This window comes from Pseudoneobacillus rhizolycopersici (assembly GCF_054786815.1).
Map to the genome: position 1 here is coordinate 1 of NZ_JBTOOE010000010.1, position 115,343 is coordinate 115,343.

General features: G+C 40.7%; 96 protein-coding genes, 2 pseudogenes and 1 other annotated feature (1 of these 99 running past the window's edge). Of the genes and pseudogenes, 38 read left to right on the forward strand and 60 right to left on the reverse strand.

The window, feature by feature from the left end:
• Nucleotides 1–276: hypothetical protein (locus tag ACX9YW_RS11940; protein ID WP_460346585.1), on the forward strand; the 276-nt coding region annotated here is incomplete at its 5' end.
• Here ACX9YW_RS11940 and ACX9YW_RS11945 read toward each other — a convergent pair.
• From ACX9YW_RS11945 to ACX9YW_RS11955, 3 genes are all read right to left on the reverse strand, one after another.
• The gene (locus ACX9YW_RS11945; RefSeq protein ID WP_460346587.1) at nt 250–495 is read right to left on the reverse strand and encodes a DUF3243 domain-containing protein; all 246 of its coding nucleotides are present in this window, start codon (nt 493–495) and stop codon (nt 250–252) included. The two genes, ACX9YW_RS11940 and ACX9YW_RS11945, sit on opposite strands and share 27 nt — an antisense overlap.
• 329 nt (nt 496–824) lie before the next feature.
• Nucleotides 825–2,219 (reverse strand): asparagine--tRNA ligase, encoded by a 1,395-nt coding sequence (asnS, locus tag ACX9YW_RS11950; protein WP_460346589.1) that lies wholly within the window; start codon nt 2,217–2,219, stop codon nt 825–827.
• A 51-nt stretch (nt 2,220–2,270) separates the two neighbouring features.
• Nucleotides 2,271–2,514, reverse strand: a binding site (T-box leader).
• Nucleotides 2,515–2,652: 138 nt separating this feature from the next.
• Nucleotides 2,653–4,059: a GGDEF domain-containing protein gene (locus tag ACX9YW_RS11955; protein ID WP_460346591.1), complete on the reverse strand. Its 1,407-nt coding sequence runs from the start codon at nt 4,057–4,059 to the stop codon at nt 2,653–2,655.
• Between the two features lie 188 nt (nt 4,060–4,247).
• On the opposite strand from ACX9YW_RS11955, the gene ACX9YW_RS11960 reads away from it, so the two are divergent.
• The 3 genes from ACX9YW_RS11960 (at nt 4,248) to ACX9YW_RS11970 (ending at nt 9,283) form a co-directional block, all read left to right on the forward strand.
• Nucleotides 4,248–4,901: a response regulator gene (locus tag ACX9YW_RS11960; RefSeq protein WP_460346593.1), complete on the forward strand. Its 654-nt coding sequence runs from the start codon at nt 4,248–4,250 to the stop codon at nt 4,899–4,901.
• 664 nt (nt 4,902–5,565) lie between these two features.
• Nucleotides 5,566–7,485 (forward strand): HD domain-containing phosphohydrolase, encoded by a 1,920-nt coding sequence (locus ACX9YW_RS11965; RefSeq protein ID WP_460346595.1) that lies wholly within the window; start codon nt 5,566–5,568, stop codon nt 7,483–7,485.
• Nucleotides 7,486–7,573: 88 nt separating this feature from the next.
• Nucleotides 7,574–9,283, forward strand: coding sequence for a methyl-accepting chemotaxis protein (locus ACX9YW_RS11970; protein ID WP_460346598.1), 1,710 nt, complete (start codon nt 7,574–7,576; stop codon nt 9,281–9,283).
• Between the two features lie 186 nt (nt 9,284–9,469).
• On the opposite strand, the gene ACX9YW_RS11975 is transcribed toward ACX9YW_RS11970, so the two are convergent.
• Both ACX9YW_RS11975 and ACX9YW_RS11980 read right to left on the reverse strand, forming a co-directional pair.
• The gene (locus ACX9YW_RS11975) at nt 9,470–10,333 is read right to left on the reverse strand and encodes a cyclic di-GMP-binding domain-containing protein, MshE-related (protein WP_460346600.1); all 864 of its coding nucleotides are present in this window, start codon (nt 10,331–10,333) and stop codon (nt 9,470–9,472) included.
• Nucleotides 10,326–10,712 (reverse strand): response regulator, encoded by a 387-nt coding sequence (locus ACX9YW_RS11980; protein WP_460346602.1) that lies wholly within the window; start codon nt 10,710–10,712, stop codon nt 10,326–10,328. The genes ACX9YW_RS11975 and ACX9YW_RS11980 overlap by 8 nt, the downstream gene beginning before the upstream one ends.
• Before the next feature lie 254 nt (nt 10,713–10,966).
• Between ACX9YW_RS11980 and ACX9YW_RS11985 the strand changes: the two genes are divergently transcribed.
• Complete coding sequence (locus ACX9YW_RS11985) at nt 10,967–11,965, forward strand: outer membrane protein assembly factor BamB family protein (RefSeq protein WP_460346604.1); 999 nt, start codon at nt 10,967–10,969, stop codon at nt 11,963–11,965.
• Between the two features lie 500 nt (nt 11,966–12,465).
• Complete coding sequence (locus ACX9YW_RS11990; protein WP_460346606.1) at nt 12,466–14,208, forward strand: methyl-accepting chemotaxis protein; 1,743 nt, start codon at nt 12,466–12,468, stop codon at nt 14,206–14,208.
• 102 nt (nt 14,209–14,310) lie between these two features.
• Here the strand turns inward: ACX9YW_RS11990 and ACX9YW_RS11995 are convergent, their stop codons facing one another.
• Entirely contained in the window at nt 14,311–16,257 is a 1,947-nt protein-coding gene (locus tag ACX9YW_RS11995) for a hypothetical protein (RefSeq protein ID WP_460346608.1), read from the reverse strand.
• Nucleotides 16,258–16,504: 247 nt separating this feature from the next.
• Between ACX9YW_RS11995 and ACX9YW_RS12000 the strand changes: the two genes are divergently transcribed.
• Nucleotides 16,505–17,800, forward strand: a complete 1,296-nt coding sequence (locus ACX9YW_RS12000; protein ID WP_460346610.1) for an outer membrane protein assembly factor BamB family protein — start codon at nt 16,505–16,507, stop codon at nt 17,798–17,800.
• A gap of 300 nt (nt 17,801–18,100) precedes the next feature.
• On the opposite strand, the gene ACX9YW_RS12005 is transcribed toward ACX9YW_RS12000, so the two are convergent.
• The 5 genes from ACX9YW_RS12005 to ACX9YW_RS12025 form a co-directional block, all read right to left on the reverse strand.
• A complete protein-coding gene (locus ACX9YW_RS12005; protein WP_460346612.1) occupies nt 18,101–18,649 on the reverse strand; it encodes a GNAT family N-acetyltransferase in 549 nt (182 codons plus the stop codon).
• 199 nt (nt 18,650–18,848) lie between these two features.
• Entirely contained in the window at nt 18,849–20,153 is a 1,305-nt protein-coding gene (locus ACX9YW_RS12010) for an alpha/beta hydrolase family protein (RefSeq protein ID WP_460346614.1), read from the reverse strand.
• 152 nt (nt 20,154–20,305) lie between these two features.
• Nucleotides 20,306–20,734, reverse strand: a complete 429-nt coding sequence (locus ACX9YW_RS12015; protein WP_460346616.1) for a DUF3021 family protein — start codon at nt 20,732–20,734, stop codon at nt 20,306–20,308.
• 16 nt (nt 20,735–20,750) lie between these two features.
• The gene (locus ACX9YW_RS12020; protein WP_460346618.1) at nt 20,751–21,188 is read right to left on the reverse strand and encodes a LytTR family DNA-binding domain-containing protein; all 438 of its coding nucleotides are present in this window, start codon (nt 21,186–21,188) and stop codon (nt 20,751–20,753) included.
• 343 nt (nt 21,189–21,531) lie between these two features.
• Entirely contained in the window at nt 21,532–21,960 is a 429-nt protein-coding gene (locus ACX9YW_RS12025) for a VOC family protein (RefSeq protein WP_460346620.1), read from the reverse strand.
• 301 nt (nt 21,961–22,261) lie between these two features.
• Here ACX9YW_RS12025 and ACX9YW_RS12030 point away from each other — a divergent pair, with 301 nt between their 5' ends.
• The 3 genes from ACX9YW_RS12030 to ACX9YW_RS12040 all read left to right on the forward strand — a co-directional run bounded on the left by ACX9YW_RS12030 (nt 22,262) and on the right by ACX9YW_RS12040 (nt 25,066).
• Complete coding sequence (locus tag ACX9YW_RS12030) at nt 22,262–23,542, forward strand: hypothetical protein (RefSeq protein WP_460346622.1); 1,281 nt, start codon at nt 22,262–22,264, stop codon at nt 23,540–23,542.
• Nucleotides 23,539–23,817, forward strand: a complete 279-nt coding sequence (locus ACX9YW_RS12035; protein WP_460346624.1) for an EscU/YscU/HrcU family type III secretion system export apparatus switch protein — start codon at nt 23,539–23,541, stop codon at nt 23,815–23,817. The genes ACX9YW_RS12030 and ACX9YW_RS12035 overlap by 4 nt, the downstream gene beginning before the upstream one ends.
• A gap of 157 nt (nt 23,818–23,974) precedes the next feature.
• Nucleotides 23,975–25,066, forward strand: coding sequence for an HD-GYP domain-containing protein (locus tag ACX9YW_RS12040; RefSeq protein WP_460346626.1), 1,092 nt, complete (start codon nt 23,975–23,977; stop codon nt 25,064–25,066).
• Nucleotides 25,067–25,177: 111 nt separating this feature from the next.
• Here the strand turns inward: ACX9YW_RS12040 and ACX9YW_RS12045 are convergent, their stop codons facing one another.
• The 5 genes from ACX9YW_RS12045 to ACX9YW_RS12065 all read right to left on the reverse strand — a co-directional run bounded on the left by ACX9YW_RS12045 (nt 25,178) and on the right by ACX9YW_RS12065 (nt 30,591).
• The gene (locus ACX9YW_RS12045) at nt 25,178–26,368 is read right to left on the reverse strand and encodes a M14 family zinc carboxypeptidase (protein ID WP_460346628.1); all 1,191 of its coding nucleotides are present in this window, start codon (nt 26,366–26,368) and stop codon (nt 25,178–25,180) included.
• 142 nt (nt 26,369–26,510) lie between these two features.
• A complete protein-coding gene (locus ACX9YW_RS12050; protein WP_460346630.1) occupies nt 26,511–27,605 on the reverse strand; it encodes a GerAB/ArcD/ProY family transporter in 1,095 nt (364 codons plus the stop codon).
• A 21-nt stretch (nt 27,606–27,626) separates the two neighbouring features.
• Entirely contained in the window at nt 27,627–27,860 is a 234-nt protein-coding gene (locus ACX9YW_RS12055; RefSeq protein ID WP_460346632.1) for a hypothetical protein, read from the reverse strand.
• Nucleotide 27,861: 1 nt separating this feature from the next.
• Nucleotides 27,862–29,058, reverse strand: coding sequence for a Ger(x)C family spore germination protein (locus tag ACX9YW_RS12060; RefSeq protein ID WP_460346634.1), 1,197 nt, complete (start codon nt 29,056–29,058; stop codon nt 27,862–27,864).
• 12 nt (nt 29,059–29,070) lie between these two features.
• Nucleotides 29,071–30,591 carry a spore germination protein gene (locus ACX9YW_RS12065; protein WP_460346636.1) on the reverse strand — a complete coding sequence of 507 codons (1,521 nt, stop codon included), beginning with the start codon at nt 30,589–30,591 and terminating at the stop codon, nt 29,071–29,073.
• A gap of 191 nt (nt 30,592–30,782) precedes the next feature.
• Between ACX9YW_RS12065 and ACX9YW_RS12070 the strand changes: the two genes are divergently transcribed.
• Both ACX9YW_RS12070 and ACX9YW_RS12075 read left to right on the forward strand, forming a co-directional pair.
• Complete coding sequence (locus tag ACX9YW_RS12070; RefSeq protein ID WP_460346638.1) at nt 30,783–31,409, forward strand: fumarylacetoacetate hydrolase family protein; 627 nt, start codon at nt 30,783–30,785, stop codon at nt 31,407–31,409.
• Nucleotides 31,410–31,537: 128 nt separating this feature from the next.
• Nucleotides 31,538–32,035, forward strand: coding sequence for a GNAT family N-acetyltransferase (locus ACX9YW_RS12075; RefSeq protein WP_460346640.1), 498 nt, complete (start codon nt 31,538–31,540; stop codon nt 32,033–32,035).
• 79 nt (nt 32,036–32,114) lie between these two features.
• Here ACX9YW_RS12075 and ACX9YW_RS12080 read toward each other — a convergent pair whose 3' ends face one another.
• On the reverse strand, nt 32,115–33,383 hold the full coding sequence (locus tag ACX9YW_RS12080) for a S8 family peptidase (protein WP_460346643.1): 1,269 nt from the start codon (nt 33,381–33,383) through the stop codon (nt 32,115–32,117).
• Between the two features lie 241 nt (nt 33,384–33,624).
• Nucleotides 33,625–34,353, reverse strand: coding sequence for a class I SAM-dependent methyltransferase (locus ACX9YW_RS12085; protein WP_460346645.1), 729 nt, complete (start codon nt 34,351–34,353; stop codon nt 33,625–33,627).
• Nucleotides 34,354–34,539: 186 nt separating this feature from the next.
• Here ACX9YW_RS12085 and ACX9YW_RS12090 point away from each other — a divergent pair, with 186 nt between their 5' ends.
• The 3 genes from ACX9YW_RS12090 to ACX9YW_RS12100 all read left to right on the forward strand — a co-directional run bounded on the left by ACX9YW_RS12090 (nt 34,540) and on the right by ACX9YW_RS12100 (nt 37,612).
• Nucleotides 34,540–35,262, forward strand: a complete 723-nt coding sequence (locus ACX9YW_RS12090) for a GntR family transcriptional regulator (protein ID WP_460346828.1) — start codon at nt 34,540–34,542, stop codon at nt 35,260–35,262.
• 268 nt (nt 35,263–35,530) lie between these two features.
• Nucleotides 35,531–36,253, forward strand: coding sequence for a purine-nucleoside phosphorylase (gene deoD, locus ACX9YW_RS12095; protein WP_460346647.1), 723 nt, complete (start codon nt 35,531–35,533; stop codon nt 36,251–36,253).
• A gap of 24 nt (nt 36,254–36,277) precedes the next feature.
• Nucleotides 36,278–37,612: an MFS transporter gene (locus tag ACX9YW_RS12100; RefSeq protein WP_460346649.1), complete on the forward strand. Its 1,335-nt coding sequence runs from the start codon at nt 36,278–36,280 to the stop codon at nt 37,610–37,612.
• Nucleotides 37,613–37,859: 247 nt separating this feature from the next.
• Here ACX9YW_RS12100 and ACX9YW_RS12105 read toward each other — a convergent pair whose 3' ends face one another.
• The 3 genes from ACX9YW_RS12105 to ACX9YW_RS12115 form a co-directional block, all read right to left on the reverse strand.
• Complete coding sequence (locus ACX9YW_RS12105) at nt 37,860–37,973, reverse strand: YjcZ family sporulation protein (protein WP_460346651.1); 114 nt, start codon at nt 37,971–37,973, stop codon at nt 37,860–37,862.
• A gap of 195 nt (nt 37,974–38,168) precedes the next feature.
• The gene (locus ACX9YW_RS12110; protein WP_460346653.1) at nt 38,169–38,384 is read right to left on the reverse strand and encodes a hypothetical protein; all 216 of its coding nucleotides are present in this window, start codon (nt 38,382–38,384) and stop codon (nt 38,169–38,171) included.
• Nucleotides 38,385–38,471: 87 nt separating this feature from the next.
• On the reverse strand, nt 38,472–40,151 hold the full coding sequence (locus ACX9YW_RS12115) for a methyl-accepting chemotaxis protein (protein ID WP_460346655.1): 1,680 nt from the start codon (nt 40,149–40,151) through the stop codon (nt 38,472–38,474).
• 194 nt (nt 40,152–40,345) lie between these two features.
• Between ACX9YW_RS12115 and ACX9YW_RS12120 the strand changes: the two are divergent.
• The 4 genes and pseudogenes from ACX9YW_RS12120 to ACX9YW_RS12135 form a co-directional block, all read left to right on the forward strand.
• A pseudogene (locus tag ACX9YW_RS12120) lies at nt 40,346–40,540 on the forward strand (NADPH-dependent FMN reductase); the annotation flags it as partial.
• Between the two features lie 408 nt (nt 40,541–40,948).
• Nucleotides 40,949–42,298, forward strand: a complete 1,350-nt coding sequence (locus ACX9YW_RS12125; RefSeq protein WP_460346656.1) for a sensor histidine kinase — start codon at nt 40,949–40,951, stop codon at nt 42,296–42,298.
• 18 nt (nt 42,299–42,316) lie between these two features.
• A complete protein-coding gene (locus ACX9YW_RS12130; RefSeq protein ID WP_460346659.1) occupies nt 42,317–42,892 on the forward strand; it encodes a response regulator transcription factor in 576 nt (191 codons plus the stop codon).
• Nucleotides 42,893–42,973: 81 nt separating this feature from the next.
• Complete coding sequence (locus tag ACX9YW_RS12135) at nt 42,974–44,440, forward strand: serine hydrolase domain-containing protein (protein WP_460346661.1); 1,467 nt, start codon at nt 42,974–42,976, stop codon at nt 44,438–44,440.
• A gap of 742 nt (nt 44,441–45,182) precedes the next feature.
• Here ACX9YW_RS12135 and crcB (ACX9YW_RS12140) read toward each other — a convergent pair.
• The 4 genes from crcB (ACX9YW_RS12140) to ACX9YW_RS12155 form a co-directional block, all read right to left on the reverse strand.
• The gene (crcB, locus tag ACX9YW_RS12140; RefSeq protein ID WP_460346663.1) at nt 45,183–45,539 is read right to left on the reverse strand and encodes a fluoride efflux transporter CrcB; all 357 of its coding nucleotides are present in this window, start codon (nt 45,537–45,539) and stop codon (nt 45,183–45,185) included.
• A gap of 2 nt (nt 45,540–45,541) precedes the next feature.
• Complete coding sequence (gene crcB / locus ACX9YW_RS12145) at nt 45,542–45,916, reverse strand: fluoride efflux transporter CrcB (RefSeq protein WP_460346664.1); 375 nt, start codon at nt 45,914–45,916, stop codon at nt 45,542–45,544.
• A 111-nt stretch (nt 45,917–46,027) separates the two neighbouring features.
• Nucleotides 46,028–46,408 (reverse strand): DUF2680 domain-containing protein, encoded by a 381-nt coding sequence (locus ACX9YW_RS12150; RefSeq protein ID WP_460346666.1) that lies wholly within the window; start codon nt 46,406–46,408, stop codon nt 46,028–46,030.
• A gap of 60 nt (nt 46,409–46,468) precedes the next feature.
• Entirely contained in the window at nt 46,469–46,795 is a 327-nt protein-coding gene (locus tag ACX9YW_RS12155; protein WP_460346668.1) for a PepSY domain-containing protein, read from the reverse strand.
• Nucleotides 46,796–47,229: 434 nt separating this feature from the next.
• On the opposite strand from ACX9YW_RS12155, the gene ACX9YW_RS12160 reads away from it, so the two are divergent.
• Both ACX9YW_RS12160 and ACX9YW_RS12165 read left to right on the forward strand, forming a co-directional pair.
• Nucleotides 47,230–48,549, forward strand: coding sequence for a cation:proton antiporter (locus ACX9YW_RS12160; RefSeq protein ID WP_460346669.1), 1,320 nt, complete (start codon nt 47,230–47,232; stop codon nt 48,547–48,549).
• A 442-nt stretch (nt 48,550–48,991) separates the two neighbouring features.
• On the forward strand, nt 48,992–49,402 hold the full coding sequence (locus ACX9YW_RS12165) for a YybH family protein (protein ID WP_460346670.1): 411 nt from the start codon (nt 48,992–48,994) through the stop codon (nt 49,400–49,402).
• Here the strand turns inward: ACX9YW_RS12165 and ACX9YW_RS12170 are convergent.
• The 7 genes and pseudogenes from ACX9YW_RS12170 to ACX9YW_RS12200 form a co-directional block, all read right to left on the reverse strand.
• On the reverse strand, nt 49,399–50,625 hold the full coding sequence (locus tag ACX9YW_RS12170) for an MFS transporter (protein ID WP_460346671.1): 1,227 nt from the start codon (nt 50,623–50,625) through the stop codon (nt 49,399–49,401). The genes ACX9YW_RS12165 and ACX9YW_RS12170 overlap by 4 nt on opposite strands.
• A 112-nt stretch (nt 50,626–50,737) precedes the next feature.
• A complete protein-coding gene (locus ACX9YW_RS12175) occupies nt 50,738–52,276 on the reverse strand; it encodes a right-handed parallel beta-helix repeat-containing protein (protein ID WP_460346674.1) in 1,539 nt (512 codons plus the stop codon).
• A gap of 173 nt (nt 52,277–52,449) precedes the next feature.
• Entirely contained in the window at nt 52,450–54,900 is a 2,451-nt protein-coding gene (locus tag ACX9YW_RS12180; RefSeq protein ID WP_460346677.1) for a beta-glucosidase, read from the reverse strand.
• A gap of 438 nt (nt 54,901–55,338) precedes the next feature.
• Nucleotides 55,339–55,793: pseudogene (locus ACX9YW_RS12185) on the reverse strand (YetF domain-containing protein).
• 333 nt (nt 55,794–56,126) lie between these two features.
• Entirely contained in the window at nt 56,127–57,005 is an 879-nt protein-coding gene (locus ACX9YW_RS12190) for an alpha/beta fold hydrolase (protein WP_460346680.1), read from the reverse strand.
• A 109-nt stretch (nt 57,006–57,114) separates the two neighbouring features.
• Nucleotides 57,115–57,273: a hypothetical protein gene (locus tag ACX9YW_RS12195; RefSeq protein ID WP_460346682.1), complete on the reverse strand. Its 159-nt coding sequence runs from the start codon at nt 57,271–57,273 to the stop codon at nt 57,115–57,117.
• 148 nt (nt 57,274–57,421) lie between these two features.
• A complete protein-coding gene (locus ACX9YW_RS12200; RefSeq protein WP_460346685.1) occupies nt 57,422–58,108 on the reverse strand; it encodes an ArsR/SmtB family transcription factor in 687 nt (228 codons plus the stop codon).
• Nucleotides 58,109–58,208: 100 nt separating this feature from the next.
• Here ACX9YW_RS12200 and ACX9YW_RS12205 point away from each other — a divergent pair, with 100 nt between their 5' ends.
• Both ACX9YW_RS12205 and ACX9YW_RS12210 read left to right on the forward strand, forming a co-directional pair.
• Nucleotides 58,209–58,682 (forward strand): DinB family protein, encoded by a 474-nt coding sequence (locus ACX9YW_RS12205; protein ID WP_460346687.1) that lies wholly within the window; start codon nt 58,209–58,211, stop codon nt 58,680–58,682.
• Between the two features lie 174 nt (nt 58,683–58,856).
• Nucleotides 58,857–60,173: an alkaline phosphatase gene (locus tag ACX9YW_RS12210; RefSeq protein ID WP_460346690.1), complete on the forward strand. Its 1,317-nt coding sequence runs from the start codon at nt 58,857–58,859 to the stop codon at nt 60,171–60,173.
• Between the two features lie 281 nt (nt 60,174–60,454).
• Here ACX9YW_RS12210 and ACX9YW_RS12215 read toward each other — a convergent pair whose 3' ends face one another.
• From ACX9YW_RS12215 to ACX9YW_RS12235, 5 genes are all read right to left on the reverse strand, one after another.
• Entirely contained in the window at nt 60,455–61,093 is a 639-nt protein-coding gene (locus ACX9YW_RS12215; protein ID WP_460346830.1) for an HAD family hydrolase, read from the reverse strand.
• Nucleotides 61,094–61,344: 251 nt separating this feature from the next.
• A complete protein-coding gene (gene yjcZ / locus ACX9YW_RS12220) occupies nt 61,345–61,476 on the reverse strand; it encodes a sporulation protein YjcZ (RefSeq protein ID WP_460346692.1) in 132 nt (43 codons plus the stop codon).
• Between the two features lie 319 nt (nt 61,477–61,795).
• Complete coding sequence (locus ACX9YW_RS12225; protein WP_460346694.1) at nt 61,796–62,464, reverse strand: metal-dependent hydrolase; 669 nt, start codon at nt 62,462–62,464, stop codon at nt 61,796–61,798.
• A 242-nt stretch (nt 62,465–62,706) separates the two neighbouring features.
• On the reverse strand, nt 62,707–63,045 hold the full coding sequence (locus ACX9YW_RS12230) for a YrdB family protein (protein WP_460346696.1): 339 nt from the start codon (nt 63,043–63,045) through the stop codon (nt 62,707–62,709).
• Between the two features lie 30 nt (nt 63,046–63,075).
• Nucleotides 63,076–63,798, reverse strand: a complete 723-nt coding sequence (locus ACX9YW_RS12235; RefSeq protein WP_460346698.1) for a CPBP family glutamic-type intramembrane protease — start codon at nt 63,796–63,798, stop codon at nt 63,076–63,078.
• Between the two features lie 127 nt (nt 63,799–63,925).
• Between ACX9YW_RS12235 and ACX9YW_RS12240 the strand changes: the two genes are divergently transcribed.
• From ACX9YW_RS12240 to ACX9YW_RS12250, 3 genes are all read left to right on the forward strand, one after another.
• Entirely contained in the window at nt 63,926–64,525 is a 600-nt protein-coding gene (locus ACX9YW_RS12240; protein WP_460346700.1) for a TetR/AcrR family transcriptional regulator, read from the forward strand.
• Nucleotides 64,526–65,326: 801 nt separating this feature from the next.
• Nucleotides 65,327–66,154, forward strand: a complete 828-nt coding sequence (locus ACX9YW_RS12245) for an alpha/beta fold hydrolase (RefSeq protein WP_460346702.1) — start codon at nt 65,327–65,329, stop codon at nt 66,152–66,154.
• Nucleotides 66,155–66,288: 134 nt separating this feature from the next.
• Nucleotides 66,289–67,887 carry a M2 family metallopeptidase gene (locus ACX9YW_RS12250; RefSeq protein ID WP_460346704.1) on the forward strand — a complete coding sequence of 533 codons (1,599 nt, stop codon included), beginning with the start codon at nt 66,289–66,291 and terminating at the stop codon, nt 67,885–67,887.
• Nucleotides 67,888–67,970: 83 nt separating this feature from the next.
• Here ACX9YW_RS12250 and ACX9YW_RS12255 read toward each other — a convergent pair whose 3' ends face one another.
• Nucleotides 67,971–69,035 carry a M42 family metallopeptidase gene (locus ACX9YW_RS12255; protein ID WP_460346706.1) on the reverse strand — a complete coding sequence of 355 codons (1,065 nt, stop codon included), beginning with the start codon at nt 69,033–69,035 and terminating at the stop codon, nt 67,971–67,973.
• 228 nt (nt 69,036–69,263) lie between these two features.
• Here ACX9YW_RS12255 and pepF point away from each other — a divergent pair, with 228 nt between their 5' ends.
• A complete protein-coding gene (pepF, locus tag ACX9YW_RS12260) occupies nt 69,264–71,051 on the forward strand; it encodes an oligoendopeptidase F (RefSeq protein WP_460346708.1) in 1,788 nt (595 codons plus the stop codon).
• 71 nt (nt 71,052–71,122) lie between these two features.
• Here pepF and ACX9YW_RS12265 read toward each other — a convergent pair whose 3' ends face one another.
• From ACX9YW_RS12265 to ACX9YW_RS12305, 9 genes are all read right to left on the reverse strand, one after another.
• Nucleotides 71,123–71,599 carry a GNAT family N-acetyltransferase gene (locus ACX9YW_RS12265; RefSeq protein ID WP_460346710.1) on the reverse strand — a complete coding sequence of 159 codons (477 nt, stop codon included), beginning with the start codon at nt 71,597–71,599 and terminating at the stop codon, nt 71,123–71,125.
• Nucleotides 71,600–71,771: 172 nt separating this feature from the next.
• Nucleotides 71,772–72,389 carry a TetR/AcrR family transcriptional regulator gene (locus ACX9YW_RS12270; RefSeq protein WP_460346712.1) on the reverse strand — a complete coding sequence of 206 codons (618 nt, stop codon included), beginning with the start codon at nt 72,387–72,389 and terminating at the stop codon, nt 71,772–71,774.
• Between the two features lie 51 nt (nt 72,390–72,440).
• A complete protein-coding gene (locus ACX9YW_RS12275; protein WP_460346714.1) occupies nt 72,441–73,052 on the reverse strand; it encodes a TetR/AcrR family transcriptional regulator in 612 nt (203 codons plus the stop codon).
• A 178-nt stretch (nt 73,053–73,230) separates the two neighbouring features.
• Nucleotides 73,231–74,139 carry an oligopeptide ABC transporter permease gene (gene opp4C / locus ACX9YW_RS12280; protein ID WP_460346716.1) on the reverse strand — a complete coding sequence of 303 codons (909 nt, stop codon included), beginning with the start codon at nt 74,137–74,139 and terminating at the stop codon, nt 73,231–73,233.
• A gap of 10 nt (nt 74,140–74,149) precedes the next feature.
• The gene (opp4B, locus tag ACX9YW_RS12285) at nt 74,150–75,115 is read right to left on the reverse strand and encodes an oligopeptide ABC transporter permease (RefSeq protein WP_460346832.1); all 966 of its coding nucleotides are present in this window, start codon (nt 75,113–75,115) and stop codon (nt 74,150–74,152) included.
• 33 nt (nt 75,116–75,148) lie between these two features.
• Entirely contained in the window at nt 75,149–76,861 is a 1,713-nt protein-coding gene (opp4A, locus tag ACX9YW_RS12290; protein ID WP_460346718.1) for an oligopeptide ABC transporter substrate-binding protein, read from the reverse strand.
• A gap of 32 nt (nt 76,862–76,893) precedes the next feature.
• A complete protein-coding gene (locus ACX9YW_RS12295; RefSeq protein ID WP_460346720.1) occupies nt 76,894–77,889 on the reverse strand; it encodes an ABC transporter ATP-binding protein in 996 nt (331 codons plus the stop codon).
• Entirely contained in the window at nt 77,886–78,905 is a 1,020-nt protein-coding gene (locus ACX9YW_RS12300; RefSeq protein WP_460346722.1) for an ABC transporter ATP-binding protein, read from the reverse strand. Before ACX9YW_RS12300 ends, ACX9YW_RS12295 begins: the two co-directional genes overlap by 4 nt.
• A gap of 559 nt (nt 78,906–79,464) precedes the next feature.
• Nucleotides 79,465–80,700, reverse strand: coding sequence for an MFS transporter (locus ACX9YW_RS12305; protein WP_460346724.1), 1,236 nt, complete (start codon nt 80,698–80,700; stop codon nt 79,465–79,467).
• 401 nt (nt 80,701–81,101) lie between these two features.
• Between ACX9YW_RS12305 and ACX9YW_RS12310 the strand changes: the two genes are divergently transcribed.
• Complete coding sequence (locus ACX9YW_RS12310; RefSeq protein ID WP_460346726.1) at nt 81,102–81,824, forward strand: metallophosphoesterase family protein; 723 nt, start codon at nt 81,102–81,104, stop codon at nt 81,822–81,824.
• Between the two features lie 161 nt (nt 81,825–81,985).
• Here the strand turns inward: ACX9YW_RS12310 and ACX9YW_RS12315 are convergent, their stop codons facing one another.
• Complete coding sequence (locus ACX9YW_RS12315) at nt 81,986–82,168, reverse strand: hypothetical protein (protein WP_460346727.1); 183 nt, start codon at nt 82,166–82,168, stop codon at nt 81,986–81,988.
• A gap of 189 nt (nt 82,169–82,357) precedes the next feature.
• Between ACX9YW_RS12315 and ACX9YW_RS12320 the strand changes: the two genes are divergently transcribed.
• The 10 genes from ACX9YW_RS12320 (at nt 82,358) to ACX9YW_RS12365 (ending at nt 97,228) form a co-directional block, all read left to right on the forward strand.
• Nucleotides 82,358–83,443 (forward strand): endospore germination permease, encoded by a 1,086-nt coding sequence (locus tag ACX9YW_RS12320; RefSeq protein ID WP_460346729.1) that lies wholly within the window; start codon nt 82,358–82,360, stop codon nt 83,441–83,443.
• Complete coding sequence (locus ACX9YW_RS12325; RefSeq protein ID WP_460346731.1) at nt 83,440–84,870, forward strand: spore germination protein; 1,431 nt, start codon at nt 83,440–83,442, stop codon at nt 84,868–84,870. Before ACX9YW_RS12320 ends, ACX9YW_RS12325 begins: the two co-directional genes overlap by 4 nt.
• 1 nt (nt 84,871) lies before the next feature.
• Nucleotides 84,872–86,041: a Ger(x)C family spore germination protein gene (locus ACX9YW_RS12330; RefSeq protein ID WP_460346734.1), complete on the forward strand. Its 1,170-nt coding sequence runs from the start codon at nt 84,872–84,874 to the stop codon at nt 86,039–86,041.
• Between the two features lie 168 nt (nt 86,042–86,209).
• Nucleotides 86,210–86,533: an ArsR/SmtB family transcription factor gene (locus tag ACX9YW_RS12335; RefSeq protein WP_460346736.1), complete on the forward strand. Its 324-nt coding sequence runs from the start codon at nt 86,210–86,212 to the stop codon at nt 86,531–86,533.
• A 3-nt stretch (nt 86,534–86,536) separates the two neighbouring features.
• Nucleotides 86,537–86,926, forward strand: a complete 390-nt coding sequence (locus ACX9YW_RS12340) for an SRPBCC family protein (RefSeq protein WP_460346738.1) — start codon at nt 86,537–86,539, stop codon at nt 86,924–86,926.
• A gap of 48 nt (nt 86,927–86,974) precedes the next feature.
• Nucleotides 86,975–87,439 carry a DUF8821 family protein gene (locus tag ACX9YW_RS12345; protein WP_460346740.1) on the forward strand — a complete coding sequence of 155 codons (465 nt, stop codon included), beginning with the start codon at nt 86,975–86,977 and terminating at the stop codon, nt 87,437–87,439.
• Nucleotides 87,440–88,204: 765 nt separating this feature from the next.
• Entirely contained in the window at nt 88,205–90,274 is a 2,070-nt protein-coding gene (locus ACX9YW_RS12350; RefSeq protein ID WP_460346742.1) for a serine hydrolase domain-containing protein, read from the forward strand.
• A 214-nt stretch (nt 90,275–90,488) separates the two neighbouring features.
• Nucleotides 90,489–92,651 (forward strand): glycoside hydrolase family 3 N-terminal domain-containing protein, encoded by a 2,163-nt coding sequence (locus ACX9YW_RS12355; RefSeq protein ID WP_460346744.1) that lies wholly within the window; start codon nt 90,489–90,491, stop codon nt 92,649–92,651.
• Between the two features lie 67 nt (nt 92,652–92,718).
• Nucleotides 92,719–96,060, forward strand: a complete 3,342-nt coding sequence (locus tag ACX9YW_RS12360) for a GH36-type glycosyl hydrolase domain-containing protein (protein ID WP_460346746.1) — start codon at nt 92,719–92,721, stop codon at nt 96,058–96,060.
• A 199-nt stretch (nt 96,061–96,259) separates the two neighbouring features.
• Entirely contained in the window at nt 96,260–97,228 is a 969-nt protein-coding gene (locus ACX9YW_RS12365) for a LacI family DNA-binding transcriptional regulator (RefSeq protein WP_460346748.1), read from the forward strand.
• A gap of 39 nt (nt 97,229–97,267) precedes the next feature.
• Here ACX9YW_RS12365 and ACX9YW_RS12370 read toward each other — a convergent pair whose 3' ends face one another.
• The 12 genes from ACX9YW_RS12370 to ACX9YW_RS12425 all read right to left on the reverse strand — a co-directional run.
• A complete protein-coding gene (locus ACX9YW_RS12370) occupies nt 97,268–98,629 on the reverse strand; it encodes a glucoamylase family protein (protein ID WP_460346750.1) in 1,362 nt (453 codons plus the stop codon).
• 58 nt (nt 98,630–98,687) lie between these two features.
• A complete protein-coding gene (locus ACX9YW_RS12375; RefSeq protein WP_460346752.1) occupies nt 98,688–99,944 on the reverse strand; it encodes a hypothetical protein in 1,257 nt (418 codons plus the stop codon).
• A gap of 89 nt (nt 99,945–100,033) precedes the next feature.
• On the reverse strand, nt 100,034–102,448 hold the full coding sequence (locus ACX9YW_RS12380) for a beta-galactosidase (RefSeq protein ID WP_460346754.1): 2,415 nt from the start codon (nt 102,446–102,448) through the stop codon (nt 100,034–100,036).
• Between the two features lie 64 nt (nt 102,449–102,512).
• Complete coding sequence (locus ACX9YW_RS12385) at nt 102,513–103,463, reverse strand: carbohydrate ABC transporter permease (RefSeq protein WP_460346756.1); 951 nt, start codon at nt 103,461–103,463, stop codon at nt 102,513–102,515.
• Between the two features lie 15 nt (nt 103,464–103,478).
• Nucleotides 103,479–104,339, reverse strand: coding sequence for a carbohydrate ABC transporter permease (locus tag ACX9YW_RS12390; RefSeq protein WP_460346758.1), 861 nt, complete (start codon nt 104,337–104,339; stop codon nt 103,479–103,481).
• Between the two features lie 2 nt (nt 104,340–104,341).
• Complete coding sequence (locus ACX9YW_RS12395) at nt 104,342–106,600, reverse strand: DUF5696 domain-containing protein (protein ID WP_460346761.1); 2,259 nt, start codon at nt 106,598–106,600, stop codon at nt 104,342–104,344.
• A complete protein-coding gene (locus ACX9YW_RS12400; protein ID WP_460346763.1) occupies nt 106,593–108,614 on the reverse strand; it encodes a YIP1 family protein in 2,022 nt (673 codons plus the stop codon). Before ACX9YW_RS12400 ends, ACX9YW_RS12395 begins: the two co-directional genes overlap by 8 nt.
• 18 nt (nt 108,615–108,632) lie before the next feature.
• The gene (locus ACX9YW_RS12405) at nt 108,633–109,508 is read right to left on the reverse strand and encodes a carbohydrate ABC transporter permease (protein WP_460346764.1); all 876 of its coding nucleotides are present in this window, start codon (nt 109,506–109,508) and stop codon (nt 108,633–108,635) included.
• Nucleotides 109,509–109,527: 19 nt separating this feature from the next.
• Nucleotides 109,528–110,418, reverse strand: a complete 891-nt coding sequence (locus tag ACX9YW_RS12410; protein WP_460346766.1) for a carbohydrate ABC transporter permease — start codon at nt 110,416–110,418, stop codon at nt 109,528–109,530.
• A complete protein-coding gene (locus ACX9YW_RS12415; protein ID WP_460346768.1) occupies nt 110,408–113,362 on the reverse strand; it encodes an extracellular solute-binding protein in 2,955 nt (984 codons plus the stop codon). Before ACX9YW_RS12415 ends, ACX9YW_RS12410 begins: the two co-directional genes overlap by 11 nt.
• Before the next feature lie 24 nt (nt 113,363–113,386).
• Nucleotides 113,387–114,784, reverse strand: coding sequence for an ABC transporter substrate-binding protein (locus tag ACX9YW_RS12420; RefSeq protein WP_460346770.1), 1,398 nt, complete (start codon nt 114,782–114,784; stop codon nt 113,387–113,389).
• 35 nt (nt 114,785–114,819) lie between these two features.
• Nucleotides 114,820–115,343: the 3' portion of a LacI family DNA-binding transcriptional regulator gene (locus ACX9YW_RS12425; RefSeq protein ID WP_460346772.1), read on the reverse strand. It continues 454 nt past the right edge of the window; the window shows 524 of its 978 coding nt (coding positions 455–978); its start codon lies off the right edge, out of view; its stop codon occupies nt 114,820–114,822.

The window sequence follows — 115,343 nt, forward strand, 5'->3', positions numbered from 1 at the left end:
AGTGCTGCTCCACCTGTGATGATTACCCATGCAAGTGCTGCTCCACCTGTGATGATTACCCATGCAAGTGCTGCTCCACCTGTGATGACTATCCATGTCAATGCTGCTCACGATGTGACGACTATCCTTGCAGCTGCGATGACGATGATGATGATTAAAAACCTAGATCCTTTTCGATCTAGGTTTTTACCCATACAAACAATTGGGTCATCCTTCGAACTAACGAATGGTGCCTGTCACCACTCTCTACTATTTTTGCACAAGTTTTACCATTAAGTTGGCAATGGCGTGTTGTTCCTCGGGTGATGCGACATTCCAGAGGTCTGATAGAATTTTGTTTTCAGGAATATCAGGAGTGACATTTTCCGATAAATAATTTCCTATTTCATAAGCCAGATCGGAAATGACTTCTTGGGATAACCCCTCTTTTCTCCCTTCCTCTAATCGATCGCTTAAAAAAGATTTCCATTGATCAAAACTGTTGATATCGTTCATATCCATGCCCTCCTCGAAAAATGAAATTCGGAGTAATGTACACTACATTCTATAATGTAACCAAATAACTTATATTTCTCATATCTACGACTAAAGTTCATTATTTAGTCAAACATTCTTGGAAATAACAGGAGAGACTTTACTTTAGTTGCTCGCTCAAGAAGGCGGTATTTTTGGAAATGTAACATCCTCTATTGGATTTACAAATCCTTAGGTCATTTTTATCCTGGCTCGGGGAGGTATTGTGCCCCCCTAAAATGAAACAAGCCTAATCCCTCGATTCAATGGAGGAATTAGGCTTGTTTTGTTAAAAATTTTAGCAAATTGGATTAAAAATCTGCTCTACCTGGAGTTCTAGGGTATGGAATCACATCTCTGATATTGGTCATACCGGTAATGTACATGATGAGTCGCTCTAGGCCAATTCCAAAGCCGGAATGCTTCGTGCCGCCGTATTTTCTCAGTTCCAAATACCATTGATATTCTTCGCCTGATAAACCGACTTCTTCCATTTTCTTGGCCAGTACTTCTTCGCGCTCTTCACGCTGGCTACCGCCAATTAATTCTCCGATGCCTGGTACGAGTAGATCCGTTGCGGCAACCGTTTTACCGTCTTCATTCATGCGCATATAAAAGGCCTTGATATCTTTTGGATAATCGGTAATGAAGACTGGTTTTTGATAAACAGTTTCACAAATATAGCGCTCATGCTCGGTTTGTAAATCAGTGCCCCAGCTTACCGGATACTCAAACTTCACATCCGCTTTTGATAAAATCTCAATCGCTTCTGTATAAGTAATCGTTGCAAAATCAGATGAAACGGCATGGTTTAATCTTTCTAATAACTCTTTATCTATGAATTGATTAAAGAAGGCCATTTCCTCCGGTGCATTTTCAAGAACATAGTTAATGACATATTTCACCATATCTTCGGCAAGTACGATGATATCTTTTAATTCGGCAAAAGCCATTTCAGGCTCGACCATCCAAAATTCTGCTGCATGTCGCGCAGTGTGTGAATTTTCGGCGCGGAATGTTGGTCCGAATGTATAAACATTACGGAATGCAAGTGCAAATGCCTCTGCTTGTAACTGTCCACTCACGGTAAGGTTCGTACTCTTTTTAAAGAAATCTTCATTAAAGTCTACTTGGCCTTCCTCATCTTTTGGCGGGTGGTTTAGGTCGATTGTGGTAACTCGGAACATTTCCCCAGCACCCTCTGCATCACTTCCGGTAATGATAGGCGTTTGTACGTTGATGAATCCTTTTTCTTGGAAAAATTGATGCAACGCAAATGAAATTAATGAGCGCACCTTAAACACGGCAAAGAAGGTATTTGTCCGCGGTCTTAAATGGGCGATTGTTCTTAAATATTCGAAAGAATGGCGCTTCTTTTGAAGTGGGTAATCCACATGCGAAGTCCCTTCAATCTCAATTTTCGTTGCTTTGATTTCAAATTTTTGATTCGCATTTGGTGTTAGCAATAGCGTTCCTTCAACGAGAATACTTGAGCTGATAGGAAGTTTGCTCACTTCTTGATAATTTTCTAACGAATCTTCCATGACGATTTGGACGTTTTTAAAAAAGGTCCCGTCGTTTACTTCGATAAAACCAAAAGCTTTTGAGGCTCTAATGGTCTTGACCCAACCAGATAAACGAACCAATTGGCCATCGTATTGATCGGTTTGCGCATATAATTCTTTGACTACAACGCTTGTTGACATAATTGTTATCTCTCCTTTTTTCTGCAATAAAAAAAACCTTCCACCCCTAAAAAAAGGGACGAAAGGTTTAGCTTCCGCGGTACCACCCAAATTGTCATAAAGACCAGCTCTACTATGTATGATTCATACCCCAGCTGTAACGTCCTGGTCACGTCTAAGCCTACTCTTTGTTCGACACAAATTTCGGTTAGAAACTCCGAGGTGTTCTTCATACATGCCTCCTCACCAGGCTCCCACCACCCCCGGCTCGCTAACGATTCCAGCACATACTACTCGTCCTCATCAAAGTCATTCATATATAGGATTTAAAACACATTTTAGCATGAAAAATCGAGAATCTCAAGTGCGTAGCGAAGGTGATTAGTGATGGTGCCTGTCACCAATCTCCTAATATTTAGGAGATTGGTGACAGGCACCATCATCCTAGTTTTTGTCAGGAGTTGATTCGTCCGCGTGATTTTTCTTTGTACATTTCGGTGTCGGCGTGTTCAAGTATTTGGTCGACGGTTATGGGATCGCCTGGCTGATAGTGGTATAGCCCGTGTGAAGCTGAGATAGGGATTGGTTGTGGCAAACAATGGCTAATGGATTCCATTTCATGTTTGATACGTTCCCAATTAGATTCTACTTCGGCGATGGTTTTGTTTTTACAAAGAAGAATGAATTCGTCTCCGCCAAGTCTAAACAATATATCAGTAGTACTAATATGATTTACTATTATTTGACTTACTATTTTTAATAGTTCATCCCCAGCTATATGCCCCTTTTGGTCGTTAACTTGTTTCAAATGATTGACGTCAATGAAACACAAGACAAATTCCTCTTGTTTTAATAAAAGCTGATGGAGTTGTTGAATGCCTGCACGCCGGTTCATCACCCCTGTTAGCACATCAGTTGACGCGTGTTTAAATAGTTCTTCTTCCGCCTGCTTCAAATCAGTAATATCTGAAACTCCGATCAACAGGCACCGAGTCTCGAGATAATCTACTAATTCAAAATTCAACATGGCCCATCTTGTTGCATTCGAAATCGTTTGCAATTGCTTTAAAACGTTTTCAATCGTTTCCCCTTTTTGAAGGCGCTGAATCATATCGATCATTTCATCATGGCTGTCAAAAAGAAAGCAGCCATTGAGCTCAGCAACATCTTCCTTTTGGTAATAGTCCAAAGCTTGTTTATTTGCAAGTTCAATTTTAAAGGATTGAGTATTTATTAGAATCAAAGGTGAGGGATTCATATTAAACAATCGATAAAAACTTTCTTCTTTGGCTTTTATTTTACACTGATTAAAATAATCCCTTTTTCGGTAAGAATAAAACGTGAAGGATATGACAAAAGCAACGCCAATCGTGCCCGTCGAATTAATTAGTTTCATAATAAGCGAAGTGTAACTACCTTTATTAAGAAAAACTAAACCCAAAACAAACATGATCTGAATAGTCAATAAGATGATGGCAAACATCTTAGGGCGAAGGGGAAAAATAACAGCAACTGCAATTAAAATCATCGAATAGGCTGTAATATTGCCTGTTAGCAACTGGCTATTAATAGAAGCAGCTACCCCTAAAAGTAAATAAGTAAGAACATAGAAATGAACAATCAAACCATGATTTGTTTGAGTTCTGTACTTAAGCATCCAAACATAGACCAAAGATACAGCAAAACCAATGAAGTGGATGGCGGCAAGATTCACTCGAAAAACAAAATGATTCACATTATCCAAAAGGAACAAATCCACAACCACAAACAAAGGATACGTAAAAATCAACAAATAAGAAACCATCTTCAAGCGACTAAACATAATCTGATAGTTAAATTGGACAAAGTCATTTTCTTTCATTGGATATGCCCCTTCTATACAAAACCATCTAAAAAATCTCAAATGTATTTTAGCATATTCAGGTGCCTGTCACCAATCTCCTATTTTTTGGTTTAAACTGTCAATAATTCGGATGGTGACAGGCACCCTTACTGAATAATATAATTTAAAGTGTGTTTGTTAGAGTTTTAGATTAGGAGATGTTTTCTGTGATTTCTATTCTTCTTGCGGATGATCATACGATGGTAAGGGCGGGTATTAAGTTGTTGATTAATAGTCAGCCGGATATGAGAGTGTTATATGAAGCTGATAATGGCGAGGATGTTGTTCAGATTGCTTTGAGTAAGGAACCGGATATTGTGATTATGGATTTAAATATGCCAAAGAAAAATGGCATCTTAGCGACGAAGCAAATAACTGAGGCAAATCGGGATATAAAAGTGATTGTGCTAACAATGCATGAGGGGAAGGAATATCTTTTCAAATTGTTGGAGGCAGGTGCCTCTAGTTATCTCTTAAAAAGCCACGATGCATTTAACCTGATTGAGGCTATTCGGATAGTTCAGAGGGGCGAAGTGTATTTATATCCAAATGCAACGAAATTACTCTTAGAAGACTATATTAAAAAATCAAGTAAAACAAACGAAGATGATATAAATCTCCAAAGTCTAACAGGGCGCGAACAGGAGGTTTTATCCTATTTAGCAAAAGGTTATTCGAATCGTGAAATTGGAGAAATTCTTTTTATTTCTAATAAAACAGTTGAATCCGATAAATACAAAATTATGGATAAATTAAATCTAAAAACACGCCCTGACCTTGTTAAGTATGCACTTAAAAATGGATTTTTGGACTTTGATTAACCTATTTCAATCCTTGTGGCTTGAAAAAAAAGTTTGTTAAAACCTACTTCAATAGTAGGTACTTGTTTTTTAAAACTACCGATACTCCTCTTTCTTTTGTAGCAAATCCCATTCCATTGGAGTTTTAGTTAATGGGATTTTTTTATAAATAGTATTTTTATATATTTTATCATCTTAGTTCTTGGATGGATAACCTATGTTTCTCGTGTGCCGGAATAAGCTTATATGTGCTCTTTCCTCCTAAAAATCTCATTAATATTCGGTTGTTCTCACTGCTAATCTCCTAATTTGTTCCGGCTTTTATTTCTTTATGATTGATTTCCATCCAAATACTATGCAAAATTCGATACCACCCTTAGCCAGTATTCCGATTTGATTATTTTATTGCATCTAGTTAAATATAGGAAATCTCCCCATCAAAAATAGGAAAAATTCCCTAGATTCCCTTCTCCCTCTAGGAGATAATACCCACATAAAATAATTTTAATAACAAAATCTTTTGTATAATTTACACTAGCTTGTTTCATTTTAGATACTCTTCTGTTTAATAGAGATTGAGAAACGGAAACGTAATGAATTAGAGGACAGTTTTTGATCAAAGCTGAATTACAAGAGCAAATGTAGAAAAATGAACCCTACTACAGAAAAAGGGGCGTGAGGATATTTGGCCTATATTTTAATAAAAGATCCAAAACGAATCGCACAAATTTCTCTGACAGGACTATCGGAAGAATCACTAGATATTATTCATCAACATAAAAAGCAACTATTCCCGATCGTATCCTTAATTGTAGACGAATTGTATGAAGAGATTTATCAAGAACCTACCCTAAAAATGATTATTGAGGATCATTCTTCTTTAGAAAAGTTAAAGTTTTCTCAACATAAGTATTTAATACAGGTGTTCGAACCAGTGATCGATGAAATGTATGTCCAAAACCGATTGCAGATTGGGAGAGTACATTCGCGTATTGGATTAGATTTACCTTGGTATATTTCTACCCAACGCCGTCTAATTCAAACGATTTCGAATCATCTTTCAAGATGGTTGCCCAATGAGCGGGCACTCTCCCTTCTAAATGCCATACATGCCCTTTTAAACTTTGATATGCAATTAACCGTTGATGCATACAATGAGATTGAATTGGATAAAGCACAATTCCCTCTTCGATATGAATTTAGGCATTTACAGAAAAAATCAGGCCTGGTAGAGGAGGACTTTGTTAATCTTGAAAAATTCAGTGGTTTTTTGACCTTTCAAATTGATGAAGTGTTTAAAAGTTTTGAAAAAGCACTAATTGCTCGAACCAGCACAGGGAGCGAGTTTTTATCATTTTTGACAAAATTAATGCCTTATATGAAAAACTTTTTAAAGCAATTTTTTCAAGATAGGGTATATCGGGACGAGGCACTTTATTACCGAATCATTAGGGATTGGAGTCGTCAATTAATTGATAATCGTGTCTCTGACCAAAAACTCACTTTAATAGTTGATACGCTAAATGAAGTTTTGAGGGAATCTTTTATCATAAGAGGTGTACAAGGAAAAAAGGAATATATTAATTTTCTTACCTCGTTTGAACGTTTTACGAGATTTACCCTTGCGATTATGAAAGAAATCCTTAACCCTTATAAATATTTACATACCTATAGCTTTCTAAATATATACTCCTATGAAATCGATATGATTGATTTTGGAAAATTAACATGGATGGACGAAAAAGCCAAGCAACTGCTCTCCTCCAGGGAGGTAGATATATCGGAATTATCAGGAAAGCGTTGTTACGAACTTTTTTATTATCGGGTGACCCCATGCATAGGCTGCCCAGCTAGAGGGCATCACAAGGAATCTTTGCTGACCCACTATGATAACGGAACAGTCTCCCGCTATTATAAAACTTGGCGATTACCCCAGTCCCGAATTGCCGAATTGAACCATCGAATATTAGTAAGTCAGGATATCACAGAAGAGGCAAAGATTACATTTGACACCATTGAGAGCCTACTTGACCTAGCTGAGTTTCGAGACGATGATACCGGACAACATGTTAGTAGGATTGGATTATTTGCAGGCAAACTAGCCGAATTAGCTGGCTTTGATGAAAAGTTCATCCAAGACATTACGATTGCAGCACGATTCCATGACATAGGAAAAGTCGGCATTCCTGATTCTATTCTCAACAAACCAGGAAAACTTTCAAGCGAGGAATGGGAATCAATGAAAACCCATGTCCAAATCGGCCATCAAATCCTTTCCAAGCTAGACATGCCTGTCATCCAAATGGCATCCCGAATTGCCAACACGCATCACGAAAGATGGGACGGAAGCGGCTACCCATCTCAACTAAAAGAGGAGGAAATACCAGTCGAAGGAAGAATTGTCTCTATCGTCGATGTATTCGATGCCCTACTTTCAAAAAGAGCCTATAAGGACCCCTTTCCACCAGAAAGAGTAAAAAGAATCATCCAAGAAGGAAAAGGTACTCACTTTGACCCTACCATAACCAATCTATTTCTCTCGATGTGGGACGAATTCCTCGCCCTATACTTGGAGCATTCGGAAGAGGTGTTGGTGTCAAGTTAGGCAAGTGTACCTTTATTCATAGAAATCATATAGGGAAATTGGTTTAGATAAAAGAGAAATAACATCCTTCGGAAAGTACGGTGGTAATTTGAAAAGGTCGATTATTACAAGATTATCATGGTTAATTGCTTTAGTAACACTTATTAGTTTATCGGTTATTTCATTTACGAATTATCAAATTACATACTCAAACGTGAAAAAGGCAGCAGGTATAGAATTAATTGGTTGTGCCAACATCACCACTGGATTGCTTACGGAATTAGAGATTAATCAACTTAATAACCTTACTTCAAATCAAGCAGAAGAATTGGGTAGAAAAATTAGTTGGACGATTGAACATAAACCGATTTTCGAGAACCAATATATTTTATCTCTTGATGGAAAGATTATTGTTGTAGATACATTTTCGCAAAATCAAGGCATTGAAGTCGGTGATACTTATAAAGTAGATTCCAAAATATTAAAGAAGATTCAGGAAGAAAAACAACCAATCTTTTCGGATGTATACAAATTTAAAGGTTTGGAACGTATGACAGGCTATGCTCCGATTTTTGAAAACCATGATCAACATGGTGAGGTGGTAGCCATTAGTGCGATTGACTTTGATGCGAAAATTTTGTCGGAACGGACATGGAGCATGGTATCATCGACCATCGTAGTAGGGATCCTTTCGTTACTATTAACGGGTACAATTATTATTCTGTATGTCCGAAAAACGATTCTTCCTTTAAGAGAATTAACCTCTTATACAGAAACAATCGCAAACGGGGATTTAACCATTAAGCCAGAAAAGTTAAAGGCTAGGGGCGAAATCCAATTGTTAAATGATAATTTTAACAAGATGGTAACTAATTTGAAACAGGCATTAATACAAACATCTTTTACATCAAGGGAATTAGCCGCGTCTTCGGAAGAACTATCAGTCAGCACAATCGAAGTGACAAAGATTGGTGATAAAGTAGCCCAAACCTTCAAGGAAGTGGCGGAACACTCCCTAAACCAAACTAGGGATGCAGAGAAAATTTCAGATGTATTTCAGCATATAACAAATCAAACGAAAATCATCACCAATCAGGTGCAATCAACATCAACAGAATCGTTTGAAGTCTCGACTAAAGCAAATCAGGGAAATTCAATCATTATCGATTCCATGGAGGAAATGAACAATATCCATGACAGTACGAATAATATTTTTCAAACGATGACTATGTTACAAGAGAGAGTCAATCGCGTAAATGACATCCTTACCATAATCAAAAATATAGCAAGTCAAACCAATTTATTGGCTCTAAATGCCTCAATCGAAAGCGCCAGAGCTGGCGAACACGGCAAAGGATTTTCAGTTGTGGCGAACGAGATTCGAAAGCTAGCTGAAGCGACCTCCCAAAGTGTCGAAAGCGTAAACAGTATCTTGTTGGAAATGGAACAAAAAACCTCTGAAGCTCTTGAACTTACTAAAATCGGAAAGGATACTGTTGATATTGGAATTGAAAAAGTTAAACTTGCAGGTAAAGCTTTTAATGAAATCAAAGAATACACACAAAAAGTAAGTGGTGATGTTTCACAGATTCATTCCACAATAACCAATATTCAAGAAGAAATTGAAAACGCAAATGAGCAAATTGAACGAATTACTTCCGTTTCGCGAGAAATTTCAATGCAAATGGAGCAGGTAGCAATTGCTTCAGAGCATCAAAATCTCTCAATGGCTGAGACAACAGCCTCCATCCAGATGTTAGTCCAACTTGCCTACGAGATGGAACGCCGATCCAATCAATTTAATATTGAGGAAGAATAAACGAAGAATTGTTTACTTTTTGGGCCATTCTATTTTTTCGCTCATATCTATTATTTTAATAGAACACCTTATTCAAAGCGATTAAATGAGTCCATTACTTTGTTTTCATAGCCATTTATATTAGAAACAAATGAAATATTCAAGAAGGACAGCCACTGTAATAGCAGCTGTCCTTCTCTTATGTTGTTACCCTAGAATTAATTGAAATGTTCCCTTTGAGGTATGAACATCCACACATGTCTGGTTATCTAAAACCTGCAGACCTTGGCTGACAATTGGGGGATTCATTGTTAATTCTGTCCCCCAATTTGACCTATTGACTAGATAAATTCCGTTAGTTAAGTTTAAGAATTCACTAACTGATGCTTTGGCGAGTTCATCAAGTTCTGTTAGTTCTTCCTCTGCATGCTTCGAAGCTATATAAAGGAGCATTTCTCTATCGGCGGAAATAGTTGTATTAAGGGGGGATTCCCCAATGATTTCTTGGTATACTACCCAATCTCCATTTAGATTTTCATTTTGTTCGGAAACCTCAAGGTACACCTCATCGTCAATAAAGCGATACATATTTTTAGTAAAAAGGGAAAGATATTTTCCGTAAGTTAACTTTCTCTCTTCATCATGGAAAACATTTTCTATCAATGCATCGATACTACCAATCTTTATCGCTTCAAACTGTTCATCCGAAAGACTATTTTCTTTTTTATAGTTATTTAAAATCGACTCGAACTGCCCAATTGTCATATAGCCACGGTCAACAAGCGCTTGTGCTAAAAATAAGTGTTTTTGCTTCTGTTTTGAAACGAGTGCATCAACTTGATCATTAGTTAAGTAGCCAAGCTCAATAGCAATTTCACCAAATCGTTTATCCATCTGTTTTTGCTTTTCATGGACGTCTGCAACCTGAACCGCTGTCATGAAACCCTCGTCTACAGCAATAACCCCAAACTTCACATGAACCGATTTCTCAAATTCAAGCGCATCAGTCAGTTGTTCCCTTGTAATAAACCCATGATTTAATAAATAATGCCCAAAGAATTGACTAAACATTTACCTTTCCCTCCCTCAAAACCTTTTCAACAATTTGCTGGATTGCTTCGAAGGAGATAGGCTTCTGAATAAAATCATAGGCACCGTTTTGTAAGGCATTTTTTAATAGATTGTTAGTCCCAACCGATGATGCCATGACCACCTTTACCTCCGGATGAATGGACTTTATCTCTATTAAAGCCTCAATGCCGTCTTTGTCTGGCATAACAATGTCCATAAAAATTAAATCCAAATTATTTGTTTTTGCGACTTCAACAGCAACATTTCCATTTTCAGCTTCCATAATTTCGAGACAATGACACTTTTCTAACGCTTCTTTAACTTTTTTCCGAATTAATACAGAATCATCACATATCAATACGCGCAAATTATTCTCCATGCGGTTCACTCCTCTAATAAATATACACATAATATTTCGACAAATTCATTCATATCCCTTCCTTAATTTCGAAAAATCCCGACAAAACATGAGTCTTTTTTCCTGTTCTATCTTCGACATCATCAGGCACAAAGTTGGACGTAAATCAGAGTGTCAATACACATTTTTTATCATCTAGACACATTAAACCTACACCTATAAAATGAAACTATAAGCTTTTTTCGTGTGAATTTTTAAGGAACTTGGTGAGGATTGTGTCAAAGGTTACTTTTATGAGGGGGACTGAGATTGTTTGGAAAAAACATTTTCCTGGTTACCCCAGTTTCACTCTAAAGAATAATATTATCTTCGGAAAAGTTGGTGGGATGCTAGTTGGAATTCATCCAAATTCAGGAGATGTGTTATGGAATTTTACCTATAAACATAACGGTTATAGCAATATAGAATCAGATTTTGATGATTATATTTACGCAATTAATAATTTCGGGGAGCAATTGGGAGCACAGGAAAATGGCGCTTCTCTTTCCTGTATAGATAGAATAACAGGAGATATTAAATGGGAGAAAACCTTTCCAAACCCAATAAGACTTCCTGCTGTTTCCGGAATTGACGAAGTAGCCGTCGCAACCCACGGTGTTATAATCGTTTTAGATAAAGAAACAGGTATACAAAAGTGGACCCTACCATTTAAAGGGAAAAATCCAACCTTTTTAGCAGCATATAAAGACACCATTCTTTATATGATAAATAACTCTATTTTTATGATTGGCATGAAATCGGGATTGATTTTGAACAAAGTTGGTTTCTCTCAACCACTGCGAAAGGTTGTTCTATCAAAAGATCATTTGGTTCTAATCGGTGGTGAAGTCACTGAGATGAATGGTATGTTTGAAGATCAATACATTGAAGCAATTAGTTTAAAAACTTTCAAAAGTACCCCACGTGTGCTAGCTCTAAATGAGGGAGAATCGATTGAGGAAATTGTCAATCAAGCTCTCATCCTACTGAATAATGACAAGCTTATATGCAAGTCTCTTTCAGGGGAAATAAAGTGGGTAAGAAAATTGCGCTTTGAAGACAAATTTATTCTTTCACATGAATGTGATATCATTTTCCTGAAGGACGGGCCAACTCTTTATGCCCTAAGCTCAGAAAACGGGGAGGAGTATTGGACTGTAAGCATGAAAACTTCGGCCACACTCAGTAAGCCGTTTATATATAAAGGATTGGTTCATGATTTTTTAATTAATTAAGTGTCTGCAACTTCTGAGGTTCGACAAACCTCGGTGTTGCAGGCACTTTATTTTTTATCTCAGCGTTTAGTTTAGGAACCTTTGAATCCCATAGCCTTTAGAAGTACCGAGTAGCTTCTGGTCTGTATCTTTTGAAACAAATGGGTTTAATTCTGACATTTCCTCTAGAGAGTACAAGTTAAAAAATCATAATTTCTAAAGAATATGTGAAGAAAATGTGAATTTTTTAAAACAAAATATAGGAGATTAGCAGAAAATTAAGGTAAACTCACCATTAAAAGGAGTTAGGTAATAAAATATTCGTCATCTGTTTCTTTCAGAAAATCTATCATCCTAATTTCAGAATCTAACATTTTGAATATTGGAATTTTTTTAACATAGAACAAATGTTAAACTACTAATAATATCAAAATTTTCGACAAAATGTGAACTAACTCTAGAAGCAATTTTAATGCGTAGTCGAAATAAGTTTGACTAAAGAGATGGGGGATTCAGTCATCATGGAATGGAAAAAGTTTAAATTAAAGAAAAAAGAAAAGACGAAGTCTAATACGAAAATGACCATTAGGAAGAAGTTGCTGGGTGGTTTTGGTATCGTTTTATTTTTAATGTTACTGGTCGGTGGATTTGCGGGCTATCAGTTATTAAAAGTGAACGAGAATTATAAGGAGTTAATGGAGGAGAAGGTTTCCCAATTAATCACTGTAAAGGATTTAAAGCAAGAGGTTGCCAATCAAACACTCGCAACACGTGGATATTTAATCTCGAGTGACTCAGAATATTTATCCCAATATGATATGTCAATGACAGTCTTTGAAGCTACTTATGCAGAAATAGTTGATAAAGCTAAAGAAGGTAAAGAAAAACAATTACTAGCAGATCTACAAACTGCCTATGAAAATTACCAAGCCATTATTAAACAATCGATTGAATTAAAAATGGCAGCCGATGAAGAAGCTTATATTAATTTAATGAGCACAAGTGGCACTGAGGCTGAAGCTCAATTTATGGCGGTCGTAGACGAATTAGTAGCGATTCAGGTTAAGGAAATGGAGGATGGAGTTAAAAAGACAACGTCAGAAGTAGTGGCGGTTCAGTGGACGGTCCTAATTTCTATTCTGGTTGCCTTAATTTTTGGAATTGGAATTGCCTTATTAATTAGTAGACAAATTGTTGGTCCAGTTAAATCGGTGGCAGAAGCCATTAAGAAGGTAGCAGCAGGTGACTTAACAGTCGAAAAGATAGATGTACGCTCAAAAGACGAAATTCGTGAGCTTGGTGATGCATTTAATCGTATGACAGCTGATTTACAGGCGGTAGTCGGTGAGGTTCGCGAGTCTGCCGGCTCAGTTGCAGCAAGTAGTGAAGAATTAAAGGTCAGTTCCCAGGAAAGCAGCTTGGCAAGTGAAGAGATTTCAAAAATGGTCCACCAAACTGCCGATGGTATTAAGAAACAGCTTGATGAATTTGTTGAGGTAAAGCATTCTATGGGTCAAATGGCTGTTGGAATTAAGCAAATCTCGCAAAATGCCGAAGATATGCTTCAATCCAGTGAAGGGGCGAACCACCTTACTAAAGAGGGTGGAGAGTCCATCCAACAAGTTGTTGATCAGATGAAAAAAATTAATACTTCAGTAGAGGAAACAACTGGAATCATTCTTTCTTTAGGTAATCGCTCGAAAGAAATTCATGAGGTGGTAAATTTTATTACCCGAATTGCCGACCAAACAAATCTATTGTCATTAAATGCTGCGATTGAAGCAGCACGTGCAGGTGAACATGGAAGAGGGTTCGCAGTTGTTGCTGACGAAGTTCGAAAACTCGCAGAACAAACAAGAACTTCAGCTAAGGAAATTACCAATATGATTAGTATCATTCAAAAAGAAACTAATCATGCGGTTGAGTCGATGGAAAGCCAGAATAACGAAGTGGATAAGGGATTAGCGTTTACTCAAGACGCCCAAGGTGCTTTCTCGCAAATCGAGAATTCAATTGAGATTGTCACAACTAGAGTCGAAGAAGTATCAAACTCAATCGAAGAGCTAAATCAGTTAGGTACCCAAATCGTCCAAACAATCGACAATGTACAGCGCATCGCTGAAACAAGTGCTGCAGCATCCCTTGAAATCAGCGCTGGCACAGAAGAAAACGTCGCAAGCATCGAACAAGTATCATCATCGGCCCAGAACCTATCCGAACTGGCCGAGCAGCTTCAAAAACTCGTAGCTAAATTTAAAATATAAAAAATGTAAATGGTGCCTGTCACCAATCTCCTAAATTCTGGAGATTTCAAAAAAAAACCGTCACTTTTGGTTAGTGGGTGACGGTTTTTTGCTGTTTATATTTTAAGGGTTGGTAGTGGTTGGTGGTGCTGGTTTGAATGTGATGTGATACTTGATTAAGGCTTCTATGGTTAATGTGATTGCTTGATTTTGAGCTGTGATTTTGGAGTAGGCAGCTGTTGTATCAACGGATTGGCCATAGTTTTTAACGAACTGATCAAGTTGTTTTTGTACTCCTAGTAATTGTTTGGTGTAATTTAGTAATGAGTTGGATGTACTCTTATAAAAATCAGCTTCGACTTGAGCCGTAACCTTTGGATCCGTTGCCGCTTTTGTATAGAACTCTACTGTTGCTTTTGATAGTGCCGCTACGTTTGTTTCTACTTTAGAAATTTCATTCGTAATCGAAGTTAACTTTGCTTTCGCTTCTTGTTCTTTCACTTTTGCCACAAATTGCGTGTGCAGGTCGGTTACATTTTTACTAGCTACAGAAACCAAGGCATTTAGGTCGGCTATCTTCTTATAAGTTGCGACAGTGTCGACATCTTTATAAATTTTTGCCACATTGTCTAATTGCTTTTTGAGTGAATCTAATTGAGTTTTGTTGGCCTTTATTTTACCGGATGTGCTTGTGTAAAATTCTGCCTCCATTTTAGTCGTTACGGTTGCATCCGTTGCCGCTTTTGCATAGAACTCAGCAGTGGTTTTTAATAGCGCCGTTACGTCTGCTTCTACTTTGGCCATTTCATTCGTAATCGAGGTTAACTTTGCTTTTCCTTCTTGCTCTTTCACTTTTGCCACAAATTGCGTGTGCAGATCAGTTAACGTTTTGCTAACCGTTGCATTCGTGGTCGTTACTTCGACGATCTTTTGGGAGAGAACAGCAATAACCGTTGTATCTTTGTACGTTTTCGCCAAAGAATCAAGTTGCTTTTTGAGTGAATCCAATTGAGTTTTGTTGGCTTTTATTTTATCGGATGTGCTTGTGTAAAATTCAGCCTCCGCTTTTGCCGTTATTGTCGCATCCGTTGCTGCTTTTGCATAAAACTCCACAGTGGATCTTAATAGTGCCGCTACGTTTGCTTCTGCTTTCGTTATTTCATTTGTAATCGAGATTAACTTCTCTTTCTCTTCTTGCTCTTTCACTTTTGTCATAAATTGCGTGTGCAGGTCAGTTAGTGTTTTGCTAGCCGTTGAATTTGCAGTAGTTAAATCCACCATTTTTTTGGAGACAGTAGCAATAGCCTCTGAATCCTTGTAAAATTTCTCCACATAGTCAAGTTGTTTTTTGAGTGAATCTAATTGATTTTGGTTAGCTTTAATTTTACCGGATGTGCTTGTGTAAAATTCAGCCTCCACTTTAGCCGTTACGGAAGGATCTGTTGCCGCTTTTGTATAGAACTCTGCTGTTGCTTTTGAAAGTTCTGCCACGCTTGTTTCCACCTTGGAAATGTTAGTGAAAATCTCCACAAAGCGCTCCTTCGCTTCTTGTTCAGTTAAGCCTAATGTAAATTGTTTGTGCAAATCGGATAAATTTTTACTAGTTGCGGAAATGGCGGCATTTTGGTCTGCAATCTTCTTATAGGCAGAAGCCACAGCATCTGTACCTCGATATTTTTTTGCCACATGGTCGACTTGCTTTTTCAATGCCTTTAGTTGATTGGAATTCGCTTTTAGTTTGCCGGATGTACTTGAGTAAAAATTAGCTTCTACTTTGTTGGATACAAGACTTGTTACAGCTTTTTCATAAAAATCTGTCGTTGCTGTTGAAAGCTTTTTAACACTCGCTTCGACTTTTGAAACATTCTTGTTAATACTAGCTAACTTCTTAATGGCTTCTTTTTCTTTCTTTGTTACGTGTTTATTAACGACTACCTTTTTTACTGTTGTAGTTTTTACAGTTACGACAGTTTTTGAAGTAGTCTCTTGCGGTGCCGCGTTCGCAATCGGCGCAAACGCAAGACCAAAAGCTAAAGTTGGAACAGCAATCTTAAATAATGAATTCTTCACACAAAAAGCCCCCTTATAATGATTTCCCTATATCCTTCGATAGCCAAAATCCATTTATGTCGTAATTATCGAAATTTTTTGAACGGATGTAGTGCCAACGGATATGGTGCCTGTCACCAACTTCCTAAATTTTGTAAACAACCAACCTGAAATTTATTGAAGTGCTAGTTTTACAGGCACTTCATTAGAAACTATTTTGTTATTCTAGTAAAATTTAGTGTGTCGAAAGAAGAAAGGGGAAATGAGAGTGCGAGTTTTTGTTAGGGGCACAAGAATGCTGCTTTTGATGGTTATCGTGTTCGCCATGTTGGGGACATCAACGATTTCGGCTAGTTCCGGAGCAGTGAAGAAGGAGAATATTGCAAATCCTAAGCAGTATCCGGGATTAAAGGAGTATTTTGTCCCATTAGAGCAGCAATACGATAAGACGGACAACGGGGTACAGGTGTATTACAAAAGGATTGATCTTGGCTTTGCTATCACTGGTCAGTTGATTGCGAAGAAAAATGGGAAAACGCTTTGGAAGAAGGATTATCACCAAGGTTATGGCATTTTAGCCGTGGAAGGAAATCTGATTTTTCTGAAGGAATCGAATCGAAATTCGTCCATTAGTGGCCCTCATAAGCTTTTAGTATTAAATACACAAGGAAAAACGGTCTATAGTACCGATTTAAACGGCTCGATTAATATGAATGGTTATCAATATGTCCGTTCTGGGGATATCCTCTATTTTGTGACGGACCGACCATTTGAGCGCCAACAGTTTGGAGGCTCCGATCCAAGTAAGCAATATTCAAGGGTTGTCGCCGTTTCGGTTAAAACGGGAAAAATCCTTTGGTCAAAGGGAGTCGGGATGGTCGGATCCCCACCAGTTCTTTATAAGGGTAAAATTTATGTCACCGACCAATTTAATGGCTTATGGTCGTTTGATTCAAAAGGCACAAAGAATCTTGTCATCAACGATCCGACTCTAGAGGGACGTCCTTATTTTTCGCCTAATGGGTATGTCTATCTGACAACTGGGGACCCAGTCACCTACAAGGAACAGTTGGTCGTTTACGACCCAGCCTTTCAGCTTTTGTGGAAGCAGCCGTATGACGGTTTTTTTCTAAGCATCGCTTTTGATAAGGATCTAATTTTTCTATCAACGAACCAATATGTGGATGATGCCAAAACGAAATTAGGCTATGAATTTTCTGGCCGGATGTATGCTTTTAATGATAAAGGGAAATTGCTTTGGAGCCAGAAACATGCTGGGTATAATACTTCGGGCACAGTCGTTTCAGGGGATCATCTATTTTTTATTAGTTATCTCATGAATCCGGCAAAGGAGTTTTTCGGCAAAAATTATATCGTGGTTTTTAAGAATCGTCTTTATGGCTTAAACAAGCGAACGGGAGAAGTCGTCTATAAAACGGGAGTCGGAGACTACTACTTCCCTACCTACCAATTCGAGATTCCAGGTAAAACCCAAAAGCCAAACCTTCCAATCGTCGAGGAGACATCCTCAACCAACAAAAAAACGTATTATCTATTAAAATAATACCTAACACTGACAAACAATCCGCTATTGGTATCACCTCAGGCCAAAATCACCTCCTGATGAACCAATAGCGGAACAAAAGTCCTCATGTTGGTGCCTGTCACCAATCCACTAATAAATAGGAATTATATCTTAAAAATATCCAAAATTCTGTTTCACTCTTTAGTACAAATAATATGGCACCATGAATTGTCATGATGCCATTTTGTTTATTTTGGACCTTCCCTTTGTAAAGGAGCACGTATAAGCCACCCGTAGCGCATATTCTCTTTCAAGCTTTACCTCTATTAGTACCGCTGGCTATTCTTCCTTCAAGCGCGAGTACATATAAAGATTATCAAATTTGCCATTGGTATATTCATATTGTCGCAGCAATCCTTCTCTAGTAAATCCACATTTTTCAGCCAATTTTTGCGATGCGATGTTGTCTGGTTCAATTAACGCCTGAATTCGATTCAACTTTAGCTCTTTAAATCCGTAAGTAAGAATCGCTTGAAAGGTCTCGGAGACAATCCCTTTTCCCCAATACTCTTTCGCTAGTTCTGCACCAATATCCGCCCGTAAATGTTGCTTGGAAAGTTGATGAAACCCACAACTACCAATGACAGTATCCGTCCCCTTCAACGTAATTCCCCAACGAATCCCTGTCTCTTCGGTCCATATTTTCCGGTACCAGCCAATCTCGTCTTCCGCATCCTTTATTCCTTCAAAAGGTGCCAATCCATAGTACTTCATCACCTCAGGATCGGAAAGATACACCAAAATATCAGCGGCATTCCCCAAAGTCACTTCTCGCAAAATCAACCTATCCGTCTCCAAAATTGGAAATTCTGTATTTGTTAAAAACATCTTTTCACCGCCCTTTTACTCTATAAAACTATGAATTATGTTTCCAACCATTCCCTTATTTTATATTAAAATCTTTCCAATAAACAATCAACCATAACAAACCTTCCGCCAAATCTGCCATAGCACCTGCACCTGTCCACCCACCGCGGACAAATCAGCGGATTTGTCCACGGACGGTGCCTGTCACCGTTATGGTAAACTAATAAGTTCTCTCCGAACTAAACTTCCCAGTTCCTTTGAGTTGGTCGTCGAAGAATTCGAGGATGAGTTGGTTTGCGGTTTCGATGCAATAATAGGGGTCGATGTCGGCTTTTCCGCCTTGCAATACATTGGCAAGTATCGGTGAGAAAAGCGGTAAATCTGTCAGACTTAAATGTTTGGCCCCTTTAAAATGAACTGTGTAGGCGTCTTGGAACACTTTATTATCAAACTTATTCGCAACATAAGTGGTATTGCTGTCAAGTTGTTCCCAAACATCATCGGAATAAAGATTAAGTAGCGGTTTTGTAAAGGCTTCGTCACGAGCCACATAATCATCGACGTCTTTTTTATATACAAGATCACTAAAGAATGGGGCATCTATATTGACGACTGCATCAATATCAGCACGTTCTCTGCCCAGCCAAACACTCGCTGCACCGCCCATCGAATGCCCGAAGACACCAATTTTCCCAGCATCAATATGTTGATAAACTGAGTCACTTCCACCCTTCACATGTTCTAGAACTGTATCGATAACAAAATTCATATCATCCGTACGCAGTTTCATCCATTTTTGAATGAGTTCCAACGCTTCTTCTTTCGTGTAAATCCCATCTTTATTGGCATTGCTGACTTCAAGATTATATTCAGAGTTAATTGTCGCCATCGTCCCATCTTCCGATCTAGTATAAAAAGAATGATAAGGATGATCGATGGAAACGACAACATATCCGTGGCTCGCAAGCTCCGTATAGGTAGAGGTATTGCTTGCCTTAATTCCATAAGCACCGTGTGAAAACACCAATAGTGGATATTTTCCATCTGCCTTTTCTGGGTACCAAAATTCCACATTCACCAATCTGTTGTCGCCAGCATCGGTAAATTCTTCGATTCGATTTTTATCAACATAAGTATAAGTAGCAGTCGCAACATGATAATCACCTGTCACTTTTGGTGATTTATGCTGTGGAAAAATAATTGCTGGCGCAAACGCAAAAACCAATGCCAAGGTCACCATAATCGATTTCCAGACAATTTTAGAAGTTTTGTAGCCACGGATATTCGCCTTATTTCGGATAAGCGATACCGCCCCCTTTACCGCTAATAGGAAAAGCAGTCCCGCAACGATGACCCAGCGCAAGCTCCAAATAATCACCGAGGCAAGGTTTAAAATAACAAATACGCTAAATACACCAATACGAATCCAATTCTTTATTTTGGTATGGTTTTGTTTCGTAAACATACAATAGACGGCAAAAGCTATCTCAAAAATCAAAGCAAACAATAATAAAATCATTGCCATAGTTATGATTTCCTCTCTTTTCATTCATTTTTATGAACTCATCATAAAAAATCATCAAAAAGAAGTATATAGAAAAACAGTAAGTTGTATCTACGGGCCAATAAGATGCAAAAAGGCGGTAGCTATCCAGCTAACCGCACCAAATCCTGCTCTTAAACCTCTTTTTTGAATGACTTTAATTTTTCGTTGATTTTATTGGTTTCTTTTTTATCATGATGCCATGACAGCAGCCGAACAATGATATAGATGGCGGCTATTTGCACGGCTAAAATGATTGCCTCTACCCCACTATTCACAATGTCGAAAATGCTAGCAAGGGCAATTAATAGAACTTCTAATGTTAAAAAATGAATCGCCCTTCTGAGACGCATAATCTGCTCACTGATATCATTCGGTGAGTATAAAATAAATCCCACTAAAGAACTGATAAATGAAAATGCCATAATGATGTAAATTGACTTTAGATCAAAGACCGTCTGGGGATCATATATTTGACGCAAAAAAGTAATAATCATGATAATCGTTGCAAAAATAAGCAAGAAATCCCTTATCAATTTTCGCACTAAATCGGAACGCTTCATCCATTTATCCTCCCATTTACAATCCAAGCAAGGTTTTCAGGACAGGCACATACTGCCTAGAGACAACAGCACGTTCCCCGTTATCAAGCACCGCCTCAAATCGGCCGCTAATCGACGGATAAATAGATGCAATTTTAGCGATGTTCAAAATCGTTGATTTGGAGGCACGAAAACAGTTCTTTCCTTTGAATGATTCCTCTAGTTCATAAAGCTTTTGTTTCACCTCATAAACACGATCCTTGCAGTAAAGAAAAACCTTACCATCAACCGCCTCGAAATAATAAATATCCCGAAGAGGAATACGGTAAACTCGATCATTTTGATAACCGAGCACAATAGGATTTTCCGTCTTCAACCTGTTTACAATTTCATGCACCTCATCATCAACCTCATGACATCGAATCAGAATCTCTTCTCCCAACTCTTTACCTATTTCCTCAATTGAAATTTTCATCTCATCACCTGGTGCCTGTCACCAATCTCCTATTTTTTACCAAACAATGAAATAGAGGCGCAGGAACCGTCCTCCCTACGCTTCCTCCATTGTATTGTCATGTCATTTATCTATTTTACTAGAAAAATAAGGGTAATTGGATGATTCTTGTAAGAGAATTTAAAATATTTTTTGGTTGTTTAGGAAATTGGGGTATCTATTTTCTCAGGGAGGGGCTATTCCTGTACTTCGTCTTTCTTAAAAAATGGGGCATAACGCCCCCAGCGCCTCACCACTAAGTTACAATTCCCCCCAAAAAAAGACACAGGCTCTATTCTCAAAAGGAAAAGAGCCTGTGTCCCTTTTACATGGTCATTTCGCCATTGTCGTAGTTGATTTGCCAATGGATTCCGAATTTATCGGTTACTTGGCCATAAAGCTTACTCCAGAAGGTTTCCTGTAATTCCATTTCAACCTTACCGCCATCTTTTAATTGCTCATACCAGGATTTTAAATCATCGATATTTTTACTAATTAAAGCTAGTGTCACGTTATTTCCTACCACAACTGGCTGACCAGGAAAGGTATCCGAAAACATGACATTGCTCCCATCGATGTTAAGACGCGCGTGCATAACTAAATTCTTGGCTTCATCGGGAAGCTGATATTCTGGACTTTGCGGTGAATCACCAAAACTCATAATGTTTGGTGTTCCGGCATTAAACACCTTTGCATAAAATTCCACCGCTTCTCGGCAATTCCCATTAAAAACAAGATAAACATCTACAGCCATCCTCTTCACTCCTATAAATTTGCTCTTATGTACAAATCTCATTATAACCGATTCATTCAACTTGTAGACATTGGATAGAATTCCGTAATCATGATAAAATGAATCATTTTAATATTTACAAAATAGTAAGTATAACTAACACAAAACAGACTTCCCCAGGTATCTCATCTTCCTTATTTGCCTTTTACACGTGCCTATTTCCGTAGTAGAAGATAAGCTTGAGAAATGGTATACTTTGGCTAAGATTTTAGAATAAACGTTGTAGTGGTAAAATTTTTAAGAAGGTTTAGGTGGTGTTGAAGTGCGTTCATTACCTTTGATCCAATCGATTATTAATACGGAAACCTTACAAAAAGCTTCATTGGCTTATTTGAGACCAGGACAATTACTATATGGTAGGATCGAAAAATCGCTTGCTAATGGGACGGCCATCATTCAGATTGGTAATATGCGATTATTTGCTCAATTGCAAGCAGTCCTATCGGATACGGAAAGCTATTGGTTTCAAGTCCAAACCGACAATGATGGTGGAATAGAGCTGAAAGTATTAGAAACATTTGAACAAACAAACACATCCCATTTATTTTTAAAAAACCTTCAGTTACCAGAAACAAAACAAAATAGGCAATTAGTACAATTTTTCCAATTAAAAAATTTACCAATTACCCCCGAACAGCTAAGTCTAGCCGCAAGCTGGATTGGTCAGAAGAAGGATATACGGAAGGAATTAACGGCACTTGAATGGATGATCAACCGAAATCTTCCCTTTACAAAACAAACGTTTCAATCATTAGTTGCCGTTCAGGAACCCCAATCCTTATATCAGCAGTTAGAGAAATTAGGGAGATACTTAGATCAACATTCACTTGGTACATCTACGACCTTACCACCACTAAAACAAATGATTGCATCTATTTTAGAAAATCGATCATATGATGAACTAGACACAGGGAAAACCTTCCAACATATGTTAAAAAGCTTAGTTGGATCTTTAGGTCTTGAATATGAAAAGAACGTACAGGTTTGGGCAAATGATAGGCAGCAATCAGCGGAACCTCTTAATTCTCTAAAGCCACTATTAATGAAAGCAATCGCTGAGCTCGGTTCAGTTGGCAAGGAGCTAGAACCAATATTGAACCGAATAACCGGAATGCAAATAATCTCGCAAGATCCGATGAGTTCTTTACATCAGATGGTCATGCAATTGCCCCTTTCTTTAGGTGGGAAGCAGTCTGATATTACCCTGCAATGGAACGGTCGAAAAAATAATAAAGGTCAAATTGACCCTGATTATTGTAGAATCTTTATGTATATCGACTTACAGAGTATTAAACAAACGGTTATTGATATGCAAATTCAAAAGAAGCTCATTCATCTTTCAGTCATTAACGAGAACAAGGAAATTGAGCCGATAGTAAAAGCCTTAACACCAACACTGAGAGCTAAGCTTAAGACTATTGGTTACACCCTATCATTCGCTAAAGTGAGTCCGCCAATAATAAAAACACAAGTTGATCAACAACAATTAAATCCTATTAATCTTTCAAAGGAATTATATCAAGGGGTGGATATTAAGGTATGAGTGAAAATAAACCGTTAAAAGCCGTTGCACTTTCCTATAATTCTTGTCAAAATGATGCACCAAAAGTTGTGGCAAGTGGGAGGGGGATGCTAGCTGCGAACATGATTGAAAAAGCAAAAGAGCATAACATTCCTCTACAAGAAGATCCCTCTTTGGTAGAATTGCTATGTCAACTAGAAATTAATGAGACCATTCCTGAAGAGTTGTATAATGCTGTAGCTGAGGTTTTTGCCTTTATTTATAGTGTAGATCAACAGCATTCAAAATCGGTTTAGTCAATAGTCTCCCCTACTCAAGAATAGTATTTTCTTAAACTTTCTCCCTGGGACTGGAGCCCTGATCTGTGTGGTGTCTGTATCCATATTATGCTATATTTAGAATAATAGATTACGTTAACTTTATACTAAGTGATGGCATAGGGGTCGGTATAGCGTGAGGTTAGTTGCTTTAAGTAGGTGTAAGGAAGGAACAGAGATAGCACGAACCATATACGATAATAATGGTCTTGTTTTACTGACTGAGGGATTTAGATTAACGGATAGAGTTATTTCTAGATTACAACGACATGGCATTTTTGCTGTATATATAAAGGATAAATATAGCGATGGTTTAATAGAAGATCCTGGGATTTCACACGAATTAAAGCAAAAGTCGTTAATTGAAATACAGAATTCCTTTTCAAGTTTGAAATCGAGTACAAATTATACTGGCAGAATTAATCCTATCATATTAAGCTCTTTTCAGAATATATGCGATAACGTGATATCAGAACTTCTAGTAAACAAAAAAGCATTAAGTTTAATGACATCTGTACAAGTATTTGATAACTATCTTTATCAACATTCGTTAAACGTAATGGTCTATACATTGCAACTAGCCATTAACTCTGGGGTGAAACCCAAGGATTTAAATGATTTAGGCTTATCCGGTTTGCTTCATGATGTTGGGAAAATGGTAGTCCCACTTGAAATTTTAAATAAACCTGGAAGACTAACAACAGAAGAATTTGAATTAATCAAAACACATACGACCGAAGGGTACGAACTTTTAAAAAAACAGCATGAAATACCCTTACTAGCAGCCCATTGCGCCTTTCAACACCATGAAAAGATAGACGGGACTGGATATCCACGTGCATTAAAAGGAGAAGACATTCATCCTTTTGCCAAAATGATGGCGATAGCAGATGTATTTGACGCTGTTACATCTAGTCGTTCATATCGTAAAGCGATGCTACCACACAAAGGTTTTGAAATCCTATACGGGGGTTCAGGTACCCATTTCGAAAAAGAGTTAGTTCAGAATTTTAAAAAGTCGATCATTATGTATCCAGTTGGTGTAACAGTAACACTAAATACAGGTGAAACAGGTTTTGTAGTTAGAAATAATGATAGTTTCCCCGAACGACCTGTTATTCGTATTATCGAAAAAGATGGTATCACCTTAAAAGATTCAGAAGTACATGATATTGACATGTTAAACAATTTAACTGTCGATATCGTTGATAGTGATGTAATTATGTAAAGGGAAACCTGAGGACGGATTCTCGATGTTATATAAAAAGAACCGTCCCATGTTTTCTTCGCTTGAAATTTGGTTGTAAACGTTTAGAATTTTGAATGTTTCCTTTAAATATCACATATACAGTCCCGCCAGAAAGATTCCGAGCCCTTTTTGGTATATTTCGTCGAATTGGGTTAAGGGAAGTGGATTGGTGCCTTGGCCCATTTCGACGGTAAATCCTGGTCTGCGCCAATCTTGAATAAACCAGTCTTTGAATCCGGCATAGCTTTCGATGGTTTTAACCGGTTGATAGCCACTTACCCTACCAAACTCGTTGACAATTATTTCTGATTCAGGCGGCTCCTCGTTTTCGAACCCCCAGTAAATAACCTCTCCTTGTGTATGAAACGCTAACACCATCGCAAAATCCCTTTTTCTCGTCAGCTCCACCATCGCAATCGCTTCCGGTTCTGATAACGGGCTTTCTCCCCCATAATCACGCGGTCCAGCCGGAACAGGATTTCGGGCTTTCTCCCATTCCCACCTTGCCGGAAATTGGTCATTCAGGTCGACTCCCCTGATATTCGCTTTCCACCCGGTAAAGTCCGTATGACCATTGTTTAACTCGATGACCCTCCTTCTCCAAGTCTCATCTTCTGGAGCCCCGTGCAACACAAGATCGACTCCATCCGGGTTCACCATCGGCACGACTGATAAGCTAACCTCCTGGTAAAATTGATACATCCATAGCTCACGTATTAAATTTTGATTGGTCAGCGCTAACAAATAATCGTTCATAAAAGTCATCAAAATCGCTGTCGTTATCCACTCATTTGCATGAAACGACCCGTTATAATGAACCCGTTTTTCACCATTTCCAATGAAAAGCTCGGGTATGTTTTTACCGAGTACCGAATTTCCAATCGTAGGAACTCTCATAAATGGGTAAACCGCTTGTAACCGCCGAATATCATTCATCATTAAACGATAATCATAGTTTTGCCGCCCCTGAACAAGCCGCCATGTAATCCTAAGCGGCACTTTGATCAACTGGCCAATTTGCAAACGATTGGGATCAATATTGGGATTTACTAAAAAAAGGCCATCAAGAGGGAGATTGCGCGCCTTTGCAATGGCAAATAAACTATCTCCAGCTCTTATTCGGTAATCCTGCGCCACGAAGCCAGGCACCCGGATCCGCTGGCCAATCAAAAGTGGATCAGTCTGAATATCTCGGTTCGAATCCACAATCAACTGTAGATGGATCCCAAACAACTGACTATATTTCCATAACGAATCCCCCGACCGAACATAAATATCCATATCACAACCTCCGACCATAAAAAATCAAACCTATAGAAAAATGTATGCATAGGAATGATATAAATGATAGTTAAGGGATTTAGTGCTTTTTGGTGCCTGTCACCAATCTCCTAAATATTCCCACCACCCCCCCTCCAATCTCTTATCCTCTTCTTCCCCACCTGATTTTGGCGATGCTCCAGAGGATGATTGGGAGGATGAGGCCGTGGGTGAGGGAGTAGGGGATCCAGGTGTGGATGTCCCATTTTGCTTCGTAGAGGATGTCTGGGTAGATGATGAGGGAGAGGGCGATGACGAGCATTCCGAATGGGATTGTGAGGGTCCGTTCGTCTTTTAGGGAAAGGATTTGGGCAATTCCTTTGATCGAGGCATAGCAGTAGATGGTCGTTTTGAAGTAAATCGTAATAAACCAAAGGATGGCCATAATCACTTCGATTCGTTCCAGTACCCCCTTGACCCCTACCTTCTTCGCCAAGGCAAAACTCGGATAAAGGTTTCTCGCCGTCAAACCTGGCCCGAGCACTAATAAAGTCAGAATCGTAATCACGACTAAAACGAGGCCACCTAACAAACTCCCCCAATAAAAAGCTTTGTTCATATCCTTCGAACGCTCCCCATTAGGGATAATCATTTGAAATGTAATCAATGGAAGGGTTGCCACACTTAAGAATAATAAAGTCGATTTAATCAGCGGCTTCGGTTCACTTTCAAACACTGGCAGCAAATTCTCCATCTTTAAATCGGGAATCGGCAATAGAACTAACAATAGGAAAAACAGAACGACCCATGGTAAAAAAATCTCAGCACATCGGGCAATCGTTTCCAAACCTAACCGTACCCCCATCATTACAACTAAAACAAAACAGCCGTGCAGAATGAACGTAGGGGTTTCAGGCATAATTTGCGTCAACAAAAAGTTTCCCAACACCCAAACAAGCGTCGAAGCACCGATAAAGGAAAAAACCACAAAGCCAATCGACACAACCGTCCCCAGCCACTTGCCAAGAATTTTTTTACTATATTCTACATAGGTTAGCTGCGGATAAATTCCGCCAAGTGCGTTATATAACAGAATCACTAACAGCCCGACCCCAACACCTAGCACAGCTGGAATCCAAGCATCCTGTCCCGCTTCATTCGCTAATCCCGAAGGCACGATTAAAATCGTCGTACCAATCGTATTTAACATCACCATTATCGCAAATTGGCTTGCTGAAATTTTAACCTTCGAAAGCAAACGTTTCACCACCTGTTGAGTTTATGAAAGTAAACTGAATAATACATCGCTAAAAGGCTGGTAGACCATGCGGATAACTTCTAATGGAGTGGGTAGCTCCGAATTCCATACGAACAAACTTAACAAAGTGGTCGCAACCACTTGGAAAATGGCAAAAATCCAGATTTCCCTCCACCGCTTTTGTTTTTTTAGCGGTGTGACCTCCTTCCAAACGATCAAGATGGAAATCAATATAACCCCTATGACAGCTACCATGTTAGTTACCCCTATCTTTTGATACTGGTTCTGTAATCGTCCCAAACCGATTAATTCTGTAATTTATTTTATAATCCACCTTTAAGGACTGAAAAGTGTCGTCCCAATTCGCTTTTAATTTCCGCCACTGCTTTGGATGCTGGCGATGAAACACTTCACCAAATCCGAAAATATCACTTTTAATATCATTTTTTGCTCTGGCAATGGTCTCTTCCAAAAGTTGTACCACTTGCTCTTTAGCCATGCTTTTCATTTTTTCCAACGTTTCCGGTTTGGCGATGTCCATATCGCATTGAACTTCACCCAAATCCGCCTCTATCTCCAATTTGATGGTGATGGACGGCTGGTTGTTCTTAAAAGAGGCCATCACATTGGAATTCATTTTCATTACTTCCACGGAAAAATAATGATCATCGCCGCATGGAACAGAACCAACTGTTGATTGGATATTATTGATCAAATAATTATAGCCTTTGCTCTCCCGTTCATTCAGCCAGCCGACTAAACGATCCTTCTTAAACCCTGCAAAACCGGTAATTCCAATCTTAGCAACTGGTTTGATTTGCCCTAGACCGGAAACTTTCCCCCCTTCATCCTTATCACCAATCACTTCTACCCCCGTCAACACAGGGTGTTTGCCATCCTTGAGCAAGGTGCTTAGGAATTCATCCAATTGGACCCCTTTTGTTGGTGCCCAGATTTTTTCCGAAACATGGATGGACGAATACAGGCTAACAGAAGGCGTGGATTCCGTAGGGGTTAGTACATTTAAGACATCTTTGGCTTGTCCGTTTTTTGAAACTAAGATAAAAAAGTCGGTTCGGAATTCATAATTTCTCGAGATATAATCTAGCGCCTTTCCAATCCCTTCACGCGCTAATTCCTCACCAAAAATCACCAATTGAATATGCGATAAATACATCCTCCTTGGAACATCCGTCGAGAGTCTTCGCATGGCTTCATGAATGCTTTTTCCTGTTGTTTGATAAGTAGTCACTTCTAATCGTTCCGTTTTTGTTTGCGAAGCAATTTCCCCCGGATTCAGAATCTGTACGGTCGCTACATAATTACCCGATTCCGCATCTTTATCGATTCCTATTCCCGTCACAATCATTAAATCGGTGATTTCCTTACTGCTCCAGCAACCAGTGAGCATCATGGCACTAATCAACAGTAAGAAGAACCATTTTTTTAACATCAGCGTTACCCCTTATCGTTTGTTGGGTTGATTTGGCGCAACTTGCCGGACTTGATTGTTTTTCGCAATTAACTTCGGCCTGGACAGTAATTTTTTCCAAGGTAAACGAATAAAACTATCCTTCTGGTCTTGTAATACAATTGGCGCAAACGCCTCCATATAGGGGACACCAAAGGAACGCAAGCTGCATAGATGGAGGACAAGTGCGATTAGCCCAAGAATGATTCCAAATAATCCAAGTGTGCTGGCCAGTCCAATAAAGAGAAACCGCAGTAATCTTGTCGCCAATGTAAAGTTATAGGAAGGAATCACGAAGCTGGTAATCGCCGTAAATGAGACAACAATGACCATCGCTGGCGACGCCAATCCCGCTTGAACAGCCGCTTCGCCAATCACTAGGGCGCCAACAATGGAAATCGCTGATCCGACGGCACGTGGCAGGCGTACCCCTGCCTCTCGTAATATTTCAAAGGTGATTTCCATAATCAGAACTTCCACGATAGCAGGGAACGGCACCCCTTCCCTTGAAGCTGCAATCCCGATTAAAAGACTTGTCGGCAGCATTTCCTGATGGAAGGTGGTGACCGCTATATAGGCGGACGGAACGAAAATCGTAAATAAAAACGAAGCAAATCGCAAAAACCGGACAAACGTGCTAAAATCTGCCCGTTGATAATAATCTTCACTTGCATGGAAAAACTCAGCAAAGATGGCTGGAACAGACAAGGCAAACGGCGTTCCATCAATTAGGATGCCAACCCTTCCTTCTAAAATATTTGCCACGAGCACATCCGGCCGCTCGGTACTATAAATAGTCGGGAACGGCGTAAAGGTTTCATCTTGAATCAGTTCTTCAATATAGCCGCTTTCCAAGATGGCATCGATATCAATTTTATCAATCCGCGAATGAACCTCTTGGACGATTTCGGGGCTGACAATTCCTTCTATATAAATAATCGCTAAATCGGTTTTGGTGACCCTTCCGACCGTCTTTGTGACAACGTTAAGATTGGTATCGCGAATTCGTCTTCGGATCAGCGCCGTATTGGTACGTAACGTTTCCGTAAAACCATCCCTCGGCCCTCTAACGATATTTTGCGAACTTGGTTCCGTGACGCCGCGATCCTTCCATCCCTTAGTACCCGTGATGATTGCCTCGCCATACCCATCGATGAAAATAGCCGAATCACCTGACAAAATTGCCTTCGTCACATCTTCCCATGCGGCGGTCGTTTTCACTTCACTGATGGTTAAGGCGAAATCATGAATAATCGAAAACTCCGAACCCGTTTCAGCCTGTTTCAGTTTCTCTTCGCATTTAAACATCAGCGATTCTAAAATAAAGTCTTGAATCGTTGCGGCATCTGCTAATCCATCCACATAAACAATGCTTATATCAATGGTTCTCTTTCCCGACAACTGAAACGACCGAAAAACGATATCCGAACTATCTCCGAAAACACCCTTTAACCACTTCATATTCCTATCATGATCAGTAAACAAACTTCCATTGATTTGTTGTTGGACATCCAATAAAAATCCCCCCAACCCCAACTTATTAAAACATTATTTGCCAAGACGGGATTGAATATCCAATAAAAGCGAAAAGTGAGGCTGATGACCTAGATTTAGTTGACATAACAGTGACAGGCACCGTTATGTCAACTATATTAAATCCGCTTTCAATCATGTTAAGATGAAAAGTAAGGAAAGGGGTTTTGTAAATGGATCGTATTCGAAATATTTACTGCGTGGGCAGGAATTATGAATCACATGCAAAAGAGTTAAAAAATGAAGTTCCTACTTATCCTATGTTCTTCTCGAAGCCAACGCACTCCTTGGTGGAGGCAGATGGACAAGAGATCCATTTGCCAAGTAACCGGGGGCCCATTCATTATGAAGTGGAATGGGTAGTTGGTATCAGCAAGTCTTATGAAAAGGGAATGCAGGTGGACGAACTGGTGGATGGTATGGCGTTGGGGATTGATTTCACACTTAGGGATGTGCAAAGCGAATTGAAGAAAAGGCAACATCCTTGGCTGCTCGCAAAAGGTTTTCCCAACTCAGCGATAGTAACCCCATTTATCGATTTTCCAGGGGTGGAAAAATGCCAACAATTCGATTTTTCCCTTTGGAAAAATGGCGAACAAGTACAACGTGGAAATATCCGAAACATGATTTTCAATCTCCAAACCGTTATTGAATATTGCGGATTGCATTTTGGTCTGGGAAAAGGCGACATCATTTTTACCGGAACACCCGAAGGAGTAGGACCAGTCACACCAAACGACCACTACACCCTCAACTGGGGACCAACCAAACTCGGAGAATTTTCGGTTTCTTTGGTCTAAGCGCAGGATGGTGCCTGTCACCAATCCGCTATTTTTTTCTAAATAAGGTTACAATACCCATTTTGTAACGTCTATTAGTTTGTACGGGATGATGGCAAAGAGGATTTGATTTTAAGGAGGATGTTTTTATGAGTAGTAGTAGTCCGTTGGTGATGGAGTATGTGGAGGAGTTTCAAGGGGAAGTGGTGGATCTGATTCTTCATATTCAACAGGTAGAATACGGTATTCCAATAACAAAGGAGCACCAACCTGATTTATTTGCGATCGAGTATTTTTATCAGAATGGTAACGGGAATTTCTGGGTGGCTGTTCTCGATGGAAAAGTGATTGGAACGATAGGTTTGTTAGACATTGAGAATCAGCAAGTGGCCTTAAGAAAGATGTTCGTACATAAGGATTATCGAGGATCCACTTATCAAACAGCAAGTCTTTTATTATCAAAGGCCATTGCATGGGCAAGGGAAAAGTCAGTTCATTCGATTTATCTTGGCACAACTCCTCAATTTTTGGCGGCGCATCGATTTTATGAAAAAAATGGTTTCCAGCAAATTGAAGTAACCGATTTACCTGAGAATTTCTCTGTGTTAGCGGTTGACAAAAGGTTTTACCAATATCTCGTCAAATAGTTGGAGAAGGGCACGGCGCTCCTGCCCGTGCCCCTCTCCCGTCTAGAAAACTTCGTTAGCTAGTTGAATGGCTCTAGGATTATTTCACTCTAGCAAAACCGAAGCCTGAAGCGTAGTCGTCACCTGTTGCGGCGCCGTAACCACCTTTAATATCGTATAGCTTCGCTCTTCTTTGTAGTTCCGAACGAAGCTGCGTATGACTCCATGTCGGGTTTAATGCCCAAATTTTCGCTGCTAGGCCTGCGACATGTGGAGTGGCCATCGAAGTCCCACTGATCGTTTTGTAATTCCCATCATACCAAGTCGATTCAATCGCACTTCCCGGAGCTGAAATTTCTACATCTTTCTCACCGATGACATAATCACCAGCAGTACTCGGATTTCCTCGAGATGAGTAGTCCGCGACGCGATACGTACCGTTCTGTTGCACATTTTCAAGTGCTGCTACGGCAATGGCATTTTTTAATGCCCCAGGATATCCAATTGTGTTCGCAGCGTAGCCGGAGTTACCTGCTGCAGCAACAATTAATACACCCTTGTTATACGCATAATCCACGGCACTGGCAATCAACGAATCTTTTGCACTAGATCCAAGTGACATATTAATGACCACTTTTGCACCCGTTCTTGTTTTTTCATCGGCAGCGTGGCGAATCGCATTGGCAATATCATCGGAATAGCCTGATCCACTATCTGTAAGTACTTTATATGCCCATAGCTTCGCATCAGGAGCAACCCCATATACACCTAATCCATCATAGCCACCATGTGCTAAAACGGTTCCTGCAACATGCGTCCCATGACCATTCCGGTCTGTACAAGTCCCGTTAACCATGGATGATGATGTTTGGGTAAAATCTTTACATTGCTCACCGCTTCCAGCTAAGTCGATATGATTGGTAAAGACCCCCGTATCGAGAACCGCAACCTTAATGCCACTTCCTCCAGATGTTTTCGCAATCGCGGCATCGTTGTAGATGGCCTGAATTCCCCAAGGAGTTTGGTCACTTGGCGTCGTTGCCATGGCCTCGGCATCCGGCTTCCCTTCTGCATCCACTCTAGTGTCCAGCGTTACCTGATTCACCTTTTCGATGGTGAGATTTTTATTTTTTAATAATGCTAAATATTGTTTTTCATTTACTGTTGTTGTAAAACCCTCATCGCCAAAATCAACACGAACTCCGTAATCGCTCTGTACTTTCCCCTTTTCCGTCATTGGACCTTGAATCCATACACGGAATTTTTCATTGCCGTTCACCTCTTCCTTACCAAATGCCCCAGTAGCGAACACCGACATCCCCATTACCAAACTTAAAACAGCCGAACCAATCACCTTGCGTTTTTTCATCTTACTTTTCCTCTCCCCTCAACTAAGTAAAATTTACAGTCTCTTACCAAACTGCATTTACAGTATATTTACAGGATTTTAACTTATTAACAGTTGGAGGTTGGGAAAATCTTTGGTGGTGTTTCTTTGGGTGTTTCTTTGGGTGCCTGTCACCAATCACCTACTTTCTTCCATTACTAACTTTTGCAACAAATGGTAGTGCCTAGAGTCACCAATATGTTAACTAAACTACATTTCTCAACTACTTCGTGGACGAAAATATTCTATAGCTCAATATCCCGTGGTATTTCATCATGATGTGGAAGTGGTGGCCCATGATGGTGTAGAGTTCGGGTTCAATGTCTTGGGAGTATTCGAATTCCGGTATGGTAATAGGCATAGAAGTATTTTCATGGTGCATGTGTATTTTGTTATCCGGAAAGCCTGCTTGTTTTAGTAAGACGACCCAATCTCGGTCCATCAGAAGGGAGTCAAGTCCATAAAACTGTTTAATTTCGGTCTCGTTCGCTTGGGGAAGTCTATGATTAATGGTAAGTTCGTTTGCGATAAAGCGACCTCCATTTTTTAATAACCGAAAAATTTCCCGAACAGCCTTTGGTTTCTGGACAAATGATAAAACGGATTCGGAAATAATATAGTCGTATTGCTCACTTTTTAACGAGCATTGCTCGATAGATCCTTGAATAACTTCGACCGGCAATTGATGTTTTTGCATTCTACTTTTCGCTTTTTCAATCATGATAGGATTGATATCCATCGCAGTTACTTTCGCGCCGAACCGAGCAGCCAAGTAGGCCGCTGTTTGACCAGTCCCGCACCCCACATCTAAAATGCGGGAGGTTTCGTTTATTCCCTCCTGCTCCAAAATCTCCTTTGTAAGAGCAAAACCACCGGGATGCGCACCCCCGACACCAAACTTGGATAAAAATTCTAAATAAGTATTAGTAACAATGGGAACCACCTTCTTCATTTAGTTTATTGGTATCGTATGAAATAAAAAAAGGATGGGTTCCTAGTTGGTGCCTGTCACCAACCTCCTATTTTCTTCCACCGAACGCCACAAACGGAGTGGTGCCTGTCACCGTGGTGCCTGTCATGGTGCTATGTTTCGTGGTATAATGGGGTTAATTGAGTTATTAGGTGTGTGATGAAAGTGATGATGGAAAAGGGTAGGAAGCCTTTGTATATTGATATTTATGATCAGCTTTTTAAGTTGATTATGGATGGAGTTTTTCCACCTGAGAGTAAGTTGCCTACGGAAACGGAGCTAGCAAAGATGTTTGGCGTTAGCCGGATGACGCTAAGGCAGGCTTTATCGCTTCTACAGGATGATGGATTAGTGAAAAGTCATCATGGGAAGGGCAGTTTTGTTACAAAAACACCCAATACCAATCATACAACTGGTTTAGAGAAAATTGGACATCCCTTATACAAGTGTCATACAGAGGAAATTGATGATGTCGAGATGAGCTTTCGGCTTGATTTAGAAAGCGAGTATACACAGAAAGTCCTGAATAGAAAAGCGGCCGCTGTTGTTGCGTTTGAACGTTGGTTTAAAAGTAAAAATAGAGTGGTTGCGTATGCTTTTTCGTTTATGGCAATTGAGACGGTGTCTGAATTGAATTTCGACTTACAAGATGAAAATGGAATACTGGACATGCTGGAAAACAAAATATATGACATCGCCAATTTTGCAACGATGGAAATTAAACGATCAACCGCTGTTAATTCATCCACCCAAAAATACGAAATTGTCGGTAGTGAAGAATGTGATTTATTGTTAGAAAGTATCTATATCAACCATCAGCTACCGATTATTTATAACAAGTTCTACATTCCAAAGGAATTTAGTGTAATCAAAATCAATGCCTCCAAATAACACCCTGCACCATGCATTTCTTTCATGAAATGCATGGTTTTTTTGTTTAAACACCATAAAATCTACCTCCCTTTCCGATAAATTCCTATTGAATAATTGAGATACATCTGTTATGTTATTTGTGTACAAGTTATACAACTAGGTATACAACTATACAATAGTAATTCGGAAGTTAAAATGGCTACTGATGTTTTTTTTACCTAAAAAGAAAGCGTTAACAAACAACCTTACCATTCTAATTTCGGTTACTAAAAAGGAGAGAGTGGAAATGAGTAGAGAAATGCTTGCTGAAACACCACATATTAAACCAAATGGTGCAGAGATTGCCGAAACGGTCCTTTTACCTGGGGATCCACTGCGCGCCAAATTTATTGCCGAAACGTTTTTAACCGATGTCGTTCAGTTTAATGAAGTTCGTGGCATGTTAGGATTTACCGGTACGTATAATGGCAAACGCATTTCTGTCATGGGCACTGGCATGGGGACGGCTAGTATGGGTATTTATTCGTGGGAACTGATCCATGTGTTCGGCGTGAAAAACTTGATTCGAATTGGTTCAGCGGGCTCGATTCAAGATAACTTGAACTTGTATGATATTGTTTTTGCCATGGGTTCATCCACCGATACCAATTATGGTCATCAGTTTAACCTTCCGGGACAATATTCGATTACGGCATCATTTGAGCTATTAGATAAGGCGAAGAAGGTAGCGGATAAAAAGGGGTATCCTGTCCGTGTGGGGAACGTACTTTCTAGTGATGTTTTTTACAATGCAGATTCAACTGCTATGAAAAAATGGAGCGAAATGGGCATTTTATGTGCAGAAATGGAATCAGCAGGATTGTATATGAATGCAGCCAAGGCTGGTGTAAATGCACTTTGTATTTTAACGATCAGCGATCATATTTTTAAACATGAGCAAACAACTCAAGAAGAAAGACAGACTGCCTTTACTAAAATGATGGAAATTGCTTTGGAATTGGCTAATTAAATATTCGATGAAAGGAATTTTCCAATGACAACAATGAGCGAAAATTCATTAGAACTTCAAGGGTCAAATGTAAAAAAAGCGATACCGGTAATCTTATTTTTCTTCGTTTTTGCATTAATTATCGACAATTCATTTAAATTGATTTCTGTAGCGATTGCGAATGACCTTGGAATTTCAACAACTGCCGTCAGCTGGCAAGCCACATTAGCCGGCCTTATCATCGGGATCGGGGCAGTCGTTTATGCATCGTTAGCTGACTCGATTAGTATTCGTAAACTTTTGACCATCGGTATTGTTTTAATCTGTGTCGGTTCCTTAATGGGGTATCTCTTTCAGGAATCCTTTGTACTCATCTTAATCTCGCGGGTCATTCAAACAGCGGGCTTGGCTTCAGCAGAAACCTTGTATGTCATCTATGTAACAAAGCATTTGCCTAAAAGTGAGCAAAAGAAGTTTTTGGGATTGAGTACAAGTAGTTACTCCTTGTCATTGGTAATTGGTTCGGTAACCGGCGGGTATGTTTCGACGTATTTACATTGGACAACCTTATTTTTAATCCCGTTATTAACGCTGTTGATCCTACCATTTATTATGAAATATCTACCAAAGGAAAAATCGAAAAAGAGTCATGTCGATGTGATCGGTTTAATCCTGATTACAGCGATTGCAACCTCTGTTATGCTCTATATTACGAATTTTAATTGGATGAATATTATTATTTTTGTCGTCGCTATTGGTCTATTTATCTCGTATATTAGCAAAAGCAATAAGAGCTTGATTAGCATTTCCTTCTTTAAAAATAAGAGATTCGCATCGATTCTTGCGGTGGCGATAATAATTTACACCGTTCAGTTGGGCTATATCTTCCTCTTCCCATTCTTGCTTGAGAAAGTGTATGGTTTAGAGTTGGATACGATTTCGTTATTGCTAATCCCAGGCTATTTGACAGCCGTAATCGTTGGGGCCTTATCAGGGAAAATAGCTAAATATCTAAGCAGTAAAAAAGCGATTTCGATAGCGATGGTATCGATTGCTATCAGTTTAATTTTACCTGGATTAATGGTGGAAAGTTCGGTCATCATTTTCGTCCTTTCCATGATGCTATTCTCTGGTTCATTTGCCTTAATGTATGCACCAATGCTTGACTCTTGTATCAGCACGACACCAAGAGAAAAATCAGGAACAGCGGTTGGTTTCTATAATCTAGTCTTAAATGTTGCCGCTTCCATCGGCATAGCCTATACCGCAGCCATGATTGACTCACTTCCATTCAGCCAAATATTATTCATCCTTGCACTCGTATCTATAATCGCATTAACCCTATTTTGGCTACTTGTTGGACGTTTAAAAAAAGAGTAGACTGGTGCCTTTAAATTGGTGCCTGTCACCATTCTCCTAATATTTGTAAACTATACAAACCAAAAGAAGGGCCACCTAACGGCCCTTCTTTAACTAATTTTATTTAGAATGGTCTACGTCTTCTTCCAAAAGGAAATACAAACGGGAAAAGTATATGTCTTCTAAATCTCCGTCGGAAAAATCGCTCTCTTCTGTCAAACCCAAATGGCATCGTATCCACCTCTCCCTAATTATGATAGACGTTCCATTAAACGAAACATGTTGTTCCTACTATGACAAGTAAGATAAATAATACAACAATTAACACAAAGCTATTACGACCGAAGCCACCGCCGTAACCATAACCACCGTATCCGCACATTTCCTTCTCACCACCTGAAAATATTAGATAAAATGTATCCTCAAGGTCATATATACTAAAATATGACACTAGTTGATTGGACAAATATCATGCTTTTAAGACAAATGAGCGTTTTGCTTAAGCCCATCCTAATCCAAGGTGTATGGCAAATACTCCAAACAATCTTATTCTCTTCTCGCTAATCCCCATGCAATCCTAAGAAGGCAAAATCCTTTTCAGAAAAACAGAGAACTCCTCTAAAGGGTTCTCTGTTTTTTTATTCAATTCATTCTTACAGTAGCACTTGCTTTTCAACCAACTAACAATTCCAAAAATAATAAGCAGTACCATCCCTATCTCGATTGCTTGGTCAGCCACGTTTAAAATTCCACCAGAGCGAATGATAAAATCTGTCACCTGGCCAAAAAGCATTTTCTATTCTTTTATGAAACCTTATATGTTTATCCAACGCTATCTTTTCACATCGATAGTTATTAATGGAGATAATCCCCATCAATATTAATCCTTCGAAAACTTAAATTCACCCGTTAACTTCGCCAATGTATGGGCTAACTTAGTTAACTGCTCTCCTTTTTGATAACTGGTCTTTACCCGTTCCATTTGTATGACAGACGCACTACTCATTTGCTCTGTACTTGCTAATGTCTGATGTGATATCATGACGAAATCTTCCGTGGAAGATTCCATTTTGGGCAATCTATTTTCTAAGTCTCTTAACTCAATCTGTACTGTTTCATTCATAAAATGCAAGGATTTAATTTCTGTCATTAAAACATCAAATGATTGTTTACTTAATAAAGCTTGTTGGAAATGCTTTTGGAAATTGATTAGCATTTGTTCAAATTCTGTTGAAGCCCTATTCGATATAATTTCCATATTGTGGATAGACTCAGTAATAGCATCCGCTGCTTCGGATGATTGCTCTGCTAATTTCTTTACTTCATTCGCTACAACCGTAAAACCTCTCCCTGCCTCACCAGCTCTAGCTGCTTCAATGGAAGCATTCAGAGCTAAAAGCTTTGTTTGTTTCGAGAAAGTTTGAATCAGGTTTACAACCTCTATTATGGATAAAGAATGCTTTTTGACCCCTTCTACTGTTTGAGTAACATCCCTAAACTCCTTTTCAACATAAGTAATCATGTCAACCATATCTTTAACGTTTTTTTCGCCATATACCGCTGATTCCGACATAGATACGGTTTTTGTATTAATTTGATCCATACGATCAAAAACGGTGGAAAGTGAATGTTTTATTTCTTGAAAAGTTGAAATATTTGATTCTGAACTGCTAAAGGTCTGATCAGCACCTGATTTCACCACATCAATAGCTTCCATTAACTGCTCATTTTCCTCTAATGCTCGACCAGATATTATTTGTAAATCATTTCCCGTTACTAAGAGATTATTGGTCGTATTTGAAATATTTAATAACAGCTCTCGCATTTGAGAAATCATTGTCTGGAAGCTTTTGATAAGAGAGGTTACTTCTGGTGTAGTAGTTTTCGTATCAATATGTAAATCTAAGTTACCTGTACTTGCTTCCTCCATCACTTCACGTAGACTTTTCAGAGGAAGTGTTAAATTTCTAACCAATAGAATAATAATAATGGTAGTGATTGCCAAGCTTACGATAACAACGATTAATATATTCATAGCCATCTGATGTACTGTACTTAAATATTTGTCTTGTGGCAGGACGATTACATAGATCCCTTTAAGTTCTTGAATAGGTGCAAAAGCTAACGTATAAAGCTTTCCATTCAATTCTGCATGTGTTATGCCCTTTTCTTCGAATCTTATTTTATGTTTTAATTTTTCATTAAAAACTAATTTTGTATGCCTACTTACACTGAAAGGGTTAATTTCTTTGGCATTTACTAAGAAAAATTCTGCATTTAAGTTATCCTGTGCTAAATTTGCATTTTGGCTTTTAATAACTTGATCCATTTTCTTATTAAATTGTTCTTCATCGCCTATATAAACGAGCATAAGACTTTTAGCAATATCATAAATGGTTTTTACCTCTTTTTCTAATCTCTGTTCAACTAGAACTTTCGTCGTTTCTTTTGACATGCTAAAAGAAATATATCCTACGGCAGAAACGGAAACTAATAATAAACTAATAAATAGAATAAGAAGCCTTGTTTGTAATGAAAACTTTGTTAAGAACTTCTTCAAAATCTCACCCCAAAAAAATGATAATTTGGATAAATCCTCAGTTGGTGTATGATCAAAAAAACACCTACACCGATTCATCCAATTATATTATGACAATATAATATTTAGGGAATGTAAATAAAGTGTAAATATTTCAATAAAAACAGGAACCTGAACTTTCATTCACCCGAGATACTTGTGTGTTTTGTTATTGAACCGATGCTGAATTTGAATTAGTAGACATTAAAGATTACAATCTACTAAAATTTAATGAACCTATTCCGGCGATTATGTCACAGGATTATCAAGCACCTGAAGCAAAAATTTGGTCAAAAAAGATTAATGAACTTGATGGGTTTGTTTTCGTCACTCCTGAATATAACAAAACGATTACGTCTGGGTTAAAAAACGAGGGAAAAGTAACTCTTTTCCCTCGCTTCTATCATTCCTGAAATTATTCCCTGATTGTTTTTAATGCAGTAGACCTATTTGGTTGATTAGAACCTCCAAATAACCTTGCCCTTCAAGTGATTAGTCCCCACGCTTTAAAACGTCACCAATCCTTAAAATGGATTTTGAATTTTCCAACCATTAAAGTATTATTAGAATGAAAATTTACATTCACGTTGAAAAAAGTACAAGCCTCGTGGAAAATTATCCACAAAACACTTACCACATACTTAGGGTCGTAGGGATCACTATAAAAAAAGAGAACTCCTCTAAGGGGTTCTCTAGCTTCTTTTATTATGGGAATGGTAATTGTCCAACAATCAAAAGTTTTATATACTATTTTCAGAATAGTATAATAGGAGAATTATATGGTTTCTCATTCTTTTCAACATTTCCTTATATTTGTGTTTATTTTCTTAAGTTTTATGTTTATTTGCTTATTTATTTATTCGTATCAGAAAAGAAAACATCCATATCTTCTGTACTTCAGTTTATTCCTGGCAACAATGGCAATTAATCTGTTAGGCGTTTGGCAAATACCCGTTGCCAGCACCTATTCGTCCTTACTAAAGTATATGTCATATGGTGCAAGTGCCTTTTTCTTTTTATTCTATGAACAAATATTTGGTCCTGGTTTCAAAAACATCAATCGGCGTTTGTGGAAGCTGCACCTTATGTGCTGGGTCATGATCGTCTTATTTTCCCTGCTATCAATCGTGCGCCTTGAACATACTTTTCTACCATATAGTATTCTAAATATCACATCCATTCTGTATGTTGCGATCATCACCATTGCAAAAGCGAATTATGGCAACAAAGATGCAATTTTTTTTACATTTGGACTACTAAGCTTGTTCATTACCCTTTTGATTGACATCCTTTCTGCCATTAAAATAGACAACTATGCAGCAACTCAAACAACCTCATGGGGATTACTAGTATTTATAGGTTGTTTAACATCGATTTTGTTAAAACGGTATTTAGCAAAAGGGACTGAATTCATCTATGAACCTCTTACCTTTCACGCTGACCCGATTGCTTTAAAAATGAAAGCAGACTCGATGGTACTTCACACTCTGAAAAATGAAATTAACCGCTTATCCTATTTAAATGAGCGTAATAAACGACTACTTTCAACGACAGATATTTCATCCAAAAACCTTCTGGAGAAAAACTTTCAAGAGATGGATCTTTCATTACAGCATATGAACCAGATGATTCTCGCTGTCAAAAAAACCGAAGATATTGTTCTTAATCGCAGAAAACTCTCCTTCAACAACCTGATTCATGAGGCACTGACAGTATTTCGAGCAGGTCAGGACAATCAAACAATCCAATTTGTTTTGGATTTACCAGTTCCCATTGAATTAGAAATGGATCCCCTACATATGAAGGAGTGTATTTCCAATTTATTATCAAATAGTGCTGAAGCCATTGAACATCCAAACGGGGAAATAAAAATACACTTATACCAAAGGCATCATGAAGCGGTTCTCGAAGTAACAGACAATGGGAAAGGGATTCATCAGGATCATATCAAGGACGTGATCACTCCTCTATTCACGACGAAAAAATCGGTTTCCCACTATGGTGTCGGTCTTTACTATGTTTATTATGTCATTAACAAACATGGAGGAACGCTTTCCATCCCCTTTTCTGAACTAGGCAAAGGGACTACCGTTCGGATTCGGCTTCCGATTCAGACAAATAAGAAATGATTTGGAGCGTGAATGCTGTTGGAAAAAATAAAAGTTATGCTGGTTGAGGATGATCCAAGGTGGCAAAAGGACTTAGCTTTTGACCTTGAAATGGAATCCGATATTCAATTAGTAAAGATTGTTTCCACAAAAGAAGAGGCTGTCGAAGCGGCGAAACATCTACCTCTTGACGTGATTCTCATGGATATCAATTTAACAGAAAATAATTTAGATGGAATTGAAGCAACTTTTGAAATCTCAATACTCGGGACTGGCAGTAAAATTATCATGTTAACGGCTTTAACCGATCTTGATACCATCGTGAAAGCCATTGAATGGGGTGCCGCTAACTATGTCAATAAATCTAGTATCAAAGATATCCTTAGTTGTATCCGCGATGCTTTCCATAACCAAGTTTCCTTACATCCTGATGCAACTGGAGCCATCCTACGAGAAATCCGGCTAAAATCGCTTACTCCCATGGAAAAAAACGTCTACAATTTAAAAGAAGACGGATATACACGTCCGCAAATAGCCGAATATTTTCATACGACATTAGATACGATTGGAACCCATATGAAAAACATTTCTAAAAAACTAAAACGGCGTAAGTAGGGAGGGGAGAAAAGTTCCCCCTCCTTTTTTTCTGCTTTCCTTACTAAACTAAAGAAAGAAAATATAAGTAAGGAGCAATCAATGATGAAAAAATTAGCGGTTCTTTTAGTTATCTGTTTTTGTAGTTTACTTTTACCATTGAATTCATGGACAGCGCAGGCACAAACAACTAGTGAAACGAAGAAGTTAAAGCAAATCGATGATTATATTTTAGCAGAGATGAAAGCAGCTCATATTCCGGGAATATCGCTTGGCATTGTAAAAGGAGAGCAAATAATTCATTTAAAAGGATACGGACACATCGATAATCACGGCGGGTCTGTCACGCCTCAAACCCCATTTATTTTAGGCTCAACAACCAAATCTTTTACAGCAATGGCGATCATGAAATTAGTCGAAGAAGGAAAGGTCGATTTAGATGCCCCTATCCAAACGTATCTTCCAGCGATCAAAATAACCGAAAAACACATTACGGTTCGAAATCTCTTAAACCAAACCAGTGGTATTTCGATTGCACCCAATCATAAGGATGACATATGGAAAATAAAGAAGGGAAATATCGGACGGGTTTTTGAGTACTCAAACGAAAACTACAACCTACTAGGCCAGATCATCACATCCGTGACAAATAGTCCTTACCCGGAGTTTATAACAAACCATATTTTTTCTCCACTTGAAATGGAGCATAGCTACACATCGCAAACTCTCGCTAAAGAAAATGGCCTAGCATCAGGCTATCGGACTTGGTTTGGATTGAATATCGCCAACGAATTGCCTTATAACAAAAACAATCTTCCTTCTGGCTTTCTGATCTCGAGTACAGAGGATATGTCACACTTTCTAATTGCTCAGATGAATCATGGGCAATACCTAAATCAAACGTTAATTTCAAATTCCAGTTTGGAAGAAATGCACCGACCGATCGTGAAAGCCCCGATGATGGGCGAGGACAGTTTTTATGGAATGGGATGGTTTAACATGCCGACAAATGGTATCCCAACCCTCAGACATTCAGGTGAAGTGCCTAATTATCATTCGACAATGATCATGATGCCTAATGAAAAATACGGGATTATTTTACTAGCCAATATCAATAACTCTATTTTAATATCTGGATTGATTGAGAGGATTGGGGATGGAGTTGTGGATATATTAGCAGGAAAGCAACCTGCGGCCATTTCTAGCACTACCTATTATCAAACGTACATGATAATGGATGGGATTTTTCTCATTATCATTGCTCTACTATTTTTTCATATAAAAAATATGAAAAAGTGGAATAAGCGGTTAGCGAAAGCAAAATTTATTACATTCATTTACCCATTATTGATTAATATTATTTTCCCTTTATGGATATTAACTCAATTACCGAAGCAATTTGGGTTTACTTGGCCATTTCTATTTGATTTTGTTCCAGATGTCACTAGTTTTGTATTTTCTGTTTCAGTCATTCTATTACTTATAGGCTGTTGTAAAATCTACTTGATGGCAGCAAGTTTCAAGCAAAAGCGAAAATATGGTTGGGTATCCCACTCCAACAACACCTAAAGTAAATCACCCATAAAACGCTCTTCATAGAAAATAAATCGCGAATAGCCCAATTTGTCCATGAAAAGACGTTTCATGGACAAATGGAGGCCGCGGATTGCACGAACTGTGAATGCAAAGGCGTTAGATGAAAGAAACGTGAGAACTGTCCCCATGTTTCACCCCACTACAATGAACAAAACGGCTAAACTTTCCTCGTATTAATTTCAGAACCTGATGTGGACACAGAATATTAAGTTATAAAAGAAGGGCATTTACCGTTACAATCTGTCCCAATTCAACATTAAGATAGAAAAAGGCGGTGAATATGGTAATGGGGATTCTTATTTTGATCATTGTTGCTTGTACCCTATTTTATTGGGTAAGATCCATTTATTTAAAAAAGGAAGAGCGCGGCATAGAAGAGCAATTTATCAGGTGGGGATTGGGTGTGGACTATTGCTGTTTTTATAGTAGGCCCTTTCATGTCACTAATCAATGCATCACCATTCGTGGAGTCCAAGAGGTTATTGACAATAAAGGTCCCATTTGTTATTCGGTGGTAAAAACGAGTTGGTGGGGGAGGAGAAAAGTCTATTCCCATTGTCTAATCCACGGTAATTATAAGGACTCCAAGGTTTTTCAAATAACTATGGAGGATATACCTAACGGGGAAAATTATCGAATTGAAGTTTTCAATAGATTTAAAATGTCTTATGGCCGGTTTCGAGTAAGCTAAGAAACAGATATCTCTTTGCAACAATTAGCTATCTGTGATGGAATATCCCAGGTAGGCAAAAAGGATTCCAAGGATGTAACTGCTAACAGCATAGAGGAAGAATTGGAATCTCCGCTCTTTCTTTCTTAACATAAAGAGTTCAAAGTTAAACGTTGAAAAGGTAGTGTATGCCCCCAAAAAACCTGTACCCACGATAACATGAACAGCGTCTGAGAGACCACCGCTTCCTAAAAGTAGCCCCATAAAAAAGGAACCTGTTAGGTTCACTAGAAAAGTCCCCAAAGGAAACAACTTATAACTTGAAAAATATTGATTAACAAAATATCTCGATATGGTGCCTAAAAATCCACCTAAACCTACAAGCCAAATTTGGTTACCCATTCTTACACTCCCCGCTTTTTATTCGTAAATAGTGAGTATCCAGTGTATGCAAAAAAATATCCGCCAATTGCGGAAGCCAATATATAAGTACATGCAGAGATGATAAATCCATCTTTTATCAATTGCGTCACATCCATACTGAACGTGGAAAAAGTAGTAAACGATCCGATAATTCCTGTACCAACACCGGTTACGAGCCATCTGGGTAACTCATAATCTTTTGCAATTCCCTGTAGGTAACCTAAAGTAAAACACCCTATCAAATTGATGCAAAGCGTTCCAGTTGGATAGGAGAATCCTTGATAATTGAACCAGATAAAGATGGAATATCGTAATAAAGCTCCGATAACTCCTCCTATACCTACGGCTAAATACATATACATAGGCCACCTCGCCTTTATCTATCTATTTTATATTTATGCGGGGTAACAAAAAAAAGAATCAGAACTGTACTCTGACTCTTCTCTATGCTTTCAATTACTATCGTCTTAATCGGGATCATTGTTATACCATTCTTCTTCCCATTCATCAGATTCATGCTCAGAACACCAGCGATAATTTCGTTTATAAAAGGTTTTAATATAGTTATTTAGCATGATATGTCTTATTTTTGTTTGCCAAGGGGTCAATGCTCCTGCCTGAGAGTACACGTGAATCAAATCACTATAATCTTTGAATATCCTAAGATAAATTTGCTCTAATTGCTTTTGTTGCTCAAGGGTCAAGTTCATCTTTTTTGTACAATCCATTTCTGGATCATTCAATTCTTTATCTGTAGATTCAGCTTCTACTTCCTTTGCTAGTACGTTACCCGATGCGGGAGCAACACACAAAAAAAGAAGACCGGAAATCATCAATACCTTTAACATTCTTTAAATAACCTCTTTAATATCAATTTTTATAACTTGAGTGTTTATAAAAAAATCTCTTTAGTCGTCGTATCGTTCATCTTCATCATCGTCATCGTCATCTCCATCGGTACCTTCCTTCTCCACCTCTAAAACTTTACCAGTAGATTTATCAATCTCCACTTCATACTGGCCGTCCTTTGCTTTGATGATGATCTCATATATCATCCTACCATCCTCTTCTTCCAATTGAGCACGGATAATTTCTCCTTTTACTTTTTCTAAAGCAATTTGTTTTGCCTTTTCCATACTGATCCCTTCAGAGTTGGTCCCATAAGCATTGACAGATAGCAAGTTAAAACAAAATAAAAAAGGAAACAAAATAAAAGTTGTCACTTTTTTCAACATTTTCACTCCTCTTGATTATTTTTGATTTCATTTGAGATTTTTTACAAGTATTCTATTTTTTATTCTCAATAGATTTTTTTAAAAGGTATCTTTAAAAAAGACAGACAGACATTTATTTTAAATTTTGGCTGTGTTAAAGAATAATGTTGTTTTTGCACCTGTTGATTGAAGCGGAAGGCACTCGACTCCTGCGGGATGAAGCGGCCAAAGGTGAGACCCCGCAGGAGCGAAGCGACGAGGAGGCTCACCGGACGCCCCGCGGAAAGCGAGTGCCTGTAGCGGAAATCAACAGTCAAATTAAACACAGCCTTTAATTTTTAATACCCAACGACAAATAGCCCTATTTTAAAATAATAAGTAGAATGCCTACTTCCCTTGGACTCCCTTCACATATCTTAAAAGGAGATAAGATAACAAAAGGGAGGATATAGAGAATGTTTAGTTTAACAGGTGCAGAAATCAGTCATTTTCTACTTGCTATGGGTTGCTTACTTGCTACTGCACATTTACTAGGATTTCTTGTGGAACGAATTTTTATTCCACGTGTTATAGGCGAGGTCATGGCAGGAATCCTTCTTGGACCAACTATTTTAGGCCACTTTTTCCCTGGTTCATTCCAATGGATGTTCCTAGGATTTGCTGGAGAGGATAAATTATTTGGCCTTCTTTATCAATTTGGTCTACTATTGCTGATGTTCTGTTCAGGTTTGAAATTTCAGACGCATTTTAATAAAGAAGATGCCAAAATTACATTAGCCCTGGTACTTGGCTCGACAATTCCTGCCTTTATTGTTGGATGGTTTGCAGCTGATTTATTTAACATCGCTCCATATATGGGTACAGCAAACAATCCATTAGCAATAAAAATAATAATAGCGATATCTATTGCTATTACATCAATTCCAGTCATATCTAAAATTTTTAATGACCTTGGTATTATGGAAACCCGTTTTGCCAAAATTGTAATAGCTTGTGCTGGAATACACGACATACTTTTATGGGTTGCTTTAGGCTTCGCAACTGCTATTGCAAGTGAAGGAAGTTATACTGCCGGAGTTGCTTTTAAAAGTATAGGTATATCATTTAGTTTTATCCTCGGAACATTATGCATTGGATATTTCCTATTTAAACGAATGACCATTGTGAAACAGAATCTTTTATTTAGGTCTTCTAACCTAGGATACTTCTTGTTTATTATGTTCATGCTTGCCTCACTTGCCGGGCGTCTTCACGTTGAAACGATTTTTGGAGCCCTCCTTGCCGGAATTGTAGCAAAATTGGCCTTACCTAAAGCAGTTTCAAAGCGTCTTGAACAGGCCGTATCCAATATTTCCTTCTCATGGTTTATTCCCATTTATTTTGCAATAGTTGGATTGCAGCTAGATTTGGTAAGACATTTTAGCCCCTTATTTTTCCTTGGCTACTTGTTATTTGCAACCCTAACACAGACTTTGGCAGTTTATATTACTTCAAGGATAATTAAACAAGATCGATTTACCAGCTTTAATTTAGGTCTGGCTATAAATGACCGAGGCGGACCTGGAATTGTGCTGTCATCAATAGCGTACACAACAGGAATTATCAATCAAGAATTTTTTGCAGTACTTGTTTTATTAGCACTCGTAACATCCTGGTTACCAGGGACTTGGCTGCGTATCGTTGTAAATAAAGGTTGGAGGCTCATGCCAGGAGATGAAAATGTAGTTCCAAAGTTAAAGAACGAAGATGACCAAATGACGTCATTAAAGGGGTAAGGTCTGAATAGTTAAACATAGTGAAACATCCCCAGTACCTGATTTTCGTTATAATACGGTTGGCCGCTCCCTACGAGACACATCGAAAACAACAAATGAAAAATACCAGCTTATTCTGAGAAAAGTCAGAACAAAAGTTGGTATTTTGTTTTCCCCGCTTCATGGTTTTGAAAAAAAAAATATTTTAATCATTTATCTTTTGTTATTTAAAAAGAATCTAGAGATGAAAATAAAACCTCCTTCACCCATTTACATAAGGGTTTACGAGTTATTCCTATGCTAAAGATTAATCATGATCATTCCTCCATATGAAAAGATATCCCAACCATCAATAATTGGCTGATTTTGGAGCGTGTCGCCTATCCTTAAAATAGATTTTGAATTTTCCCACTATTAGAGTATCATTAGAATAAAAATCTATTCATCTAAAGGAGAGGTAAATATGAGTGTTGAATTTCCAACCGTCCTCGACGTTCTTCAAAACTATAAAACAGCCGTGTACGAAAAAGATGTGGAAAAATTTCTATCCTCCTATCACTCTGAGATTCATATTTTTGATTGTTGGGATTGCTGGGAATACAACGGAATTTCTCAATGGAAAGAAATGGTGACGGACTGGTTTAATGGATTAAGGCAGGACGGTGTCTATCTTAATGTCGAGTTAGACAATTTAGTCGTGGAGGAAAACTCTAGTCTAGCTATTGTTTATGGAACCGTTAAGTATGCCGCTCATATTCAATCAGGTGAAAAACTGCGTCAAACCGCTAATCGATTTACATTCACATTGAAAAAAGAACAAGCATCCTGGAAAATTATCCACGAGCACTCATCGTTACCTACAAACTTAACTTAGGCTCGTGGGACCATTGAAACAAGGATATTCCCAATAAATCTCGATGTCATGAGCAACCCCGACGCAATCCCACTTTCCGAAACAGCAATAAAGGTATACAACAAATTTTGCAGTCCGATATTCTGTACCCCATTACTAATTCCCGTAACCGCAAGCACAATACCAATCCACACTAATGTAGAATGGTCCTTAACAGTAAAAAGTAAGGTAACCCCCACCAATCCAAGTAACACACTGGTCAATAACGGAATTCGAAATCCTTTCCGCTCAATCCATCTAGTTGCGATAGGTGTCATGATCATGGCAAAAATCGAAAGCGATAGCATGACGATTCCAGCCATTTGCGAGCTTGCACCTAACGTACTTTGGATAAATGTTGGGAAACTTAACAGTACGGCAAAAAATAGGACGGTTGATAAAATGTACTGCCCAAAAATAAGTGCTACATTCAAGTTTTTCCGAAAGAAATTCACATTGATAAATGGTTCATCCCTTCTCTTCTCGTATAGGTAAAAAATAACCGTTAGGATAAACGCAAGAATCAAAGTTCCGATTCTAACACCTTGCTCGAGTCCAAGTAAAAAGACCATCCAAGAAGTGATAAATAAACTAAATAATAAAATTCCAATTCCATCCAACTTATATGATTTTGCTGTATTCTTCTCATCTTTCGGGACAAACAAGATCGTTAATCCAATTCCGAGTGCTAATATCGGCAAGTTCACATAAAAAATAACCGGCCATCCTCCGAACTTAATGAGCATTCCACCTATCGTTGGTCCGAATGCAGCAGACGTTGTGGCAAAAACAGCTAATGTCCCAATTACACGGTTTTGATTGTGCTGAATGGTATGACGGATAATCCCAACTCCGGCTGGAAAGAGCGCGGAGGTACCAATGGCTTGGATACCACGCATCGCAAGTAACATAGGCATGTTCGGAGATAATGGTGCCAAAATGGATGATACCACTACCAGCATAAGACCACTTAAAAAGATCAATTTCCTCCCATAAATATCACTTAACTTTCCAATTAATGGAGTAAAAATCGCACTAATAATAAAATAAGAAGCAATTAACCATGAAATATTTGTTGAACTCAGTTGAAAATCCTTTTGAATGGCTGGTAATGCTACTGTAATCATCGTTGTATTTAATGGATTAAGGATAGTGCCCAGTGCCACAGCTAGTATAGTAAGCTTTTCATTTTTCCTCACAGTCATTCCAATGTCTCCTCTAGATCGCATATCCTTTCATTTTAGCACAATTAGTATCTTCAGCAGTGCAAAATGAAGACGCACGGGCTACTGCCCCTGCGTCCTAAAAAAACTGCATCTATTTATCATATAGTGCCCTGGTGGAGCTGGATTGCATGGCCGACCGGCTTACCTCGATTCCGTCGGCCACCCTCAACACCTCTCCATCGATGCCATCAACGATGTTTTCGACGAGGCTAATGTCTTCTCCGGCATCGATCCTAATCCCATTGGCGGTCTGTCGAATGACGTTGGATTCAATCTTGATGCCAGAAGGGATTCCTTTGCCCCGTCCGTGAGAACCGCGGTCTTCACTGAGCCGAATCGCCCAGAATCCGTCAGTCCCTCCAGTGATGTGGTTACCGCGCAATTCCGTGCCGGGCGCATTGCGGACCTCGATGCCTGCCTTCGAATCCTCCCCGGCGGTGATTCTGTTGTCCTCGATGAGAGTGTCAGGAGTTCCCAAGATAACGAGAACTCCCTGACGATTTCCAATCAGGTTATTAGAGTGCACCCAGTTTCTAGGACCTGAGGCGTCATGCTTGTTCTTGGACCCGCCGGAATTGCCCAGGGCGATGCCTGCCTGCTGCCCGCCGATGACCGTGTTGTCCCGGATTTCGTTCAGGTATTCACCCTCGCCGTGCAGGTCGATGGCATCGAGGAGGCTGTCAACGATGGTATTCTCCGCCACAAGATTATTGTGTGTAGGGAATTGCAGCAGAATAGCGTGCCGGAGATGCCTACCATCGAAAGTATTGCCGATGACGACGTTGTGCCGGGAATCATTAGCGGTATCCGGGTCATGCTGGTTCCTTGAGCCTTCGATAGCGATGCCGTAGCCCTGACCGCCGGGGCCAACGGCGGTTGCCTCACTAATGTAGTTTTTAGAAAGTGTCACTTCACGGCTGGCCTTGACGGAGATGCCGTGGCGCTCGAACCTACGGATGCCCAGGTTCTCCACCAAGACTCGGGAACTAGCCCGCCCTTCGTATGATCCGAGATAGACCCCGTACATGGGGCCGCCACCCGTGTCTCCCTCGTCGGTGTCGTTGCCGAGAGGACCCTTATGACGGGAAGTGATGGTGAAGTCAGCAACGATAACATCGTGGACACCGGAGCCGCGAATCACCCGGCTGTCATCCTCGCCGTCGAGGGAGGTTAATAGCACGGTTCTCTCCTGGCCCTCGCCGCGCAGGTCCACGCCACTGCGCAACACGATGTTCGCCGTCTTGTCGGCCGGGTCAGTGGAGCGCAGATCATAAGTACCGGCCGGGAGTACGACCTCATCACCCGGTTTGGCCATGTCTAGGGCTTTCCTGATGGCTGCCGCGTCATCGTGTGAGTCCGGATTGGGATCTGCTCCGAAATCAGTGACGTACAGTGACCTTCCCATGGCCTGATTCGGCTTCGCCACCACAATTGGCGAGCCGGACTGGTCCACCAGGCCAGGGACCTGCCATTCGCTGCGCCAGGATGGTACGGGTTCCGTGTCGTCATCGTTTTTGACCAGCACGTCGGATTCCCCGGCGGTGCATGAGGTCAAGAGGAGCACTAAGCCAAAGATCGCCCACCACCAATTCTTCGGACCTCGCTTGCTTTTCCAAATAGATCCCTTCATTAGACTTCACGCGTCCTTCCTTGTCTCTTTTCGCCCCTCTCGTGCCCATGTTAGGCGTCACGAAAAACAGTGAGCCCGCTGGACTGGACTCGATTCGCCGAACCCGCGGGCTCACCACCTTCTAGATGCTTGATTTCCCTAGCAGTCATCAACGTCATCCCACGACCAAGGGTCTATCGACGGGAGTTCCCCTTACCCTTACCTTTGTTTTCATTCTTACCCAATTTGAAGTTCAACGGGACATCTTTTTCCAACGGAGTGTCTGCCGAGGAACCGCCAACATGCACACGGTATTTTCCGTCAGCAGTTGCCCACTCGCCATCAGCCCAATTCTCGAGGTTGTCCGGTTCTTCCGGAATGAAGTAAGAGAACGGATGGTTAGAATCAGCATGGTTAATCCGTAGAGTCACCTGCTTGCTCTCACTAGGCTTAAGCTCAACCTTCTCGAAGTGGACAAGTCGCTTGGTTGGCTGCCCAGCTTTGTCCGGCAAGGACAGGTAGACCTGTGTCGCTTCTTTACCTGTAACGTCACCAGTGTTCGTGACAGTGAAGGTTACGTCAATACCGGACAACGAGCCGTTATTGCCGTTACCTTTACCGCGGACCTTCTTCACCTTGAGATCGTCATATTCGAAGGTCGTGTACGACAGGCCGTAACCGAATGGGAAGAGCGGCTTCACGTCGTTTGCCTCGTACCAGCGATAGCCCATCTCGAGGCCCTCGGAGTACTTGGCAATTAACTGATCAGAACCGTCACCGTACGGTCCAGGGCCACCTGGCTTGCCAGTGTCTTGACGGGTTCCAGGGTACTGCTCCTCGGTCGCATAGGCAGCCTCACGCTCGGTGGCACCGAATGTCACAGGCAGCTTACCGGAAGGATTGACCTTACCGTAGAGTAGGTTAGCGACGGCATTGCCATCCTCCATGCCTGGGAACCACGCTTGGAGTACGGCAGGGACATCATCCAGCCACGGCATGAGCACCGTACCGGAGGTCTTCAGGACCACAGCCGTCTTCTCTGCGTTGGCCTTTAGAACGGCGTCGATTAACGGCTCCTGCTCCACCCAGTCTTCTCGTTCGGGGTGCACGTTGAGATCGATAGCTGGGAAGCCAAGAGTATGACGGTCCGCAGTCTCATGTGGGTTATCGCCGACCATTAGCAATACAACGTCGGACTTAGCGGCTAGCTTAGCGGCAGCCTTAGGGTCACGACCATCGTTGTACGTCACTTCAGTGTCATAGCCCAACTCCTTGATTACATTCACTAGACCCTCCTGCGGGGTGACCGTATAAGGGGCTACAACATTCTCGTTGTTGTCCCGAACGGAGCGAGGGGACATTTTTGCCTCACCTACGAACCACTCGAGTCCAATTAGTGCGATTGACTTCGGCTTGCCGTCCAGTGGCAGGAAGCCGTTATCGTTCTTCAGCAGCACAGACCCTTCCTCGGCCATTTTCCGTACGCTGGCGCCGTTCGCCATCGGATCGACGATCTCCGGCAAGAACTTGTCATAAGGCTCATCCATGTGGCCGAATTCAATCATCTTGATGTACCTTGGACGAAGCAGATTGTCAATGTCGTCCTCGGTTACTTTACCCGAGTCGAGGGCATTCTGGATTTTCTCTTTGGTATAGTACTGCGGTGCCCAATCGAGCTCAACATTTGTGCCCGCCTTTATGGCAGCAACTGTGTCGTGAATGGCGCGACGGTCACTCATGACGTAACCATCGAAGCCCCATTTATCCCTTAGTGCATCTTGGAGAAGTTCAGAGCTGTCACAAGCATAAGTGCCGTTGACATCCGGGAAAGAGCACATCACGGAAGCCGGGTCAGCATCCTTGACGGTCATTTCGAAGGGTAGCATGTACAACTCATTCATGGCCTGTGAAGGAACCTGGACACCCATCGTCCAACGCTCGGTCTCCTGCTCGTTTCCAGCCAGATGCTTGAGCTGGGCCTGAACCCCTTGATCCTGAATACCCTTAACCTGCTCGGTTGCCAGGGTACCTGTCAGATACGGATCTTCGCTGAAGTACTCATAGTTCCGCCCATTATACGGGTGACGCACGAGGTTCATGCCCGGTCCAAGCAGCACGTGATGCGAGAAGGCACGGGTCTCCTCACCTAGGATCCGGCCGGCCTCATAGTTCAGCTCACGGTTGAAGGTTGCGGCCATGGACAGAGTGGACGGCAGGCCCGTCGCCTCTGGGTCATTGCCACACGATCCACCCTTCACGCCCGTACCTCCGTTAGTCATTCGGATAGTGGGAATGCCCAGTTCCTCAATCCCACGGATCTGCCGGCCGGTGTCTTGCCACTCACACCCGGGCAGGGTACCCTGTGGTGCGAATTCTCCGTTCATATATTTACTAGTACCACCTCTTTTGATGACGACCGTCTCACCAGTGTCATTCTCATTAAAGCGCGAGATGGCGATTTGCTGGATTTTCTGTTCCATTGTCATCTCATCGAGAAGTAGCTCGGTTCGCTCCTCTGCAGAGAGCTGGGTGTTCATCCAGGGTTTGGTCCCTTCTGTTTCACCCTTCTCCGCATAAGCAGGAATGACTAATGTAGACAGAAACATCGTAGCTGTCATAAAAATAGAATGAATTCGTTTTATCAATTTTATTCTCTCCTAACATCTATTTGTCTAGTAGTGTTTTTCACTCCCTTCCTCCGTAATAGTATCTTAGTATAGAGATAATCTATTACACTAGTATGTACCTCGAATTACAATACAGTAACAAAAACCACGAAAATAGTAATGCTTCCAAAGGCCTACACAGGAGCAAAAACACTGTGGTAGCAACGTTTTGCCAAGTTGATACCAAATAATAATATTTAAACGAGTATTATTTTCATTATTCAAAATATACAAATAACCTCTATTTAAACTTTATTAATATAATATTTCAAAAGAAGTAAGTCTTATCCTACTCAAGTAGAAGTTCAAAAAACCACAAATAGGCAAAGTTCCATTCAACATTTGCCCATTTGTGGTTTATTCTTTTTGTTCTATGTCGCTATCGTATAATGATCATTTACTAGCTAACGGAATGAATTATTCTTTATCAACCGGGGAAAGAATATGATCTTTATATGTATCAACATACATATTACCATTGGCTGCCATTACGGCATAAACAACCTCCTGTTTTGTTAAATTACGATTTTTTAACTCCGATTCCAGCCATGAGAATGTTAGATTATTTTGTTCTAAATTTTCTTTCATTATTTCTCCATCCATAATAAGTTCAATAGGTAATTTCTGCTCAGGCATTACGGCAAACATTATATCCTGTCGTGTAACATTTCTAAATTGTGGCTTTTTTAACACTGTTAGTGTTCCATTCGTTTCAACGCTAAATTCGCTGAAATGGCACCTAACGAAATGGCTGCCACAAAATCAAACATTGTCATTTGCGATATCGTTTGTTTACCTAAAATCCTTGCTCCAATTAGTAATAAACTAAATGAAGCAATGGACCTCAAAATGACTTCGAAATGTTCAGGCATTTCCTCACCCCGTTTTCATCTATTGTATAGTCCTATCATAGCCTAGTTTTTTCATATTTATTAATTTCACATTCCCTTTCTTGATATAAGAAAAAGACAGTTCTTCTCCTAAATGAAACGAATACACACTGTGGCTATGATAAGGGATTGCGAGTAGTCTTTTTGGAAGTGAGAAAACCGTAGGGTTTTTGGTTGATTTTAATAAAATGAATTTATGTAGATTATGATACTGTTATATTTAATAGAAAAAACCTCATTTCCTTAAGGTAGGGTTCACCCTAACGGAACGAAATGAGGTTCTTGTTGTCTATATTTTTATCAATATATCCTTCTTTATTCTCCCACCGACTTTTTAAGAATTTCATCCCAATGTGATAAATATAGTAGGTGCCCTTCCTTTTCTACAAAAGAATAAATAGAATTTGGATACTTTTCTCGAAGATATTTAGAAGTCTCCGCTGTCCAAACCGTGTCTTTGCCACCCTGCCATATATTCACTTTCACATTTGGAACCGATTCTCTGTTGGTTCTATATTTATTGCACAATGCTAGAGCATCGTAATAGACTGCCAACCCATTATGCTGGTATCCTTCCACCGCACCTTTCGTAATGACCGCCTGCATGGCTGGATCAGTGGCAATTTTTTTATCCTCTTCAACCATTTGTTGAATAGATTCTTGAATGGCCTTCTCCAAGTTCTTCGTTAATTTCTTGCTGAAACTCCTAAAAAACACCTTTGTCATAAACGGTATGTACATGTTCATATTCCTAATCATTTTCCAATTTGACGGCAGTATTTTTTTAGTGGTATCACTATTTAAAGGTATGGCACTGCTAACCAAGTTAAGGGTTGTTACCTTTTCAAAATATTTGTCTGTGAAAACCTGTCCGTATAATCCACCAGCAGACCAGCCAATAATAGCAGCTTTTTGGATTCCTTTCGCGACTAGAAGGTCATTAATTGCATCTGCAAAATCCTCCATCGTATAGTCCGTCTTCGTATCCGAGCTTCCATAACCAGGACGATTAATGGCAAAGAAACGGATATTATATTTATCTAGTATGCTTGGATCTGGATGAACGGAACTGGCGGAGGATCCAAATCCATGAAGGAAAATCACTGTGTTTTCATTTGTTTCCCCGTAACCGATATACGATAATTTCTGATTATCCGATAATTGAATAAAAGACTCATAGTAATTCTGCAACATGATATTCCCCTTTGTTTTTTACTGGTTAATGAAACATGGGGACGGTTCTCATGTTTCATCCCATTCCATTAATTAACCCATTTTTCCGCATAATAATTTTTCATAAAATCTAGTAATATTTCTTAGCCCGATGCATCCTAACAAGCTCGCTAAATGTTTCCTGATCCCCTTTCCGCGCCTTTTCAACTAGCTGTTGGTTGAATCTCATTTCATAGAAAATGTCGTGCTCCGGTTCAATCGGAGATAGCATCTCCAGCCTTGATTTCATGTATTTACATACCCCATTTCAACCCTTCTACATATAAAGATGCAGTTAAAGTTAGAGATCTATCATTTTTTTAAAAAATTTTTTAACTCACATCTGACTTTTTCATTATTTGGGTAATCGAATGAAACACGAGAACTGTCCCTATGTTTCAAATTGTTATCCCAAAAACATCTTTCAAGCTACTTTTACCTTTATTTGTTATTTTCAGTGCCCGTGTGGAAGGGATTCTTTCCATCCAATTATTTTCAAGAAAATATAATAATAGGGAATGCCCTAGTGCTCCTGCTAGATGAAATTTTCTTTCGCTCCAATCTAGACATTTACAGGTAAAAGCGCGTCTTTTCTTTCTTAGTTGGTTATGGTCGATACCTATAGAGTTGAAGAAATGTTCGCCAACTGATGTTAATTCAAAGTTTTCTTCATGCTCGTAAATGTAGTGGTTTTGTAATAAGGAATTCGTTACTGCGACTCCGAGTTTACCGGCTAAATGATCATAACAGGTTCGAGCAAAATGGATTTCTTTTGTTCGGGAGACCGCTCTGAAAGAATTCGGTTTTCTTTCTGGTGAGAGTGCCAAAAACGATTCTAGGACACTTGCCACATCTGAGTTGGCGATGGAGAGGTATTTATGTCTCCCTAATTTTTCGGATTTTATTATCCCTTTTTCGATCATTTTCGTTAAATGAAAGCTGGCTGTCTGAGGGGTTATTTTTGCCATCATAGCTAACTCGGAAACCGTATATTTTCTACCATCTAATAAGGTTAATAGCATCGTTGACCGTGATTGCTCACTAACAAGGGAAGCAACCTCTGAAACAAACGGATCAAAGTTCATTTTATTTCCCCCAACCAATAAATGTAATCCATACTTCGATGATAATCTTACTATTCATAAATTACAATAAATTTGAAAATGACTTAGGGAGGAATTTAAATTGAATTCATTAGAATTATTTTTACTAGATTTTCAGGAATGCCGTCGACGTTTTCTCATGACCGCAGCCGCTTTTCCTGACGACCTGCTATGCTGGAAACCTGATAAAAACGCCCAATCAGTTAGCGAAATCATTCGTCATGTTTTGCTGCATGATTTTTATTGGCTCATGATTTTAAAGGAAGAAAGGCTGCCTACCGCTGAAGAATTACAACATCTAGCGAAAAAACCATTCACCAACCTGCAAGATGAAATCGGCTGGTCGAGAGTCTACCAAAACCAATTCAGCGAATTCATCAAGACACTGGATGTAAATGAACTTGGTACTAGATATATTAGCTGGCCGCATAAACCAATTCGGCGAACCCTTGGAGATACCCTAGAAAGAAAATCCTATCACGACGCCGTCCATACCGGACAACTACTACAATACTTAAGAATGCTGCAAATTGAAAGACCGTTGATATGGGACTAAAAATGAGTGCCTGTCACCAATCACCTAAATTTTAGGTGATTGGTGACAGGCAACACTATTTTTGTTTTTCATATTTTAATAGGTTTTGGCCGTTTTTACACACTGGTCAGGTTGAATTAACATTCGCTGGATATACTCTATATTGTAAGTAAAACTAATTTGGAGGGAAAAAACATGAAAAAGAGTTTTCAAAAGATTGTACTATCGATCGCTGCTGTTTCTGCTCTTGCGTTAGGGACTATTGCTGGCACTAGTATGCTCGTGTCCAATGCAAAAGCGAAATCAAACGACCATAATGGTAAAGTGAAAAACGTCATTTTCATGGTCCCTGATGGTTATTCTGCCGCTTATGCAACAAACTACCGTTGGTTTAAAGGGGAAGAATCATTGATGGATTCGATGCTGGTTGGGATGCACCGTACATACTCCTCTAACTCGGAAATAACGGATTCAGCAGCCGCTGGAACAGCGTTCGCAACAGGAGTAAAAACGAATAATGGCATGATCAGTACTTCACCAGACGGTAAGAAGTTAAAGACCATTCTAGAAGCCGCTGAAGAAAACGGAAAAGCAACAGGGTTAGTAGCCACTTCAACAATCACACATGCTACTCCGGCGGTTTTCGCCTCGCATGTTGCGTCACGTGTGAACGAAGCGGATATCGCACCACAATTAATCGATAATGATGTAGAAGTGATTCTTGGTGGGGGGAAGAAATACTTCCCGGATTCTATTTTAAAAGAAGCAACCGGAAACGGATATGATATCATCTCGAATAAAAGCGAATTAAAGAAAGCAAAACAGTCGACAAAATTAATCGGATTATTCGCCGTTGATGCGCTGGCTCCTGAATTAGACCGTGACACAACCGAGCAGCCTAGCCTAGAAGAAATGACAAAATCAGCATTGGAAGTTTTACAAAAGGATAAAGACGGCTTTTTCCTAATGGTGGAGGGAAGTCAAATCGATTGGGCAGGACATGCTCATGACGCAGCATGGGCGATGAAGGATACAGAAGCCTTCGAACAAGCTTTAGCAGCCGTACTTGAATTTGCTAAAAAGGATAAAAACACGTTAGTTGTTGTAGCCGGTGACCATGATACAGGCGGGATGTCGGTTGGAGGTTATGGACATAGAGAAGTAAAATTGAAGATTCTTCGCAAGGTAACCGCAACTGGCGGCAGAATGGCGAGCAAATTAGATTCGACTCGCAGCAATATTAAAGAAGTGGTAAAACAATACACCACTCTAGACCTAAAAGATGCGGAAGTCCAAAAAATTAAAGCGGCATCAAATCCAGATATCGCCATCAACCAAGTCATTTCAGAACGCGCTTCAGTTGGTTGGACTAGCTCGAATCACACTGGCGTCGATGTCCCATTATATGCATTTGGCCCAGGTTCTGACCTATTCAAAGGTTTACATGAAAACACAGACATTCCAGTATTAATGGCCCAAGCCATGAAAATGAAATTTACACCTTCAAAATAACTGAGAAGGCGCTGTTTTTAGCAGCTCCTTTTATTTTTAAAGCTGTGTTAAAGATACATGTTGTTTTATGCACCTGTTGATTGCAGCGAAAGGCACTCGACTCCTGCGGGATGAAGCGGTCAATGGTGAGACCTAGGTAAAATACTCCTCGAAGAGGGAGCATTTGTACCCCGCAGGAGCGAAGTGACGAGGAGGCTCACCGGACGCCCCGCGGAAAGCGAGTGCCTGTAGCGGAAATCAACAGTCTAATTTAACACAGCCATTTTAAAAAAATAAGTACCTTAGCATAATTCACGAAGATTAACCTCAGCAAAACGATTAAAAATCAGCGCTTGCGGGTCAAATTCTAGAAAACTAGTCACTTCATTAGGGACCACGATAGTAGAAACTCCTGCAGAAAGAGCAGCAATGCTTCCATTTACGGAATCCTCTACTGCTATCGCTTCATGTGGGAGAATTCCTAGTTCCTCGATAGCTTTATGGTATAATTCAGGATCCGGCTTTACTTTCGAAACATCTTCTTTTGCTTTAATAATTGGGAAATGTTCTCTGATTTGAAAACGAACTAAAAAATCCTCAATCCACTTTCGCTCAGAGCTTGAGGCAATGGCGAGTTTCAACCCTAATCTCTTGGCTTCTTCGATTAATTCTTCCACGCCATCCCTGAGAACAAGGCTCCCTTTTAATGTTTGAAACCGCTCATATACTTTTCTTTTCAACGTAACCCGATCTAGGGAGCCCTTCTGTTGACTTTCGATATAAGAATACAAAACCTCGTCCGTAGTCCCTATAACTTTAGCAAATTCAGTAATGGGTAAATCAATTCCATAATCTTCTGCTAGTACTTCTTTAAAAACCTTAAACCATAAAGTCTCTGTATCAATAATGGTACCATCGAAATCAAATATTAAAGCCTTTATCAAAATTATTCCTCCCTTACGAGTTTGCTATTTTACGATTTCCTGGAATTCTGCCTTTTTCCAATCTGATTTTTTGATTGTACAGGAATGGTGGCAAAACTCCAAGTAAATAGCGACAGGCGGATGCGGTGCCTGTCACCAATATCCTAATTTTTGGAATCACAAATAAATAAAGGGGCACCACGATTCGTTTCGTGGTGCCCCTTTCCCTTTTAGGGTTTAACAAAAATTTTTTTTGTTAGGTGTTCGTTTTAATTGACGAACGCTGTTCCGACGATGACTAGTAGAACAAATAGAACAACGATTAATGCAAAGCTATTTGCGCCGAATCCACCGCCATAGCCATAGCCGTAACCGCCGCCGTATCCACAAAATCCAAACATTCTTCTCACCACCTGAAAATATTGGATAAAAAACATCCTCAGGGACATATATATTAAAAAATGCGAAGTTTGTTTGGACAAATATCATGATTTCTCAAAGAATCAGCGTTTTGCTTAGGCCCATCCTAATGGGACAGGCATGTTGGTGGAAAGCCCTACACAGTGACATCGTTTTTTCCAAAAAGTAATTTTCAAACAAACGTTTGATTGAATTCCGTTACAACTAACTAATTCAAAGGGCATTTTCCCTATACGCAAAATTCTTCTTTTTTCGCATTGTATAGTGATATAACGTGAAAGAAGTAAATTTGGCGTAAGACTATAATTTAATCCGAAACACCTTACTCGTTAACGGGTGCAAAAATTTCACCCCCCGTTTTGTCAACATGTCAGCGATGATATGCGACAGATAAGAAAGAGATGAAACAATAGCCAATCCCTCTATCCCTGTATCTTGCTCGAGAAGGTACGACATCACCGACCAAAAGGCGAACGCCCAAATCGTGTGCGTGGCTCCACGGTGTGAAAACCATCCCGCTCCCCCAACGAAACAAGAGAACAAAACTAACCATCCTATCCCATTGGTAGCTGCATAATAAATCAGGACCAAACCAATGACGCTCATGAGGATATTTTTTAACGTTTCCTGACTTCTAAGAGCAAAGCCCAACATCACGGCACCTGCACCCAATAGAAGAAGTTTATTTTGGATGGTGTACCATTCTCCAGTTAGGAAGGAAATTTCTTTTAACAACAGAGCACCCAATGCCAGCCCTATCAATGCCAATGCTAAAACCAAGCCAACTTTCTTGAATCGTTTAACTGTTTTCGTTACATGTTTATTTAATAGATTGTTTCCATCAAGATCAGCAGCAAGTGAAGCGACCCCGGACGTAACCATCAGAATCGGTATTTGCTCAAGCGGTTGATTCAATGACGCAATGGCGCCAATCCCCAATCCGATCGCTAAATGTGTATGACCCTTCACACCTGCACCTCCTATCATCTAAAAATCATTATAATAGTATAGCAATACGATGTTAATAGGGATAATGACGGAGAAACCGCTAGCAATTTGTGGGCATTAATTGGAATCGCCTGCATTAGTCTATTCGTTGTAACTGCAACAGTATTTTTATAAAAATCCTCCCGTGTCGCAGCCAATCTGAAAGGCAATAAGTCGCATAACAGAAAGGGGCAGGTCGAAAGGGAACCTGCCCCATTTGTTTTCTATTGTTTCCAATACAGCAATAAGATCATATTGACGACTACTAGAATAGAAAAGATTTTAGAAAGAGCTTGATGTCCCGATGCATAAAGGGCATACGCTCCTAGTCCAAAAACGACGACCTCCCCAATGATTCGCCATGGGATGGGGAGGAGGTAAGCAGATTTAGGGGCAATGAACATCCCCCATACTACCATAACGATGATCGGTACCCCGACACCTACTCCGAATCGTACCATTGAAATACTTTTTAAATGAAATCCCCAGTAACCAATGGATAACAGGACACCTAATTCTAACAACAGACGGAGCAGCAGGTTTAAATTTTTTAATAGAATCATAGGATTTCCCCTTCTATATTAGTTGATATTTCAGCCAGTCGGTAAAAAATAGAATGATAGTGCGGAGATACAATCAGCTATGGCATGCGCAAAAATCAGAGGAACGAGTCGACGAGTTTTCAAGAAGTAAATTGGAATGATCACCATTGGAATGACAGTTAGAAACCGATAAAGAGAATAATTAGGATCAAGAGTCAACGGCAGAACGGTGTGCTGTAAGGCCCAGAAAAACATGACAATAATAACCGCCGTCACCTTATTTCTAAAGATATCGACTAGTTTCGGTAAACCATACCCCATATAAATAACTTGCTCCATCACCGCCCAGCCAATTGGCCAAATCAAAACACTGTAAAGTCCTCCCCACAACGGCAGCGGACCGGCTAGGATGGGGTTGGATACTTGCCCATAAATAAGTAAAGAGATGAGATTTCCCCATAAAACGGTTAACGGCAACAAAACGAGCAAAAGCAGTAGAGAATGTATGACATCACTTTTTATCCTTGCACGTGAAAATCCAATAATTGATTTGAGTTCCGTTCCTTCCTTCCTTAAAATCCAAACCATTAAAGCCAAGCATCCAAGGTCAACCAACGAACCGTAAACCGTCCACCATTTCCCCGCATCCAGGAAATCGAGTGGATTGGATGTGAACTGTGATCCCCAGGAAAAAACTCCTTGGGCAAATAAAGAAAAAATCGTCCGGCTTAACAAAATAAGTAACAGCAACCATAACATTTTTTGATTTTTCAATATTCCACCTCCTATCCCTTAAAAAACTTTACTGTCGGTTAAAATTGTTATAACATTTAAAATATAAAATGAAATTTCTTTTTTGTAAAGGAATTTTTTTCAAATTAATTAAGTAGGTGAATGAATCTTGAAAAGAGAACAAAACAAAGCCATGACGAAGAACATGCTGATGACAGCGGCCATGGAACTTTTTAAAATACAGGAATACCAAAAGACGACGATAGACGAAATTGTTAAAAAAGCTGGAGTCAGCAAGCCGACCTTTTTTGCCTACTTCAAATCCAAGGAGCAAATTTTATACGAATTTGATGTAAATCAGCTAGAAACCTTTCGAATGAGCATGAAGGAGCAAATGGATCAACAAGACAAGGACATATTCAACAATTTAAAAAACTCGATTATCAACATGGCCACTGTCCTACATACCACACCAATGTTCACTCAAAATATGATGCATTTGCTAACGATAAATGAAGAATATAAAGAATTGCTTAGGAAGATGTTCGGACTATTTCAATCGATTACCGAAGAAGTGATTCAATATGGACAACAGCACGCGATGGTCACCACCAACATTTCACCTGAGACGATAGCAAAGGACATCAACACCATTTACATCGGCTCTCTCGTCACATGGGTCATCTCTAACGGAACAGATTCCCTCCAAGAGCTACTAAATGAGGCATTGGACCATTACCTGTTGGGGATTTTAATTAGTGGGGAGTGAAACACGGGGACGGCTCTCGTGTTCGCCCTACTGGGGTTTCTTTTGGAGAAGAAGTTGGTTTTGCCCCTTAATCGGGAGACTTACTTCGGTTTTCTTGAAGTTGGGCATATACAAGGAAAGTTGGGCATTTACTTGGAAAGTTGGGCATTTCCAAGAAAACCTGGGCATAAACGTTAAAAGTTGGACATTTACTCAAAAAGTTGGGCATATGTGTACGAAAGTTGGGCATAAATTTCAAAAGTTGGAAATAAGTGCTCAAAAGTCGGGCATATAATTTTTTAGTTGGGAATAAACCTTAAAAGTTGGGCATTTACTCAAAAAGTTGGAAATAAAACTTCCCACACTTTACTCCAAACTATGAAAAATTCTAAAAAAAAGCGTCCTTTTTTCATTTCACACCTAAAAAAACAAATAATCTTTTACTTTTCGACGGAAAAAGTCTATATCCATCACAAAAATCCCGTCGAGCCCCCCCTTTTCAATCATTTTTTTACTTCCCCACCAACTTTTGATCATCAAAGAGAGCTAGACCTGGCACCAAGTTAAATTCTAATTTGCTTTTTCTATAATTCCAACAGAATGCCCCCCATTCATACAAAATCTGACCCATTCCAACCCAAATCTCTCATTAGTTATGACCGAAAATTGGAAATAACTAGCAGGTTGGTGACAGGCACCATAAATGGGCACCATAAACAGCACCATAAACAGCACCATAAATATATTGAAAAATTTAATAATTAGTGTTTAAATTTAAACTAACCGGTCATTTTAATAATATGGATTAGGAGGTTTTCTCGTATGTCGACTGAGGAATTTTTTGATGTCAGGGGTTTAAAGATTTTCACGAAAAGGATGGGGGCTGGAACTCCCATTGTTTTTTTACACGGAGGACCAGGTGGTGAACACCGCTTTTTCCTTCCGCATTTAGAAGGTTTAGCTGATAAGTGTGAGCTAATCTTTTACGATCAAAGAGGCTGCGGGCGGTCTGAGGAGGATGTTCATAAAAGGTATAGCTTTGAAGAAGAAGTGGAAACGCTGGAAGAGCTACGCAAGTCTTTAAAGTTGGAAAAGTTAAATCTAGTCGGTGAATCATGGGGATCAATGCTTGCCTTATTGTATGCTTCCAAATACCCGGGTCAGGTGAATAAACTCTTTCTGACTGCGGCGGTTGGAGCAACTGCAGACGGCTATCTTCAATTTTCGGATTTATTAATGAATCGCCTTTCTCCCCAGGACAAACAAATACTTGATAGGTTAATGCAGAAGTACCGGGAAGGAACGGTAGAAGTTTCTGAGATTTTTAAAATCATTGACCCTTGCTATCTGCACTCCCCTGAAAACCTTGTTAAAAAAACGAAGACCAAAAGCAACGCCGAAGTAAATAGAATCTTAGGGCAGGAAATCATTGATAAATATGCTGATAGCCTGAAATTAGACGTTTTAAGCTCCGTTCCCATTCTTATTGCACAAGGTGATGCAGATATTATTACTCCTACTCACCTAGACGAGTTATTTATCAAATACTTGCCACACACCAGATTAAAAATAATGGAAAATTGCGGTCATTGGACAGTCATCGAGCAATCTCAACAACTCGGTCATCTAATCAAAGAATATTTCAATTGATAGACATCTTTTCAGAATTAGTAAGAAACATTGCATTAAACCGACCGTTTAGTTTACAGTAGAAACAACTCCAATTACGTTGATATCTTACCGTTTTGGACGGCTAATCATTTTTTATCGAGGAGGAAAAAGTCTTGAGTAAAACTGCGCAAACCTTTTTACAAGAATTAAATGATGGAATGCAATTATTAATGAGGAATGTTACTGAAGCAGTCTGGATGGCCCAAACGACGGGTGATCCTGAATGGGCCAACAAACTTAGCGAGGCTGAAACAAAATTAAGCTTGCTATTTTCACAAAAAGACCTTTACGAAAAAACAAAGCAGTATTTAGAGGAAGATGACTTAACAGAACTAGAAAGACGACAACTACTCCTTTTTATGAATACTATGAAGGAAAACCAATTGCCTGAAGAACTGATTGCAGATTTGTCCAAACGGTCTTCTGATTTAAATCTCTTGTTCAATACGTTTACTCCCGAAGTAGATGGTCTGCAATATTCAGCAAATGACATTAGAGAGATTTTAATGAACAGTGATGATCACGAGCTACGTAAAAAAGTATGGTATGCAAGCAAAGAGGTAGGAAAAGTAATTGAAAAAGACCTTATCGAGCTCATCAAAAAGCGTAATGAGGCTGCTAGATTACTAGGATACGAGAATCATTACCAAATGAGCTACGATTTGCAAGAATTGGACCAAGCCGAAGTATTTTCCATCTTTCAAGATTTAATTAAAGAAACGGATAGCGCCTATCGTTCGATGAAAATGGAGCTAGATGAACGATTAGCATCTAAGTTTGGAATAGCAGTTTCTGATATACGCCCTTGGCATTATGTTGACCCATTTTTCCAAGAAGCCCCTCCCTCAGACGAAACGAATTTTGATCCTTTCTTTGTCGAAAAAGATATTTTGCAAATGACAACCGAAACTTTCCAAGCAATGGGAATAACGATTGACGATTTATATGAAAAGAGCGATTTATTTCCACGTGAAAAGAAAAATCCAACTGCTTTTTGTATCGACATCGATCGTGAAAGTGATGTCAGGGTTTTATGCAATCTAAAGGAAGATTCCTATTGGATGGAAACCAATTTACATGAATTTGGTCATGCGGCTTATTTTAAATATGTCGACTCCGAGCTACCATTTATTCTACGTAACTGTAGTCATACATTAACGACAGAAGCCATTGCAATGATGTTTGGCAAAATGGGGAAAGATCCACGGTGGTTACGTCAATTTCTAAAAATGGACGAAAAAGTGTTGCTAGAACGAACACCTGAGTTACACAAGTTGCAAAAGCTAGCGATGTTGATTTCCGCGAGATGGATTATTACCTTTGTCTTTTTTGAAAAGGAATTATATGAAAATCCGGATCAAGATTTAAACATTTTATGGTGGAAAACCGTCAATGAAATCCAATTAGTCACACCACCTGATTCTACCGACCAACCGGACTGGGCTGCAAAAATCCATTTTACCTTAGCACCGGTCTATTACCAAAACTATTTACTTGGTGAACTGATGGCGGCTCAATTACTTCGTTATATTGAGAATTCCATTTCACCAGAGATTTTCACGCAAGCAACAGGTGACATGCTCATTCATCAATACTTTAAACCGGGTGCACGATATAATTGGAATGAAAAAATCCAACGAATCACCGGTGAAAAATTAAATCCCAACCATTTCTGTTACTATTATTGCCAAGAGGATAAGGTTACCACATAATAAAAACGGAGCAGGAGAATTAATTTTCTCCTGCTCCGTTTTTTATCATTCCGCTTTTTTTACTCGTTTTTACCCCCATCACTTTACAATTTGGCGATAGTTGCACAATCTACGTTTTTGATTAATTCCACAAAAAGCTTAACACTATTTTCAAAATCATCATAATGAATAATCGAAGCATGGCTATGGATATACCTAGTTGCAATCGTAATCGCTAAGGAAGCTACACCACTACCGGTTAAATGAATCGCTCCTGCGTCCGTTCCCCCACCTGCCATCGATTCATATTGAAATGGAATCTGATATTTTTCGGCTAAGTCAATCACATAGTTTCTAAGCCCCACATGGGGAACCATCGTTTTATCTAACAAAACGATTTGTGGCCCAGCGCCGATTTTGGCAGGTATGTCAGCATTGAGCCCTGGAGTATCTCTTGCCACGCCAACATCAATAGAGAAAGCGATATCTGGTTTAATCATATTCGCAGATGTTTGTGCACCTCTTAACCCCACTTCCTCTTGCACAGTTGCCACTCCATAAACGGTATTGGCATGCTTTTCATTTTGTAAACGTTTAAAAACCTCTACCAAAATGGCACAGCCGATTCGGTTATCCCAAGATTTGGCCATCATTAATTTTGGATTTTCCATCACGGTAAACGGACATTCTGGCACAATAAAATCGCCTGGTTTGACACCAAATTCTTCTGCTTCCGCTTTACTTGATGCTCCGATATCAATAAACATATCCATTATTTCTACTGGCTTTTGGCGGTCGGCAGCACTTAAAACATGAGGGGGCTTCGAACCAATCACTCCGATTATTTCCTTTGTCCGGGTAACAATCCTCACTCGTTGCGCCAGTAAAACTTGCCCCCACCAACCACCTAAAGGCATAAACTTAAGGAAACCTTCCTTGGTAATTTGGGTAACCATGAAGCCCACTTCATCTAGATGGGCCGCAATCATAATTTTAGGACCTTCTGACGTTCCGTTTTTTACCGCTATCAAACTACCTAATCCATCTGTATTCGTTGAATCTGAGTATGGCTCAATCCATTTATGAAGAGTATCTTTTACCTTACTCTCAAATCCAACTGCCCCCGGGACCTCGGTAAGCTCTTTAAACATCTTTAACGTTTCATTCATAAATAGCTTCCTCCTTAATTATTAAAACGACCGGTTAGTTTCTAACCTATTTATTTAGATTTAATCACAATAGTAGGGAATTTTCAATTCATTTATTTTATACGAAATAAATTGTTTATTTAGTATTAATGTTCATATTAATGGAAAAAATTCTTGAAATAAGGTATAGTAATTTTATTAAACTAACCGGTTAGTTTAACAACAAAAAACAAAAAGGGAGATGAACTCATGGAAGTCATGCTTCGCGAGCAAATGGATACGCAATATCAATGGAATTTAGCTGATATTTACCCTTCTTTAGCCGAATGGGAAGAAGATTTTCAAGCCGTCAGTGAAAAAATAAACCGAATGAGCCAATTCGAAGGGACGATCGCCAAAGGTCCAGATTTTCTCCTAGGCTACCTTCAGCTCATGACCGAGATAAACCTTACCCAAGAACGTTTACTGGTTTATGCAAAGTTTTTACACGATGAGAACACCAAAGATACACAGAGACAGGAACTCCTTCAACGCTTACAGCCACTAGAAATTAAATATTCTAAAGCGAGCTCCTTCTTTGTTCCAGAATTATTGGAGCTTGATTCAGAAACGCTAGAAGTCTATTATTCCAACCCGGAATTATTATTTTTCAAAAAGTACTTGGACAATATCCTTAGGGCGAAGCCTCACCAATTATCAAAGGAACAAGAAAAGTTAATTTCCCAAACCGGTCTATTATATTCAGCTGACCATACCTTCACGATGCTGGATAACGCGGATATGACGTTTGAGCCTGTTATAGATGAAGATGGGAACAGTTTTACTCTGACAAGTGCGACATTTGGAAAATTAATCGCTAGTGAGAACAGAGAAATCCGAAAGAGCGCCTTCAAAAACACCTATCAATCTTACGGCTCCTTCATTAATACCATCGCAAGTACGTACCTAGGAAATGTTAAAAAGGACTTATTCTATAGTCAGGTTCGAAACCATCCATCTTCTCTGGCGCATGCCCTTTTTGAGAATAATGTGAATGTGGATGTTTACGCTAACCTTGTCGATACCTTGAAGGCCAATCAAAATCTAATGCACCAATACATTACGATTCGTAAAAAAGCTTTAGACCTTCCTGAGCTTCATATGTATGACATTTATGCCCCACTTGTTTCCAACACGAAACAAGAAATTCCTTATGAAGAGGCCTATGATATCATGTTGGATGGACTCTCGATTCTTGGCGAGGAATATATCTCTGTATTAAAAGAAGCCAGAACGAATCGATGGATCGATGTTTTTACCAATGAAGGGAAAATGAGTGGTGCCTATCAATGGGGAACGTATGGAGTGCATCCATATGTGTTACTCAATCACCAGAATGATTTAAATAGTCTATTTACACTCGCTCATGAAATGGGTCACGCCCTTCATACCTATTACAGCGACAGCGAAAATCCTTACCTATATGCACAATACGTCATCTTTGTGGCCGAAGTCGCCTCAACAGTGAATGAAGTTCTGTTAATGTACCATATGTTGCAGAAAACGAACGACCCAGCCATGAGGAAAAATCTAATTAATTACTTCCTAGAACTGTTCAAGGGGAAAATGTTCCGGCAGACAATGTTTGCGGAGTTCGAGAAGATTGTCCACGAGAAGGTGCAAAACGAGGAACCTTTAACGTCGACACAGTTTAGTGACATCTACTACAAGCTAAACCAGGAATACTATGGCAGCGAGATTATCCAAGATGAGGAAATCCGTTACGAATGGGCAAGAATCCCTCATTTCTATCGTTCGTTTTATGTGTATCAGTATGCGACAGGCTTTGCGGCCGCTATCGCGATCGGGAAACGAATCCTAGAAGAAGGCGCTCCAGCTGTTCTGGATTATCTGAATTTCTTAAAAAGCGGTGGCACCGACGCCCCGATTGAACTTTTAAAAATTGCCGGTGTTGATATGGCCTCACCAAAGCCTATCCAAGACGCAATGGATGTCTTTGCGGAACTGCTGAATGAATTTGAAACTTTGCTAGATTAAATAGTAGGAGTCTACGAGATTTCGCAGACTCCTTTTTTATCACCTTGATAATGTCGAGATGGCCCTCACTATTATTTGGCAACCTGATTTTTAATAAAGTAATCCATTACTCTTTCATCTTCTAGCATCTCTTCCGTTTCAACAAAGCCAATGCTTTTGTAAAAGCGAATCGCTCCCTCATTTTCAGGAACAACGGAAAGCCGGACCCTCGAGCAATCAGGGTGTTGGCTTGTAATCATCTCAATTAATTGTAACATGCCTTGTTTTCCATAGCCTTTACCTTGAAATTGCTCACCTATCATATATCTAGGTACCCAATGTCGATCATAGTCTTCATTTTCCGGAATATATTCCACAGCCGCAAGACCTACAACAGTTTCTCCATCACAAATCGCATAAGGGGTAAATTTCGGATCCACATAAGCCCAAGCAATCGTAGCTAAATTTCTAGCAACGAACTGCTTTTGGTCCTCTGAAACTTCTAATTTTGCACACGCCCTAATATTTTCCTGTGTAACTGGTTTAATTTCAACTAAATGATTCCCCATATCTTCCTCCATAAAATCAAAAATTCTATTAAACTGAATAGTCATTTTAATTTTACCAAAATATCACCATATTGCAAATATTGAGTATCTAATCATAGATTTCCAATTCATTTAAAATAAACTGATGAGAATCTATTCTTGCCAATGCGATATTTTATAAAAAAAATAAGCCTCATATTATATGAGACCTTTCATGAATAATGATTTTCCTCATAAAGCTTTCCTTCTGCCCCTTCACCATCTCCTGATAAGGATAATCAGGAAAATGTAGTTTATGGGTAATGGCTCCATCAACAAAAGCCCAAAATAGTTCTGAAAAAACCGTTACATCAAGTTCTTTTTTAAATTCTCCTTTTTCCATCCCTTGCTTTAATACATCTGCAATCAGTTGAAGCTTCGTCTGCCGAATTCCCTCTAATAATGTCAGAATGTCTTCTCTCCGTGAAGCGAACAGTTCAAATTCAGATTGAACCAAAAACGCACGTAACTGGAGATCCTTACTTAAATACTCTGTAAACAGCGCAGCGATTTTCTCTTGGGCTGTTGGATGGGCCGCTAAAATCGCCCGGATTACATCGATTTCTTCATTAGTAATTTGATACATTAATCCAATATAAATCTCTTCTTTATTGTTAAATAGTTTATAAATAGAGCCCTTACTAATGCCGGATTGATTGACAATATCATCAATTGTTGCGGCCTCATATCCCTTTGAAGAAAAGCATTCTAAAGCCCCCGCCAATACCTTATTTCGTTGTTCCTCTTTATAATCTTCCTTTACATTAACCATACTTACCTCCTAATAAAAGCCAAACAGGTTCGTTTAGCTAAAGAAAGCGACTCATTTATTTTTAATTTCCTCTAAATACATTTCCTTCATTTCTCTAAACACATCATAGTACGGAAAATCTTTATAGATGGTTTGCAAAGATACGCCATCAATGATTAACCAAAACTTATGGGCATATACGTCCACATCGATGTCCTTGCTAAACTCCCCTGACTCCTGCCCCTGTTCGAGGGTTTCTCTTATTAGATTAACTAAAAAATTCCCTCTTTCCGTGATCGGCTCTAAGAAGGTTTCAGATCGTGTACAATGAAACGTAAATTCATAAAACACGACGGTTGTCCCCAATTTTTGGGGATCAAACGGATCTAAATGAAGATAGACATCAAACAAAAAATTAATCTTACTATAGGACGAACGGAGCTTATGGAAATTTTTATTAATATCCTCTTTATCTTTTTCCGTTGCCTGCTGTAATAATTCTAAATAAATGGCTTCTTTACTATCAAAATAAGTATAAATCGAACCCTTACTAAGTCCACAACGAGTTCCAATATCATGAACCGTTGTAGTGGCGAAGCCCTTTTGAGCAAAGCACTCTAAAGCGCTTTTCACAATCAACGATTTTCGTTTTTCCCTATATTCTTCGGATATGATTGGCGGCATTAATGGTTCACTTCCCATTATTTATCGTATAAAGATGATACACGGGTATCATTAAATTCAACCATTATTATAAACATAATGCTTTAAAAAGGAAATCCATATGAGGAGGTATACTTGCAATTCTTAGGTCCTAAAAAACATAAAGAAAGCCAGAGGACGATCCGCCCCCTCGCTTCCTTCATTTTCGCAAACGTGGATTAAAGGCATCCTTTAGCCCTTCGCCAACAAAATTGATCGATAGGATTGTTAAGGTAATGGCAAGTGCAGGCGGGATCCAAATCCAAGGCTTTCCATGTAGAACATCGGGTTCCTGGGCAAAGGACAGCATATTTCCCCAGCTTGGTGTTTCTGAAGGCACTCCAAATCCAAGGTAACTTAAGCCTGTCTCGGCGACAATCATCGTGGCAAAAAGTAATGTTCCCTGCACGATGATGGTCGATAACACATTCGGCAATAAATGTTTGACAATAACTTGAAACGGAGAACAGCCGATGGAGATAGCGGCTAATACATATTCGTTTTCTTTTTCCGCTAGAACCTTACTGCGAACAATCCTCGCGACTCCGCCCCATTGGAGTGCACTAATGACGATAATAAGAACCCAAAGTCCATTTAACTTACCGAAGAAAATCGTATTTAACACAATAACAAATACGAGGAACGGAAAATTTAACATAAAGTCCGTCAATCTCATCAGAATCCCATCTGTTTTTCCACCGAAATACCCGGCCAAAGCTCCAACCAAAGTGCCAAAAAAGACAACAAATACCGTGCAGGAAATACCCACAAGCAGGGATACTCTGCCGCCATATAATAATCGGGTGAAGACGTCCCGACCACTTTTATCAGTACCAAGCCAATGTTCAGCAGAAGGCTTTAATGACATCTGTCCAAGATGGATTTTAGTTATATCCGTTGTCGTAATATAAGGAGCCAAAAACGATAGTAAGGTCACAATGAGCAAAAAGAAGAAACTTGTCATCGCGAGTTTATTTTGCATAAATTTTCTGCGTGCTAGACGAAAGGGTGACATGCTTTTCTCAGGCTGTACTAGCACAGGTGTTTGAGTAGATGTTGACATTTCCATAGGCAGCCTCCTATTCCATTCTGATACGCGGATCGACGATGCCATACGCAATATCCGCTAACAGATTTCCAAACAAAGTTAAGAATGAGAACATCATCGTAAGGGCCATTAACACGGCATAATCGCGAGTGGATAAGGAATTAATTAATAATTGACCGATACCAGGATAGGTAAAAATGGTTTCGGTAATAATCGCCCCTCCAACAAGGTTAGCAACGTCGAAGCCCAAGAAGGTGACTAATGGAATAATAGAGTTCCGCAAAATATGTTTATTGTAGATTTTTGATTCAGATGTGCCTTTTGCGCGAGCTGTTCTGACAAAATCCTTGCGGCTATTTTCGATGATGTCATTTCGTAAAAATTGCGTATAATTGGCTGTTCCTAGCGCGCCCAACACGAGAGCTGGTAAAATAACGTGATGAAGTCGGCTTAAATAATATTCAAATGTACCAGCTTGTACCGAAATGTCGACAGACCCATTGGATGGGAACCAATCAAGTGTAAAAGAAAATAGATAAATCGCGAATACCCCTGCCACAAAGGATGGTAAAGCAAGTCCCAGGTAGTTCATACCAAAAATGAGATTATCACCTAAGGTATATGGTTTTCGCCCGGAATAAATCCCCATAGTAAGGGCAAGGAAATACGTAATCACAAGGGAAGTGACACTTAGAAAAAGGGTATTGGGTATTTTGTCCATGATGATTTCACTAGCCGGAACTTTGTATCTTGTTGACATTCCAAAGTCCCCCTGAATAAAATTCGAAATCCATCGAAAGTATTGCACAGGAATGGGGTCGTTATAACCCAGCTTTTCGCGCATTTCCTCGATGTAGGCTGGATCGGTATTATTCGGGTCAATCTCTCCACCTAGGGAATCCCCTGGCATTAATTTGGCCAGGGAAAACACTACAATGGAGATAAGGAATAGCATGGGTATCATTCCAAGAAAACGCCGTAATGTATATTTAAGCATCATGACACTCCTTATCCATTAACGCTCTTACTTTTATTCATTAATCCACCATAAATGCTTACTATTGGCACCTGAAATATCGTACACAACACCCTTCACACGCTTGTTAATGGCCATGACATCTTCAAGTTCGACAATTGGCAATACAGGCAATTCCTCGTTAATGATTTTTTGCCAATCCACATAGAGTCCCCTGCGTTTATCAGAGTCGGTCCCCACTACACTGATATCGATGGCATCTTGAAGCAGCTTTTCTGCTTCTTCATTGACCCAGCGTGAATAATTCCAAATGGACGTGATTCCCCAGGATGGAAGTGGGTCTGGATCCGCTCCGGTACCAAAACCTGCGTAGAATACCTCCAGCGCTTTATCATCTTTTTCAAGTTGGTCATAGTATAAGTTAACATCTGGCATTTGAAGGCTTGATTTTAGCCCCACTTCTTCCCAGTTTTGCGTAAACGCTTTTGCACGCGCTTCAAAAGTCGGGTTTCCGGTTGCATAATGGGAGAACTTCACTTCAAATTTATCCCCATTTGGATCTTCACGGAATCCATCACCGTCAATGTCCTTGTATCCCGCTTCGTCAAGTAACTCTTTGGCCTTTTTCGGATTGTACGTATACTGATTAGGCAACTCCTCATTTGGTGCAGCAATCCAATGACCACTCGGGATTGGACGATTAATTGGCTTACCCAATCCATTAAAGAAGGCATCCACCCACTCTTCGCGATTTAGGGCATAAAGCATCGCCTGACGTAATTTCTTATTGGCATATTTCGGGTTATTCATGACATTTTTCTTACCATCAAATTTTCCAAATTTAAAACCGATATAGTAATGGCTTGTAGCTGGAATTCGAACAATCTCCACATTGTCCAATGCGTCAATTTCCGGACGAATACTAGGATGGAATGGAGTCATATCGACTGTTCCATTCTTAAGCTCTCCAGTCGTCAAGGAACTATCAATCACCTTAATAATGACTTTCTCAATATGCGGCTTTCCTTTAAAATAATCCTCATTGCGAACCAGCTCAATCGATTCACCTGGAATTACTTTTACTACCTTAAACGGACCCGTTCCAATAGGCTTTGTACGAACTTGAGGAGATGCCAGCATATCTTTTGGTGCTATTCCTTCAAACTCCTTGCGAGATAATGGGTACGTCCATAAATTTTCAAGGTTATTAATGCGCGCTTTATCAAACTTGACCTTCAACGTGTAGTCGTCCACCACTTCCAAACCTGATATCTTGTCTGCTTCGCCCTCATTAAAGGCAACCACACCATCGATGGTATTCACGTTAGACCAGCGATGATGCTCACCGCCAAGCGTTGCAATGGTTTCCAACGCGAAAACCCAGTCATGAACAGTTAGTTCTTCGCCATTATGCCATTTCACCCCTTTTTCAAATGTAAAGGTGAAATGTTGGTTATCCGTTGTTTCCCAGCTGGCGATATTAGGCTCCGGTTTTAAATTCTCGTCAAATCCGATTAGGTTTTCATCAATAAATTCGAGAATATCATCGTCGCCATCCAGATCGTAGAAGTTCCAGTTCAAGATTCCTTTGAACTCTGAGTCAAGAGCATAGGTTAAGATCCCGCCCTCCTTAGGGCCAACTTCCTCGGTCCCTTGGTTATCATTGTTGTTTCCTGAACTTGCCTTGTCAGACTTATCACTACATGCAGCTAAAAACGCTGACAAGATTAGCATGAAGGCGAACATCCAAGCATATAATTTCTTCATTTTCCTTCCTCCTTAATTATCATTAGGTTTTTCTAAAATAGATGACAAGCCGCAAAATGCCCTGGCTTCACCTCCTTTAAAACCGGCTTCGATTGCGAACACTCCGCCTTCGCCTGTAGGCAGCGGGGATGAAATGGACAACCTGTAGGCGGGTTAAGAGGGCTCGGCACATCCCCACTAAGGACAATCCGCGTCGATTTTTTGCGCGGATCCGGGTTTGGAATAGCCGATATTAAGGAATTGGTATAAGGATGCAAGGGCTCGGCATATAGACGATGACAATCGGCGATTTCCACAATGTTTCCCAGATACATCACCCCAATACGGTCACTCATATGCTTCACGACACTGAGGTCGTGGGCGATAAATAAAAAGGTTAACTCGAATTCTTTTTGCAGCTGCTTTAATAGATTTAGAACTTGAGACTGGACAGACACATCGAGGGCAGATACCGGTTCATCAGCAATAACCAATTTAGGCCTTAGTGCTAGAGCTCTGGCAATTCCAATCCTCTGTCTCTGACCGCCTGAGAATTCGTGGGGATACTTATCATAGGCGTCTTCAGGTAGTCCTACCTTCTGAAGTAATTCCAACACTTCCCGCTTCAATTCGTCTTTACGGATTCTTTTAAAATTGCGAATTGGCTCAGAAATAATGTCCCCGACCATTTGAATCGGATTTAAACTGGCATAAGGGTCCTGAAAGACCATTTGAATATCTTTTCGGATCTCCCGGAGGCTTTTTCCATTTACTTTGGTAAAATCCTTTCCGTTAAAGATCACTTCGCCTTCGGTTGATTTCAATAGGCGAATAATGGTTCTTCCTGTGGTCGATTTCCCACAACCTGACTCCCCAACAAGACCAAGAGTTTCTCCTTTTTGAATAGAAAAGGATACATCATCCACCGCTTTTACATGCCCAAGCGTTCTGCGAAAAAATCCACCTTTTACAGGATAATAGGTTTTAAGATTCCGAATTTCTAATAAGGGCTCATTTGTACCAGTTGCTGTGACCATTGCCTTATTCATACCCATTTCCCCTCCTTTGGCAAATTGCTAGTTTCATATAAGAAGCAGGCTACTTCATGATTCCAATCATTTTCAGCTAATACCGGTGTTCTTTCTGTACATTCCGGCATGGCTTGTGGACAACGGGCAGCAAACCGACATCCTTGGGCTGGCATATTTTTAAGAGAAGGTACAATCCCTTTAATCGTGCTCAATTCCTCCGCGTCTTCATCCATTTTCGGAATCGCTCCCATTAACAGCTTCGTGTAAGGATGCTTCGGATGATGAAAAAGCTGATCAACATTGGTTCTTTCCACGATTCTACCTGCATACATGACAATGACCTCGTCGCACATCTCCGCCACTACCCCCAGGTCATGGGTAATGAGGATGACTGACATGTGATTGACTTCCTGAATTTCTTTTAATAATTCAAGTATTTGCGCCTGAACAGTCACATCTAATGCCGTAGTCGGTTCATCGGCAATTAGTAACTTAGGCTGACAAGCAATAGCGATCGCAATCATAACCCTTTGCCTCATTCCACCTGACAATTGATGGGGATACTCATCCACGATTTTCTCTGGCCTCGAGATCCCGACTTGTTTTAAAAGAGCGATAGATTTTTGACGGGCCACCTGTTTCGACATGGTTTGATGATTTAATAAAACCTCCTGCAATTGGAATCCAATGGTAAATACCGGGTTTAAAGAGGTCATCGGCTCTTGGAAAATCATCGAGACATCCTTTCCGCGAATCGTATTCATCTCTTTCTCCGTTAACCTTTCTAAACGCTTTCCTTCAAAGAGGATTTCCCCTGAGCGAATTTTCCCTACTCCCTTCGGCAACAGGCTCATAATAGAGAGCGACAGGACCGACTTGCCACAACCTGATTCGCCGACAATCCCGACAATCTGCTGACGGTTTACTGTGAAAGTCACATTGTCGACGGCATTGTAATCCTTCCCTTCAATCTCAAAGACTGTTTCTAAATTTTTCACTTTCAGCAAAGGCGTTTCATTTAACCTTCTATGCATATTCGAACACCTCTTTACGGTTTAGTATTTTGTAAACTTCGGGTACTCTCGGAAAACGAGAGTGGAGAGTGACGAGTAACATTGAGGGTGACTGGTCAGTTTATAAAAGTTTATAATAATAAGCACAATTTAAATGTGAGTATGATCAGTAAATATAATAGGTATTTTCCCTACCTTCGATTAAAACCGACTGTACAGTTTATTTAATCATAATAGAAACCGTTTTTCAAGAATTAATTCAATAATATGGAAGTAAAATACCCCCTTTCGAAATTTGATTTCTGGGACAAGAGGTCTGTAAACCGTCCCCTTTCCACGCAACCTCCTCTATTTTAAAAGTTGGGCATATATCATGAAAGTTGGAAATAAAAACTCTCTCTAAACCTGCGTTAGTGAGTAAATTCATCAAAAATCAATGCCACATATTTATGAAAACCACCAAAAAAACCAAATTTTCTTTCCAATCTTCGTCACACAAGTTCATTTTGGTCACCAATCGGTCAGTTCAGGTCATTATTGGGAGCCTTCTATTAGCACTTCTTCCCCGCCACCGCTACTTTTACTCCGCATTTCTCAAAACGGGAAATTTCCAATAGGCTAGTACCGTAACGAGGATTAAAAACATTCCGCTATATAAGAGAATATTTTGAATTGAAACATTGATTGATAGCAGGATAGATGTTAAGGCATAGGAAAATGGAATTAACCCCGTCGTAGCCGTGAAATTGATACCTTGCACACGCCCTAATTTATCCAGGTCGGTATTTTCTTGTATGAGTGACCTGAGTGGGATCCCGGCTGCGATTAAGATACCAAGCCACGCGGCAAAAAAGATACATTGCCATAATTCCGTGATTTGACTATATAACGCTAAGACCACACCCATGATAAGAAGTCGATTGAGAAATACTCTTCCCCTTTTTTTGGTCGGATTCCACCAGGCGACTAATAAGCCCCCTATCACAATCCCGATGGGGAGAGCACTTTGAACATAACTTAAATCCTTAGCATCGCCATGAAATAGATCATTGACAAAAATCGGACCAGCAAGCGAGACAGGTCCGGCAAACAATAAGTTCACCACAACACCCAATAGCATCGTACTAAGAAGCAATGACGATTTTTTTACATAAATAAGCCCTTCCTTTAATTGCCCCCAGGTAGAGCCGCTCGATACCCTCGCTCGATGATGGTCATTAATGAAGAAGGCCAGCCCCCCACTCAGCATAAGTAAAATCGCTATAATCGCAAACGAGACACGATACGAACTAAAGGATAAGAGCCATCCCGCTACGACAGCACCACTTATCGTCGTAATTTGACTAGTTGTTTGAATATAAGAATTAGCCCTAGTCAAAACTTGTTTATCCACTAAAGCGGGAATGATTGATGAGCTTGCTGGCCAAAAGAAAGCATCTAATACACCAAACAGCAAGGCTATTCCAATCAATGACCAGATGTTTAATAAATCCAAGCCAATCAGCAAAATCATAAATAAGAGTAGAACGCCTCTTAAACTATTTGATAGCAACATAATGGTGGAGGATTTCACTCGATCTGCCACTACTCCCCCGAGCATCATTAATAAAACCCGCGGGAGTGTAGTCGCCATCAGCACGAAACCCAACATCGATTTCTTTTCTAAAACATCTACCACATACCAAGTTTCCAACAACATATACATCGATAAAGCAAGGCCAGTAAAGGAACTGGCAAACCATAAAAGAACAAATTCCTTATTTCGATATAAAACCTTTTTATGAGTTACCTCATATTCAATAGCCGCATTCTCCATGACGAGCCCTCCAAGTTAGATGAAATATTATCCTGCAGTTTTCACTCCCTTATCCCTTTCCCTATTAGTTAGCCTTGGAAGGGTGCTAATTTAGTAGATTCCTAAAATTAAAGCCGTAATGCCAATTATCAAACCAAACTGCGAGCTAAACTGCGCCAAAAATAAATACCGATAGATGCGATTATGAAAAAGTCTCTTATATTCCTTATATCTCATTTTCTTAATTTTTTCTACTTTAAAATGACCGGTTAGTTTTATTATAGTTTACTATATTATTAATGTTATTGCACATTCAATTATGACCCAAATTTTAACTTTTTATCTAAAATAACTGGTCAGTTTTAAACTATCGGTGGTAAGATTAGTAAAAGATTCTTCAATTGTCGATAAGGAGAGATCAGATGATTACGGGAACAAAAATAGGCATTATATCAGATATTCACGGAAACGCATCATCACTTCAAGCAGTCTTACAGGAATTACAGGCTAACGATATAAGTCATATCTATTGTTTAGGGGATACAATTGGAATTGGGCACGAAACCAATGAGGTACTTGAGCAGTTGACAGCATTAAAAAATATTTCCTTTGTAAAGGGAAATCACGATTTAGAGGTGATCAATGTACTAAATGGATTGGAAAATTCAAATGACGTGTTAAGAGATCATCATGAGTGGATCGCGAACCAAGTCGATCCAACATTCAGATCCTGGCTTGTCAATCTCCCTCTTACCATAACCGAAGAATTGGAAGGCAGAAAGTTTCATTTCGCCCACTATCACCTAGACCAAAATCAAACCATTATGGATAGTGATACAGAACCTAGTCTGAAAAAATTAGAAAGCCACTACAGTGACTCCCTTAGTTCCGTCATTTGTTTTGGCCATCACCATGCGGTTCACTTTTTTCAATCTGACCAAAGAATATATATCAATCCAGGTCCAGTTGGAATTGATAACTTTGGCCCCTTAGCCAAATACGCCATTATTGAAATAGACGAAACCATCAATGTGTCCTTTAAGCAGACAAAATATGACGTAATAGCTCTACAACAATTTATCGCTGGTTTTAAAACGAAACAAGTCCCTTGGGGAGAAAGATTGGCTGGAATATATAAATATTGATGAACTTATGGAAAGTTTAAAGAAGGAAGCCCAAAATATCCATGTTAAGGACAGTTTGGGCTCTTGTTCGAACCGCGATTTGTCCAATAAAATCGTCTATTAGACAGTTTGAGCTCTTGCGAACCGCTTTTTGAAACACCAGAACCGTCCCCGTGTTTTACTCAGCGCCTATATTGACGTGGTGCGATTCTTAATCTTTTTAACAGATGTTGGTATTCTCGATAAATGGTATCGATATTTTTCTGTAACCAAATGACAGGTAAATAAATAGGAATGAGAATAAGTGCCATAATCCACGGAAGAAACATTAATATAAGGAGAGCTTTGATTTCATCACCACTCATATTCCCACCACTTTCCATCTACATATTTTGTATATTTTACCATCAGTCATAAACCGTTACAAGACTGAATAGTCGCTTTTTCGAAAAGAGAAAGACAATAAATAAACCCTCTCTCCCCCTTTTGCTATGCATAATTTGGAAACACAAACAAAACCTAACAACATTGGGATTTTGTTAGGTGGTGTTACGATGCTTTTTTCTCGGACTCAAATATTTTTTGTACTCATCCTTTTTATTGGCATTTCCAACCATGTCCTTATCATGCCTCATTTGCTTACAGCAGGAAAACGGGATGCGTGGATTTGTGTCTTCGTTTCCTATGCCTTCTTACTGTTCTGGGGATTAATTCTTTATTCCATTATGAAAAAAAATCACCAGCAGCTCCATTTTTATGACTGGATAAAGGCACGTGCCGGGACCGCGATTTCACGCATAATGGTTAGCATCCTAGTGGCTTATGTTTTTACGATTAGCGCGATTTCATTTTACGATTTAATCCAATCGATTAATATTTATTTTCTGCCGCGAACCCCTTCCTTTGTGGTGATGCTGCCCTTCCTCGTCATTAGCGCATGGTCCGCCTATAGGGGATTGAAATCGATAGTCTATGTTTCAGCGGTTTTATTGCCGATTGTATGGATGCTGGGGATTTTTGTGGCTTGGTTTACGATGGAAGAAAAAGATTATTCCTATCTTTTCCCTATTCTAGTCGATGGCTATTCCCCCGTTTTAAAAGGGAGCACCATCATTCTAGGAGGAAGCGCGGATTTGCTTGTGGTTTTGCTGCTTCAACACCATTTAAAAAAATCGTTTACTTTGTTCAATCTGTTCCTTCTTATCACTATTTTAGCGGGACTGATTCTGGGCCCGACCATGGGTTCCTTATCTTCATTTGGACCATCCGTTGCAGCGAATATGCGGTTCCCAGCCTTTGAACAATGGCGACTGATTACCTTGGGTGAGTATATCTCGCATGTTGACTTTTTGGCGGTATTTCAATTATTGAGCGGCGAAATTATCCGAATTTCTTTAGGCTTATACTTACTCGCTGATCTAGTTAAAGCCCATTTAACGGATTCTAAAAAAAAGCGCGTAACAGTCGTTTCATCACTGCTACTAGGATTATTAACGTTAATTCCGTTAAGCGATATATGGGTACAATCTATCGTTGGAAAATACTTTTATCCAGTTGCTCTTCTAATGGCGGTGATCATCTCGTTGGCATTATGGATCATTAGCCATTTGCCCATGAAGAAAGGAATTCACAATATATGAACATGAAAAATTTAGACAATTTATTAGCAAACAGAACGTTAACCTGCCATGAGGTGAAACATTTTTTCCGTCCATATGCTGATTTGGAATTCATTCCAAATGAAAAAGACGATAGGCTGCAAGCATTTTATTGCAAAGGAATGCTTGATTCAACCCAGTTAAATGAGTATTTTAACCGAATTATTTTTAGTATCAGCCATGAAGAATCCACACAGCTTTCGGAAGGGATCCCGCCTGTCCAGCATATCAAAAAAATGAATGACATGATGAACCGTGTGTTTTCGGGTTCACTGATTGTGTTTCAGGAAGGGACTCCGTTTTTTCATGTATATGATATTAGCAAGGTACCTCAACGAAATCCACAAGAATCGAATACAGAGGTTTCCATTAAAGGACCGAAGGATAGTTTTACCGAGGAGATCTATGTAAACATCTCTTTAATCCGCAAACGTGTGAAATCTAAGCAGTTGTATTGCGAATCCTTCACCTTAGGTTCGATTAGTAAAACAGAAGTTTCCTTGCTTTATTTAAATGATAAAGCCAATCCAAACATGATCGAGGAAATCCGCAAGCGACTGAAGGATTTTCAAAGTGAAAGTGTGGTGAGCAGTGGTCAATTGGAGCAATGGCTATCCGACCGCTCATTTTCGTTGTTTCCATTATTCGATTATGTCACACGTCCCGATTTTGTCATTGAAAGCATGTTGCGTGGAAGATTTATTGTATTGGTTAATGGGTCGCCCTCCGTATTAATTGGGCCCGTCAATATTTTTGAGCTGATTAAATCGCCTGAGGATGTTCATTTCCCCTACTATCTAGTGGTGTTTGGACGGTCCATCCGGATTGTCGGCTTAATGTTCGCCGTTTTCCTGCCGGGATTTTGGGTTTCGCTCTCTGCTGTCAATATTGACCAACTGCCATTTGCCCTATTGGCCACTGTCGTGGTCTCGCGTGAAGGGCTACCATTACCAATTGGACTGGAAGCGATTTTTATACTCGGATTATTTGAATTGTTAAGGGAAGCCGGGGTTCGGATGCCGTCCGTTCTCGGTCAAACCGTTTCGATTGTCGGCGGTATTATTATCGGCGATGCGGCCATTCGAGCAGGTCTTGCTTCCCCAACGATGATTGTGATTATTGCGTTATCAGCTGTCGCAACCTATACACTAGTGAACCAATCACTAGTTGGGACCGTAAGTATCCTCCGTTTTTATGTCCTATTAATCTCGATGATCTTAGGCGTGTATGGGGTTTTTATCGGATTCCTAAGTATTCTTATTTACCTTTCGAATCTAGAATCGTTTAAAATTGCCTATCTCGAACCGATTGCATCACTAAAATTCAAAGAATATTTAAAAGCTTTCTTTGTGAACCCATTTGATCGAAAAAAATTCGGCATTTCATTCATCCAGAAGCGGAGAAAATAATATGAAACGAAAATCAAAGCTGGCTTTTTCTACGATTCTTATTCTTTTCCTCCTCTTCGTTACCGCTTGTACCACCGACATCAGTGAAGTCGAAAATCAAAACTTTGCCGTTGCCATCGGGGTTGACTATCAAGACGACGAATATCATGTCTATATCCAAATGGTCGGATTGAGCTCTGTTGCCAAAAGAGAAGGCGGCGAAAAAGCGCCAGCTGAGGTCTATGTTTCCAAAACGAGCGGAAAAACCTTTATTGATGGATTTTTCAAAGCCTATCATACCGCACAAGAACGGTTTCTGTGGGCAAATGTAACAGCCATTGTATTAAGTGAAAATGTCCTTAAAAAGGGGTTAAGTGGTGTTTTCGATGGATTAACCCGTTATTCTGAATTCCGGCCAACTCCATGGATTTTCGGAACCAAAAAATCAATGGACGAGATTCTTTCCACGAATGGATTTTTTAATCAAAGCTCATTGAATACCCTATTGCATAAACCGGAAAGTTCATATGAGCAAAGCTCGACGATCCACCCAATAAAATTAAATCAATTTATGCGAGAATTTTTTGAACCAAGTCTCACCACTTATATTCCTTCGCTCTCAGTCAATGACACACAGTGGAAGAAAAATAATAAGCACGAGTCGAAACTTGCCATCGATGGGGCATTTTTTCAAAAAGACCTGAAGTACAAAGGATTTTTTCCATATGAAAAACTGAAAGGTATACGTTGGATCACGCCAGAAACGGTACGAGCTGCCATCCTATTACCAAATGAACATAACTCTGAATTTCTAGCGGTGCTTGAAGACCAAATGGTCAAAATCGAGCCCGAAAAACAAGACGGGAACTTTCGCTTCACCATCCTCTACTTCGCCGACGGGAATGTTAGTAATCGGATGAGAAATAATACGATTAATGTGAATGCGATGGAGGAGTTTGTGAAAAAAGGCATCTTTTCGGAGGTCAGACAATTATATCAACTCGGCTTAGAACATGATGTCGATTTTTTAAACCTAGAACATCAGCTTTACCGAAAACATCATTCTGACTGGAAAAAGTTAAAAAATCAAGACACTTTGCTCCGTGCCGATAGCATTAAGGGATTCCAAGCTCATATCACATTGGAGCATTCGGGATCATTTAATAATCGGAAAATCACGATTAAGGAATAACGGTCAGTGCGAGGATGAGTTACCAAACTTAGACTATTATCCTCCCCCATATTTCAATGTGGAAAATAATACATTTTCAATTCATCAAAAACAAAGTTGACTGGACACCAATTAGTGTCATATAATTAGGACACTAATTGGTGTCCAATTGGCAAGGAGGGGGGATTTTTGAACGAGAAAAACCAAGAGCGTGATGTTTATGGAGCAATTGCTGACCCAACAAGACGTAAACTGCTCGGTTTGCTGGCAGAGGCAGACGAGCTACCGCTTCATGAATTAACCCCTCATTTTCAAATGGGGCGTACGGCTGTTTCGAAACATCTTGCTGTCCTAAAGGACGCTGGTTTAGTCGCTGACCGCAAAGTTGGTAGAGAAACAAGGTATCGACTAAACGCCTACCCCCTTCAGGAGATAAAGGATTGGGTATCTTTTTACGAAAAGTTTTGGTTAGGAAATGTAGCACGATTACGGAGTTTATTAGAGGAGGAATAACGCATGGCAGACGTAACATTAGATTTTCAGTTTAAAAGTTCAATCGAAAAGGTATGGAACGCATTAACAGATTCCGATACCCTAGCAAAATGGATCATGGTCAATGACTTTCAACCAATCGTCGGATATAAAAGTCAATTCAAAAATGAACAGTGGAATTTAATTGTCGATTGTGAAGTTTTAGTAGTGGATAAGCCTAATAAGCTATCTTACACATGGGTAGGTGGCCCCATCAACACAATCGTTACTTGGACATTGAAGGAAGAGAATGGAACAACTCACCTACATCTTGAACAAACTGGCTTCGAAAAAGAAGATCAAGCATTCAATGGCGCGAAATATGGTTGGGCGAAAATGGTTGATGATCTGAATAAAGTGTTAGCGGAAGTGTAAGAACCAACTGTTATTAGGCAGATCCAAGTTGAAAAAGGAGGAGCAAAAATGGCCTATGTCGTTGATTTTAAAAATGTGTCTACGGTTGGATTAGAGTCTTCCCCTGTTGCAGAAGCGCTTGCTGGTTTACGTGCGAATGAAGCCCGTTATTTGATGAACAAATACAAGCATGAATTTACCGTTGTTCCCGCTAGCGAAAGCCAGGAAATCCTTGATTATGTCAACCGAATTTTGAAAGAAGAACGTGATATTGAGTTTGCTGCCAAACCTTTAGAAACGTCGCAACTCCATGTCGAAAACATCAAATGGACCTATGTGTTTTATGAAGATGGTCTTTCGGTCAATGTGTTGTACACAATTGATGACCCGAAGAAACGTGCCGTTGGCTTTAAGCTTTCTGAGGGGATGGAGATACCAAAGGAACTAGAAGGAAAGTTTAAATTTGCAAGGCAGAAATCGAAACTGGCGGGAACCATTCGGGGATCGTATTTTGTGATTAAAAAGGAATGGTGAAGCATGGGGACGGTCTCATGCTTCTTTTTTTTGAGCATTTTTTTAGAAAGTTTGACTGCACATGGAATGTTGGGGATTTTTTATAGGGTAACTTGAACTTGGGCATAAAGTTGAAAACTTGGGCATATGTCTGAAAACTTGGGCATATATTCGAAAAGTTGGAAATAAGTCTTCAAAAGTTGGGCATATATTCGAAAAGTTGGAAATAAGTCTTTAAAAGTTGGGCATATATTTTTTTAGTTGGGCATAAACCGTGAAAGTTGGGCATAAATGAAAAAACTTGAGCATAAAACCATCCTAAAATCCACTCAAACCGCACAAAATTTCCTAAACCCAGCATTTTTTAGCTAAATCACTTCAAAAAACATCAATTTTCCTTCATTTTAGCGCGGAAATGCCATCTTTTTAGCAATGGAATTCACCGTGGGAGCTATTCCTTCAACATAACGGAGCAACGTTTTCTTCTTGTCGTGCCCGAGAAATCCTATTGCTTATAACGAGGGCAGCCATAACCTCTAATCGAAACAATATGGTTCCAAAAGGGTTCAACTGGAATCTCTTGGTTGCCAAAAACGCCGAAAGAAATACGAGAACCGTCCACGTGTTTACCCCAAAAGAGGCACGAAAACATCCCCCACTTACAAATTTCCGCAATTTTTACCAAAAAGTGACTAAATTGTATGGTGATGACAGATTTGATTTGATATTCTTATAGAGACTAGTAAACTAGTTATATTTTCCAATTAGTATGGGGGAGGGATAAGATTGTATTTATTGAAAGTGAGGAAGTTTTGGGTTTTATTGTCCGCTGTGCTTATGTTTTTCGGTATGTTGAGTCCTAATGCCTTTGCGACGACCAATACGGTAGCCCAGCAGAAAATACTGACATTAAACCCAAAGGAAGTTGAGGAATTAGTAGATTCAGTCTTCCTAAATGAGAATTTAGAAGCTTTAAATTTTAAAGGCGCTGTCGTTAGTATTGTCCAAGGAAATAAAGTGATCCTTGAAAAGGGCTACGGATACGGAGATGCGGAAAAACAGAAAAAGATGGACCCCAACCAAACCTTGGTCCGGATTGGTTCTATCAGCAAATCGACAACGGCCACTGCTGTGATGAAGTTGGCTAGTGAAGGTAAAATCAACCTTGAAGATGATATTCAAAAATACTTAAACGGCTATAAAATTCAAAATCCATTCACAGAACCTGTTCGTATTAAGCACCTATTAACTCATACATCCGGATTTGAAAATAGAGACGTCCGCGCACAGGATATTTCCTATGATTTAAATACGTATGTTAGTTTAGAAGATTACATCAAGGAAGTGTTCCCACCTGTTTTACGTAAACCTGGAGAAAGCTATCTCTATGATAATTTTGCTTATACGCTACTAGGATATATTATGGAGCAGGCAACAGGCATGTCCTATGAGGACTATATGGAAAAGGAAATCTATCAAAAATTAAAGATGAATTCAACCTATTCCATCCTAACCAATGAGCTTTTAGATCGCACGGTGATTGAATACGGTCCACAATCTCAACCGTTTCCTACTTACCGTTTTTCACCTACTTCTATGCCGGCTGGTGGCGTGTTAACAACCGCTCATGATATGACCAATTTTATGATGATGCACCTAAACGATGGCCAATTTGCCGATAAGGCATTTTTATCAAAGGAAAATGCTGATCTCATGCATCACTTCCAAACGGCCATTAATGAAAAAATGCCCGACACCACGTATGGATTCGAATTTCCAGGTGGCTTTCAATTTTGGACTCCAAGTGTAACGGATGAGATGGTTTATTACAAAGGTGGCCAAACATTAGGATCACGTTCAGGACTGTGGATGATTCCTAGCAATAAAATCGGGATCTTCTTAAGCTATAATAGTTCAGTCGGAGAGTTGCTGGATGATAAGCTTTATACGTTGTTTATGAAGAAGTATTTTCCTGCACCAGCTACGGAGCCTACCTTCCTTCAAACTCCCAAAACGGAATTAGCTCGTTTTGAGGGAATGTATCAGGACTTACGTATGGTGGGTCTAACAGAAAAACCTGGCGTATATCATCTTGCCGCGACGACCCATATTGCGGTAGTAGGCGATGGCCAACTTCTGTTAACTAGCTCCGATGCCATGATGGGAACCCATCTTATGAAACAAATCGGGCCACTTTTATTTATGGATGAAAGAGGTCAATATTTAGCTTTTAAAGTAGATGAAAAAGGCAATCCAAAATACTTAAGATATTTACACGCCTACCCAGGCTATGCAGAAAAAATCGACTTTAAACCGTTTTCTGACATTAGTCATACCGACCCGTATGCTTCACATATTTTTGCATTGAAAATGTATGGAAAAATAAACGGCTATGGGGATAATACCTTTAAGCCAACGCAAACGGTAACCCGCGGACAATTTGTCGAAATGATTGTCAAAGGATTTAGATTACCAGTTAGCGAGAATATGAATTTGCCATTTACCGATGTTAGTAGCAAATCAGATCGCGCCAAATATATTCAAACTCTTTTTGATATGAAGGTCATTACTGGGGTTTCAGAAACGAAATTTGCCCCATCCAGCACAATGACCCGTCAGGAGGCCGCTGTCATTTTCCACCGTTTAATGGGAAGTCCAAGCATTCCAATTCCTATTGGTGGCGAAGTGGATGAATTTGCGAGCGATGCCGTCAAAACCATGATTGCTTACGGAATCTTCGGTCCGGAAATAACCGTCGGCGCCGATGGCACGATCGACTATCAAGCTAAAAAAGAACTAACACGTCAAGAAGCAGCCCTAATGATCCATAAATTGAGCTTTTTGTTATCTCGGTAAGAGAGCAGTGAAGCATGGGATGATTCCCATGCTTCTTTTTGTTTATTAAAAAATGCTCGTGATGCACGATTACTATCCCCACGCTTTCTCTCAATTGAAACGTTTCAACTTGTTGATTGACTCTGTTTATGAAAGCGTTTATAATCCAATTGTATCAACTATTGAAACGTTTCAATAAAACGATAAATTTGTTAAAATTCCAGGAGGTTCCACGATGGATGAAAAACGCTTACATGATTTACTTCAGCAAATGACAATCGATGAAAAAATTGCCCAGTTCCTTCAATTGGCCACTCCTTTCTTTAAAGGTGCTGCTAATCAAGGAGAAATTACTGGGCCAATGGCTGAAATGGGGATTACGGAGGAAGTTTTACACAATTGTGGATCTGTCCTGGGTGCATCTGGTGCTAAAGAAGTAATTAATATGCAGAAAGTGCATTTAGAGGATAATCGACTCGGAATTCCGTTATTAATGATGGCCGACATCATTCACGGCTTTAAGACCATTTTCCCGATTCCGCTAGCGATCGGCTGCTCATGGGACCTGGAATTAGCCGAAAAGAGTGCCAAAATCGCGGCAAAAGAAGCGGCCGTTTCAGGCGTACATGTTACGTTCGCTCCAATGGTCGATTTAGTTCGTGACCCGCGCTGGGGCCGAGTGATGGAGTCCACTGGTGAGGATCCATTTTTAAATAGTGAATTTGCCCGCGCCTTTGTTAGGGGCTTTCAAGGAACAGATTTAACGAATGACCTTAATCGGGTGGCGGCCTGCGTCAAACATTTTGCCGCATACGGCGCCCCTGAAGGTGGACGTGATTATAACACCGTCAATATGTCCGAAAGACAATTGCGCGAATCCTATCTCCCCGCCTATAAAGCGGCCTTAGAGGAAGGCTGTGAAATGGTGATGACCGCTTTTAATACCGTAGATGGTATTCCGGCCACCGGGAACCGGAAATTAATGCGCAACCTCCTTCGCGATGAGTGGGGCTTCGATGGCGTAATTATATCCGACTGGGGCGCTGTGAAGGAATTAATTCCACACGGAGTTGCCGAAGATGGCGCTGAAGCAGCCGCTAAAGCGATTGCCGCTGGGGTGGATATTGAAATGATGACAACCTGCTATGTCGATCATCTTAAGGACCTTGTTGAAAATGGTTCCGTCAATGAAGCCTTAATCGATGAGGCCGTGCTCCGCATTTTAACATTAAAACAAAAACTCGGGCTATTCGAAAATCCATATCGCGGTGCCGATAGTAAGCGCGAGCAGGAAGTGATTCTCTCAGCGGAGCATCGCCAAGTTGCCCGTGAACTTGCAATCAAATCCTGCGTTCTATTAAAAAATGAGTTAATCCTTCCATTGGCAAAAGACAAGAAGATTGCGCTAATTGGACCATTCGCACAAAACGGAGATATTCTTGGCCCATGGTCTTGGCACGGTTCGAAAGAGGAAGCCATTAAAATGGACGAAGGGCTCAAACGGAAAATTGCCCCTTCCCTCGTGTCCGTTGCCAAAGGCTGTGACATTGAAACCGGTACAGAAGAAGAGCTGAACAACGCTCTAACAATCGCCAAGGATGCAGATGTCATCATCTTGGCATTAGGAGAACGGTCGGAAATGACCGGAGAAGGCGGTAGCCGCGCAAACATCCGCCTACCACAAGTTCAGCTTGACTTAATTGCGGAAATGAAAAAACTTCAAAAACCAATCGTGGCCGTATTATTTAATGGTCGCCCGCTAGACCTGCATGGAGTCATCGACCAAGTGGATGGCCTGTTAGAAGCTTGGTACCCGGGGACTGAAGGCGGGGCAGCCATCGCCGATCTATTATTTGGCGACGCCAACCCTTCCGGAAAACTGGCGATATCCTTCCCGTATTCCGTTGGTCAAGTACCGGTTTATTACAACCACTATAGTACCGGGCGTCCTAAGGTCTCAGACGATTATGAACGATATGTAACCCATTATTTAGATATCCCGAATGATCCGCTTCTGCCGTTCGGTTTCGGTTTAAGCTATTCCGCTTTTACCTATACAAACGCGCTCCTTTCAGCGGATGTCATGAACGCAAAAGACACACTGACGATTTCAATAACGGTCACGAATACAAGTTGTCGAGCTGGAGAAGAAATTGTTCAGCTCTATATCCAAGACCTTGTCGGTGAAATTGTCCGACCAGTGAAAGAGCTAAAGGCCTTTCAAAGGATTATTCTAGAACCCAACGAAACAAAAACGGTCAGCTTTACAATTACTGAGGAACAGCTTCGTTACTATCATGAGGACCTTCAGTTTAAAAGTGACCCAGGAGCCTTTAATGCCTATATTGGACCAAACAGCCAGGATGTGACGGCACTTCGCTTTAGGCTCATAAACTAGCCGGCGGCCATCTTGTTAAAAAAAAAGTATCACCCACGATAAAAAATGCAATCACGAGGTGAAAGAAATGTTAACAGCAGAGCAATCAACGATGAAAATCCAAACTGGAGACTTGCAATTTACGTTTTTAAATAGTGGCGACCTCTCCTCTGTCACCTATAAACACCTAATGATCAATCAAATCATCGCCAATCCGATTGATGGATCATTAAACAATCTTTACCTAAGAATTCATCAACCAAATGAAATCAAGGTTTACCCTTTACTCGGAGTGAACGCAAACAGTACCATCCACCACTCCGATTCAGCGATTATGTGGGAAGGCACGGTGGAGCAAGTAAGCTACAAGGTGATTTTCCGCCTTTCTCAGGATGGAGTTTGGTTCTGGGAGGTAAACCTGGACGGCCAACATGTCGAAGTCGATGTCATCTATGGACAAGACTTAGGACTTGCCGATATCGGGGCGGTTCGCTCTAATGAATCGTACATGGCCCAATACGTGGATCACAAGATCTTTCAAGATCAATCGCGCGGCTATATCGTTTGTTCGCGGCAAAACCAACCGCAATCAGTTGGCTTCCCTTACTTGCAACAGGGTTCATTATCGAAGACAGTCGCCTATTCAACCGATGGCTTTCAATTTTTCGGACTATCCTATAAAGAAACAAACAAACCGGAAATCCTGACAAAAGAAACCCTTGCCAATGAAAATTATCAATATGAATTTGCCTATACCGCCCTGCAAACAGAGCGAGTTCCGTTAGCCGGCCAAAGCCAATTTGTCTTCTACGGCCTTTTTAAAGAAACTCACCCGGAGGCAGTCACAACATTAGCGTTTACCGATGAAATCGAAAGAGCTTGGGCCCAAGTGAAGACAGCAGTCGACCCTACCCTTCCGATTAAAAAGGTAAGCATGAAGCCAATCTTTGGTGAACCTGTTAAGACATTATCGCTGGAAAAGGCTGAAATTAACGAAATGTTTCCAAATCGTCTCCAAGAGGAATGGGATGGCGAAACACTGCTTTCCTTCTTTACCGAGACTTACGAGCATGTTGTTTTAAAAGAAAAAGAATGGAAGGTAGAGCGCCCACACGGTCATATTATCATGAGCGGCCAAGACGGAACGCTAAAAGCGAATACCATTACAACCACTTCGTATATGTACGGGTTATTTAATGCGCAATTAGTGGTCGGAAATACGTCCATGAATAAAATGTTGACCAATGCCCGCAATGCGTTAAATGTGTTAAAAACATCCGGGCAACGAATCTATGTGGAAATCGATGGTGCTTATCGCCTATTGACGATGCCATCGATGTTTGAAATGGGCTTTAACTATGCTCGCTGGTATTATAAAACAGCGAACGATACGCTCGTTGTGACCAATTTTACAACCGTTGACACGCCTGAAGTCCATCTGCAAGTCCGATCGTTAACCAGCCAATCGTATCGTTTCCTTGTAACGAACCAGGTATCGATGAACAATAATGAATACGCTGTTCCTTATCAGATGGAAATAGACGATGAAGTCATCACTTTCCGTGCCGACGCAAACGCTGACAATGCCCATGCATATCCTCATCTTTCCTATCGCATGCAGGTGTTTGGAGCTGACTATTCACTTGAAAATGAGCAGTGCTTGGCGGAAAATATTCTCCCGCATTCGGCTTCATTAGTAGTTCTTGAATTAAGGGAAACAGCGGCATGGGAGATTATTCTTCAAGGACTTCTGCATGGTGAACCAATTCCATTTGCCCGACGCGAGGCAAACAATGAGATTGACGCCTATCGTGAACTGTATCGAAACGTGATGAACGGCTTTAAACTGTCGAAAAAAGAACAAACGCCGAGCAATCTGGAAAAGGTCAATGCCCTTTCCTGGTGGTACACCCATAATATGCTTGTCCACTACGCCGTGCCGCACGGTCTTGAGCAGTACGGTGGCGCCGCTTGGGGAACACGCGATGTCTGTCAAGGACCGACAGAGTATTTCCTCGCCACACAAAATTACCAGGCGGTCCGAGAAATTATTAAAACCGTTTTCTCCCATCAGCATGAAGAAACCGGTAACTGGCCACAGTGGTTCATGTTTGATAACTATGTCAACATCCAAGCCCATGAAAGCCATGGCGACATCATTGTCTGGCCGTTAAAAATGCTGAGCGACTATTTACTGGCAACCAATGATTTTTCGATTTTACAAGAAAAGGTTCCTTATATCACGACAGCCACCTATCAATTTACCACGCATTCCGAGACGATTCTCGATCATGCGAAAAAAGAGATTCAATATATTAAGGACCATTTCCTTCATGACACCCATCTATCGTCTTATGGTGATGGCGACTGGGACGATACCCTGCAACCAGCAAATGCCCAGCTCAAGCAATATATGGTCAGCAGCTGGACGGTAGCCTTAACGTATCAAGTGATGAAGCAATTGGCGAAGGTCACGGAAAAAATCGATCAAGTAGAAGCAAGCCATCTACATGCCCTAGCTTTAGGGATTGAAGGTGATTTTAATAAATATATTCTACAGGACGGCGTCATTCCTGGGTTTGTTTATCTGGAAAATCCAGCCGAACCGGAATTAATGGTCCATCCAACCGATACAAAGACAGGCATACACTACCGCCTTTTACCAATGACGAGAAGTATGATTAGTGAATTATTGTCACCGGAACAAGCGGAAACTCACTATCAAATCATCAAAAAAGAGCTTTTCTGTCCCGATGGTGTCCGCCTTATGAATCGTCCGGCCAATTATACAGGTGGGGTAAGCAAACATTTCATGCGGGCGGAGCAAGCCGCGAATTTCGGAAGAGAGATTGGTCTCCAGTACGTTCATGCCCATATTCGTTTTGTGGAAGCGATGGCCAAGTTAGGAAAAGCCGAGGAAGTTTGGAATGGCTTACAGGCGATTAATCCGATTGGCATTCAAGACGTCGTCCCGAATGCAGAAATTCGCCAAAGCAATACGTACTTCAGCAGTTCGGACGGAAAATTCAACACTCGTTACGAAGCCGAGGCGCGCTTTGATGAGTTACGAAAAGGAACCGTCCCTGTAAAAGGCGGCTGGCGCATCTATTCAAGCGGACCGGGGATCTATATGAATCAGCTAATCTCCAATTGCCTAGGCATTAGATTCAACGAGGGAGATCTCGTGATTGACCCTGTCTTACCAAAAGATTTCGACGGCTTACACTTTACCTATCAGGTCAATCATCAACCTGTAACATTTATCTACCATTTGAACGGTGGGAATGAAACAATCGTAAAAGTTAATGGCCAAACAATCTCTGTAGACGCTCTCGAAAACCGCTATCGTAAGAGTGGAATTCGCGTTAACAGCGGTGAACTGAATCAATTATTAAATGATAGCGAAAATGTGATTGAAGTGTTTATTTAACTATTTTCAGCTCGGCGGGTCTTTGCCCGCCGGGTTTTTTTAATGTGCTTTTTAGGGTGGCAAGGCTGGTGTCGGACATAAAAATCTTGTGTGAGGATTCACCCCCTGCAGCCTTTCTATAAAATAAGGTTTTCCATTCACTGTCAATTCAAGCTATAATGAAGAAAACACGGCGACACGGACGTTAGGAGAATTCGTTATGGTTAGTATCAAGGATATTGCGAAGAAAGCTGGGGTTTCGATTTCAACCGTTTCCTATGCGTTAAATGGTAGCGCTAAGCTATCTGAGGAAACAACGGCGAAAATTTTAGCCATCGCAAAAGAATTAAATTACATCCCCAATGCAGCGGCAAGAACACTTAAAAAAAGACAAACGAAAATTATTGGGGTATTTTTAACCGAATATAGTGGATCTTTCTACGGACAGTTGCTTCAGGGAATGCGGGAGACGCTCATTCAAAGGGGCTATGATCTAATCGTTTGTAGCGGCGACCACTCCCATCGCTTTATACCCGAAGGAATGATTGACGGTGCGATTATTTTAGATGCGACGTTTTCGAGCGAAGAAATCATCAGATATGCCGAGCGTGGCCATAAATTAGTCGTGCTTGACAGAGAATTGGAGCACCCCAATATATGCCAAGTGCTCCTTGATAATAAAAGCGGCGCCGAATTGGCGCTTCAATATTTCATTGATAAAGGTCATACCAAAATCCACCTGCTTACAGGCCCGAAAGGTTCCTACGACTCGACCCAGAGGATGCAGGCGGTACAAGAAAAAGCAAGCAAGCTTCCTAATTTTGAATACTTAGAGCTTGCAGGAGACTTTACTAAAGCTGCTGGAGAGCGACTGGCACAGCAATTAGTGCAAAACTATTCTTCGCCGGTTGCGATCTTTTGCTTCAATGATGAAATGGCGATCGGATTGTATGATTATTTAGCGCAAACTCCTTTTCGGGTCGGCACGCATTTCCATATTGTCGGTTTTGATAATCTCGAAGTTTCCCATTATTTGAGCCCTCGTCTCACTACGATTGATTATTCGAAGCAAAAATGGGGCTCGATCGCATCAGAACAATTATTGAACTTACTGGAAAATCAACCGGTAGACAACAAGACAATTTACGTAACCCTGCTTGAAGGCAAATCCGTCAATCCGGCTAAGTAAAAAAAGGTGCCCTTCTATCCACCAGGGGGCACCTTTTGTTCATTTAATTAGAAAATCCTCTTCTGTTAAAAGATATTCCGCTTGTTTAACCCGTTCATCACGATGGAAATAGTCTCTGATGACGCCATCTTTCAAATAATTAGCAATCGCTACCATGATCATTCCTTGATCCAACGCTAAATACGCTTTCGTGACCTTTCTGGTTTTCACATTGACAGAATCATAAAAACCGTAATCACTGAAGGTGTTCAAGTCTTTTAGCCCTTGGATATTACTTAGGACCTCCATCGGAGCATAATCCAAGGCAAGGAAGGAGGCGTGTGCTGTTACCGTTCCGTTATCTTTGTAGCCTGATGTTCCTAATGGTGTCGCCCCAAATTCACTGTATCCATCGGGAGTCGCCGAGGGTGAAAATCCCCACACCGGATACCCCTTTTCTTTGGCAAAAGCAATTTGAATGTCAACATGATGTTGATTGTTCAATCCCAGAGCATTCACACCTAGCTCTTTCTCCTTTAAGACGAGACTTGGCATTAACGCCTCGAACATACTTCCACCCCAGGTTGGGACAAACTTGACATCCTTGTATTGGTAATGTCCTTGGTAAACCTCGACCCCATGATACTCGCGCTTTTCCCCCGTTGGAGCCTGCGCTTGCCAATTATCCTTTGCAGGCAGGGTTCGATACGTTTTCCACCAATGCTCACTAGGCACATCACCTTTACTGATGGCGATATAACTGCCTAACCGCGGTTCTGTATAAAACATCCCGTAATGATGGCCGGTCAGTTCCGCTTGATCGACGAAATAGCCGCCACGGAACTGCCCTACCTTTGGATCATAAAGCGTCGAATAATCCATTTCATTTACTAGTCTCGTAGTCTGTTCCAATAACGAAGGATAGGCCTGTCCGGCGGTAATCAAGCCGGCTGACAGCCACCCATTGTCCACTTGCGAGATAAACTGGCCCCAGTCTTTTTTCAATGACCCATCTTCAGTGTGATACCAATTGTAAAAAAGACCGTTCCACTTCGGCATTTTTTCAAGCGTGTCAATCGTTATTCCCAACCGTGCGACCGCTTCCTCCTCCGTTAAAATGCCCATTTCCTCGGCCGACAGGGTACTAAGGATATACATCGCGATATTCGTTGGGGAAGTGTGTTTGCCTTCCTCCTTCCCCGCCCCTCTGATCCGGACAATATCACTGGTAAGCCCCGTTTCCGGGTCAGTGAAATCTTCAAAATAAAGATACGTCTTTTCCGCTATCGACTCAAGTTCCGTTTGGAGAGCTTTTTCCTCAGGACTTTCTTGTTTGACTAACATTGACATCGCCATGGAAGCGGCTACCAGCGCTCCTAGAAAGACAATGACAACGATGTATACCATTCTTTTTTTAACCATTGAAACTCCTCCCCGAACCATCTATTTGTAAGGAGACAGCCATCCCGGCTTAAGCGGATTATTTAACAAGTCGGTCGGTAAAAAAATTCATCCCATGTTTAAATGCCGTTAATCCGTATAACATCGAGCTCCAATCGATTAAGGTAACTTTTGTTGGATACCAACGGTTCGGCTGATTGAGATGCCACCAGGAATAACGATGCAAGCCGTACTTATAAGCGGACTTGAACTTTTCTTCATCCTCTTGGTCCTCCGGATTGCTGTAAACATCATACGGAATGTGAAGACGATATAAAGCATACAAGTCATAGATTCCGCCTGGATAAACTGGTAGAAAACCCGCGACAATATACGCCGATGCGACATCATGCGGTGAATCAAGAATTCGATCGGCATGATACCCACCGTGCAGCCCATCATCAGGACCTGCTCCATATCCCCACACATATGAACCGACATCGCTTAATTCCTTCCACTTGAGCCGATCGGCCATACAAGCATTTTCGTAAAATTGGCGATAGGTTGGACTGGTCGCATAATCTGGAACTAAGTAAAACGGAAATTGATGGACAAATGATGATAAAAAGGCGGTTGCGTCATGGTCAGTCAGTACCGGAATATCACGATAATGGATTTGTGGTAAATCGTTCATTCGTTCTTCGGCGAAGCTATTATGCCATAAGGCTTGAATATCCTCGTCTTCCGGCTGACACAACAGCGCCAGGTAAGCGACAATGACATATTCATTGTAAGCCGGTAACGGCAATGTCCCTTCGCCATCCTTGACGACCATGTTGATGACACCCTTTTCTTTATCATTCACGACCACACGCCAGTCAATCGATTTTAGGAGCATCTGAGCAAGTTCGGCAATCTCGGGTCTTTTCTCCTTAAAATGTTGGCCGGCAAAAAGAGCCCCAGCAACCAATAAGGATGTGTCAATCGTCGATATTTCCGAGTTCAGGTTCTCCCCCGTTTCCATATCGACGAAATGGGCGAAGAAACCGGTTTTCTCATCTCGTGCCACCTTGCAGCCTTCGATTTGACCTAAACAAGCTTTTAATGTGATGATGGCTTTATCGGCCGCCTTGTCATCCCAGTTTTCCAAATCGGCAATCGCCAGGCTAATCAGGCCGACTCCGGTCGCAGCAATGGAGCAACGGAAATCGGGGTTTTCTCCCAATGTCATATAGCCATCTGCATACAAGCCTGTCCGCGGATGACGCGAGGCTTCGTATAGGGCATACGAGTCAAAATGCTGGCGATCAAAAAACGCCTTTACATCCTTTGGTAGTTCGTTATAAAAATTAGTCATGACAGTCTCCTCCTGTATTTAAAGGCTGTGGTAAAGTAGACTGTTGATTTCCGCTGCAGGTACTTAACCAACATTGTCCTTTCCACAGCCTAGTCAAAATAGATCGTTAAGCGATCATCGACTTTAGCATGCTTAAGACTTTTAATGAATGTAATGTCGCCATTTTTCTCAATCGAATAATCGTTGTTTGGCGCGATTGGTTTGTTTGTTTGGATGGCAATCACATCTGAACTTTGCGTCAACCGGAACTGCATCGATTGTTCGTTAACTTCGGTAATTTCGGCGGTCGAATAGACAATTTTACACTCATTTACCTGGACATTCACCGGTAACATCACGCCGTCTTTTCCTTGGAGCATGATTTTCCGACCGTCAAAGACTGGCTTTTCTTGATCATACACCTTGAATTCCTTATCAAAGCCATCAAGATTGAGGATGTGAATAAATCGCTCTCCCGCTTGATTGGCAACGGAAGTCATAAAGATCCCGTGTTCCTGGCAGTCGTGGGTAAGCTTCGCCTTTGCTCCCAGCTTTTCAAAGCCTTCTTTAAAAAATTCGATGTCACAGGAATAAGCATTGGCCATCACAATCGCCAACCCCTTACCGACGGAAACCTCAAAGGAACAAACCTCATCATTTTCATAAACGCGAAGTAAAGGGACGGCTTGACCGGTGATATCAAAAGTTTGCGCAAAATGAGTTCTTACTTCCGGACGTGGCGCCGCCCAATTCTCTGCGTAAACCGAAAGAAAATGGCGATGCGAGTCGCGATAAACGCCTTTAGGGACAACTCCCAAGCTTTTCGCCAACAGCGTACAAGGATTCCCTTCCATATCAAATTGCGGAACCTCACCATAGAGGAAAATCCCGCCGCCGTTCTCCAAATATTCGACAAGCTTCTGTTGAATCGCTGCATCCATATATTTAGCGGAAGGCAGTGCCAGTACCGCCGTCTCGTCAACCGATAGAGGTTTATTTTGAATGTCAACGGCCCCAAAACGATAACCTGATAGCAGCATCGCTTTCGCCATGATCTCCCAAGCACCCGAAGAACGATGCGCTTCAATATTTGTCAGAATCGCTTTCATTTTTTCACTATGAGGATAGCGATATTCAGTCATGTAATAATCAGGGATAAACGCAAAGGCGACATCGTCCCGTTCCTCGTTCATCACCGCCAATTTGTCGGCCATAGCCATCACCGTTGTAATCGCTCTCGCCATTCGCGGAAACGTGTAGTTCAACTCGCCTTCAGGGCTAACAGGTGCAGCAAAGCCATGGCGTTCTCCGGTAATCGCGATTCGGTCATTGCCATCTCCGACCTTTGTCTCGAGGCGATAATTTCTTCCCCCGGCAAACAGATAATAATTCAACAGACGATTTCCTTGCGCGATGCACATTCTTGTTTTAAAATCAGCCGCCGATATGTCATAACGGCTACCTAAATTATTGCCGAAATTTCCGTCCCCGCAGTTGAATTCAACCGACGTCAGTGGCTGGTCGTGATGATGAACGGCATCCATAAAGCCATTGATTAAATATAAATCTTGAAACGTGACAATATCCAAATCACCAAAATAAATATCCGAACCCGATAGATAATCAGAGGCCTGGGTATAAGATTCATAGAGCTGGCTGATGCCAATTGGGTAAGTGAAGCCCCTGCCTCCGCCAGTGCCATGAATATTGACGACAAACGGAATATCCCTGGCACCGAACTCTTCGGCATAGCTTCGTAGCGTATGTATATATTGGGCAAAGCGATGTCTCATATAATAGCCTAAATCCTTTAATAGTTCGGCTGCATATTCTTCTTGAGGTGAGCGAATCGCCTTGTTGCGCACGGTTGTGTCAGTTAAAAGAAACGGGTATCTTCTACTCAAAGTCTCTTGGTCGTAACGGTTCTTTAACCATTGGGAGAACTCATCCAACACAAAGTCCGTTAAGTCCGGGCAATTACTCACCCATGAAAGCATCCCGACCTCATTATCAAGCTGGAAGGCGATGATGTTTCCGCCATTGGTGTGCAATCTTGGGGTCACAATCTCCATCAGCGACTTGTACCAATTGCGTACCTCTTGTAAAAATCCTGGCGCATTATAATCAACCGTTGGCGTTGTCGCCGGGTTCCCATCCCAACAAACCGGGATAATTTCTGGATGTTTTTGATAAACCCAATAAGGTAGACCTTCATTCTTCATTTCCGCCATAATAAAAGGGCCTGGACGGACAAAAAAGTACAAACCATTTTCCTGACATAAATCGATGAAACCGGCTAAATCAAGTTCTGGGCGAGTTTTTCCTTGTAAATCCACCTGACCTTCTTCCGGTTCATGCAAGATCCACGGAACGTAGGTAGCGACCGCATTGCAGCCGGCAAGTTTAAGTTTATCTAAACGGTCCTGCCATTCATCACGCGCAAGGCGGAAATAATGGATCTCCCCACACATAATGAGCTGCGGCTTGCCGTCGATGATAATTTGTTTATTCTTAATTTCAATCATAAACGGAACCTCCTTTTTTAATAAAAAGGGTGGTAAAAGCGTTCTCCTACCACCCCTTTATGCATTATTCACCTGTAATTCCGGATCGGTCGACGCCTTCGACGAACCAGCGTTGGGTAATGAAATAGACAATTAATAACGGCAAGATGGAGAGAATCGTTCCAGCCATTTTAATTCCCTCATTGATTTGATTTCCACTCGCCCCCATACCAGCCGGAAACATTTTTTGATAGGTGGCAACGAATTTTTGCAATTGTAATGGCAAGGTCGTTAGCTTATCCCCAAAATAAATGGCGGCAAGGTACGTTTCATTCCAATACCAAACAAACGAAAACAGGAAGGAAATAATGATTGCCGGAACCGCCATCGGTAGGGCAATCGTAAAAAAGATCCGAAAGTGGCCCGCCCCATCAATTTGGGCCGCCTCCTCCAGCGCTTTCGGAACCATCCGGAAGAACTGATAAAAAATCAAAATGAAAATCGCACTGTTAAGACCTTGGCCAAAAGCCGCCGGAAGCAGAAACGCCTTCAGACTTCCGAGAATATTTAATTCATTGAAAAATAAATATCTTGGAATCAACGTCACCTGCGGCGGAATGATAAAGGTCGCCAGGACGAGGACAAAGATGATCTTTTTTCCTTTAAAATCAAACCGAGCCAAGCCGTAACCGATGACGGCGGCAACCGCTGTTTGAGCAATCGCCGGTAAACTCGTCACATATAGTGTCTTCACCAGCGTCGAAAAGAAATTCAACACCTGGTTCGCTCGAGTATAATTTTCCAAATACAAGTGGGTCGGAATCCAGTTCACCAGCGGATTGAGCAGGTCATCCAGGCTTTTAAAGCTATACACACCCATATAAAGAAGCGGGAATAAATAGACAAACCCGATGCCCACCAACAAGCCGTAAATGAGCAGCTTCATAAGCAATCCATCTGTTCCCTGCATGCCTAAAAAGAATCGTTTCACTTTCAAATAAATGGTATGGAATTGATGAAGTTTTGAATGTTGCATGCTGCCCCCTCCCCTTTATGTGTAATTTTTCTTTCCTTTTAGGGTCATAGCCCCAATACTTAAAAGAAGTGCCAGTGCAATGATGAGAAAATAGAGCCAAGATAAGGCCGATGCATAGCCAAAGCCGGTATCGATCTTGAACATATTCGTTTGGATATGTTCAATGACCGGATTGAGCGGCGAAATCGAATAGGTAACAATCGTATAAATCGTATTGACCAATATCATCGGGAATAGACTTGGCAGGGTGACCTTCCAAAACGATTCCCAATTCGAAGCACCGTCAATTTTCGCCGCCTCATAGATTTGTTTGTCCATTTTTTGCAGCGCTGCCAGAAAGATTAAGATTTGTACCCCGGAAAACCAGAGGATTAAGATCAAATTTTTAATCAAATAAAGTAGAATCCCGTTAAAAAAACCTTCAGGATTTGCCGCTAAGACTTGGTAAATCGCATATTGTTCGATCGAGGGTATCGTCGTGATTCCCTGTTCAATCAATTCCTTCATCACTGGTCCACTGAAGATAATCACCGGCAGGAAAAAAATCGTCCGAAACATTCCCCGAAAGCGAATATTTTGATTCAGGAGTAACGCAATAATTAAGGAAAAAACGATAATAATCGGTACGGATACGACCATTTCCTCTAAATACTTCGTTAGCTTTGTCATAAAAAGGGCATCAACCACAAAGGCGTATTCAAAGTTTTCAAATTTGATAAACTGTGTTTGGATGCCACTGGTGGTAATTTTTACCTTTTGAAAGCTTAGATATAAGGAATAAAGAAGGGGAAAAGCGGTAAAAACCGAAAAACCGATGACCCATGGTGAAATAAATAACCACCCGATCGTGCTTCTCTTTGTCAGTAACCTCTTCACCGCTAATCCCTCCTTTCCGTGATCGCAAAATCCTTGGCTGGCACTAAAATGCCGGCTCGCTGATAACCTACGTCCGTATAATTGACGATAATTATTTTTCCATTCGAATAAGTGACTTCGGCAATTCCCGCTTCAGGGATTTCCCGATTAATGATTGTCGCCCCTTCAACTTGCCCTAGACTTTTTTCTATTTGTTGGTATTGTTTAACAATTGCATCCTTCCAAATCGAAAATTCGGAAGTATAAACATGCCCGGAGGCTGTTTTCATTAATAAATAGGATGGCTGTTCCGTCAGCAAAAAGCTCGGGTAGGCACCGAATTCAATCATCCGTAACATTTCCTCGACAGGACTGGCATGGAAGTTCGAAAATGGCGCGAAATAAGGCATATAGCCCTTTAAAACAATTTGCAGAAACGGAACCGTATCCGTTTCAAACACATAGCCCGAAGAAAACATCGGGATATCTAAGTACCGGTCGGCTTGGTTCCAGGCATACACACTCGGTTCATATAACGCAACCCCGCCCATTTTCTGATTCATTTCTTGAAAGAGCTTGCTGTAGGTGGCCAACGTTTGCATCCGGTTCGTCTCACCGGACTTGCTAAAATCAGAAAATAACGTGTAGCCTGTCGAATCAATCGCCAGATTAGTAATCCCTTGTTTTTCGAATTGCCCGACATCCTCTTTTGCCATTTGTAACGATTTTAACGGAGACAGATAAAAGACTTTCTCCTTCCACCCCTGCAAAGAAATCGTTTCAGAACTGATTTTCTTGGCGACATCCTTACCCCCGGAATAACCGGATGCCCCTTCATAGGCCTTCGTGTAATCGGTATGAAAGTAGAGTGGGATATCGTTCTTATTTAAAGCTGCCGTCGTTTCCTTTAAGTCGTTTGAACTGCCAAGCTTCCGCTCAAGAGGAAATTTAGCCGGGAGCGTCCCTGTTAAACCACCTTTTGACCAGCCTTTATAGATGACAAACAGATTATCAACCTGATGCTGCTTCAACTCATCGGTCATCACCGGGATTTGGTTCAGCTCTGTCATGGGAATAACCGAATCCCAAAGCAGGCCAGATTTTGCCTCACCACCAAGAAACTCCAGTCGAACCTCGACTTTGTCGTCCTGCTTCGTTAACTGGCCATGGTTGACGAGATATTGCTGATATCGTTTCGCCATCCCAACATAATCTGCATGTTCGTCTTTTAAAAATAAGTACCGAAGCTTGATATTAACGTCATTCGCCTTATCTTGGTAAAGGTTAATCCCATTCAGCCGCTTACTCGTCGGTTGATAGTAGGCATAGCGATAATGAAATTGAGCTGTGATCCAGTTGAAATCAGTGGAAACACCTGCCGAGTAGGCAAGGATATCCCCATAGGCGTATCCATCTTCAATTACTGTCAAAAAGGCATTTTGCTTCACGCCATGAACGGCTCCAAAGATCGGCATCTTCATTTGCTGGACCGGATTCACCGGGCTGAAGCTCGTATTCGTTCGTTCAAACGCTTCATCCCTGCCAAAAATCGCGCCTACGAAAGGAGTGTCTCCTCTTTTTTTACTTTTCTCATAACGAACTAACGCTCCACTGCCATCCGGCAAGAACATATAACCGTTGATATCATTCTGGTGGGCTGCACCAAAGAACGGGTACACCTTCAGCGAAATCAATTGGGCCTTCTTATTTTCGACGATGCTTTCCTTTGGTATCGACACAAGTATCTGATCGTCTTCCAGTTCAACACTCAGCTGAAATTGAAGTTTCGCTTGGTTTAAAAACACTTTGGCTTGAAACCCCTTTTGGGTCTTCGTCACTTTCGGTCGTGATTGATTTGTAAGGATACTTTCCGTTTTCACTTTACCCTTTTGATCGGCGTACTCTATCGTAACCGCCGACTGAATCATTTGCGTCCATGTTTTGTTAATCCGGTATTGCTCCGGGTGATCAAGCCCGGAATTCCAAACATATCCGGTATGCTTATCGCGGATTTTAATGGCTAACGACTTAGGGTCTACAAACAGGCTATAGCTGCTATTTTCCGTCACTCTCTCAAAGCCTTCAAAGGAAACCGTTTGTTCCACTTTTTCACCTAAGCGATTTTCCGGTTTCGTGTAGGCCGCCGAAGTTAATTTCATTTCCGTTTGAACCTTCTCGCTTTTTAACAACGGTTGCTCCGATTTCGACTGTTGAACCGCGTCGGCAATCACATGGACCGGTACGATGATAAGAATAAATGCAATGAGTAGTTTTCTATACACGTAGAATGACCTCCCTCACGATGGAGTAGACGAAGTCATAGACTTGGTCAAACAACACCATCAAGATGAACACAACAAGAATCATGATGACCATGCCAAACAAGGTGATGAAAATGTTCCGTACCGTTTCAGAGAAGGAGTAATTGTGTATTTCCTTGATCATGATAAAAAGAATCAGTAAACACCACGCGTAAATGAGGCGGGTGGAAAATAGATAGATAAAGGACTCATTAAAGGTTAGGACATTGGAAATCAACGTAATCGGTAAAATGAACACGATATACGGAGCCAGCGAATACACGGTACCGATATAGATATCCTTCAGTCTGCCTTCCCCATCATTAATCGTACTCACCATATAGTTAATGACCACAAATAAGAGAATCGGCACAAACACGATCGCTGTTTCAACGAGTAAGCTTGTTTCAACACCAATCGGCTTAGCAAACAAGAATCCTGTCTGAAACTTCGCAAGTAAATATTCGATAAATAATAGAATATAGAGAATCGTCGCCGATAAAACCGACGCATATTGCTTTCGTTTTAAATAATAAAAACTGTCAATCGGATGTCTAAAAAATTGCCCTAGAAACAATAGCTCCGACACTAATTTCTGTGCCCGCCACTTTCTCCATCTTTCGCGTGGCGTTTTCAACACGTTCCACTTGCGGTCAACTCGTTTAATCACATAATAGATGACAATCAAGAGAATCAGACCAAGAAAAACGGTAGCAAGGTGGTCCTGCAACCAAACTTGGCGAACCTCCCAAAAGGCATCGGAGTAGCCCCAATAATCTTTGGACAACTTGAATTCTTCCAATGATTTTTCATAGTCTTGTTGCTTATAATAGGCCTTTCCCATCGCCGTATGGGCGAGCTTAAACGTAGAATTCAACGACAAGACCGTTTCCCAATACTGCTGACTTTCGACATACAAGCCTTCTTTAAATAAAGCGATCCCTTTATGGACTTGTTCGGCAAAGGCCGTTTCTTCTAGAACAGTGATCATCCCTCGTTCCTTATCGGTAACATAAAGCCTTCCAGCTCGGTCAATCGTAATCCCGGTTGGCTGTTTAAAAAGCCCAAGGCGATTAGAACCATCATCCGCTCCGCCGAACACAAAGAGAAAATGACCGAAGCTATCAAACTCATGAATTTCGCCATAACTATCAATCGTAAAAATATTCCCATTTTGATCCACCGTGATATCTTGATAGGTTGGATCCCAAGAAATATAAGGGTCGAGCATATTTTTCCCGGCGACATTTAATTTTTTGATAACCTCATTTTCAGTCCCTGCTGTGACCGAATAAATCAGTCCTTGTTGATCAATGACAATATTGTCAGGGGCTGGCGGTGTTTTTAAAAACATTCGTGACTTTTGCGTCTCGGTTGTTAGTAAGTTTTTAATAACAGAAGTGAGCGACACATCGGTCGAATTGACTCCATAGTATCCCAAAAAGGAGCCATCCTGACTAAGTTGGATGATCCCGTTTGTCGATCCCTCACTAATCACATACAGATTCCCTCGGCGGTCAACGGCAACCTTTTGTGGCTTAAAGGGCGATGTGCGACCAAATAAAGGGGAATCGGGTCTGCCAAACTCCGCGACCACTTCGCCTGTAGGAGAAAAACGGTACACCTTCTCCTTTGCATAATCCGCAACATAAATGTCCCCTGCCTCATCAACAAACACCCCAGTTGGTGTTTCAAGCGTGCCCACGCCAACCTCGGCTAGTTTCGTTCCATTTTCATTGGCGACGATCACTTTTTTCGTCGCTGAATCGACCACATAAATGTTCCCGTTCGTGGCGGCAAAGATATCCTCCGGACTGACAATTTCTTCATCTGCAAGGAAAACACCAAGTGGAGCAAAAGCCGTTTGTGTTTCAACTAGTCCCCAATCTGCCGACAATGTTCCTGTTTTATAAGGGACAGATGCAAACGTGAGGGATTGAAAAGGGATAATAATTAATAGTAAGGTGCATATAAGGATTCGAATGGTATGCTGCAACACCCTCCCCCCTCTCTTTTACTTGATTCCTGAATGGGCCATTGTATTCATGACCTGACTTTGCAGGAAGATAAAAATGATTAAATTTGGTACAAACATGATCAGGGAGGCAGCAGCTGCCATCCCTTGACCAGCAACGCTGTTTCCTGCTTGCGAAGTCAAAGTCGACATATAAAAGGCAAACGTTTTTAACCCTTCATCGTTCACATACAAGGTCGAACTTTCTGTACTATTCCAAACCATTTGAAAGCTTAGAATGGCAACGGTGGCAATGGCTGGCTTAATCAGCGGGATAATAATTTTTGTGAAAATTTGAAAATCCGAGGCACCGTCTAATTTAGCTGCCTCAATCAACTCATCGGGTATTTGATCAATGAACTGCTTGACCAAAAATAAACCGATTGGCATCGCCAATAATGGAACAATGTGAACAAGAAAGTTATTAATCAACCCTAACTCCTCGATTAATAAGTATCTCGGAATCGCTACCGCCGCCGGTACGAACATTAAAGCAATCGTATTAATCTCAAAGATCGTCTTTTTCATTTTGAACGTTTTCTTTGATAAAGCGTATCCGGCCATCGTACTGATCAAGACCGTGAAAAAAACGACCAACAGCGTAATGACAATACTGTTAAATAAATAACGTGTCATCGGAATTCCCGTGGCATTCGCTTGTCCAAACAGGTCGGCAAAGTTTTGCCAGGTCGGTTTTTCCACGAAAAACCTTGGTGGATAAGCAAATAGCTCATCAATCGGTTTAAAGGCATGGAAAACAATAAAAATAATCGGCAACGCCATAAAAATCGCCAACGGAATTAAAAAGACAAGAAACTTTATTTGGCTTTTATGAAACTTGGCTGGATTCATTTTTGTTCCCTGAAAGGCTGACATCCAAATCACTCCTTCGTTGTTAATCTTTTTCACCAAACAGTTTCCAGGCAACTTTTGAAAATGCATACACGACAAGTAAGAGCACAACGGAGATCGCTGCGGCATATCCCATTTCATAGCGGATAAAGCCAAAGTCCTCTAAGTGGTTGACCATTAATTGTCCTGCATATTGTGGTGTCGGATTCGCCCCTGAAAGGGCAACCCCAATGGCACCTGCCTGAAACGTTCCAACAACGGCCATGACAGCACCGAACAGCATTTGCGGTTTCATGGAAGGAATGGTAATGTAAATCACCTCTTGAAAACGATTCTTAATTCCATCAATATAACCGGCTTCATAGATCTCCGGATTGATATTCAGAACCCCTGACAGCATCGCCAAAAATCCAACACCCATACTTCCCCAAAGCGTCACAAAGATCATAATTTTCATCAGATATTCCGGGGATTGTAACCATTGAATCGGCTCAAATAATACCCCCATGGAAATCAATAAACTATTTAAATACCCCGTTTGGTCACCACTAAAGATAATCGTCCAGACAACCGCCATTGCGACACCGGCTGTCATCGACGGAGAATAGATAATCAGCGCTAAGACCGTTCTCATCTTGCTCGGGACTTGTGCAAGGGCCCAAGCAAGAATGAACGAAAGAATATAGCCCCCTGGACCGACGATCAAGGCAAAGGTCAATGTATTTGGTAAAACCTTCTGCATAAACACCTGGTCCTGGGTCAGTAAACTGACATAATTGTTTAAACCGGTAAACCTCGGCGCCTCAATCGCATTAAAATAGGTGAAGGACAACAGCATCGCTGCACTAACAGGAATAATAATAAATGCAGTAAAAAAGAGAATATAAGGGCTTAAGAATACCCAATGACCATAATCTCGCTGCTTATTTTTCATCTTCATCGCCTGCCCAACTCTTTACTTGGTCAATGGTAGGAATCGGATAAGGCTTGACCATTTGACCATTTTTCATATAACCAAATTCCTCCATTTTCCGTTTCATTTCTCGATCGATCGCAATGATCGAGTCATCCACCGCCGACCTTGGATTTTCACCGTCAAATACGACTCGATTCCAGATATTACTTAGCTCACGTTCGACCATATAGGAGCCCGGTGTCTTCGGAACTTCCTTCAAAAACTCCCATTGCTCTAAAATCGCCTGTTTATGTTCTTCCGGCCACGGCAACTGGCGAAATGCCTCCAGGTTGGCGGTATTCCACATATATTCCGGACCATACAAAGTTTGCAAGCTATTGGCAAATTCCGACTGTGTCTCCGTTTGCATCCACCATTTTAAGAGCTCCCATGATTTCTGCTTGTCCTTCGTCCCTTTAAAAATCATTCCCGCTTGCCCCGAACCTGTCGCCCAACGTTCTACTGAACCATCAGCCTGCTTGATCCCCGGCTGCGGTGTAATTTCCCACCATCCGGCAATCTCCGGAGCGGCAGCCGTTAATTGAACATAGGTAGCAAAGCTCGATACACCAATAGGCAACGTCGAATATCGGAAATGATTGTAGAAATTCGGCACCTGTAGTGGAAGGCTGTAAATGGTATTCAGATCGGCCATGAATTGAATCCCCTTAAGGGCTGCTTCCGTTCCAATCGCCGTTTTCATCCCATCCGGTTCATATAAGTCCCCATTGAATTGGTAGATAAATGGAGCCGTTGTTTGGAATGGTTTAAAGGCGGTCGCCCCTGAAATTGGCGTATAATAATTCATCCCGAATCGCTGTAGCTCCGGCAAGATACTAATGACATCATCCCAGGTGTCAGGCACTGGCAGATGTAATGCATTTAAAATATCTTTCCGATAAAACTGAACATAAAAATCCTGGGTTTCCGGTAAAGCATAAACCGAATCCTCAATCATTAACGGTAAAAAAGCCCCAGGCGAAAACTGTTTGCTGTATGACTCAAAATCATCAAACTGATGCAAATCAACGGCTGCCCCACGAATCGATAACTCGTATGGTAGCCAGTTACTAATTCCCAATGCGACATCCGGCTGCTTCCCGGCAGCACTTGCTAACACTAATTTAGATTCATCGGGCATCAGCGAAAACTTGACGACAATCCCCGTCTCCGGTGTAAAGGTCCGGTCGGCCAGATTTTGAATAACTTCGACATATTGCCGCGGACGGTTCACCCAAACCTCAATCGTATCACCCTTGGTACTTGCAACCGAATAATCTCCCGAAGTAAAGGAAAGCACAAACCGTTTCAGACTATGCCATACTTTCCCTAAAATACCAATCGTTGCCGCAGGTGGTTCCTGGTCACCATGTAGATAAAACCGATCGACGAGCAGTGGCTGCTTCGGTAAATCTACTAATAGATTCCCGAGTAACTGGGCAACCGATGAGGAGCCCTCGGAAAGCTCGGTCAATCGATTCGGAATCTCATCCGGTTTCTCACTTAATTTCCTTAGTTTTTGGGCCGCTAACTGAAGCGAGACCATCTCACTCGAAGATTGCTTCGATTGACTTAAGCCCTTTAAATATTGCTCTTCTTTAAGGAGAACATCCGCCCACCTGGACACTCGCTTTTCAATATCGGGAATGAACTCAGAGATTTTCCAGCCGCGCGAACGGTCTGTTTGGTTCCCGGTTAATTTTTTTATCGAAAGGGATAATTCCTCAATTTCCCTCATTACATCATTGGTGGTGTTAACCGTTCTTTCGATCGGTGAAGCATCCGCTTCTAGGCCGATGCTGTGCTCACCCTTTGACAAGTAGAACAGGAATGGCTCGCCGTTCTCAGCAGCCAAGGTCACATTCGCCCATCTTTTATCAAATTCAAACGTATAGGGTGCCACTTCGGCAAAGGGAATCTTGCCATCAATATAGACTTTGCGAAAAACTGGAGCCCCAGTCGACTTATTCTGTTGGACCTTTAACGTTAACTGATACAAGCCGTCCTGTTCGACGTTTACGTTCCAAGTCACCTTTTGCCCACTCGTCCCCCAAGATTCGCCCCCTAACGCATTTAACAATAAATATTTCGGGTCACTTGGGACGGCAGAAGCGTCTGTAGACGCAAAAGGCCGAACGAACGAGCTATTTTTCGTATAACCAGCCTCCGCTTCAAAGCTTTCGATTAGATTGACCTTCGTTCCTTTATCGTGGGCTTGGCGATACTCTTGGTACGTTGGCCAATTGGTGGTGGAAGTTACCACTAGCTTGCCGACTAACATCTCGCCGCGTAAATTCGCTAATTCGATTGTGTTTTTCCCTTTTTTCAGACGGTATTTTAAAGGAGTTGGCTGCAAATGGCTCGCATCTTCCGCTTTTATTTGGCTCCATTGAATCACAGTGACCTGTTTAGGAATGATTTCATTGCCAAAGCGATCTTTTTCAAATGTATCGGTCTCATTTTTCCAAACAATTGGAAAGACGATCCGCCTACTTTCATAAAAGGGAAACTCCCCGTTTACTTGGATTGAACCCTCTATTGGAATAACCTCTTTACTTAATGGATAATAGTCGAATGAAAGTTCGTACAGACCTTCCATTGGAACTTCCACCTCATAGGAAACCGCTTGTTGATTATGCCAATAGAAAACACTATCCCCGTAACCTTTACTTTTGGCAGCAGGCCATAAATCTTGCTGATTAGCAGAAACGAGGGAATTTGAGGACACCTCAACATTCGAGGCGTCCTTCACTCCTTCTCTTTCCCATGTTCTAAGGACGGTATGATAGCGATCTTCGATGACGTTTTCAGCAGACATCTTCTCACGGTTAGCATTCTCCGCAGAGGCAGTGACAGAGGCAACCCCTTGTGAAAAGATGAAGAAAAGCAAGATCATCATGTTAGCAAATATTCGAGACTTCATACTATCTACCTCCTAGAAACAAAACTACTTATTTTTGATCGCTTCTTGTGCTTCAACCGTGATTTTTTCTGCTAATTCATTCAGCTGCTTCGAATAATCTTCTACTTTTAATTGACCTTTAATAAAGGCGTCGACTAATTGACTAGTATTGGCATTGTCTGCATCGTTTGTTTTGACTCCTGTTAGAGCAGTCCAACGTACATCAACATAGCCAGGAACCATTTTAACCGGTTCGATAATCGCTTTATCAAGATTTTCATAAGCAAGGCGAATTCCAGGCACATCAAGGATTTCGAAGAACTTATCAAGAACTTCTTGGTCGGTATTGATTGGTAATGTATTTAATACTTTCCCTTCAGCTTCAGCGATTTCCATCCGCTTCATGAATCCTTCTTTACCGAAAGACATCCATTTTGCAAAAAGATAGGCTTCTTCAGGATGTTCCGTTGTTTTCGAAATTCCGACAAAGTCATTGGCTACTGCCGTAACTCCACCTGGAATACCAATGAAATCCCAATCAAATGTAGCGTTTTCACTGACATTGGTCGCAGCCCAAGAGCCGTCCCACTTCAGGGCAATTCCACCTTGTACCCAAGCTTGCTCACCGTCTTCACCTTTAAACTTTGCTTTTTGCTCATCTGAAAGCGTATCGTACGAATATCCGTTTGTTGCAAATTCTTTCGCTTGGTTTACAGCATTGATAAATTCTTTACTGTCTAATGCGTAGTGACCATCTTTTAGCGTGTACCAACCCATGTCATGGTTTGCAGCAGCTGGGTACCAGTCCACCACTGAGAATGGATGATTTAAACCTACAACACCGTTGTTCACGTTTGTAACCGTTTTAACACCGGTAACAAAATCTTCAAGAGATGTTCCAAACTCCGGATAATCTAAGTTCGCTGCATTGAAAACATCTTTATTAACAAAATAACCTAAGAAATGTTGCGCCGAAGGAATCGCGAATAATTTACCATTATAAGTAGCAGAGTCTCTTACCGCTTCTGGAATCGTCGCAAAATCTGCATCATTAGCAGCAAGGTCAGTTGCATCTAATAACCAATCATTGGATAATGCTAACGGAATTTGTGGCAAAGCAAACACATCCGGCATATCGCCTGCACTTGCTGCTGTTGCCAATGTCCCGTTCCAATCGGAAGTATTCACCGTTTCATTAAGCTCAATCGTGATATGTGGATATTTATCTTTGAAAGCCGCTAACATCAGGCGTTCTAAATTATTTTCCTCTTCTGTTCCTAAATTCCAATGCGCATACGATAATGTGACTGGCTCTAATTCTTGCTCTTGCTTGTCATTGTCTTTATTTTTGTCTGTCTCTTTGCTTGTGTCTTTAGTATTTGTACAAGCAGCCAGAGCGAAAACGAGAACGAATAAAGTGAAAATGGATAAAATCTTTTTCATATATGACTCTCCCTTAATATTTTTTTAGTGTTGGCTTAACCGGAAGCCCTCGTCATCATTTGGATTGTGAGCGGTTCCGGCTCGTAGTCAAGCTGCTTATCCAGCATCTGAAGCAAGGTTTTGGCAGCGGCAGTGCCCCAATCCTTTCTCGGCACTTTAATGGTTGTGAGTGATGGGTTAAAATATTGCGCGACAGAAATATCGTCAAATCCAACAATCGCGATGTCTTCCGGCACCTTCAGTTGTTTTTCTTTTACGGCTCGAATCGCTCCCATCGCCATCTCATCGTTTGCGCATACAAAGGCACTCGGTAGATTTGCATTAGGGGTTTTCGTTTCCAAGTATTGACTCATTTGCAAATAGCCGCTAACTTCTGTAAAATCAGCCCTTAGCAAATCTTCTTCTATGAAGTGGATTTGGTGTCTCTTGAGTTCTTTTAAGAATCCTCTTAGTCTCGCTTCACCGTCATAGGATTGATGGGAGCCTGCGATAAACCCAAGCCGTTTGTGCCCTTTTTGGAGAAGATAATTGACTGCATGCGCCGAACCACTTTCATTTG

What these genes read in the sequence shown, in the direction of transcription:
- ACX9YW_RS11945 (WP_460346587.1), bottom strand. Translation starts at nt 495, where the DNA reads ATGAACGATATCAACAGTTTTGATCAATGGAAATCTTTTTTAAGCGAT.
- asnS (WP_460346589.1), bottom strand. Translation starts at nt 2,219, where the DNA reads ATGTCAACAAGCGTTGTAGTCAAAGAATTATATGCGCAAACCGATCAA.
- ACX9YW_RS11955 (WP_460346591.1), bottom strand. Translation starts at nt 4,059, where the DNA reads ATGAAAGAAAATGACTTTGTCCAATTTAACTATCAGATTATGTTTAGT.
- ACX9YW_RS11975 (WP_460346600.1), bottom strand. Translation starts at nt 10,333, where the DNA reads ATGTTTAGTCAATTCTTTGGGCATTATTTATTAAATCATGGGTTTATT.
- ACX9YW_RS11980 (WP_460346602.1), bottom strand. Translation starts at nt 10,712, where the DNA reads ATGGAGAATAATTTGCGCGTATTGATATGTGATGATTCTGTATTAATT.
- ACX9YW_RS11990 (WP_460346606.1), top strand. Translation starts at nt 12,466, where the DNA reads ATGGAATGGAAAAAGTTTAAATTAAAGAAAAAAGAAAAGACGAAGTCT.
- ACX9YW_RS12005 (WP_460346612.1), bottom strand. Translation starts at nt 18,649, where the DNA reads ATGTTTTTAACAAATACAGAATTTCCAATTTTGGAGACGGATAGGTTG.
- ACX9YW_RS12010 (WP_460346614.1), bottom strand. Translation starts at nt 20,153, where the DNA reads ATGGCAATGATTTTATTATTGTTTGCTTTGATTTTTGAGATAGCTTTT.
- ACX9YW_RS12015 (WP_460346616.1), bottom strand. Translation starts at nt 20,734, where the DNA reads ATGAAGCGTTCCGATTTAGTGCGAAAATTGATAAGGGATTTCTTGCTT.
- ACX9YW_RS12020 (WP_460346618.1), bottom strand. Translation starts at nt 21,188, where the DNA reads ATGAAAATTTCAATTGAGGAAATAGGTAAAGAGTTGGGAGAAGAGATT.
- ACX9YW_RS12025 (WP_460346620.1), bottom strand. Translation starts at nt 21,960, where the DNA reads ATGGCTGTAGATGTTTATCTTGTTTTTAATGGGAATTGCCGAGAAGCG.
- ACX9YW_RS12035 (WP_460346624.1), top strand. Translation starts at nt 23,539, where the DNA reads ATGAGTGAAAATAAACCGTTAAAAGCCGTTGCACTTTCCTATAATTCT.
- ACX9YW_RS12045 (WP_460346628.1), bottom strand. Translation starts at nt 26,368, where the DNA reads ATGGATATTTATGTTCGGTCGGGGGATTCGTTATGGAAATATAGTCAG.
- ACX9YW_RS12055 (WP_460346632.1), bottom strand. Translation starts at nt 27,860, where the DNA reads ATGGTAGCTGTCATAGGGGTTATATTGATTTCCATCTTGATCGTTTGG.
- ACX9YW_RS12060 (WP_460346634.1), bottom strand. Translation starts at nt 29,058, where the DNA reads ATGTTAAAAAAATGGTTCTTCTTACTGTTGATTAGTGCCATGATGCTC.
- ACX9YW_RS12070 (WP_460346638.1), top strand. Translation starts at nt 30,783, where the DNA reads ATGGATCGTATTCGAAATATTTACTGCGTGGGCAGGAATTATGAATCA.
- ACX9YW_RS12075 (WP_460346640.1), top strand. Translation starts at nt 31,538, where the DNA reads ATGAGTAGTAGTAGTCCGTTGGTGATGGAGTATGTGGAGGAGTTTCAA.
- ACX9YW_RS12080 (WP_460346643.1), bottom strand. Translation starts at nt 33,383, where the DNA reads ATGAAAAAACGCAAGGTGATTGGTTCGGCTGTTTTAAGTTTGGTAATG.
- ACX9YW_RS12085 (WP_460346645.1), bottom strand. Translation starts at nt 34,353, where the DNA reads ATGAAGAAGGTGGTTCCCATTGTTACTAATACTTATTTAGAATTTTTA.
- ACX9YW_RS12090 (WP_460346828.1), top strand. Translation starts at nt 34,540, where the DNA reads ATGATGGAAAAGGGTAGGAAGCCTTTGTATATTGATATTTATGATCAG.
- deoD (WP_460346647.1), top strand. Translation starts at nt 35,531, where the DNA reads ATGAGTAGAGAAATGCTTGCTGAAACACCACATATTAAACCAAATGGT.
- ACX9YW_RS12100 (WP_460346649.1), top strand. Translation starts at nt 36,278, where the DNA reads ATGACAACAATGAGCGAAAATTCATTAGAACTTCAAGGGTCAAATGTA.
- ACX9YW_RS12105 (WP_460346651.1), bottom strand. Translation starts at nt 37,973, where the DNA reads ATGTGCGGATACGGTGGTTATGGTTACGGCGGTGGCTTCGGTCGTAAT.
- ACX9YW_RS12110 (WP_460346653.1), bottom strand. Translation starts at nt 38,384, where the DNA reads ATGCTTTTTGGCCAGGTGACAGATTTTATCATTCGCTCTGGTGGAATT.
- ACX9YW_RS12125 (WP_460346656.1), top strand. Translation starts at nt 40,949, where the DNA reads ATGGTTTCTCATTCTTTTCAACATTTCCTTATATTTGTGTTTATTTTC.
- ACX9YW_RS12135 (WP_460346661.1), top strand. Translation starts at nt 42,974, where the DNA reads ATGATGAAAAAATTAGCGGTTCTTTTAGTTATCTGTTTTTGTAGTTTA.
- crcB (WP_460346663.1), bottom strand. Translation starts at nt 45,539, where the DNA reads ATGGGTAACCAAATTTGGCTTGTAGGTTTAGGTGGATTTTTAGGCACC.
- crcB (WP_460346664.1), bottom strand. Translation starts at nt 45,916, where the DNA reads ATGTATTTAGCCGTAGGTATAGGAGGAGTTATCGGAGCTTTATTACGA.
- ACX9YW_RS12150 (WP_460346666.1), bottom strand. Translation starts at nt 46,408, where the DNA reads ATGTTAAAGGTATTGATGATTTCCGGTCTTCTTTTTTTGTGTGTTGCT.
- ACX9YW_RS12155 (WP_460346668.1), bottom strand. Translation starts at nt 46,795, where the DNA reads ATGTTGAAAAAAGTGACAACTTTTATTTTGTTTCCTTTTTTATTTTGT.
- ACX9YW_RS12160 (WP_460346669.1), top strand. Translation starts at nt 47,230, where the DNA reads ATGTTTAGTTTAACAGGTGCAGAAATCAGTCATTTTCTACTTGCTATG.
- ACX9YW_RS12165 (WP_460346670.1), top strand. Translation starts at nt 48,992, where the DNA reads ATGAGTGTTGAATTTCCAACCGTCCTCGACGTTCTTCAAAACTATAAA.
- ACX9YW_RS12170 (WP_460346671.1), bottom strand. Translation starts at nt 50,625, where the DNA reads ATGACTGTGAGGAAAAATGAAAAGCTTACTATACTAGCTGTGGCACTG.
- ACX9YW_RS12175 (WP_460346674.1), bottom strand. Translation starts at nt 52,276, where the DNA reads ATGAAGGGATCTATTTGGAAAAGCAAGCGAGGTCCGAAGAATTGGTGG.
- ACX9YW_RS12190 (WP_460346680.1), bottom strand. Translation starts at nt 57,005, where the DNA reads ATGTTGCAGAATTACTATGAGTCTTTTATTCAATTATCGGATAATCAG.
- ACX9YW_RS12195 (WP_460346682.1), bottom strand. Translation starts at nt 57,273, where the DNA reads ATGAAATCAAGGCTGGAGATGCTATCTCCGATTGAACCGGAGCACGAC.
- ACX9YW_RS12200 (WP_460346685.1), bottom strand. Translation starts at nt 58,108, where the DNA reads ATGAACTTTGATCCGTTTGTTTCAGAGGTTGCTTCCCTTGTTAGTGAG.
- ACX9YW_RS12210 (WP_460346690.1), top strand. Translation starts at nt 58,857, where the DNA reads ATGAAAAAGAGTTTTCAAAAGATTGTACTATCGATCGCTGCTGTTTCT.
- yjcZ (WP_460346692.1), bottom strand. Translation starts at nt 61,476, where the DNA reads ATGTTTGGATTTTGTGGATACGGCGGCGGTTACGGCTATGGCTATGGC.
- ACX9YW_RS12230 (WP_460346696.1), bottom strand. Translation starts at nt 63,045, where the DNA reads ATGATTCTATTAAAAAATTTAAACCTGCTGCTCCGTCTGTTGTTAGAA.
- ACX9YW_RS12245 (WP_460346702.1), top strand. Translation starts at nt 65,327, where the DNA reads ATGTCGACTGAGGAATTTTTTGATGTCAGGGGTTTAAAGATTTTCACG.
- ACX9YW_RS12255 (WP_460346706.1), bottom strand. Translation starts at nt 69,035, where the DNA reads ATGAATGAAACGTTAAAGATGTTTAAAGAGCTTACCGAGGTCCCGGGG.
- pepF (WP_460346708.1), top strand. Translation starts at nt 69,264, where the DNA reads ATGGAAGTCATGCTTCGCGAGCAAATGGATACGCAATATCAATGGAAT.
- ACX9YW_RS12265 (WP_460346710.1), bottom strand. Translation starts at nt 71,599, where the DNA reads ATGGGGAATCATTTAGTTGAAATTAAACCAGTTACACAGGAAAATATT.
- ACX9YW_RS12270 (WP_460346712.1), bottom strand. Translation starts at nt 72,389, where the DNA reads ATGGTTAATGTAAAGGAAGATTATAAAGAGGAACAACGAAATAAGGTA.
- ACX9YW_RS12275 (WP_460346714.1), bottom strand. Translation starts at nt 73,052, where the DNA reads ATGCCGCCAATCATATCCGAAGAATATAGGGAAAAACGAAAATCGTTG.
- opp4C (WP_460346716.1), bottom strand. Translation starts at nt 74,139, where the DNA reads ATGGAAATGTCAACATCTACTCAAACACCTGTGCTAGTACAGCCTGAG.
- opp4B (WP_460346832.1), bottom strand. Translation starts at nt 75,115, where the DNA reads ATGCTTAAATATACATTACGGCGTTTTCTTGGAATGATACCCATGCTA.
- opp4A (WP_460346718.1), bottom strand. Translation starts at nt 76,861, where the DNA reads ATGAAGAAATTATATGCTTGGATGTTCGCCTTCATGCTAATCTTGTCA.
- ACX9YW_RS12295 (WP_460346720.1), bottom strand. Translation starts at nt 77,889, where the DNA reads ATGAATAAGGCAATGGTCACAGCAACTGGTACAAATGAGCCCTTATTA.
- ACX9YW_RS12300 (WP_460346722.1), bottom strand. Translation starts at nt 78,905, where the DNA reads ATGCATAGAAGGTTAAATGAAACGCCTTTGCTGAAAGTGAAAAATTTA.
- ACX9YW_RS12305 (WP_460346724.1), bottom strand. Translation starts at nt 80,700, where the DNA reads ATGGAGAATGCGGCTATTGAATATGAGGTAACTCATAAAAAGGTTTTA.
- ACX9YW_RS12310 (WP_460346726.1), top strand. Translation starts at nt 81,102, where the DNA reads ATGATTACGGGAACAAAAATAGGCATTATATCAGATATTCACGGAAAC.
- ACX9YW_RS12315 (WP_460346727.1), bottom strand. Translation starts at nt 82,168, where the DNA reads ATGAGTGGTGATGAAATCAAAGCTCTCCTTATATTAATGTTTCTTCCG.
- ACX9YW_RS12320 (WP_460346729.1), top strand. Translation starts at nt 82,358, where the DNA reads ATGCTTTTTTCTCGGACTCAAATATTTTTTGTACTCATCCTTTTTATT.
- ACX9YW_RS12325 (WP_460346731.1), top strand. Translation starts at nt 83,440, where the DNA reads ATGAACATGAAAAATTTAGACAATTTATTAGCAAACAGAACGTTAACC.
- ACX9YW_RS12330 (WP_460346734.1), top strand. Translation starts at nt 84,872, where the DNA reads ATGAAACGAAAATCAAAGCTGGCTTTTTCTACGATTCTTATTCTTTTC.
- ACX9YW_RS12340 (WP_460346738.1), top strand. Translation starts at nt 86,537, where the DNA reads ATGGCAGACGTAACATTAGATTTTCAGTTTAAAAGTTCAATCGAAAAG.
- ACX9YW_RS12345 (WP_460346740.1), top strand. Translation starts at nt 86,975, where the DNA reads ATGGCCTATGTCGTTGATTTTAAAAATGTGTCTACGGTTGGATTAGAG.
- ACX9YW_RS12355 (WP_460346744.1), top strand. Translation starts at nt 90,489, where the DNA reads ATGGATGAAAAACGCTTACATGATTTACTTCAGCAAATGACAATCGAT.
- ACX9YW_RS12360 (WP_460346746.1), top strand. Translation starts at nt 92,719, where the DNA reads ATGTTAACAGCAGAGCAATCAACGATGAAAATCCAAACTGGAGACTTG.
- ACX9YW_RS12365 (WP_460346748.1), top strand. Translation starts at nt 96,260, where the DNA reads ATGGTTAGTATCAAGGATATTGCGAAGAAAGCTGGGGTTTCGATTTCA.
- ACX9YW_RS12370 (WP_460346750.1), bottom strand. Translation starts at nt 98,629, where the DNA reads ATGGTTAAAAAAAGAATGGTATACATCGTTGTCATTGTCTTTCTAGGA.
- ACX9YW_RS12375 (WP_460346752.1), bottom strand. Translation starts at nt 99,944, where the DNA reads ATGACTAATTTTTATAACGAACTACCAAAGGATGTAAAGGCGTTTTTT.
- ACX9YW_RS12380 (WP_460346754.1), bottom strand. Translation starts at nt 102,448, where the DNA reads ATGATTGAAATTAAGAATAAACAAATTATCATCGACGGCAAGCCGCAG.
- ACX9YW_RS12385 (WP_460346756.1), bottom strand. Translation starts at nt 103,463, where the DNA reads ATGCAACATTCAAAACTTCATCAATTCCATACCATTTATTTGAAAGTG.
- ACX9YW_RS12405 (WP_460346764.1), bottom strand. Translation starts at nt 109,508, where the DNA reads ATGTCAGCCTTTCAGGGAACAAAAATGAATCCAGCCAAGTTTCATAAA.
- ACX9YW_RS12410 (WP_460346766.1), bottom strand. Translation starts at nt 110,418, where the DNA reads ATGAAAAATAAGCAGCGAGATTATGGTCATTGGGTATTCTTAAGCCCT.
- ACX9YW_RS12415 (WP_460346768.1), bottom strand. Translation starts at nt 113,362, where the DNA reads ATGAAGTCTCGAATATTTGCTAACATGATGATCTTGCTTTTCTTCATC.
- ACX9YW_RS12420 (WP_460346770.1), bottom strand. Translation starts at nt 114,784, where the DNA reads ATGAAAAAGATTTTATCCATTTTCACTTTATTCGTTCTCGTTTTCGCT.